122 protein-coding genes (1 of these 122 running past the window's edge) are annotated in these 113,998 nt (G+C 42.6%); 93 read left to right on the plus strand and 29 right to left on the minus strand.

The annotated features are described in order from the left end of the window. The 4 genes in view from IGK61_RS04435 to IGK61_RS04450 are tightly spaced (at most 12 nt apart) and all read left to right on the plus strand, a layout consistent with a single transcriptional unit that may run on beyond the window. Window positions 1–117: the final stretch of a PTS sugar transporter subunit IIA gene (locus tag IGK61_RS04435; protein ID WP_074534939.1), read on the plus strand. Its footprint begins 312 nt before the window's first position; the window shows 117 of its 429 coding nt (coding positions 313–429); the start codon falls outside the window, past its left edge; the stop codon is at window positions 115–117. A gap of 12 nt (window positions 118–129) precedes the next feature. Then, window positions 130–411, plus strand: a complete 282-nt coding sequence (locus IGK61_RS04440; RefSeq protein WP_005225413.1) for a PTS sugar transporter subunit IIB — start codon at window positions 130–132, stop codon at window positions 409–411. A 2-nt stretch (window positions 412–413) separates the two neighbouring features. Beyond that, window positions 414–1,664: a PTS ascorbate transporter subunit IIC gene (locus IGK61_RS04445; RefSeq protein WP_016610654.1), complete on the plus strand. Its 1,251-nt coding sequence runs from the start codon at window positions 414–416 to the stop codon at window positions 1,662–1,664. Then, complete coding sequence (locus tag IGK61_RS04450; protein WP_074534940.1) at window positions 1,665–2,402, plus strand: SIS domain-containing protein; 738 nt, start codon at window positions 1,665–1,667, stop codon at window positions 2,400–2,402. It abuts the gene before it with no gap. 149 nt (window positions 2,403–2,551) lie between these two features. Here IGK61_RS04450 and IGK61_RS04455 read toward each other — a convergent pair whose 3' ends face one another. Then, entirely contained in the window at window positions 2,552–4,693 is a 2,142-nt protein-coding gene (locus tag IGK61_RS04455; protein ID WP_074534941.1) for a helix-turn-helix transcriptional regulator, read from the minus strand. 220 nt (window positions 4,694–4,913) lie between these two features. On the opposite strand from IGK61_RS04455, the gene IGK61_RS04460 reads away from it, so the two are divergent. The 4 genes from IGK61_RS04460 to IGK61_RS04475 all read left to right on the plus strand — a co-directional run bounded on the left by IGK61_RS04460 (window position 4,914) and on the right by IGK61_RS04475 (window position 11,188). Continuing rightward, on the plus strand, window positions 4,914–6,284 hold the full coding sequence (locus tag IGK61_RS04460; RefSeq protein WP_074534942.1) for an extracellular solute-binding protein: 1,371 nt from the start codon (window positions 4,914–4,916) through the stop codon (window positions 6,282–6,284). Window positions 6,285–6,368: 84 nt separating this feature from the next. Beyond that, window positions 6,369–7,262 carry a carbohydrate ABC transporter permease gene (locus tag IGK61_RS04465; protein ID WP_008379138.1) on the plus strand — a complete coding sequence of 298 codons (894 nt, stop codon included), beginning with the start codon at window positions 6,369–6,371 and terminating at the stop codon, window positions 7,260–7,262. Between the two features lie 9 nt (window positions 7,263–7,271). Continuing rightward, window positions 7,272–8,102 carry a carbohydrate ABC transporter permease gene (locus IGK61_RS04470; RefSeq protein ID WP_008379135.1) on the plus strand — a complete coding sequence of 277 codons (831 nt, stop codon included), beginning with the start codon at window positions 7,272–7,274 and terminating at the stop codon, window positions 8,100–8,102. Further along, complete coding sequence (locus IGK61_RS04475) at window positions 8,099–11,188, plus strand: alpha-mannosidase (RefSeq protein ID WP_074534943.1); 3,090 nt, start codon at window positions 8,099–8,101, stop codon at window positions 11,186–11,188. The genes IGK61_RS04470 and IGK61_RS04475 overlap by 4 nt, the downstream gene beginning before the upstream one ends. Window positions 11,189–11,238: 50 nt before the next feature. On the opposite strand, the gene IGK61_RS04480 is transcribed toward IGK61_RS04475, so the two are convergent. Both IGK61_RS04480 and IGK61_RS04485 read right to left on the minus strand, forming a co-directional pair. Then, on the minus strand, window positions 11,239–12,078 hold the full coding sequence (locus tag IGK61_RS04480) for an aldo/keto reductase (protein ID WP_074534944.1): 840 nt from the start codon (window positions 12,076–12,078) through the stop codon (window positions 11,239–11,241). A gap of 135 nt (window positions 12,079–12,213) precedes the next feature. Continuing rightward, entirely contained in the window at window positions 12,214–13,041 is an 828-nt protein-coding gene (locus IGK61_RS04485) for a manganese catalase family protein (RefSeq protein ID WP_005225417.1), read from the minus strand. Window positions 13,042–13,227: 186 nt separating this feature from the next. Here IGK61_RS04485 and IGK61_RS04490 point away from each other — a divergent pair, with 186 nt between their 5' ends. Then, window positions 13,228–14,169 carry a magnesium transporter CorA family protein gene (locus tag IGK61_RS04490; RefSeq protein WP_074534945.1) on the plus strand — a complete coding sequence of 314 codons (942 nt, stop codon included), beginning with the start codon at window positions 13,228–13,230 and terminating at the stop codon, window positions 14,167–14,169. A gap of 72 nt (window positions 14,170–14,241) precedes the next feature. Here the strand turns inward: IGK61_RS04490 and IGK61_RS04495 are convergent, their stop codons facing one another. The 3 genes from IGK61_RS04495 to IGK61_RS04505 all read right to left on the minus strand — a co-directional run bounded on the left by IGK61_RS04495 (window position 14,242) and on the right by IGK61_RS04505 (window position 17,307). Beyond that, complete coding sequence (locus IGK61_RS04495; RefSeq protein ID WP_010747711.1) at window positions 14,242–15,093, minus strand: carbohydrate ABC transporter permease; 852 nt, start codon at window positions 15,091–15,093, stop codon at window positions 14,242–14,244. Continuing rightward, complete coding sequence (locus tag IGK61_RS04500; RefSeq protein ID WP_074534946.1) at window positions 15,083–15,955, minus strand: carbohydrate ABC transporter permease; 873 nt, start codon at window positions 15,953–15,955, stop codon at window positions 15,083–15,085. Before IGK61_RS04500 ends, IGK61_RS04495 begins: the two co-directional genes overlap by 11 nt. Window positions 15,956–16,047: 92 nt before the next feature. Further along, complete coding sequence (locus IGK61_RS04505) at window positions 16,048–17,307, minus strand: ABC transporter substrate-binding protein (RefSeq protein WP_074534947.1); 1,260 nt, start codon at window positions 17,305–17,307, stop codon at window positions 16,048–16,050. 406 nt (window positions 17,308–17,713) lie between these two features. Here IGK61_RS04505 and IGK61_RS04510 point away from each other — a divergent pair, with 406 nt between their 5' ends. The 3 genes from IGK61_RS04510 (at window position 17,714) to IGK61_RS04520 (ending at window position 19,660) form a co-directional block, all read left to right on the plus strand. Next, window positions 17,714–17,962 (plus strand): GlsB/YeaQ/YmgE family stress response membrane protein, encoded by a 249-nt coding sequence (locus tag IGK61_RS04510; protein WP_005225422.1) that lies wholly within the window; start codon window positions 17,714–17,716, stop codon window positions 17,960–17,962. A gap of 184 nt (window positions 17,963–18,146) precedes the next feature. Continuing rightward, window positions 18,147–18,548, plus strand: coding sequence for an Ohr family peroxiredoxin (locus tag IGK61_RS04515; protein ID WP_005225423.1), 402 nt, complete (start codon window positions 18,147–18,149; stop codon window positions 18,546–18,548). 77 nt (window positions 18,549–18,625) lie between these two features. Further along, a complete protein-coding gene (locus IGK61_RS04520) occupies window positions 18,626–19,660 on the plus strand; it encodes a YncE family protein (protein ID WP_151195820.1) in 1,035 nt (344 codons plus the stop codon). A gap of 59 nt (window positions 19,661–19,719) precedes the next feature. On the opposite strand, the gene IGK61_RS04525 is transcribed toward IGK61_RS04520, so the two are convergent. After that, window positions 19,720–20,064: a peptidase gene (locus tag IGK61_RS04525; RefSeq protein WP_005234590.1), complete on the minus strand. Its 345-nt coding sequence runs from the start codon at window positions 20,062–20,064 to the stop codon at window positions 19,720–19,722. 292 nt (window positions 20,065–20,356) lie between these two features. Here IGK61_RS04525 and pepA point away from each other — a divergent pair, with 292 nt between their 5' ends. The 5 genes from pepA (at window position 20,357) to ytpR (ending at window position 23,450) form a co-directional block, all read left to right on the plus strand. Next, the gene (pepA, locus tag IGK61_RS04530) at window positions 20,357–21,433 is read left to right on the plus strand and encodes a glutamyl aminopeptidase (RefSeq protein ID WP_034872382.1); all 1,077 of its coding nucleotides are present in this window, start codon (window positions 20,357–20,359) and stop codon (window positions 21,431–21,433) included. A 133-nt stretch (window positions 21,434–21,566) separates the two neighbouring features. Then, complete coding sequence (locus IGK61_RS04535; protein WP_026008043.1) at window positions 21,567–21,887, plus strand: thioredoxin family protein; 321 nt, start codon at window positions 21,567–21,569, stop codon at window positions 21,885–21,887. A 12-nt stretch (window positions 21,888–21,899) separates the two neighbouring features. Beyond that, window positions 21,900–22,361: a universal stress protein gene (locus tag IGK61_RS04540; RefSeq protein WP_005225429.1), complete on the plus strand. Its 462-nt coding sequence runs from the start codon at window positions 21,900–21,902 to the stop codon at window positions 22,359–22,361. A 105-nt stretch (window positions 22,362–22,466) separates the two neighbouring features. Beyond that, entirely contained in the window at window positions 22,467–22,649 is a 183-nt protein-coding gene (locus IGK61_RS04545) for a hypothetical protein (protein ID WP_074534949.1), read from the plus strand. A 186-nt stretch (window positions 22,650–22,835) separates the two neighbouring features. Further along, a complete protein-coding gene (ytpR, locus tag IGK61_RS04550; protein WP_005225431.1) occupies window positions 22,836–23,450 on the plus strand; it encodes a YtpR family tRNA-binding protein in 615 nt (204 codons plus the stop codon). A 68-nt stretch (window positions 23,451–23,518) separates the two neighbouring features. Here ytpR and IGK61_RS04555 read toward each other — a convergent pair whose 3' ends face one another. Continuing rightward, on the minus strand, window positions 23,519–24,823 hold the full coding sequence (locus tag IGK61_RS04555) for a S1C family serine protease (protein ID WP_010747716.1): 1,305 nt from the start codon (window positions 24,821–24,823) through the stop codon (window positions 23,519–23,521). 373 nt (window positions 24,824–25,196) lie between these two features. On the opposite strand from IGK61_RS04555, the gene rlmH reads away from it, so the two are divergent. From rlmH to IGK61_RS04595, 8 genes are all read left to right on the plus strand, one after another. Then, window positions 25,197–25,676 carry a 23S rRNA (pseudouridine(1915)-N(3))-methyltransferase RlmH gene (gene rlmH, locus IGK61_RS04560; RefSeq protein WP_074534951.1) on the plus strand — a complete coding sequence of 160 codons (480 nt, stop codon included), beginning with the start codon at window positions 25,197–25,199 and terminating at the stop codon, window positions 25,674–25,676. Window positions 25,677–25,719: 43 nt separating this feature from the next. Further along, window positions 25,720–26,580: an LEM-3-like GIY-YIG domain-containing protein gene (locus IGK61_RS04565; protein WP_074534952.1), complete on the plus strand. Its 861-nt coding sequence runs from the start codon at window positions 25,720–25,722 to the stop codon at window positions 26,578–26,580. Window positions 26,581–26,769: 189 nt separating this feature from the next. Continuing rightward, on the plus strand, window positions 26,770–27,507 hold the full coding sequence (gene truA / locus IGK61_RS04570; protein WP_074534953.1) for a tRNA pseudouridine(38-40) synthase TruA: 738 nt from the start codon (window positions 26,770–26,772) through the stop codon (window positions 27,505–27,507). Window positions 27,508–27,549: 42 nt separating this feature from the next. Then, on the plus strand, window positions 27,550–28,308 hold the full coding sequence (gene map, locus IGK61_RS04575; RefSeq protein WP_074534954.1) for a type I methionyl aminopeptidase: 759 nt from the start codon (window positions 27,550–27,552) through the stop codon (window positions 28,306–28,308). An 87-nt stretch (window positions 28,309–28,395) separates the two neighbouring features. Continuing rightward, the gene (locus IGK61_RS04580) at window positions 28,396–28,494 is read left to right on the plus strand and encodes a type I toxin-antitoxin system Fst family toxin (protein ID WP_074534955.1); all 99 of its coding nucleotides are present in this window, start codon (window positions 28,396–28,398) and stop codon (window positions 28,492–28,494) included. 345 nt (window positions 28,495–28,839) lie between these two features. Next, window positions 28,840–29,007: a PTS glucose transporter subunit IIA gene (locus IGK61_RS04585; protein ID WP_074534956.1), complete on the plus strand. Its 168-nt coding sequence runs from the start codon at window positions 28,840–28,842 to the stop codon at window positions 29,005–29,007. Window positions 29,008–29,266: 259 nt separating this feature from the next. Beyond that, complete coding sequence (locus IGK61_RS04590; RefSeq protein WP_016610018.1) at window positions 29,267–29,557, plus strand: AbrB/MazE/SpoVT family DNA-binding domain-containing protein; 291 nt, start codon at window positions 29,267–29,269, stop codon at window positions 29,555–29,557. Next, window positions 29,551–29,901: a type II toxin-antitoxin system PemK/MazF family toxin gene (locus tag IGK61_RS04595; RefSeq protein ID WP_074534957.1), complete on the plus strand. Its 351-nt coding sequence runs from the start codon at window positions 29,551–29,553 to the stop codon at window positions 29,899–29,901. Before IGK61_RS04590 ends, IGK61_RS04595 begins: the two co-directional genes overlap by 7 nt. Before the next feature lie 315 nt (window positions 29,902–30,216). Here IGK61_RS04595 and IGK61_RS04600 read toward each other — a convergent pair whose 3' ends face one another. Beyond that, window positions 30,217–30,624: an Lrp/AsnC family transcriptional regulator gene (locus tag IGK61_RS04600; protein ID WP_373270289.1), complete on the minus strand. Its 408-nt coding sequence runs from the start codon at window positions 30,622–30,624 to the stop codon at window positions 30,217–30,219. A 120-nt stretch (window positions 30,625–30,744) separates the two neighbouring features. Here IGK61_RS04600 and IGK61_RS04605 point away from each other — a divergent pair, with 120 nt between their 5' ends. The 19 genes from IGK61_RS04605 (at window position 30,745) to IGK61_RS04695 (ending at window position 49,323) form a co-directional block, all read left to right on the plus strand. Then, window positions 30,745–31,290, plus strand: a complete 546-nt coding sequence (locus IGK61_RS04605; RefSeq protein ID WP_074534959.1) for a cysteine hydrolase family protein — start codon at window positions 30,745–30,747, stop codon at window positions 31,288–31,290. A gap of 315 nt (window positions 31,291–31,605) precedes the next feature. Further along, on the plus strand, window positions 31,606–32,529 hold the full coding sequence (msrA, locus tag IGK61_RS04610; RefSeq protein WP_438844699.1) for a peptide-methionine (S)-S-oxide reductase MsrA: 924 nt from the start codon (window positions 31,606–31,608) through the stop codon (window positions 32,527–32,529). Window positions 32,530–32,866: 337 nt separating this feature from the next. After that, window positions 32,867–34,228: a citrate transporter gene (locus tag IGK61_RS04615; RefSeq protein ID WP_074534961.1), complete on the plus strand. Its 1,362-nt coding sequence runs from the start codon at window positions 32,867–32,869 to the stop codon at window positions 34,226–34,228. Between the two features lie 16 nt (window positions 34,229–34,244). After that, on the plus strand, window positions 34,245–35,468 hold the full coding sequence (locus tag IGK61_RS04620; protein WP_074534962.1) for an amidohydrolase family protein: 1,224 nt from the start codon (window positions 34,245–34,247) through the stop codon (window positions 35,466–35,468). Between the two features lie 244 nt (window positions 35,469–35,712). Further along, window positions 35,713–36,120 (plus strand): helix-turn-helix domain-containing protein, encoded by a 408-nt coding sequence (locus tag IGK61_RS04625; protein ID WP_074534963.1) that lies wholly within the window; start codon window positions 35,713–35,715, stop codon window positions 36,118–36,120. A 321-nt stretch (window positions 36,121–36,441) separates the two neighbouring features. Further along, window positions 36,442–37,020: an LOG family protein gene (locus tag IGK61_RS04630; protein ID WP_074534964.1), complete on the plus strand. Its 579-nt coding sequence runs from the start codon at window positions 36,442–36,444 to the stop codon at window positions 37,018–37,020. Further along, entirely contained in the window at window positions 37,017–37,457 is a 441-nt protein-coding gene (locus tag IGK61_RS04635; RefSeq protein WP_074534965.1) for a nucleoside 2-deoxyribosyltransferase, read from the plus strand. Before IGK61_RS04630 ends, IGK61_RS04635 begins: the two co-directional genes overlap by 4 nt. Before the next feature lie 15 nt (window positions 37,458–37,472). Next, a complete protein-coding gene (locus IGK61_RS04640) occupies window positions 37,473–38,195 on the plus strand; it encodes a deoxynucleoside kinase (protein WP_005225447.1) in 723 nt (240 codons plus the stop codon). Window positions 38,196–38,261: 66 nt separating this feature from the next. Further along, a complete protein-coding gene (locus IGK61_RS04645; RefSeq protein WP_142973744.1) occupies window positions 38,262–39,113 on the plus strand; it encodes a helix-turn-helix domain-containing protein in 852 nt (283 codons plus the stop codon). Window positions 39,114–39,314: 201 nt separating this feature from the next. Then, window positions 39,315–40,253: an FAD:protein FMN transferase gene (locus IGK61_RS04650; RefSeq protein WP_074534967.1), complete on the plus strand. Its 939-nt coding sequence runs from the start codon at window positions 39,315–39,317 to the stop codon at window positions 40,251–40,253. Window positions 40,254–40,277: 24 nt separating this feature from the next. Continuing rightward, window positions 40,278–40,883, plus strand: a complete 606-nt coding sequence (locus IGK61_RS04655) for an NADPH-dependent FMN reductase (protein ID WP_074534968.1) — start codon at window positions 40,278–40,280, stop codon at window positions 40,881–40,883. Window positions 40,884–40,909: 26 nt separating this feature from the next. Continuing rightward, complete coding sequence (locus IGK61_RS04660) at window positions 40,910–42,130, plus strand: NAD(P)H-dependent oxidoreductase (RefSeq protein WP_074534969.1); 1,221 nt, start codon at window positions 40,910–40,912, stop codon at window positions 42,128–42,130. 261 nt (window positions 42,131–42,391) lie between these two features. Next, window positions 42,392–43,441, plus strand: coding sequence for an FUSC family protein (locus IGK61_RS04665; RefSeq protein ID WP_074534970.1), 1,050 nt, complete (start codon window positions 42,392–42,394; stop codon window positions 43,439–43,441). Window positions 43,442–43,678: 237 nt separating this feature from the next. Beyond that, a complete protein-coding gene (locus tag IGK61_RS04670; RefSeq protein ID WP_074534971.1) occupies window positions 43,679–45,748 on the plus strand; it encodes a BglG family transcription antiterminator in 2,070 nt (689 codons plus the stop codon). 24 nt (window positions 45,749–45,772) lie between these two features. Beyond that, on the plus strand, window positions 45,773–46,075 hold the full coding sequence (locus tag IGK61_RS04675) for a PTS sugar transporter subunit IIB (RefSeq protein ID WP_015509266.1): 303 nt from the start codon (window positions 45,773–45,775) through the stop codon (window positions 46,073–46,075). A 31-nt stretch (window positions 46,076–46,106) separates the two neighbouring features. Beyond that, window positions 46,107–47,396 (plus strand): PTS sugar transporter subunit IIC, encoded by a 1,290-nt coding sequence (locus IGK61_RS04680; protein ID WP_008379073.1) that lies wholly within the window; start codon window positions 46,107–46,109, stop codon window positions 47,394–47,396. An 18-nt stretch (window positions 47,397–47,414) separates the two neighbouring features. Further along, window positions 47,415–47,807: a hypothetical protein gene (locus IGK61_RS04685; protein WP_074534972.1), complete on the plus strand. Its 393-nt coding sequence runs from the start codon at window positions 47,415–47,417 to the stop codon at window positions 47,805–47,807. A 22-nt stretch (window positions 47,808–47,829) separates the two neighbouring features. Continuing rightward, a complete protein-coding gene (locus tag IGK61_RS04690; RefSeq protein ID WP_010747730.1) occupies window positions 47,830–48,696 on the plus strand; it encodes a class II fructose-bisphosphate aldolase in 867 nt (288 codons plus the stop codon). Further along, window positions 48,697–49,323, plus strand: coding sequence for a zeta toxin family protein (locus IGK61_RS04695; protein WP_074534973.1), 627 nt, complete (start codon window positions 48,697–48,699; stop codon window positions 49,321–49,323). It begins immediately after the preceding gene. Window positions 49,324–49,366: 43 nt separating this feature from the next. On the opposite strand, the gene IGK61_RS04700 is transcribed toward IGK61_RS04695, so the two are convergent. Beyond that, window positions 49,367–50,371 (minus strand): DUF389 domain-containing protein, encoded by a 1,005-nt coding sequence (locus tag IGK61_RS04700; protein WP_254777423.1) that lies wholly within the window; start codon window positions 50,369–50,371, stop codon window positions 49,367–49,369. Window positions 50,372–50,560: 189 nt separating this feature from the next. Between IGK61_RS04700 and IGK61_RS04705 the strand changes: the two genes are divergently transcribed. From IGK61_RS04705 to IGK61_RS04725, 5 genes are all read left to right on the plus strand, one after another. Then, the gene (locus IGK61_RS04705; RefSeq protein WP_074534975.1) at window positions 50,561–51,160 is read left to right on the plus strand and encodes an NUDIX hydrolase N-terminal domain-containing protein; all 600 of its coding nucleotides are present in this window, start codon (window positions 50,561–50,563) and stop codon (window positions 51,158–51,160) included. 160 nt (window positions 51,161–51,320) lie between these two features. Then, a complete protein-coding gene (locus IGK61_RS04710; RefSeq protein ID WP_074534976.1) occupies window positions 51,321–52,631 on the plus strand; it encodes an NCS2 family permease in 1,311 nt (436 codons plus the stop codon). Window positions 52,632–53,181: 550 nt separating this feature from the next. Further along, window positions 53,182–54,660, plus strand: a complete 1,479-nt coding sequence (locus IGK61_RS04715; RefSeq protein ID WP_074534977.1) for a helix-turn-helix domain-containing protein — start codon at window positions 53,182–53,184, stop codon at window positions 54,658–54,660. A 247-nt stretch (window positions 54,661–54,907) separates the two neighbouring features. Next, window positions 54,908–61,201, plus strand: a complete 6,294-nt coding sequence (locus tag IGK61_RS04720) for a MucBP domain-containing protein (protein ID WP_438844700.1) — start codon at window positions 54,908–54,910, stop codon at window positions 61,199–61,201. Window positions 61,202–61,378: 177 nt separating this feature from the next. After that, window positions 61,379–61,720 carry a DUF7006 family protein gene (locus tag IGK61_RS04725; RefSeq protein WP_081343842.1) on the plus strand — a complete coding sequence of 114 codons (342 nt, stop codon included), beginning with the start codon at window positions 61,379–61,381 and terminating at the stop codon, window positions 61,718–61,720. A gap of 283 nt (window positions 61,721–62,003) precedes the next feature. Here IGK61_RS04725 and mazE read toward each other — a convergent pair whose 3' ends face one another. Continuing rightward, the gene (gene mazE / locus IGK61_RS04730; protein ID WP_074534981.1) at window positions 62,004–62,234 is read right to left on the minus strand and encodes a type II toxin-antitoxin system PemI/MazE family antitoxin; all 231 of its coding nucleotides are present in this window, start codon (window positions 62,232–62,234) and stop codon (window positions 62,004–62,006) included. Between the two features lie 364 nt (window positions 62,235–62,598). Between mazE and IGK61_RS04735 the strand changes: the two genes are divergently transcribed. From IGK61_RS04735 to IGK61_RS04745, 3 genes are all read left to right on the plus strand, one after another. After that, on the plus strand, window positions 62,599–63,594 hold the full coding sequence (locus IGK61_RS04735; RefSeq protein WP_010747735.1) for a LacI family DNA-binding transcriptional regulator: 996 nt from the start codon (window positions 62,599–62,601) through the stop codon (window positions 63,592–63,594). Between the two features lie 146 nt (window positions 63,595–63,740). Then, on the plus strand, window positions 63,741–65,117 hold the full coding sequence (locus tag IGK61_RS04740; RefSeq protein ID WP_015509272.1) for a PTS transporter subunit EIIC: 1,377 nt from the start codon (window positions 63,741–63,743) through the stop codon (window positions 65,115–65,117). Window positions 65,118–65,160: 43 nt separating this feature from the next. Continuing rightward, window positions 65,161–66,603 (plus strand): glycoside hydrolase family 32 protein, encoded by a 1,443-nt coding sequence (locus tag IGK61_RS04745; protein ID WP_074534982.1) that lies wholly within the window; start codon window positions 65,161–65,163, stop codon window positions 66,601–66,603. A gap of 121 nt (window positions 66,604–66,724) precedes the next feature. Here IGK61_RS04745 and IGK61_RS04750 read toward each other — a convergent pair whose 3' ends face one another. Beyond that, the gene (locus IGK61_RS04750) at window positions 66,725–67,396 is read right to left on the minus strand and encodes a cyclic nucleotide-binding domain-containing protein (protein WP_005225467.1); all 672 of its coding nucleotides are present in this window, start codon (window positions 67,394–67,396) and stop codon (window positions 66,725–66,727) included. 92 nt (window positions 67,397–67,488) lie between these two features. Here IGK61_RS04750 and IGK61_RS04755 point away from each other — a divergent pair, with 92 nt between their 5' ends. Beyond that, the gene (locus IGK61_RS04755; RefSeq protein ID WP_010747739.1) at window positions 67,489–68,145 is read left to right on the plus strand and encodes a YczE/YyaS/YitT family protein; all 657 of its coding nucleotides are present in this window, start codon (window positions 67,489–67,491) and stop codon (window positions 68,143–68,145) included. Between the two features lie 109 nt (window positions 68,146–68,254). Beyond that, a complete protein-coding gene (locus IGK61_RS04760) occupies window positions 68,255–69,517 on the plus strand; it encodes a PTS sugar transporter subunit IIC (RefSeq protein WP_074534983.1) in 1,263 nt (420 codons plus the stop codon). A gap of 56 nt (window positions 69,518–69,573) precedes the next feature. Here the strand turns inward: IGK61_RS04760 and IGK61_RS04765 are convergent, their stop codons facing one another. The 3 genes from IGK61_RS04765 to IGK61_RS04775 are packed head-to-tail and all read right to left on the minus strand — an operon-like array spanning window position 69,574 to window position 71,756. Beyond that, window positions 69,574–69,978: an arsenic metallochaperone ArsD family protein gene (locus tag IGK61_RS04765; RefSeq protein WP_074535115.1), complete on the minus strand. Its 405-nt coding sequence runs from the start codon at window positions 69,976–69,978 to the stop codon at window positions 69,574–69,576. A gap of 51 nt (window positions 69,979–70,029) precedes the next feature. After that, complete coding sequence (locus IGK61_RS04770; protein WP_074534984.1) at window positions 70,030–71,007, minus strand: ABC transporter substrate-binding protein; 978 nt, start codon at window positions 71,005–71,007, stop codon at window positions 70,030–70,032. Beyond that, window positions 71,004–71,756: a polysaccharide deacetylase family protein gene (locus IGK61_RS04775; RefSeq protein WP_175445268.1), complete on the minus strand. Its 753-nt coding sequence runs from the start codon at window positions 71,754–71,756 to the stop codon at window positions 71,004–71,006. Before IGK61_RS04775 ends, IGK61_RS04770 begins: the two co-directional genes overlap by 4 nt. Before the next feature lie 96 nt (window positions 71,757–71,852). On the opposite strand from IGK61_RS04775, the gene IGK61_RS04780 reads away from it, so the two are divergent. From IGK61_RS04780 to IGK61_RS04795, 4 genes are all read left to right on the plus strand, one after another. Beyond that, window positions 71,853–72,572 (plus strand): ABC transporter ATP-binding protein, encoded by a 720-nt coding sequence (locus IGK61_RS04780; protein ID WP_205821230.1) that lies wholly within the window; start codon window positions 71,853–71,855, stop codon window positions 72,570–72,572. Beyond that, the gene (locus IGK61_RS04785; protein WP_074534986.1) at window positions 72,569–73,303 is read left to right on the plus strand and encodes an ABC transporter permease; all 735 of its coding nucleotides are present in this window, start codon (window positions 72,569–72,571) and stop codon (window positions 73,301–73,303) included. Before IGK61_RS04780 ends, IGK61_RS04785 begins: the two co-directional genes overlap by 4 nt. 113 nt (window positions 73,304–73,416) lie before the next feature. Beyond that, window positions 73,417–73,650 carry a DUF1858 domain-containing protein gene (locus IGK61_RS04790; protein ID WP_010747746.1) on the plus strand — a complete coding sequence of 78 codons (234 nt, stop codon included), beginning with the start codon at window positions 73,417–73,419 and terminating at the stop codon, window positions 73,648–73,650. Continuing rightward, window positions 73,647–74,960, plus strand: coding sequence for a DUF438 domain-containing protein (locus tag IGK61_RS04795; RefSeq protein WP_074534987.1), 1,314 nt, complete (start codon window positions 73,647–73,649; stop codon window positions 74,958–74,960). The genes IGK61_RS04790 and IGK61_RS04795 overlap by 4 nt, the downstream gene beginning before the upstream one ends. Window positions 74,961–75,275: 315 nt before the next feature. On the opposite strand, the gene IGK61_RS04800 is transcribed toward IGK61_RS04795, so the two are convergent. Further along, on the minus strand, window positions 75,276–76,571 hold the full coding sequence (locus IGK61_RS04800) for an ISL3-like element ISEfa11 family transposase (protein WP_074536952.1): 1,296 nt from the start codon (window positions 76,569–76,571) through the stop codon (window positions 75,276–75,278). Window positions 76,572–76,696: 125 nt separating this feature from the next. On the opposite strand from IGK61_RS04800, the gene IGK61_RS04805 reads away from it, so the two are divergent. From IGK61_RS04805 to IGK61_RS04830, 6 genes are all read left to right on the plus strand, one after another. Continuing rightward, window positions 76,697–77,518 (plus strand): PRD domain-containing protein, encoded by an 822-nt coding sequence (locus IGK61_RS04805; protein ID WP_438844974.1) that lies wholly within the window; start codon window positions 76,697–76,699, stop codon window positions 77,516–77,518. A gap of 111 nt (window positions 77,519–77,629) precedes the next feature. After that, window positions 77,630–79,564: a beta-glucoside-specific PTS transporter subunit IIABC gene (locus IGK61_RS04810; protein ID WP_074534988.1), complete on the plus strand. Its 1,935-nt coding sequence runs from the start codon at window positions 77,630–77,632 to the stop codon at window positions 79,562–79,564. A gap of 13 nt (window positions 79,565–79,577) precedes the next feature. Then, window positions 79,578–81,065 carry a sulfatase-like hydrolase/transferase gene (locus IGK61_RS04815; RefSeq protein ID WP_074534989.1) on the plus strand — a complete coding sequence of 496 codons (1,488 nt, stop codon included), beginning with the start codon at window positions 79,578–79,580 and terminating at the stop codon, window positions 81,063–81,065. Window positions 81,066–81,094: 29 nt separating this feature from the next. Continuing rightward, window positions 81,095–82,207, plus strand: coding sequence for a radical SAM/SPASM domain-containing protein (locus IGK61_RS04820; RefSeq protein ID WP_074534990.1), 1,113 nt, complete (start codon window positions 81,095–81,097; stop codon window positions 82,205–82,207). Continuing rightward, window positions 82,204–82,980, plus strand: coding sequence for a sulfite exporter TauE/SafE family protein (locus tag IGK61_RS04825; protein ID WP_074534991.1), 777 nt, complete (start codon window positions 82,204–82,206; stop codon window positions 82,978–82,980). Before IGK61_RS04820 ends, IGK61_RS04825 begins: the two co-directional genes overlap by 4 nt. Window positions 82,981–82,995: 15 nt before the next feature. After that, window positions 82,996–83,859 carry a formylglycine-generating enzyme family protein gene (locus tag IGK61_RS04830; RefSeq protein ID WP_074534992.1) on the plus strand — a complete coding sequence of 288 codons (864 nt, stop codon included), beginning with the start codon at window positions 82,996–82,998 and terminating at the stop codon, window positions 83,857–83,859. Window positions 83,860–83,910: 51 nt separating this feature from the next. Here IGK61_RS04830 and IGK61_RS04835 read toward each other — a convergent pair whose 3' ends face one another. From IGK61_RS04835 to IGK61_RS04850, 4 genes are all read right to left on the minus strand, one after another. Further along, a complete protein-coding gene (locus IGK61_RS04835) occupies window positions 83,911–84,753 on the minus strand; it encodes a hypothetical protein (RefSeq protein ID WP_074534993.1) in 843 nt (280 codons plus the stop codon). A 180-nt stretch (window positions 84,754–84,933) separates the two neighbouring features. Continuing rightward, window positions 84,934–85,149 (minus strand): DUF378 domain-containing protein, encoded by a 216-nt coding sequence (locus IGK61_RS04840; RefSeq protein ID WP_008379021.1) that lies wholly within the window; start codon window positions 85,147–85,149, stop codon window positions 84,934–84,936. Between the two features lie 28 nt (window positions 85,150–85,177). Next, window positions 85,178–85,522, minus strand: coding sequence for a YrhK family protein (locus IGK61_RS04845; protein WP_015509287.1), 345 nt, complete (start codon window positions 85,520–85,522; stop codon window positions 85,178–85,180). 19 nt (window positions 85,523–85,541) lie between these two features. Then, window positions 85,542–86,675: an alcohol dehydrogenase catalytic domain-containing protein gene (locus IGK61_RS04850; protein WP_074534994.1), complete on the minus strand. Its 1,134-nt coding sequence runs from the start codon at window positions 86,673–86,675 to the stop codon at window positions 85,542–85,544. Window positions 86,676–86,961: 286 nt separating this feature from the next. On the opposite strand from IGK61_RS04850, the gene IGK61_RS04855 reads away from it, so the two are divergent. Then, window positions 86,962–87,246 (plus strand): hypothetical protein, encoded by a 285-nt coding sequence (locus IGK61_RS04855; RefSeq protein ID WP_026008050.1) that lies wholly within the window; start codon window positions 86,962–86,964, stop codon window positions 87,244–87,246. Window positions 87,247–87,301: 55 nt separating this feature from the next. Here IGK61_RS04855 and IGK61_RS04860 read toward each other — a convergent pair whose 3' ends face one another. Continuing rightward, window positions 87,302–87,820: an isochorismatase family cysteine hydrolase gene (locus IGK61_RS04860; protein WP_074534995.1), complete on the minus strand. Its 519-nt coding sequence runs from the start codon at window positions 87,818–87,820 to the stop codon at window positions 87,302–87,304. Between the two features lie 242 nt (window positions 87,821–88,062). Between IGK61_RS04860 and IGK61_RS04865 the strand changes: the two genes are divergently transcribed. The 9 genes from IGK61_RS04865 (at window position 88,063) to IGK61_RS04905 (ending at window position 99,310) form a co-directional block, all read left to right on the plus strand. After that, a complete protein-coding gene (locus tag IGK61_RS04865) occupies window positions 88,063–89,379 on the plus strand; it encodes an ABC transporter substrate-binding protein (protein ID WP_008379010.1) in 1,317 nt (438 codons plus the stop codon). A gap of 132 nt (window positions 89,380–89,511) precedes the next feature. Further along, a complete protein-coding gene (locus IGK61_RS04870; protein ID WP_005234717.1) occupies window positions 89,512–90,423 on the plus strand; it encodes a carbohydrate ABC transporter permease in 912 nt (303 codons plus the stop codon). Next, on the plus strand, window positions 90,423–91,283 hold the full coding sequence (locus IGK61_RS04875; RefSeq protein WP_005225484.1) for a carbohydrate ABC transporter permease: 861 nt from the start codon (window positions 90,423–90,425) through the stop codon (window positions 91,281–91,283). Before IGK61_RS04870 ends, IGK61_RS04875 begins: the two co-directional genes overlap by 1 nt. Beyond that, the gene (locus IGK61_RS04880; RefSeq protein ID WP_074534996.1) at window positions 91,280–91,882 is read left to right on the plus strand and encodes a hypothetical protein; all 603 of its coding nucleotides are present in this window, start codon (window positions 91,280–91,282) and stop codon (window positions 91,880–91,882) included. Before IGK61_RS04875 ends, IGK61_RS04880 begins: the two co-directional genes overlap by 4 nt. 141 nt (window positions 91,883–92,023) lie before the next feature. After that, window positions 92,024–93,058 (plus strand): LacI family DNA-binding transcriptional regulator, encoded by a 1,035-nt coding sequence (locus tag IGK61_RS04885; protein WP_074534997.1) that lies wholly within the window; start codon window positions 92,024–92,026, stop codon window positions 93,056–93,058. Window positions 93,059–93,158: 100 nt separating this feature from the next. Next, on the plus strand, window positions 93,159–94,493 hold the full coding sequence (locus IGK61_RS04890; RefSeq protein WP_008379001.1) for a PTS sugar transporter subunit IIC: 1,335 nt from the start codon (window positions 93,159–93,161) through the stop codon (window positions 94,491–94,493). Window positions 94,494–94,545: 52 nt separating this feature from the next. Further along, window positions 94,546–95,013, plus strand: coding sequence for a hypothetical protein (locus tag IGK61_RS04895; protein WP_074534998.1), 468 nt, complete (start codon window positions 94,546–94,548; stop codon window positions 95,011–95,013). Window positions 95,014–95,021: 8 nt separating this feature from the next. After that, window positions 95,022–97,259, plus strand: coding sequence for an alpha-galactosidase (locus IGK61_RS04900; protein WP_074534999.1), 2,238 nt, complete (start codon window positions 95,022–95,024; stop codon window positions 97,257–97,259). Continuing rightward, window positions 97,256–99,310: a beta-galactosidase gene (locus IGK61_RS04905; protein WP_081343843.1), complete on the plus strand. Its 2,055-nt coding sequence runs from the start codon at window positions 97,256–97,258 to the stop codon at window positions 99,308–99,310. The genes IGK61_RS04900 and IGK61_RS04905 overlap by 4 nt, the downstream gene beginning before the upstream one ends. A gap of 74 nt (window positions 99,311–99,384) precedes the next feature. Here IGK61_RS04905 and IGK61_RS04910 read toward each other — a convergent pair whose 3' ends face one another. After that, window positions 99,385–100,221: an NAD(P)H-hydrate dehydratase gene (locus IGK61_RS04910; RefSeq protein WP_074535001.1), complete on the minus strand. Its 837-nt coding sequence runs from the start codon at window positions 100,219–100,221 to the stop codon at window positions 99,385–99,387. A gap of 159 nt (window positions 100,222–100,380) precedes the next feature. Between IGK61_RS04910 and pepV the strand changes: the two genes are divergently transcribed. Further along, the gene (gene pepV, locus IGK61_RS04915; RefSeq protein ID WP_221692873.1) at window positions 100,381–101,805 is read left to right on the plus strand and encodes a dipeptidase PepV; all 1,425 of its coding nucleotides are present in this window, start codon (window positions 100,381–100,383) and stop codon (window positions 101,803–101,805) included. Window positions 101,806–101,968: 163 nt separating this feature from the next. Here pepV and IGK61_RS04920 read toward each other — a convergent pair whose 3' ends face one another. From IGK61_RS04920 to IGK61_RS04930, 3 genes are all read right to left on the minus strand, one after another. Beyond that, window positions 101,969–103,150, minus strand: coding sequence for a tyrosine-type recombinase/integrase (locus IGK61_RS04920; RefSeq protein ID WP_438844701.1), 1,182 nt, complete (start codon window positions 103,148–103,150; stop codon window positions 101,969–101,971). A 64-nt stretch (window positions 103,151–103,214) separates the two neighbouring features. Further along, window positions 103,215–103,643 carry an ImmA/IrrE family metallo-endopeptidase gene (locus IGK61_RS04925; RefSeq protein WP_438844702.1) on the minus strand — a complete coding sequence of 143 codons (429 nt, stop codon included), beginning with the start codon at window positions 103,641–103,643 and terminating at the stop codon, window positions 103,215–103,217. 26 nt (window positions 103,644–103,669) lie between these two features. Next, window positions 103,670–104,089 (minus strand): helix-turn-helix domain-containing protein, encoded by a 420-nt coding sequence (locus tag IGK61_RS04930; RefSeq protein ID WP_171918065.1) that lies wholly within the window; start codon window positions 104,087–104,089, stop codon window positions 103,670–103,672. A gap of 276 nt (window positions 104,090–104,365) precedes the next feature. Here IGK61_RS04930 and IGK61_RS04935 point away from each other — a divergent pair, with 276 nt between their 5' ends. The 3 genes from IGK61_RS04935 (at window position 104,366) to IGK61_RS04945 (ending at window position 105,278) form a co-directional block, all read left to right on the plus strand. Next, a complete protein-coding gene (locus tag IGK61_RS04935; protein WP_438844703.1) occupies window positions 104,366–104,569 on the plus strand; it encodes a helix-turn-helix domain-containing protein in 204 nt (67 codons plus the stop codon). Continuing rightward, window positions 104,550–104,828, plus strand: coding sequence for a hypothetical protein (locus IGK61_RS04940; RefSeq protein WP_438844704.1), 279 nt, complete (start codon window positions 104,550–104,552; stop codon window positions 104,826–104,828). Before IGK61_RS04935 ends, IGK61_RS04940 begins: the two co-directional genes overlap by 20 nt. A gap of 243 nt (window positions 104,829–105,071) precedes the next feature. Continuing rightward, entirely contained in the window at window positions 105,072–105,278 is a 207-nt protein-coding gene (locus tag IGK61_RS04945) for a Thoeris anti-defense Tad2 family protein (protein WP_438844705.1), read from the plus strand. A gap of 157 nt (window positions 105,279–105,435) precedes the next feature. On the opposite strand, the gene IGK61_RS04950 is transcribed toward IGK61_RS04945, so the two are convergent. Further along, complete coding sequence (locus tag IGK61_RS04950) at window positions 105,436–105,630, minus strand: hypothetical protein (RefSeq protein WP_142965674.1); 195 nt, start codon at window positions 105,628–105,630, stop codon at window positions 105,436–105,438. A gap of 79 nt (window positions 105,631–105,709) precedes the next feature. On the opposite strand from IGK61_RS04950, the gene IGK61_RS04955 reads away from it, so the two are divergent. Next, window positions 105,710–105,913 (plus strand): hypothetical protein, encoded by a 204-nt coding sequence (locus tag IGK61_RS04955; protein WP_438844706.1) that lies wholly within the window; start codon window positions 105,710–105,712, stop codon window positions 105,911–105,913. Here the strand turns inward: IGK61_RS04955 and IGK61_RS04960 are convergent. From IGK61_RS04960 to IGK61_RS04970, 3 genes are all read right to left on the minus strand, one after another. After that, window positions 105,900–106,382: a hypothetical protein gene (locus IGK61_RS04960; protein WP_438844707.1), complete on the minus strand. Its 483-nt coding sequence runs from the start codon at window positions 106,380–106,382 to the stop codon at window positions 105,900–105,902. The genes IGK61_RS04955 and IGK61_RS04960 overlap by 14 nt on opposite strands. A gap of 308 nt (window positions 106,383–106,690) precedes the next feature. After that, window positions 106,691–107,050, minus strand: a complete 360-nt coding sequence (locus IGK61_RS04965; RefSeq protein WP_438844708.1) for a hypothetical protein — start codon at window positions 107,048–107,050, stop codon at window positions 106,691–106,693. A 30-nt stretch (window positions 107,051–107,080) separates the two neighbouring features. Further along, a complete protein-coding gene (locus tag IGK61_RS04970) occupies window positions 107,081–107,296 on the minus strand; it encodes a helix-turn-helix domain-containing protein (protein WP_438844709.1) in 216 nt (71 codons plus the stop codon). 123 nt (window positions 107,297–107,419) lie between these two features. Here IGK61_RS04970 and IGK61_RS04975 point away from each other — a divergent pair, with 123 nt between their 5' ends. The 14 genes from IGK61_RS04975 (at window position 107,420) to IGK61_RS05040 (ending at window position 113,658) form a co-directional block, all read left to right on the plus strand. Further along, window positions 107,420–107,647, plus strand: a complete 228-nt coding sequence (locus IGK61_RS04975; protein ID WP_438844710.1) for a helix-turn-helix domain-containing protein — start codon at window positions 107,420–107,422, stop codon at window positions 107,645–107,647. A gap of 36 nt (window positions 107,648–107,683) precedes the next feature. Further along, window positions 107,684–108,145, plus strand: coding sequence for a hypothetical protein (locus IGK61_RS04980; protein ID WP_438844711.1), 462 nt, complete (start codon window positions 107,684–107,686; stop codon window positions 108,143–108,145). Between the two features lie 2 nt (window positions 108,146–108,147). Next, entirely contained in the window at window positions 108,148–108,366 is a 219-nt protein-coding gene (locus IGK61_RS04985) for a hypothetical protein (RefSeq protein WP_438844712.1), read from the plus strand. A gap of 25 nt (window positions 108,367–108,391) precedes the next feature. After that, on the plus strand, window positions 108,392–108,688 hold the full coding sequence (locus IGK61_RS04990; protein ID WP_438844713.1) for a hypothetical protein: 297 nt from the start codon (window positions 108,392–108,394) through the stop codon (window positions 108,686–108,688). After that, entirely contained in the window at window positions 108,688–109,026 is a 339-nt protein-coding gene (locus IGK61_RS04995; protein ID WP_438844714.1) for a hypothetical protein, read from the plus strand. The genes IGK61_RS04990 and IGK61_RS04995 overlap by 1 nt, the downstream gene beginning before the upstream one ends. Continuing rightward, window positions 109,016–109,909: a hypothetical protein gene (locus IGK61_RS05000; protein WP_438844715.1), complete on the plus strand. Its 894-nt coding sequence runs from the start codon at window positions 109,016–109,018 to the stop codon at window positions 109,907–109,909. The genes IGK61_RS04995 and IGK61_RS05000 overlap by 11 nt, the downstream gene beginning before the upstream one ends. Then, complete coding sequence (locus tag IGK61_RS05005; protein ID WP_438844716.1) at window positions 109,881–110,672, plus strand: PD-(D/E)XK nuclease-like domain-containing protein; 792 nt, start codon at window positions 109,881–109,883, stop codon at window positions 110,670–110,672. The genes IGK61_RS05000 and IGK61_RS05005 overlap by 29 nt, the downstream gene beginning before the upstream one ends. A gap of 13 nt (window positions 110,673–110,685) precedes the next feature. After that, on the plus strand, window positions 110,686–111,621 hold the full coding sequence (locus tag IGK61_RS05010; protein WP_438844717.1) for a hypothetical protein: 936 nt from the start codon (window positions 110,686–110,688) through the stop codon (window positions 111,619–111,621). Beyond that, window positions 111,590–111,937, plus strand: coding sequence for a hypothetical protein (locus IGK61_RS05015; RefSeq protein ID WP_438844718.1), 348 nt, complete (start codon window positions 111,590–111,592; stop codon window positions 111,935–111,937). The genes IGK61_RS05010 and IGK61_RS05015 overlap by 32 nt, the downstream gene beginning before the upstream one ends. Then, entirely contained in the window at window positions 111,903–112,217 is a 315-nt protein-coding gene (locus IGK61_RS05020) for a hypothetical protein (protein ID WP_438844719.1), read from the plus strand. Before IGK61_RS05015 ends, IGK61_RS05020 begins: the two co-directional genes overlap by 35 nt. Before the next feature lie 133 nt (window positions 112,218–112,350). Further along, a complete protein-coding gene (locus IGK61_RS05025; protein WP_438844720.1) occupies window positions 112,351–112,566 on the plus strand; it encodes a hypothetical protein in 216 nt (71 codons plus the stop codon). Then, the gene (locus tag IGK61_RS05030) at window positions 112,554–112,856 is read left to right on the plus strand and encodes a MazG-like family protein (RefSeq protein ID WP_438844721.1); all 303 of its coding nucleotides are present in this window, start codon (window positions 112,554–112,556) and stop codon (window positions 112,854–112,856) included. The genes IGK61_RS05025 and IGK61_RS05030 overlap by 13 nt, the downstream gene beginning before the upstream one ends. 43 nt (window positions 112,857–112,899) lie before the next feature. After that, the gene (locus IGK61_RS05035) at window positions 112,900–113,094 is read left to right on the plus strand and encodes a hypothetical protein (protein ID WP_438844722.1); all 195 of its coding nucleotides are present in this window, start codon (window positions 112,900–112,902) and stop codon (window positions 113,092–113,094) included. 330 nt (window positions 113,095–113,424) lie between these two features. Then, a complete protein-coding gene (locus IGK61_RS05040) occupies window positions 113,425–113,658 on the plus strand; it encodes a hypothetical protein (protein ID WP_438844723.1) in 234 nt (77 codons plus the stop codon). Window positions 113,659–113,998 lie beyond the last annotated feature (340 nt).

A 113,998-nucleotide genomic window follows, 5' to 3' on the forward strand; every position in this document is an offset into this window, starting at 1 on the left:
GATAGTCAAAGCCATCTAGAAAGCTTGAAAGAGATCATGGCGATCTTTATGGATGAAGAAAAATACAACGTGATATTAAATGGCGATCGGGAACAAATTTGTCAATTATTCCAATAGGAGGAAAAGGATATGAAAATTTTAGCAGTATGTGGATTTGGTGTAGGAAGCTCAATGGTATTGAAGATGACGATCGACAAGGTGATCAAAGAGTTAGGGTTGACGGCAACTGCCGAGAATACTGATTTATCGACGGCAAAAGCGACACCAGCAGATGTTTATTTTACGAGTAATGAATTATTGAATGAGTTAAAAGCATCCGTGAAAGCACCCGTTTATCCAATCAAAAAGTATATGGATAAAGAAGAAGTCAAACAGCAAATGGAAAAATTTTTAGCTGAAAGAGAGGGATAATCATGAATTTTGTCACGGATTATATTTTAAAAAATCCGCCAGTCCTACTGGGGATCATTGCCATGATTGGGTTATTGGTACAAAGAAAACCTTTTGCAGAAGTCGTCAAAGGAACCTTAACAGCTTCCTTCGGGATGGTGGCATTGACGGCTGGGGTAAATATGTTGGTGGGAACGATCGCACCGATCAATGCAGCGGTTCAAACCCAATTAGGCGTTGCTGTGTCAGATGGTCTCTCTGACATCACCTTTACGGCAGAATACGGCGGAACAGTTGGTTTAGCGATGTTTTTCGGACTTGTCATTCATTTATTGATTGCTCGCTTTACACCTGTGAAGACGATTTTCCTCACCGGCCACATGTTGTGGTGGTTCCCATTTGTCATCGTCGCTGGGGGCGTTGAAGGCGGGCTTACTGGAATCCCACTGTTGATCTTAGGGGCGGTTCTATCTGCTTGTTACTGGTCCTTCATGCCATGGATCATGCGTAAATATGTATGGGATGCCACAGGCGATGATTCATTCTTGATCGGTCATCCAACGGGGATCTTGTCATTGGTTTCAGGCTTTGTTGCAAAACGGGTCGGAAACAAAGAAAAATCGACGGAAGATTTGAAAGTGCCAGAAAATCTATCGTTTTTCCGTGAAATATCGATTACTGGCGCGTTAGTGATGTTTTTGATGAATGTCGTCATCGGTTTGATTGCGCCCGTATTAGTTCCTGAAGGGGGCAACTTGGTGATGTTTGCGGTTGATGCTGGCTTGAACTTCGGTGCAGGATTATTGATCATGTTGTATGGGGTACGTCTATTGATCAACCAAATCATTCCCGCCTTTCAAGGGATCGCAGAAAAAGTCGTTCCTGGAGCAAAACCAGCTTTTGATGTGCCCATCTTGTTCAACTATCGTCCAAATGCTGTAATCATCGGCTTTATCGTGGCGATGATCACCTCAACGATTTTAGTGGTCATTGCCAATACGACCAACGTCTTTGGCATTTTGATCGTTCCTTTAGTCATCACCAGCTTCTTTGAATGTGGCGGTGCTGCGGTGATCGGCGAAGGACAAGGGGGCTTGCGAGGTGCCATTATTGGTACGATCACAGCTTCTGTCGTTATGGTAGCACTCGTTGGGATCTCTGCAGCGTTGTTCTCAACGACGATTCAAAACTGGATCTTGATTTTCGGTGGGAACGATTTATCTCTATGGGGCATCCTTGGTGAATTGATCGGCAAGCTGTTTGGAGGGTTTTAAATGTTTCAATACTTTGAAAAAGCAAAAGAACTATTGTCTATTGTAGAAGAAAAAGAAGCACCAGCGATTGAGCAAGCCATTGAATTGCTGACGCAAGCCAACTTGACCAAAAAAGCCATTTACATTTTTGGCGCAAGTCACGCTGGGATCTTAGCCGAAGAGATGTATTATCGAGCAGGCGGCATGATGACGATCAACGCGATCTTTGGAAGAGAACTGATGCTTGATCGTAGCCCAATCACCTTCACAAGTAAAATGGAGCGCTTAGAAGGCTATGGTAGTGCCTTGGCGGCGACCCAACCCTTTACATCAGGTGATGTGCTGATCTTGCATTCGGTGTCTGGGCGAAACCCCGTTATCATCGATATGGCGCTTCATGCCAAAGAAAAAGGAGTCAAGATCATCGCATTAACGAACCTTACCTATTCGAAAACAGTCACCAGCCGCCATACTTCAGGCTTGCGTTTGTTTGAAACGGCGGATATCGTCATCGACAATCATGGGGAGATTGGCGATGCTGCGTGTACGATTCCAGACGTCGAACAAAAAGTCGGACCTACATCCACCGTAGTCGGCGCAACGATCTTAAATGCGATCATCGTTGAAGTTTGCCAAAAACTAAAAGAAGCCGGTGTCGACTATCCGCCGATTTTTTACTCAGCGAACCTAGAGGGCGGGGATGAATTGAACCAGTCCCTGTTTGAAAAGTACCAAGAAGCGATCCATTATCAGCTGTGACTGTATAAGTAACTTATCTTTTTATTAGAACGATCAGAACGAAAAATTTGAAAACTACTAATAGAACGAATTTTCTTGGGGGAATCAATTCGTAAATGTAGGGATCAAATCTCGTTCAGATCGTTTTTTTTGTATTAGAATTTTAGAGCTTAATGAATTTTATTGGTACGATAAGTACCAGGTGTCGACCCTTCAAATTGTTTGAATACCCGAATAAAGGAATTGGTATTTTTAAAGCCGACTTTACTAGCAATTTCATTGATTGAACTTTCTTGTTCGCTCATCAGACGTTTGGCTTTTTCGACACGTAGTTGATTGACGTATGGTTTGAAGGACATGGACAGTCGTTCTTTAATCAACCGGCTTAAATAGGCTTCACTTAGATGAAACTGCTGGGCAATATCTGTTAAACTGAGGTCGCTGCAATAGTTGCTATTAATATATTGAATGATTTCATCTATTTTGGATCCATTATTTTTTTCCATGGTTTCGATCTGAGTGATCAGCGTGTCAAAAAGGGAAAAAATCGTTTTTTTCACATCGGGATCTGAAAACCCTTTTCTTAAATAAAGAAATTGTTTCTTATTTTGATTGTAGAATTCAGGATAGGAAATCTCTTTGATCACAGCAATTCGTTTTATTGTTAAGATCAGAGCGGTTGAAAATTCCTGAAGGAAGCCTAGGGAATGGTTGCTGGAAATATTGATCTCCACGATTTGTTGCAATAATTCTCTGGCATGGACAAAATCATCTACTTTGAAATATTGGATCAATAACTGTTCCTCATCAACGGTATAATTGATTTTATGAAGAGCATTGGATGTTGGAACCGGTATTTGATGGAACTGATCTTCGCCATTGCATTCATCTGACCACTGACAGGTTTCATGAAAGACTTCGATAAAATGTTCAAGAGAATGAAAAGGTTTTGATAGCAAGTAAGTCATTCTTAAGTTCAAACTGTCTTCGATTGTTAGTTTCAATTGATCGATCTCTTTCATGATTTGTGAAAATTCCTGATCATAAAAAAGAATGGCAAGGTGTTTTTCGGAAAAACTGATGATATCATAACACTTGATATGAAGATTTTTCTTGATCAACTGTTTTCGCACATGAATGATCTCTGTTTCATTAAAAGTGGCTTCTTCCGCCATCTCGCCTGAGAAGGTCAGAAAAGCAAAACTCCCACGTTTTTCTATGCCTTCAAGATGGAAAGTGGGCAGTAAACTCTTGCTCATATTGTACGTATATTTTCCGTAAAGCAGATTCTTCAAGAATAGTTCCTTTACTTCTTCTGAGACAGGGGATTGGAGCTGGTTGATCGAACTAGACGACTCGATTATCTGGTGCAAAGCTAAGTTGATATCATCAACTGTTAAAATATCAACATTACTCTTTTTGATTTCATCTAATATTTCTAGATAAGGTTTGTACATCCGCTTACTCAAGAAAATGACGATCAAAGCACCCAGTACGATCAAAACCATTAATGGAAGGAGAAAGGACGAAATTGTAGAGAGTGGAAAACTGCTTTGAATCGCGGTTGTCAATTCATAATTGGCAAAAGGGAGCACCTCTGAATTTTTTATAAAAACGATAGTATCTGATTGGATCTCTTGCTGAATGGTATTTTGTGTAAAATCAGTAAGTATCGGTGAACTAGTCTTACTAGAAGGATATTGTTGATCGATAACTTGTAGTCCTTGATTCATTGGAGACAGTAGTTCATTTTTTTTCCAGTAGGCAAAGAAGTAGAGGGTCTGATTCCCTACTTGCTCTTTATGAAGCATGATCAGCCGTTGATCAAAGGTTTCGAAGATGGAGGAACTGAAGCTGGCATCTGCCAGCATTTCGGAAAGAAGCCCGGATTTTGTTTCTATATTCAAGAAGGAAAAGAAATCATTGTAAACAAAATAGCCGTCAGAACTTACGATGATATGATTTTCTGGATTCAAGATTCCGATAGAGTATTCAAACTGATTCATTAATAAATAGTTTTCACGAATTTCATCATACATCGCTGAAAACAGCGCATAATCAGATTCAGTACTTTGGGAAAACAGTATAATACTTTCTTTTGTTGCTAAAGATTTCATTGAATTGAGGGCAAATCGAAGTTGCTGATCAATGCGAAAAGCACTGTTTTCTAGCGTCATAATACTTTGGGTAGTTTGTTCAGTTTTCCGCTGATTAACTTCATTATTGATGACAATCACCATAATAAAAATAGTATATGCAATGATTACCGTTAAAAAGGTTAAGAATATTTTTCGATATGTTTTTGATTTCATAAGTGCTCCTTTCTTTATTTGGTAACGTTTACATTGATTATAGAGATAAATTAGCTTGAGTCAAATCATCATTATTTGTAGTTGTCTACAAAACTTGATATTAAGAGTAAAAAGTGTATATTTCAACGAATAATAATGATATTCAACAATGGCTAAACAGGCTATATTTAAAGCGCTTACTTTAAGCGATAGAAAATGAAAAAATTTAGGAGGAACGATTATGTCGATGAAAAGAAAAGCTGTATCATTACTGTCTCTACTGACACTACCAATGGTTTTAGCTGCTTGTGGGAACAGCGACGGCTCGTCAAATGGGGACGGGGCAGAGGGGAAAACCGAGATAAAGGTTACTTGGCGCAATACCGGGGAAAACGATAAAATGACCCAATATTTGGAAGAAACATTTATTCCACAATTTGAGAAAGAAAATGAGGACATTAAAATCGTACTTTCTCCGATTACCGCAAGTGAGGGAGACTATTTTTCAAAAGTTGCTCTTTCTATGCAATCGGAGAGCACAGCACCCGATGTAGTGGCAGAAGATTCCTTTATGTTGAATTCTGATGCAAATGCCGGTTACTTAACCAATCTTGATGAATATGTTGCTGACTGGGATCAATGGGATAAATATACAGAAAACTTAAAAGCTGGTGTCATTGCTGAAGATGGTAGTACGTATGCCATTCCAGGAACTTCTGATTCTCGCGGGATTTGGTACAACAAAAATGTCTTTAAGAAAGCCGGTCTGCCTGAAGACTGGCAGCCAACAACTTGGGGGGAGATTATTGAGGCAGCTGAAGCAATCAAAGCTTCCGATGAGAATGTGATCCCCTTAGGATTAGGTGTGGCTAAAGCCAATGGTGAGTCGGTTTCCATGCAGACTTTCCAGATGCTCTTATATGGTACTCAAGATACATTATTTGATAGTGAAACGCGTAAATGGCAAGTGAATACACAAGGGATTATTGACTCTCTGGCTTTTATTGATGAAGTGTATAACCAGAAACAATTAGGTCCTTCTTTATCCATCGCTATTAACAGTAATTATGGATCTGTGATGTTCCAAGATAAATTTCCTAATGATGAAGTCGGCATGCTTTTAGATGGATTTTGGAGTGCCGGTAACTGGGCCGAAAATGGGGCAACTCCTGTTGAGAATATGACAGAACGCTTTGGTTTTGCAGCCATGCCTACACAAAATGGTGGTGAACCGCCATTTACGACCATGTCAGGAGGCTGGACATGGGCCATTCCTGAAAAAGCACAAAACAAAGAAGCGTCTTGGCGAGTGGTTCAAGCACTCGGTGGAAAAGAACAGCAAGCTGCACGCGCAATCGCTGAAGGGAATTTAACCGTCCGAGACGATTCAGCAGAAATAGCTGAATATAAGGAGCAGCCTTTTATTGAACAAGCAACCTCTTTCTTACAATACGCTCATTTCCGTCCTGCAGATGACAAATATCCTAATGTTTCAGTAGAGATTCAAACAATGGTTGAAGCAGTTGCCACTGGCAGCAAGACACCAGAAGAAGCAGCTAGTGATTATGCCGCCAATGTAACAAGGATCGTTGGAGACGATGCCGTTAACTAAATCATTAATAAAGAGAAGGAATTGCAGCAAACAATCCGAATGGAGGCTAACGTTTCTTCTCTTTAAAAAAGAAAGGAGAAAAGAATGGAAAATTCGCTAAAACGAGAGCAGCAAATGTCCAATAGTAAAAAAGCGTTGATCTTTTTATTTCCCAGTTGGCTCTTGCTGCTGATATTTTTTGTTGGTCCAGTTATCTTAACTTTTATCTTTTCCTTCACGAACTTGGCTCTGACCGGTGCTGAAGCAAGTCAATTGCGGTTCATCGGCTTTGAAAATTTTGTGCGCATGTTCAATGATCCGGCTTTTCAAACTAGTGTCGTACGAACCTTGATTTTTGTCATTTTTTCTGCAGTGATCGGTCAATGTTTCTTAGGTTTTTTGATTGCATTTATGATGCGGGAGAAAAATCGAGCCTTTCGGCGAGTCGTTGGTCTGATCATCATTGCTGCATGGGTTACGCCGGAAGTCGTTGTTTCCTTTTGCTGGGTCGCTTTTTTAGGAGATAGCGGAACAGCTAATTGGTTGATGGGACTGATGGGATTTGAGCCGGTTGCTTGGCTGTTTGCGTTTCCTATGATAAGCGTTGTGGTTGCCAATATTTGGCGAGGAACCGCTTTTTCAATGATGGTGTTTCAATCCGCTTTAGATGAGATCCCTAAGGAAGTAGAGGAAGCTGCAGTTATGGATGGCGCCAGCCGCTGGCAAGTGATTCGAAAAATTACGATACCGATGGTCAAAGGTACCATTGCAACGAATTTGATGCTCGTCACTTTGCAGACATTGGGTGTCTTTACGTTGATTTATACTATGACTGGTGGTGGTCCCGGCAATCAGACTGCAACCCTGCCGGTCTTCATGTACAAACAAGCTTTTGTGAGCTATCAGCTAGGATACGGAACAGCGATTTCGCTGGTCTTGCTACTGATTGGTGCTGCCGCAAGCTTGATTTATATGAAAATGCTGAAAGTGAAAGTGTAGGTGAAAAAAATGGTAAAACGCAGTGAAAAATTGGAGACCATGATTCATTATCTGCTTTTGGCAGTATTAGCCTTATTGTTTTTGCTCCCATTGTTGTGGATGCTGATCGCCTCTATTGATCCGGGCGCTATTCAAACTTTGAAATTACCTGAAGCAGTATCATTTGAAAATTTTGCTTCGATCCTTTCTGATCAAACTATCATTCGGTCATTCGGAATCGGCTTGCTTTTGTCCGGCTGTCAATCGATTTTAGTTGTTGTCTTATGTGTTTTGGCAGCATATCCCTTGTCGAGGTATCAGCTAAGATATAAAAAAAGTTTTTTGATGGCGGTGCTGTTCATGACCTCATTACCGATGACTGCTGTCATCGTGCCGGTCTATCAACTGTTTATCTTTTTGAAGTTTCAAGATTCGTTACTGGCGGTGACGTTCTTCTTGACGGCGTCCTCACTGCCTTATGGGATTTGGATGATGAAGAACTTTATGGATTCGGTACCAATCGACTTAGAAGAGTCCGCTTGGGTCGATGGGGCTTCAACATGGCAAGGGGTGCGAAAAGTCGTAGCACCGCTGATGGTTCCAGGTATTTGTACGGTTGGTATTTTTACTTTTACTGGAAGCTGGGGCAACTTCTTTGTTCCTTATATTTTGATTCAGTCACCCGAAAAAATGCCGGCATCAGTCTCGATCTTTCAGTTTTTCGGCAACTTTGGTATGGTCAATTATGGCCGTTTAGCCGCTTTTTCGGTGCTATATACCTTACCAGTCGTCATTTTATATGCTTTGTCACAAACGTATATGTCTAAAGGATTTAGCATGGGAGGAGCGACGAAAGGATGAAAGATCCATTTCATACGACAAAAAAATTAACGAAACGAATCGCTGAACTAAAAGCGTATCGTTTTCAAAAAGTACAAGACCTTACAATGTGGTCGGCAAAAGAAGATAAGTCAAAAACGGAAAAACACCCACCAGAAGAGTGGGACTTTACACTTTCAGTTAGCGATTTCTGGCAAGGGAGAGACCGTTATATTTGGGCTCATCATGAATTGACAGTTCCAGAGGAGGAAGACTTATGGTTACTGATCGATTTTGGTCGTACAGGTGGTGGCTATAATTCAGGCTTTGAGTCCTTGCTATTGATCGATGGTGAACCTTATCAGGGTGTCGATTCGAATCATACAGAGATTTTTCTGGCGGATCATTACCGGGGGACAACCATCCGACTTGATTTAAAACTATGGTCTGGCTTGGAAGGCGGTGGGGCTGAAGTCATTCAACGGCATGAGTTTCGGCAAGCTTGTTTGGCAAAGCGACACTTAGCTGCTGATGACTGTTTCTTTCTCGCTGACATGATGGCGAAAACTATCGATGGGTTACCGGAAAATGAACCGATACGATACAAGCTGTTGAATCTTTTAGATGATGCCTTTCGTTTGATTCAGTGGCAGGTACCCGGATCTATCTCTTTTTACTACAGCGTTGAGGAAGCGGATCATTATTTAAACCAAGAACTGCAAAAAATACCTAAACTTTCGGAGATCACTGTGACAACTATCGGTCATACACATATCGATGTTGCTTGGCTGTGGCGGCTGAAGCATACAGGGGAAAAAGCTGTCCGCAGTTTTTCAACGGTTTTACGTTTGATGGAACAATACCCAGAATATATTTTCTTGCAAACCCAACCTCAGCTATACAAATATGTCAAAGAAAGCTATCCAGCTCTTTATGAGAAAATCAAAAAGAGAATCAAAGAAGGCCGTTGGGAAGTGGACGGAGCCATGTGGCTGGAAGCCGATTGCAATATACCGTCAGGCGAATCATTGGTCCGTCAGATACTCCATGGGAAAAAATTTGTGAAGGAAGAATTTGACAAAGAGATGCATTTCTTGTGGCTTCCAGATGTATTCGGTTATTCTTGGGCGTTGCCCCAAATTTTAAGAAAATCTGGCATTGAGACGTTTATGACGACCAAAATCAGCTGGAACCAATACAACCGGATGCCCCATGATACCTTTTATTGGCGGGGAATCGATGGGACAGATATTTTGACGCATTTTATCACCACGCCAGTTGATGGTAAAACGGATGAATGGGCAGAAGAATGGTTTTATACCTACAATGGAACGCTCTCTCCGGGGACCGTTCAAGGAATTTACGACGGATATCAAGACAAGCGTTTGAATCAAGAATTTCTGCTGTCTTACGGTCATGGGGACGGCGGAGGCGGTGTCACTAGAGAGATGCTGGAAAATCGACGACGCCTTGACCAGATTCCAGGATTGCCGCAAGTCAAAACAGGAATAGCGAAAGCCTTTTTTGAACGACTGCATCAGACAGTAGAACGAAATAAGTCGCTGGTCTCTCGTTGGGATGGCGAATTGTACTTGGAATATCATCGAGGAACCTATACCTCGCAAGCGTTTGTCAAAAAAATGAATCGAAAAGCTGAAATTGCTCTACGGGAACTTGAGATTCTCTATACATGTTTAGCAGCCAGCAAAGAAGACGAGTATCCTAAGGATCCGCTTTTTGAAACATGGGAGACGGTTCTTCGTAATCAATTCCACGATATTATTCCTGGTTCTTCGATCAAAGAAGTTTATCAAGACCATAGAGCAGAGTTTGCCGTCGTGACTCAGACCATTCAACAGTTATTTGAACAATTAGATGGACCTGCTAATCAAAAGTATACAGTCAACAATACAGCTAGCTGGTCAAGGAATGAACTGATTGAACTTCCACTTTTACAAGAAGGTCGCTTTATTGATTCACAAGGAAAAGAACTTCCGGCTTATTTTGATGGAGAAAAACAGTCTGTTCTTGTGACAAATGTTCCGCCAATGAGTCAGGTGATGATAGAGTTTCAACCGATAGCAGAAAATAAAGACATCAAACCGCTCGCTGAGTTCACAGAGGGAGCGCTTGAGACCGATCGTTTGCGAATTTTATGGGAAACATCGGGAAATTTGTTCAGCATTTTTGATAAGAAACTAGGTAGAGAAATGTTGGAAGGAAAAGGGAATGTTTTTCAGCTATTTGAAGACAAACCTTTAAATTACGATGCATGGGATATCGATAGTTTTTATCAAGAAAAAGCAACAGTGCTTCAAGCCGATCAAATACGATTACGCTCAAATAATGCGCTTTACGCTTCCGTAGTATTTGAGTATACGTTTGGTAATTCGCAGATACATCAGGAAATGCGGGTCTATGCTCATACACAACGAATCGATTTTTTAACAAACGTGTCATGGCATGAACGCCAACAACTGTTGAAGGTAAACTTTGATGCAGCAATTCGATCAACTGAAGCAGTATTTGATATTCAGTACGGAAATGTAAAACGAGCTACCCATGCTAATACCAGTTGGCAATTGGCTCAGTTTGAAACAGTAGGCCACCAATGGGCAGATCTTTCAGAAAAATATTGTGGGGTAAGTTTATTGAATGACTGTAAATATGGTTATGCTGTTAAGGAAAATCAATTAAGCTTGACCTTGCTTAAAGGCGCTATCTATCCTGATCCACTGGCTGACGATGGCGATCACAAATTTACTTACAGTTTTTATGCCCACGAGCACGATGCCATCGATGGGGGAACAATGGAAGAAGCATGGTCCCTCAACTCGCCATTAACGGTTATTAACGGAGAACATTCTTGGTTGCTTCCGTTGCAAATAGACTGTGAAACCTCAGTTACCATCGACGCCATCAAGCAAGCAGAAACCGGCAAAGGGTGGATTTTACGCTTACATGATCACACGGGAGGAACTAGAAAGGTTACATTGCAGTTGCCAAGCAGTTTTTGGCAAGAAACAGATTTAATGGAGATACCTTTAAATAATGAGCAGTGGAAAGATGAAGTCTCATTTACCTTGTCACCCTTCGAAATAAAAACATTTCATTTTGAGTTGAGATAAACTAAAACCAGCAGATTCTCCATTTATAGCGGAGAATCTGCTGGTTGTGTTTATTCAAATTCTTCATACTCATTTGGGTCTTGACCATCGATGCGGCCGTCTGCTTTGTTTAACTGATTGATTTGATTGATTTCATCTTCAGTCAGTTCAAAGTCGAAGATCGCAAGATTTTCTCGTTGATGGGCGAGGTTTCTTGATTTAGGTAGGGGCAAAATGCCACGTTCCACATGCCAGCGTAAGATGATTTGACCAGCTGATTTTTGGTATTTCTCAGCTAATTCAGTGATCAGTGGTTCTTTCAGGGCATCGCTGCCACGACCTAATGGGCTCCAAGCTTCTGTTACGATGCCGCGTTTTTTGTTTTCTGCGACCATTCGTTCTTGGACCCAGTAAGGATGGATCTCAATTTGATTTAGCGCAGGGGTCACACCAGTTGCTTCAATGATGGCATCCAAATGTTCTGGCTCAAAATTGGAAACGCCGATGGAACGGATCAAACCTAATTTCTGGGCGGTCACTAAGGCTTGCCAAGCTTCGACATATTTGCCGCGTTTTGGTAATGGCCAGTGGATCAAAAAGGCATCGAAGTAGTCGAGCCCCATGCGAGCAAGGGATTCTTGAATGCTGGTTAAGGCATCATCATAGCCATGGTATTTTCCTGGTAATTTTGAGGTGATATAAAATTCTGAACGTGGGATACCAGAGCGACGGATCGCTTTGCCGACAATGCCTTCATTGTCATAATTGGTTGAAGAATCGATCAAGCGATACCCGTCGGCGATCGCTGCTTGCAGCTGGCTCAATCCTTCGCCACCACGGATCTGATAGGTACCGATGCCCACTGCGGGGCGTAAATTGCCGTCGTTTAATGTCAGTAAAGGTGCTTTCATAAAATGATTCCTCCTTTTCTTCTCTACATTCTACTCTAACGCTTTTTTGACAGGAACGTAACCAACTTGCTCAAACAGACAAAGAAAAAAGAGCAACGGTTTCTGTTTCAGAAACAATTGCTCTTTTTGATCAAATTATTTTTCAGGCGGTGTGCCATACATTTTTGGTGTGACTTGATCGAGTTTTGGCGCTTTTCCTTCGACTTTTGGTTCGTCTAGCCATTGGTATTCGCCTTCACCATCAAGGGCTTTGCCTTTCGCCCAAGAGCCTTCTTTGCTTTGGTCGCCTTCTGAGAAGTTATAGAAATCATAAGCGATATCTAAGCGTTCGTTTTTGCGGTCAAAGGTAGTCGGCACTAAAATCGAGCCTTCGTTTTCTTCCAATTCTTTCACGGCAGCTGCCCAAAGATTTTGGTGGTAGCTATCACGTGCTAATAAGACCGAAAGTAAGTCTTTGACCCCACGGTCATCAATCATTTCATAGATGCGTGCTACTTGCAGACGACCTTGTGATTCCGCATTTAAGTTGGCACGGAAATCAGCAAGTAAGTTGCCACTAGCAATGATATACGCACCTGACCATGGATTGCCGACGCTATCAGCAGGACGTGGTCCTAAGCCTGCAACGATGGCATGTTGCGGATTCATTCCAGAAATGATCGCACCGATCGTTGGGTCTTTTTTCATAGCCGCTTCTTGATCTTCCACAGGTGCACCTTCCAGTAGACGTGCAACCATCGTTGCTAACATTTCAACGTGTCCAAGCTCTTCAGTAGCGATATCCATTAACATGTCTTTGTATTTTTCTTCCCCACGGCAGCTCCATCCTTGGAATAAGTATTGCATGGCAACACTCATCTCTCCATATTGTCCACCGATTAATTCTTGAAGGTATTTCGCAACTAACGGATTTGGTTTTTCTGGCTTAGCTTCAAACTGTAATTCTTTCTGATGACGAAACATACGATTCCTCCTAAAATTTTTTTATTGGGCCCATAAAAAGTTTCTCATGAATCGAAACGTTCGTCTAATAAAACGCACTTTGCCAAAATGAAAAAAGCATTGAAAAGAAAAGCCATTTATTTTGACAAAAAGCCTGAAGCGTTAGATAGTTAAATTAAGAGAGACTTAGAAAAGGAGCGAGTCACCATGTTTCAGTATTACAAAATGGAAGACCGAAAAATAAGCAAATCTTCGGAGGAGGATTACAATTGGCTAGTGGTTTCTGGCACAGATCCAGAGGAACAACGACACTTGTTAGATAAGTATCAACTGCCCGAAGATATTTTTATTGGCGCCAATGAACCGGAAGAAGTGTCGCGGTTGGAATACTTGCGCAACACTAAGTTGAATCATCCGATTCTCTATACCCTGATCGATTTGTCGGAAGTGACTGAGGATCGAATCGAAGACCGTCTTGAGCCTGTGACTTTTATCTACACCAAAGATCTGTTGATTACGTATGTCTCTCATCAATCTACACTGATTAAACGCCTGATTGAAAAGCATGAGCAAGACATTCAACGGTATGAAGATATTGTTGCCTACTCGACGCTGATGATCTACACCCATTACATCAAAGGTCTGCAGGAAATGAAGAAACAGATTGATGCACTAGATGAAGCAGCCCGTAAAACGACGGAAAACAACGAATTGTTTAATTTAGCCGATACCGAACGAGACATGGTCTATCTTGATCACACCTTGCGGGACCAAAACCATACTGTCGATCGATTGATGGATCGCAAAGAATTTTTGGATCGTTTGGATAATGAAGCACTCGTTTATGACATCAAGCTGCGGCAGAAATTTGCCATGAAAATGGTCACTATCTATCGCGACTTGTTAGAAACCATCGGTGGCTTGTTCTCCGATATGATGGACAACAATCTAAACCATCTGATGAAATACTTAGATTCTGCGGCATTAGTGGTGGCTGTGCCATCCTTGATCGCGGGGCTATGGGGGATCAACACCGGGGGACTGCCAGGAAAAGACAATGCCATCGGCACGATCATTGTCTTTGGTTTGGCTATATTAGTCGGCATTTTAACTGCCGTCTACTTGTCACGAAAAGACTTTTCAAAATAAAAAGCGCCGCTGCTCTGTTGCACCATTCATCCATAAAAGGAGAAAGGTGTGACGAAGCAGTCGGCACTTTTTTTATTTTAGTCCGCTGTCTAAATTGCTATCGAGAATCCAGCGCTGAAAGGCGAGGAAGACCAGCAGCAAAGGCAAAATGGAAATTACCGAGGCAGCGATCAAAATCGTCCAATTGATATTTTCCGCGCCCACCAAGCTGCGGATCGCCACTTGCAAGGTGTATTTTTTCGGATCATTCAAGACGATCAAGGGCCAGATATAATCATTCCACCGCCACTGGAAGGAAAAGATCCCCAGTGTCATAATGATTGGTCGGGCAATCGGCAGCATGATTTTCAAAAAGATCATCCCATCCGAAGCGCCATCGATACGGGCTGATTCAATCAGATCGTCAGGAACGGAGACGAAAAAGGTCCGAAACATAAAGATACCAGTTGCTGTATTGATGGAAGGGATGATGATCCCCAGCAAGTTATCATATAAGCCTAGCGAACGAATGACGGAAAACGTTGGGTTCATGATAACTTCCGTCGGCAGCATGGTGGTGGCGATGATACAGATGAAGAAAAAACGCAACCATTTCGCATCGTATTTTGCAAAGGCATAGCCACAGGCGGCGCTGACTAGGATCGTCAATAAAGTGGTGACCACCGCTGAAATCAACGTATTATTGAAGTAACGAAAGAAATCCAATGTTGTCCAAGCATCAATAAAGTTTTGAATGGTTGGATTTTCAGGAATGATTTTCAAGGGATAAGCAAATAGTTCAGTCCCTGGTTTAAAGGCACTTAATAAGAACCAAAGTAGTGGAAAAAGGTACAGCAGGGAAGTGATGATCAGTGCCAGCGTTAAAAAAAACATCGCTGACTTTCTTGTGACAGGTCGTTTGGTTTTGATGGTCTTAGATGTCATTCTTGCCGCCTCCAATCTTCATTTGTGCTAAGCCTAACAGTAAAAGAATCACGAAAAGTACCATGGAGGCAGCACTGGCATAGCCGACCCGCATTTTGTCAAACCCAGTCGTATAGATATATTGCACGATCAACATGTTGTCGGTTCCTGGACCACCATTGGTCAGCGATTGCACGAGGGCGAACTCTTTCATAGCGCCGATCGAAGCCAATAAGATGACCATAAAGGAAGTCGGCCGCAGCATAGGCAAGGTGATGTAGCGTAATTTATGCCCAAAGCTGGCGCCGTCGATCTCGGCAGCTTCATACAACGAACGGGGGATATTTTTCAAAGCTGCAGTAAATTGCAGCATGTTAAAGGCAGTCCCGCCCCAGATGGCAGCCAAAATAATGACAGAAAAGGCAGCATTCGAGTCGGTAAACCACGGGACAGTTGGTTGTCCCGCTTGCTCTAGAATAAAGTTGATAAAGCCAAAGTTTTCACCAAACAGCCATTTCCAGATAACCCCAGCGATGATTCCAGAGATGGTCCATGGTAAGAAAAAAATGATCTTCGCGAGAAATTTGCCTTTCGCCAGCTGACTATTCAACATCAAAGCGACGGCGAGAGAAACGACATAGATACTTGGGACCAGAATGATCACATAACGAAATGTACGAAATAGTGCTTTATAGAAGCTAGCGTCTTGAAACAATTCTTGATAATTCGCCAAGCCGATAAAATTGGCTGTCGCAAAGCCTTTATAGTCGGTTAACGAGTAATAAAGTCCTAAGAGTGCTGGAATCAAAAAGAAGATAATGAACAAAATGATGCTTGCACCAGTGAATAGCAACGGCCATTTGTTTTTTTGTAAAGTGCTCACAGAAAATTCCTCCTCCGACGATCGTATCAGCAACAAAGAACCCGCAGTCTGCAAAAAGCCAGACTATGGGTTCTTTGTGGTTGAACGTCTGTTTATTTCTTCAAAAACCCATCATTGTAATCCTTGATCGTCTTGTCGATTGCCTCATCTAATGTAATTTCATCATTTAACACTTGCACGATGGCATCACGGTAAGCCCCTGTCAATCCAGTGTAGCCTTTCATACTCATCGTCACTTGATCGGTGGTTTGCTTGCTGCTGATTGGTTGAGCAGCGGCTGCGATCTCTTGGTTGTAGATTTCATAAGCATCCTGGCCTTGTTCATAGTCGACCGTCAAATCTTCCACCGCAGGTAAGTAACCAGCATAGGTACAAAGCTGTTTGTAATTTTCTTCTTCGTATAGCCATTTGATGAATTTTTCGCCTTCTTCACTGTTTTTACTATTGTTGAAGCCAGTGATGAAGTTGCCGCCCATATTGACCGCGCGGGTCTCTTCATAAGGAGAATAGGTGGATTGCCAGTTAAAGTTGCTGATGTTGGTAGAAAAATCAACGATCTGCCAGCTGCCTGAAAAGTAAGCTGGAACACGGCCGCTTTTGAACATAGCAGAAGCATCTTCTCCAGAGGTCCAAACCGATTTTGGCATCACTTCGTCATTGTTCAAATCAACAAATTTTTGCAAAGCCGCTTTCGTAGCATCATCGGTCGTATAAGAATCACCGCTGTCATCTAAAAAGAAATCTTGTCCCCCGTATTGATAGGTGAAAGCCCGTAAACGGTGATCCGACGCGTCCATGACCATGCCGTATTTGGCATCGGTTTTTTCAACGACTTCGTTGATCGCAGTTAAAAATTCATCCCAAGTCCAAATGTCCTCTTCCGAAGTGGGGTAGGTCACGCCAGCTTCATCAAACAAATCCGTATTGATAAACAACCCAGTGGCAGTGACATCGGAAGGGAGTGCTTTGACGACATTTGCTTCATCTTTGATCGTCATCGATTCCAATGTTTTTGCCTCACTGGCGATGTCTGATAGATCCATTAGATAGTCATTCCAGTCAGGTTGAACGGTAGAAACCCGCACGACCTCTGGTGCATCATCCGCTTGAACAGCTTTGGTGATCTTTGTCAGCAAGTCCGCATAAGGCACATCGGTGACTTCGACAGTCACACCAGTTTCTTCCTTGTATTTTTCCGCCATTTTCGAATAAGCGCCGCCTTCACTGGTATCTCCGGAAACGAACATACGGATCTGCTTGCTATCGCTAGCACTGTCGCCACTGCCGCAGCCGGCGACCCCCAACATCACTGCCGCCAAAGACAAAATTGAATACCCTATTTTTTTGTTCATTTTGTTCCTCTCCTTTATTGAATGATTTTTGTTCGAAAAAACGTTTCCAATCGAAAACGATCGAAACGTCCCCCAATGAAAAATAGCTGAAGTACTGAAATGATAGCAGTCCTAGGACTGATCGAGGAGTGAAAAGTGCCAATTATCTGACAAAATAAGAGTGGTTCTCCCTCAGTTTAGCGGATAAGATGCAAAATACAAAATAAAACGATTTCAAAAAATGCACCAATACTAAAAAAAACGAATTAAAGCTCTTACAGCGATAATTAAGAAGTGCTGATAAACGTTAATATAACAAGGTTTGAAAATTATTTTTGCAAATTGAGTGCAAATCTTTTGTCTAAAACGGGGATTAAGCGTAACATAATATGTGTAATAACTACTTAAAAGAAAGAAGGAGAAAAATATGCATTGGTTATGGGTATTAATCGTAGGAGCTATTATCGGTTTGATCGCCGGAGCTATCACAAATAAAGGTGGATCAATGGGTTGGATCGCCAACATCGTTGCAGGTTTAGTAGGTTCAGCTATTGGACAAGCGATCTTAGGTTCTTGGGGTCCATCACTTGCTGGAATGGCAATCGTCCCATCAATTATTGGTGCGGTTATTGTAGTTGCTGTTGTTTCATTCTTCTTAGGACGTTCAAACGGCTAGTCCATTCAGCAATTGTTTTCATTCATTTATTTCGGGTAGGAACTACCTTGAATAGACAGGCAAATCCAGAGTTTCTGGGTTTGCCTTTTTTGTTTTTTAAAAGGATGCATAAGCAATCCTTTTGTCAGATTAGAAAATTGTCGTTACACTTGAAGTAGGTCAAAAAAAGAAAGGAAGAGGTTCAATGAAAAAGCAATATGAAACAGCGATGATCAATCGAGGCGGACGTGTCGGAGAGGTCGAAGCACCAAACGGTAGTTTTCACCTGAAAATCGACAAGCCAGGTCTTCATAGTGAAGGGACCAATCCAGAGCAATTATTTGCCGCAGGCTATGCTTCATGCTTCAACGGTGCCGTACAGCATATGCTGAAAGAGCATAACATCGAATCCGAATCCGAAGTTAAAGCAAGAGTGTCTTTGTATCAGCATGAGGACGGTAGTTACCAAATCGGCGTGATTTTAGAAGTATCGTTACCAGGCGTTGAAAAAGCCGAGGCAGAGAAAATCGCAGAAGAAGCCCACGATTTTTGTCCGTATTCTCGTGCCACTCGCGGCAACATTGATGTCGAAGTTCAAGTAGTCTAAGCAGTATTACGAATAGGCAAACAATAAGCGGTTGGGAAATCAACCGACAAGAGGGAATTCATCAAGGAGGCCAATCAATGAGACAAACAGAGAGCTTGCTGCTTTTGGGCGTGTTTGCGGTTGGCCTTTTTGTGGTGTACTGGCTAAAAAAGCACCGACATACACGCCACAACCAAGCACTGGCAGCCCAGCTGAAGCGTTACCCCAGCGTGCGGCAAGCGTGGCTGGCAGCCGGGGCGAAAAGGGAAGCAGTCCTTTTGGTTCCCGGTTTAAAAGAAGCCACTGCCGCAGTGGCAACGACGGCAACGGCGAAAGCAGAAACGAGGCTGCACAAGCATGCAGATCAATGTCAGGCAATGACCCCACAAGGGTTGGCCGTTTCAGAGGACTATTTGTTCATCTCAGCGTATTGTTCGCAGCAGGAACATCACTCACAGCTTTATATAATAGAAAGAACGAGCGGGCGGCATCTGAAAACGGTGGTTCTGCCAAAACGCCCCCATGTCGGTGGACTAGTCTTTGATCGAGCAACGCAAATGCTGTGGCTAACCATTACAGGGAAAGGAATGGGGCGCGTGGCGTGTGTTTCTTTGCAAGCACTGCTGGAAGATGATTCCTTGGCAACCAATCAGCCTATCGCTTATCAGCAAGTCATCGAATTGGCAGGCATCACTCACAGCTCCTATTTGGCAGCCGATGGCGGTGAACTTGTCTCAGGGACCTTTGCCTTGAAACAAGGAGGCGTGGTGGCGAATTATCCGTTGTCTGTCCTTTCAGACAGCGATCGCAAAGCGCCTCCTCGCATCAAGCCTCGTAAGAGAAGGGTCACCACCACGAAAGTCCAAAGTATCGCCTTTACCACTGAATACATGTTGCTGGCACGTTCTTTTGGACCAGGGTCGGCGGAGTTATGGGTCTTTTCAAAGGATGCAACGGTGCTGACCCGCAAACATGCGTTGCGGCGCATCAAGTTTCCCCATTACCTTGAACAGATCGTGGTAGAAAAAGGGCAGCTGTACTGCTTGTTTGAAAGTGGGGCATGGGCGTATCGGCAAAAAGGCGGCAGCATTGATGAAGTCGTGGTATTGGACCTTGCGACCTTGCTCCAGTAAAAGCACTGCTTAAAAGAAAAAAGACCAGCCTCTTAAGAAGCTGGTCGTAAGTGCAGTGATTATTCCACGATTGCTCGTTGGATATCTAAGACGGTACCTGTATGAGCATCTGCCAAAAATTCATAGGTGACAAGTTGCCCGTCTTCGGTGCGGGTGATGCCGCCAGTATATCCTTGGGAAGTGATCGCAAATTTGCGCAAAGGTTGTTTTTCGAAATTGATCCAAGAACCTTCGATCGGTCCTTCTTTGATAAATGCTGCTTTTATATTGTCTAAGACATCATCGGCATTCATGGCTTGCCTTTTCTTCAACCAGATCGTTGAAAAAATTCCTCCTGCAAAGCCAAGACCTAAACCGATGGTCAGTCCATTTTTAAAATAATGCAATGGATGCTCATTCTCCATCTAATGTCCCTCCTAAAGTAAGTTTTCCCGAATGTTTTGATCTCGGTGAAAGCACAGGTTCTCTTAACAATAGTTTACCATAGTTTAGAAATATTCTATAAGAAAAATAACCAACAATAGAAATTTGCGCTATAATAAAGAATATCAGTAGGAATAAGGAGGAAGAGAGCACATCCGTTGTTTCACCCAAAAATTGCTGGAAAACACAGCAACAGCAAGCGTTGCTTTTTCAAAAAAAGCAGCTTTGTTTCTTTAGGGCAGCAAACAACCGATACGTGTTTCTCGAATGATCATGGAAGAAAAAACATTTCAACGCATCAAAGAACTAACGGAGTTACAAGGAACCAGCGGGTTTGAACACGACGTGCGGGCGTATATGCGTGAGGCGATGACCCCCTTGGTGGACGAGATCCAACAAGACGGCTTAGGCGGCATCTTCGGTTTGCGTCACCACCAAGAAGCAGATGCCCCACGAGTGATGTTAGCTGCTCACATGGATGAAGTTGGTTTCTTATTGACGACGATCACCGATCGCGGCTTATTCAAAGTCACTCCTTTGGGCGGATGGAACCCTTATGTGGTTTCTGCTCAACGCTTTACATTGAAAACAGCAAAAGGCGATTATCCATGTGTTTCTTCTTCAGTACCGCCACATTTGTTGCGAGGAAGCAGCGGTCAAAAAAATGTCGAAGTCACAGATATTTTGTTTGATGCTGGGTTTGAATCAAAAGAAGAAGCAGAAAGCTTTGGGGTACGTCCTGGCGATACGATCGTCCCACAAGTGGAAACCATCAAAACAGCCAATGGGAAAAACATCATCTCGAAGGCTTGGGACAACCGTTACGGCTGTGCAGTCGTATTAGAAGCTCTTGAAGCCTTGAAAGAGGAAACGTTAGGCCATACGCTGATTGCTGGTGCCAACGTTCAAGAAGAAGTCGGCTTACGAGGTTCTCGTCCGTCTGTGACGAAATTCAAGCCAGACTTGTTCTTTGCGGTCGATTGCTCGCCAGCAGATGACACAGTCACCAAAAATGGTACCTTTGGTCATCTAGGAGCCGGGACTTTGATGCGAATCTATGATCCAGGCATGATCATGTTGCCACGGATGAAAGAATTCTTGTTGGATACAGCAGAAAGCAACAACATTCCTTACCAATACTTTGTTTCAAAAGGCGGTACCGACGCTGGTGCGGCACACATGGCAAATGAAGGGATCCCAAGTTCAGTCATCGGTGTTCCTGGACGTTACATCCATACTCACCAAACCCTATTCAGTATCGCTGATTTTGAAGCGGCACGGGAAATGGTGATTCAAGTCTTGAAAGGTTTGGATCGTTCAACTGTTGATACGATCTTGGCTGGACAATAAGCGAGAACGAACGAAAGCAAAGAGACAGCCATCCGTTGTCTCTTTTTTTCTGCAGGGCTTTGCAAGATCAGCATGTCAGTTGGTAGTCCCTGAAAGAAAGGTGTATACTGAAAGAAAAGAAAGTGGTGAGTATTTGATTATTCCAAAAGATTTAGCAGAGTTAGCAACATATGTGGAGAAAGGCAAAAATGTCTTCTTTTTCACCGCCGATTGGTGTGGCGATTGTCGATACATCAAACCGCAATTGCCTGAGATCGAAGCGGACTTTCCAGATCTTCAATTTATCGAAGTCGACCGTGATGAATACATGGATGTAGCGGTTGAATGGAACATTTTTGGTATTCCTAGCCTCGTCGTTATCGAAGACGGCAAGGAGCTGGGACGGTTAGTCAACAAGGATCGCAAAACCAAAGAAGAGATCGAAGCCTTTTTAACCAGCGTACAATCAGCATAGGAGGGGAAAAAGATGGAAGCACAAAGATATCAAAACATTTTAGTAGGGATCGACGGTTCAGATCAAGCGATGTCTGCCTTCAAAAAAGCAGTGGAAGTCGCTCGTCGAAATCAAGGGAAGGTCTATGCCGCAACGATCATTGATCAGCAAGTGCCGACCATGATGGGCTATGCACCTTTGGATAGTTCCATCTTAGAACAAGAAAAAGATACGGCGAAAAATCTGATCGACGACTGCAAAGCTTACGCAAAATCAGTGGATTTTGATCTAGTAGAAGGCATCGTCGCATACGGCTCCATCAAAGATGCCCTTGCCACTCAATTACCAGACCAATACGACATCGATTTGATCATGGTGGGGCAATCTGGGCTGAACGCCGTGGAACGCTTCATGATGGGGAGTGTCGCCAGCTTCGTTATCCGTGAAGCCCGGTGCGACGTGCTGATCGTATCGCCTGAAGAAACCAAAGCGTAAGGTCATTTTTTGAAAAAATAAGCTTGTCGTTGCCGAGTTCTTTTCCTTAAAGAAGATGGCAGCAAAAGAAGACAAGGGTTAAAAGAAAGTTCCTGAGAACCAGCGATGTTTCACTTGTTAGCAAAGCACCGTCTTTCGCTGATGAGCTGCAGCTGGTTCTTAGGTTTTTTTGCTCATTTTGAAGGAAGACATCTGTCGCTGTTGTCTTTCTTCTTAGGTAGTAGTGCCAAACAGAAGTTTTTAGAACCAGTGTTTATCGGCTCGTTGGCAAAGCAGCGTCTTAGCTAATAAGCCGCAGGTTCTGCTCCTTCGCCAATCCTCAACCTAAGCCAGCCAGCAGAAGTTGGTTCTCAGGCGTTTTTTGTCTTTGAAAATGAGTAGAATTTCAAGGAAAACAAAGAAATTCCATGACGGATGCCAAAAAATTTGTTAAGATTATGGGCGGAATGTGTAAGTACCTAAGGAGGAAAAAACGTGATTTTTGCTTATAACAAAGAATATGTCAGTGATACACTGCTTGCCATCACAGCAGATGATAAAGGATTAGAACAAACCGTCGAACGCAAAGGCAATGTTGCCCAAATCAAAAATGAAGAAGGCACGATCGTCGGCTGGAACTTTTTTGCGATCTCAGAAGTGATGACGATCGAAGGCCGTGGCCAAGTGACGTTGACGAAAGAACAAATCCAACAATTGAACACCATGATCAAAGAAGCAGGATTCAGCGAAGAACTGCCAGCAGATACAGAACCAAAAATCGTCGTTGGCTATGTGAAGTCTTGTGTGGAACATCCAGACAGCGACCATCTGTCTATCACGGAAACAGAAGTCGGGGATGGGGAAGTCTTGCAAATCGTCTGTGGTGCTGCCAATATCCGTAAAGGCTTGAAAGTCGTTGTCGCAAAACCTGGGGCAATGATGCCAGATGGCTTGATGATTTGGCCGGGGACACTTCGTGGCGTAGAAAGCTTCGGAATGATCTGCTCTGCTAAAGAACTGCATTTAGAAGGTGCACCAATGAAAAAAGGCATCCTTGAGCTGCCTCAAGATGCCGTTGTAGGTGAAGCTTTTCCAGTCGGTAAAGCCTAAAAAAATGAACTGCCGCTTCCTGTTTTTGCGGCAGTTCATTTTTTGATTGTTTCGATTGGTTTTGGTGATTAGTTGCTGCTGTCTGTTGATTGTTCGTTGATCGACGTATCAACGGAAAGTTTTACTTCTGCTGTTTTTTCTTCATCGCCACGATAGAAGGTTACAGTGATCGTGTCACCGACTTTGTGTTTGTACAACGCAGATTGCAGATCCGTTGTTGTGCTGACTTCTGTGTCATCGATCTTCGTGATAACGTCATATTGTTGCAATCCTGCTTGTTCTGCTGGTGTTGCATTGTTGACTGAGTAGATCACAACGCCAGAAGTTACGGATGAAGGAACTTTCAAGATTTGTTCTTGTTGTTGTGATGTGATGGAACCTAAATCGATCGTTTGGATACCTAGTGCAGGGCGAACCACTTTGCCGTCTGCTTCTAGTTGATTGATGATTTCAACGACATCGTTACTTGGGATCGCAAAGCCCATCCCTTCGACACTAACACCTGAAGCAGAGCCAGAGGTGCTGGCGATTTTACTTGAGTTGATCCCAATCACTTGGCCATCAACGTTGATCAGTGGACCACCTGAGTTCCCTGGGTTGATCGCAGCATCCGTTTGGATCGCATTGATGCTGATCGTACCACCAGATTCGTTTTGGCTTGTTACTTGACGATTCAAGGAAGAAACGATCCCTTGTGTCACAGAGTTTGCGTAGTCAGAGCCTAGAGGAGAACCGATCGCGATGGCTGGTTCGCCGACTTTCAAGGCACTTGAATCACCAAATGTTGCGGCAGTCGTCACATGCTCTGAAGAGATTTTCAATACAGCTAAGTCTGTGTAAGCGTCAGTTCCGACCAATTCAGCTTTGACTTTCGTACCGTCTGCTAAGACAACTTCCAAACCGTCTTGACCTTCAACGACGTGGTTGTTGGTTACGACATAGGCATCGTCGCCATCGATTTTGTAGATGACCCCACTCCCTTCAGAAGAAGCTTCTAAAGCACTGTCGTCGTCGCTTTGGCTATCGCCTTCACTTTGTCCGCCTTGCTGACCAAAGAGGCTGTTCCAATCGTTGCTTTGACTTTGTTGTAGATTAATGATGGAAACGACAGAATCTTGTACTTTTTCAACTGCCTCAGTGACATCGCTAGTCACATCAAGTTTTACATTGGATACTTGGGTTTGTCCGTTAGAATCTTGGACCCCGCTGTTCGTCGTGGTTTCTGGTGTTGAAGTCAAAGAGGAACCCATTGCCAGATACAGACCGCCGAAGGTCAATAAACCGCCGACCATACCGCCTAAAATCCCAATACCTAATCGTTTTAATAAACCAGGAGAAGTTTTCTTGCCTGGTGTGACATATTTTCTTGCCATTACTATTTCCCCCTTAATGAATAATTCGTTATAATCAGTATATTCCTTCTATCTGAGATTAGTCTACTAAGAGATTTTGAAAAAAATATGAAGAAGTTGCGTAAGAATCTGTTTCAAACGATGAAATTTTCTTCGCAAAACCCGTTCATTTTTGAATAAAAATAGCAGGGGAATCTGGGGAGAAGCAAAGGTCTGTTTATCCACAGTGTGTGGACAAGCTTGAGAGCTTTGTTCGGATGGATAAAGAAACCCTTGAAGTGTCGCGGTTTTATAGGTGGGATAGGAGAATTTCAAAGAAAGTCAAAGTGTGTAAAAGGTTGTGGATACCATTGTCCACATTTTCATAAAATAAGGGGATAACGAGGAGGAACCTATGAAAATCAAAATCGTCACGGTAGGAAAATTAAAAGAAAAGTACCTCGTTCAAGGAATCAACGAGTACGCCAAGCGATTGGGGGCATACGCAAAGCTTGAGTTTGTCGAAGTACCAGATGAAAAAGCACCAGAAACCTTGAGTGAAGCCCAAATGCTGCAGATCAAAGAAAAAGAAGGGCAGCGCATTTTAGCCAAAATCAAAGACACCGAATATGTCTTTGCCTTAGCGATCGAAGGCACTAACCCCACCAGCGAAGCCTTCGCCAAACAAATCGATCAACTCGGCATCCAAGGAAAAAGCCAACTGACCTTCGTCATCGGCGGCTCCCTAGGCTTAAGCCAAGAAGTCATGGCCCGCAGTGATGCCAAGATCTCTTTTGGCAAAATGACCTATCCGCACCAACTCATGAAACTGATCTTATTGGAGCAAATCTATCGCGCGTATCGAATCAATACGGGGGCGCCGTATCATAAGTAAAACGAATTAGTAAGGATAATCTATCAATAAAAGGAAAGAAAAAATGAAGGAAATTAATCAGTTTTCAGCTTCTACGCTCGCAACATTACAAAAAGATGAGAAGCATCTATATTATGTATATTGTTTAGTTGATCCTAGAAACAACCAGCCTTTTTATATTGGGAAAGGAAAAGGGAATCGTATTTTTGCCCATCGGCAAGCTGCTTTAAATAGGATGAAACAAGCAAATTTAGTTGGAGAAAATGAAACAGCAATTACTTTAAAAATTAAAACGATTCAAGAAATTATTGAATCAAATTTACAAGTATTAAGTTATATCCTAAGTTATGGGTTATCTGAAAATGAGGCATATGCAAGCGAAAATGTTATGATCAATTATGCACAGCTGGTACAGGGGCTTTCACTGACAAATTTGGTGAAAGGACATGGTTCTAAAGTAATGCTCGTTGAGGAAATCGAAGAGCGTTTTGGCTTCCAACCAATGTCTATCAGTGAAATAGCAACGGATGACTTGATATTAGCAGTAAAAGTAAGAGATGCTTTTTCTTTGAGTAAAGATGAATCTAAAGAATACCCTATCGATGAAGAATATCGGGATATTTCAAATCTAAAGTCGCGAACTTTAGGGAACTGGGTTATTGGGCGCAATAAAATTCAACACATCCGTTATATCATCGCTATTAACACAGGAGCAGAAAATGCTGTTGTGGCAGCTTATAAAGTATCTGAGCAGTTTTCAGAATCAAAGAAACTAGAAAACGGCCTAACGCGATATGCGTTCCGTGCACTATCAACCAGAGAAGAAACACTGAAGGAACTCAATTTAGTAAAGCGTTCATTGCCAGAAGTTAAATTTGGAAGCGGCAGTGCGATCGCTTATATAAACACAAAACAAGCGAGATAACGTCATATTGTTCTTTTAAGAACTTTTAGGTTGACGAAACGTTTATAAATAATAGAAATAGTATGAAAAAATAGAAAAAATTTTTGTGTACTGTTTCTTGTATCAATGCACTTGTATATTTTTTTAAAGTCACTTTAAACAACAATCACAACTATCCACCGATAGTATCGGTAAAAAGGAGCAACAACCATGCGAAATATCAAATTAACGATTGAATATGACGGCAAGCGCTACTTAGGGTGGCAACGACTAGGAGATTCTGAAAAAACGATCCAAGAAAAAGTTGAAGGGGTCATCAAATTACTGACGGGAGAAGAAATTGAGATCGTCGGTTCTGGCAGAACCGATGCGGGCACGCATGCTCGAGGACAAGTGGCGAATTTCAAGACGAACCACCAAATGAGTTTGCCAGAGATGCAGCTGTTCTTTAACCGCTATTTGCCGCAAGACATCGTCGTCAACAAGATTGAAGAAGTGCCTGAACGATTCCATGCACGCTATCACGCCAAAGGCAAGCAATACAGCTATTATGTTTGGAACAACGCGATCCCATCGGTCTTTGCTCGCAATACTAGTTTTCATTGCCCGCAGCCCCTTGATTTGGAAAAAATGCAGCAAGCGGCTGAGAAGTTGATCGGCACCCATGATTTTATCGGCTTTTCTGCATTGAAAAAATCAAAAAAATCAACGGTGCGCACGATCGATGAAATCACCATCACACCAGAAGGCGACCTATTGCGGTTTACCTTCAAAGGCAACGGCTTTTTGCATAAAATGGTCCGAATCTTGACAGGCACACTGATTGCCATTGGCGATGGCACACTGCCACCAGAAGTGATCGATCAAGTGTTAGCCCATAAAGTACGACAAGCAGCTGGTGAAACAGTGCCTTCTCATGGCTTATTTCTAGATGAGGTGTATTATTAAAAGAAACAGGGTAATGGCTATTTAAGGAAAGGAGATCATCTATTGATCACATTAAAATCCCCACGAGAGATCGAACAAATGAAAACTTCTGGTCGTATCTTGGCAAGTATTCACGAACAGCTACGAGAGAAAATCGTTCCCGGTATCACCACGAACCAAATCAACGCCTTTGTCCATCAACAGATAGAAGCTGCAGGGGCAACAGCCGCGCAAATCGGGTTTGAAGGCTATGAATTTGCGACGTGTATCAGTGTCAATGAAGAGATTTGTCATGGTTTCCCTTCAGAATATGTTTTAAAATCAGGCGATGTCGTCAAAGTCGATTTTTGTGTCGATTACAAAGGGGCAATCTCTGACAGCTGTTGGACGTATGCGGTAGGAGAGATTTTACCAGAACATCAAGCACTGATGGAAGTCACGAAAGAAGCCTTGATGAGGGGCATCGAGCAAGCACAGGTCGGCAACCGAGTTGGCGATATTGGTTATGCGATCCAAAGCTTCGCTGAAGAAAAAGGGTATGGTGTCGTGCGGGACTTTATTGCTCACGGCATTGGCCCAACCATTCATGAAGAACCATTCTTTCCTCATTTCGGGTTACCTGGCAAAGGAATTCGGTTGAAAGAAGGTATGACGATCACTATCGAACCGATGATCACGACCGGCACTTGGCGCATGAAGATGGACCCGAACGGCTGGACAGCACGCACGATCGACGGCAGCTATTGTGCCCAATATGAACATTCGATCGCCATCACCAAAGAAGGTCCAGTCATCATGACATTGCAAAAGGAAGAAGCGTGAACATCACTTAATGTCTTTGAAAAGTAACTGTGTGTATTTTCCGTAACATGTATACTTTCTACTCCCCCTGTGGAGGGTGTAGTGTATATGATTTATCTATCGTTGGTTGTCGCACCAATTGTTGTTGGTATAGTCATCGAACTATTTTCTCACTGGTTGGATGAGAAAGACAAAGACGATAACTAAGCAAGTTGCTATCCAACTCACATGCTAGCAGTCGCAACTAGCATAAACAAGGCGCTCCCTTTCGTCGCGGTTAGGGAGCGCCTTTGTGCTGCAGTGCTATAAACTTTCTATCGTTTCGCAAGGTTATTATATCACAGGAAAAATAAAAAACTACCCGTGATATCCATTCGAATAGATAAAGAAAACCTAATAAATTTGAAATTTAATTACCTCTACTTCTATTTTCCGAAATATGGATGGTAACCCCCACTTGAGGTATTACCGTGAAAAAAATAGTCTATAGTGGGAGTTACTGTTTTCTCTTTTTTTTAAATAGAGAAAAATTTAAATTAAGTGTACATGTAAGTGATAAATTCGGATAAAGTAAACGACCCAGTATTTTCTGATAAAGCCATGGGTGACGGTTTTGCAGATATTCCTATTGAAGAAATTATTGGCTTCCTGATTAGTGGGAAAGTTAACTATTTTTTCGAACTAGCTATGCTATCGAATATAGAACACATGAGGGAATAAGTAGGGGAGGGACAGCAATCCCTGTTGTTTACTACTTACTTGCATCCAAATATTGTTAATACCTAAAGAGCGTATCAACGTGGTTATAATCAAATCGTTTATGTCAGTCATTGTCCTGCAATTTGACATTTCGGCATACTACAAATTTTTATTAGCACAGCAGTGTAAACTTGTAAGAACGATTCTTTTTAATGGAATTTAGGTGAATCGACCAAAAAGGATAATTATGTATATACTCTGTCCCAATATATGTTATACTATGTATATACAGAAAGAGGTGTCGCGCATGGAAATGTTACCTATAAAAAAATGGGGCAATAGTAACGGTCTTAGATTGCCAAAGTACATTATGGAGTATCTTGGCATTCATACAGATGACAAAGTGAAGATAATACAAGAAGAAGTAAACGGGCATAAACGGCTAATCATCGAAGCGGCAAATGTAGAAAACGAGTTAACGATTGAAGAGTTATTTGAAAACTACACTGCTGAGAGAAATCATGTGGAAATTCAACATTTAGGTGAAGCAGTAGGGAATGAAAAATGGTGAGAAAACCTAGACAAGGGGATATTTTGTTATTGGATACAGCTCCTCGTGCTGGACATGAACAAACGGGAAAAAGGCCCTATATTATTTTAAGTCATGACATGATTGTAGATTATAGTAACGTTGCCACCGTTGCTCCGATTTCGAGTACAAGTAGAAACTATCCGTTATATGTAAGTATTAATCCAGATTATGGCATGAAGACAACAGGAAAAGTATTGTTGGATCAATTAACGACAATTGATTATGAAGCCAGAGCATGTGTTTTTTTGGAAAAAGCGCATGAGCACTTGGTTGATGAGTTATTGATGAAAGTTAGAACAGTATTTCAAAAAGTAAGTAGATAAAAACAGCATGCTCATCTTATCGATGTTGACCATGCTGTTTTCTTTTATTCTATAAACGCTTTGTCTCGTAACATTATACACCGTACAATCTTTGAGATACCAGCTACATTCCCATGATCCTGAACAATCCTTTTATAAACAAGGCAACGGGGGGCGCTTTTGTGTTTGCACTAGCAATCTTAATACTTTGTGCTTGGCGATGGTTGAATTCGGCACGCTGCTGCTGGGCATCATTGCCAAAATTTCGGCGATTGAGTCTTCGATAAATTTATCAAGGAATCTAATGAATGGAGGACTAGCCCACAGCCGCTAACATCAAACATCCTCATGATTGAGTTTGTCAGCCACAAAGGTTTCTACACTATACCTGCCCCATTTTGAGAGACTCTCTATAAATAAAGGGAAGGTTACATCTGTAAAATGACTGACCAAGAGATAACAAGCTTGACCTGAAACTTTATGAAAGACCTCAATTTCTTTGTATTGATTCACGAAGGCTTCAAAAGCTGTATAGCGATTTGAATCCATAAAAAACCGGATGTATTGCGTACTTGGGTAGTTTACTACAATACTAAATCGCTGAATGATTCCCTCATCTTGCAATTTCAAGATCCGATTGCCCACGGCTTGTCCCGTCAGGTGGACCATTTCGCCGATTTCTTTGTTCGATAATTTGCTGTTTTGTTTCAGGATAGCTAGGATTTGTTCATCGATGATGTCCATAAGGGTTCCTCCTTTCATAATGAAAGTAAATTGACTTTATCTTTTTCAAGAGACGCTTTGTTGTAGGGTCATATGTATTTATACTGGATTATAACAAATAAGAAAAGAAATGGTGATTCTATGAAAAAAGCTTTAGTAATTATTGATGTCCAAAATGACTATTTTAAAGAAGGAAGAATGGCCCTTCATTCCCCTGAACAGGCGCTTGCAAACATAAATAAACTAGAAGCATCTTTTATCGAAAAGCAACTCCCGATCATCTATATCCAACACATCAACGATCAAGAAGCAGCTGATTTTTTTGAACGAGGGACCAAAGGCGTACTGCTGCATGAACAGTTAAAAACAACGCATTCTTCTATTATTATCGAAAAGCACTTTCCTAACTCGTTCATTGAAACAAATTTAAAAGAGACGTTAGACTCTTTAGGTGTTCAACAAGTCATCATCACTGGGATGATGACGCATATGTGCATCGACTCAACCACAAGAGCTAGTAAAGAGCTCGGTTATCAGCCCATACTGATTTCTGATGCCACGGCAACGAAAACATTAACATTTGAAGCACACGAAATTCCTGCAGCAGCTGTTCAACGAGCGTTTTTATCGGCCTTGGAAACCTTCTCTACGGTGATGAAAACCGATGACTATTTAAACGGATTGTAGAAAAATTGCGTATTTACTAACAAAGGCAAAGGTTCATTTGCATTGAGTGGTTCTTGATCACTCTTTGAGATAGGCAATCCTATCTCATTCCGCTTCAATGTTTCTTTAAAAAATGAATGCCCAGTTGCGTACCCACCAATGATACTGAGCTGATCCCTCAGAGGATGAATAAGAACTAACCCATACAAAAGCCAAAAACGTTCGAGGATTTCTCTCGAACGTTTTTTGGGCATCAAATTGGGCGAATCGGCGAAACTATGGTACAGTGCAACCAAACAAGGAGCGAGAGTCGCTCCTTCATGAGGCAAAGGGGCAATGGTGATGAAGCAAACAACGATGGCGTGGCTGTCAGAAATCTATAATTTGATCTTGCATCCTGGCACGAGACAGTGGGAACGAGAACAACTGGTGCAAGCAAAAAATACACTGGAAACCCAGCTGGCGACCAAACAAAAAGCAGGCAAACACGAAAAGGAATCGTCAAATAGCCTTGAAGACCAACAGACTAGACGGGTTTTGGAAAAACTAGAAGCGTCGTTGCGTCCGTTGGCACTGAGAAACAATCTAACCCCGAATGTCGCAGAGTTTTATCAAACAATCAGCCAGTCAGCACCGAAAAAGGCAAAGAATGAAGAAACAAGCAAAGTCCAACCAGCAGAAGTTTCCGTGGAGCCGAACGAAACAGGTGGAAAAGCACAAGAAGTGGCTATTTTTGCTGGCGGCTGCTTTTGGTGTATGGTAGAGCCTTTTGAAGACCAGCCGGGCATTCTTTCCGTCTTGTCGGGGTATGCTGGGGGAACAGTCCCGAATCCGACGTATGATCAAGTACTAAGCGGAACAACAGGGCATGTCGAAGCGGTAGAGATCGTTTTTGACCCCAAAATCATCACCTATCAGGACTTGTTGCAGTTGTACTGGCAAGTGACAGACCCGACAGATGCTTTCGGACAATTTCAAGAACGCGGCAATTTTTATCGCCCAATCATTTTCTATACGACTGCTGAACAGGAAGTGCTTGCGCAAGAAGCCAAAAAGGAACTAGCCCAATCTGGTTATTATCAGCAACCCATCGTGACCGAGATCCGCAAGGCCACGCAGTTTTGGCCAGCGGAAAACTACCATCAAGCATTTTACAAGAAACAGCCAAAGCGCTACCAGCGGATCAAGCGAACGCGCAAACAACTGATGCTTTTTTATCGGCTGAAACGCTGGACAAACCGAGGAAAAAAACGATCATAAACAGAGGATCACTAAAAAAAGCGGGGCTCCGAGAAAAGGGGAAAAGAATCAAATGAAGGCTCTTTTCTCCACAAGCCACGCTTTTTTCTGCGCTTTTAGCCAATTGGATAAAAAACGTAGATTTATTTTAGAATAATGTCCAAAGAAAGCGTTAACAACAAGAATTATAATAGAGAAAGAAAAAGTGGCGAAAAAGGTCGAAAAAGCAGGTGTCTTTTGCTTGATTCCTTTCTTCGAGGAAAGAAGGTGGGAAACACCAGAGAAAAATCAATCGGCAACACCCCATAGCAACACAACATTTATTATATGAAGGTTCATATAAGTTAGGAGAAATGTGATGAAAAAAAAGGGAACGCTCGTCTCACTGTTTATGGCTCTCATTCTTTTTATCTTTTCAGAAAGAACAGTGTTTGCGGCAGAAGCGATCAATGAGATCGTCGCACCAACAGGAGTTAAAGCATTTCTAGTACTGATTCCATTAGTGTTAGTGCTGGTTTTGCTCTTTAAAAAAGTAGATATGATCATTGCTGGCTTGATTGCTGGGATCTTGGCGATGATTATTGGCGGGATCAGTTTAGCTGAAGCTAATTCGCAACTGTTGGAAGCTATTCCGACGATGTTGAGTATTACGGTGCCAATCATCAATTCCGCTGTAGCGATGGCGGTCTTCAAAGCGGGCAGTTATACGGCGGCCTTAACCTTAGCCAAAAGAGGAACCAAAGGAAAAGTGGAATATGTGGCTGGTTTTATTGTCATCTTATTGGCAGCAGCGACTTATATGTCTGGAATCGGCGGCGGGAGTGCGATGGTGATCGCACCGTTAGCATTTGCGGCAGTTGGGGTGGTACCCGAATTGATCGCAGCGATGTCGTTAGCGGCAGCGGTCTCCTTTACGACTTCTCCTGCCTCTTTGGAATCTAGTATCGTGTCTGAACTAGGCGGTTTTAGTGTCGCTTCTTATGTCGATCAAATGCGCCCATTTTGGTTGTTATTCGTTGGTTTGGCGATTTTATTGGCATTCTTCGGGACCAAGCGTCGTCATCTGGGCTTCAAAGAATCAGCCAACCAAGAGTACGAAAACAAAAGCAATGGCGAGTTATTCAAAACGACACTGCCTGCGATCTTCTTGCTTTTTGCGGTCATCTTTGGACCGTTGATCAATGACCTGATCGGCTTTGTCCTCTTTACACCGCTAGTTTATATGGTGGTCACGTTAGCGTTGATTTTTGTTTGTACCGACTTTTCCATGAATCAATCGGTGGAAGCGATGGTGGACGGATCCACGTATATTTTGACCCGCTTGTTCCAAGTGGGGATCTTTTTAGCCTTCATCAACGTGATCGCTGAAACTGGGACGTTTGCTGTAATTGCCGGTGCGGCACAAAATGCCCCCGCAGCGATCGTCGTTCCCGTGGCGATCTTGACGGGTGTCTTGATTGGGATTCCCGCAGGTGCCTATGTCGGCTCCGTTTTAACACTCGTGCTACCAGTTGCCGTTTCATTAGGCTTCCCAGTCTTAGCTCTTGGCTTTGTAACGATGGGGGTTGGCCTCGGCAGTCAAATGAGTTTTGTCAACATTACGATGCAAGCTTTATCTTCTGGTTTCCAAATTCCGATTCTGGATGTAGTCAAAGGAAACGTGAAGTGGTTGAGTTTAGCAGCCGTATTATTATTAGTCATCGGCTTAGTGTTTGGCTGATGGATAGGAGGAAAACATGGATTTATTGATCAAGCAAGCACGTCTTGAAGACGATGCAGAATTAGTAGACATTGCAATTTCAGAAGGAAAAATCACCGCAGTTGCACCCAACATTGAAGAATCAGCAGCAACAACGATTGAGGCGAAAGGCAAAGTGGTGATCCCTGGATTGATCGAAAGCCATATCCACTTAGACAAAGCCTTGATCGCCGATCGTGAACCCAATAATTCAGGTACGTTGCAAGAAGCGATCCAAGTTACGGCAAAGTTGAAACCGACCTTTACCGAAGAAGACATTTATGATCGGGCGAAACGCGCATTAGAAATGCTGATCGTACATGGCACGACTGCTGTGCGCACCCATGCCGAATTTGATCCAGCACAAGGCTTCACTGGATTTGACACCATCATGCGCTTAAAAGAAGAATACCGAGACCTGATCGACATTCAGGTCGTTGCCTTTCCCCAAGAAGGGATTTTTAAAGCACCCGGAACGGATAAAATGATGATCGAAGCGATGGAAAGAGGCGCCGATGTCGTTGGCGGCATTCCTTACAATGATGCGCCAGCCAATGAACACATCGACTTGATCTTTGAGATCGCCAAACGATTTGACAAAGACATTGACTTGCATCAAGATTTTGCCGATGAAGCAGACGATACATCGATCGTCTACCTGTGTGAAAAAACCATCGCAGAAGGCTACCAAGGCCGGGTATCAGTAGGACATTTGACTGCGCTGCACGCCATGGAACCGGATCAGCTGGCAGAAGTTATCGATTTGATGGTCAAAGCCCAAATCAATGTGATGCCGTTGCCTGCGACCGATTTACACTTAGGTGCTAGAAACGATGCTTACAACGTTCGTCGTGCCGTGACGCCGATTCGCAAATTACGTGATGCCGGTGTGAATATTTGCTTAGGCAGCAACAATATTCGTAACGCCTTTACGCCATATGGCAACGGGGATTTGATTCAAATCGCTATGTTGGCTGTGCCAGTGGCGCATTTAGGCGGCGCCGATGACTTGCCGACGGTCTTGCCAATGATTACGACCAATACCGCCAAAGCATTAAATATCAAAGACTATGGGATCGCTGTTGACAACCGCGCAGATTTGATTCTTTTAGATACCCAGAAAAAAGCCGATGTGCTGATCGATATTCCTGAACGTTTGATGGTCATCAAAAATGGCCGCATCACCGTGGAAGTCAAAAAAGAAGTGACGATCCACCGTTAGCAACAGGTCATTTTTTCTTAAGTAGTACGATTTATTCGTGCTGCTTTTTTGTCGTAGTATAGTCGAAATGAAAAATCATTTTCTAGTCATTTGTTCTTTTTTCAACTATGATAGAAAGAAAACCGCTATCACGGAGAGTTCGTTTAAGAAAATCCTGTCAAAACTGTTTGACAATGCCGTAATATCAATGGATTTGAGCAGAAACCACAGCAGGTCTGCGTTAAGGTAGAAGAAGGAGGCCAAGATGAAAATTGGGGAAGCATTAAAGAACCATCGAGTCACACAGCAAATGAGCCAAGAAGAAGTAGCGACAAAAATTTTAGTGACCCGTACATCGATCTCAAATTGGGAAACCGGCAAGACGGTACCAGACAGTTTGAATTTATTAAAACTGAGTACCCTTTATGGGTGCAGTGTCGATGAGCTATTAAAAAAGGAGCGAGCAGGAATGAAAAAGAACTTTCGTACGATGACCTATGGTGCTGGATTGAAAGATGGAACGATGCGTTTGAAAATCGAGACCGATGCCAGCAAGTTTTTCCCAAAAGGGGTTGAAGTCAAAGCATCCGTCGATTTAGAAACAGGAGAAGTGACCTTTTTTGTCGAGCAAGAGGATTTGAAAAAGCTGAAAGCAGCCACTGACGAAAAATAAATTTTTTATGCAGTATTTTGCTGAATTTTGCTTGGACAAGAAAAAAAAGTGATGGATAAAAAAACACGAGCCCAGCTGCGTCGTGTTTTTTTATGTGGGATGAAAGAGGGCTGAGACAATCGATGAAAGCTGCTTCTACTTTTTCTTTTCTGCTATTTTCAAGGTTTGTAACGTTTAAGAAAAAGCGAAAAGATGCTAACGGCTATATACAATATATGGTGAATGGAATGGATTTTTTTAGAATGGAACACAATATGTAGTATTTACTTTTTTAAGAGATTGTGTAAAATAGCAGATGTAGTGAAGAAGGAGCTGTTGTTTTTGAGAGTAACTGTATGTTGCGGGACCCGTTTAGAAAATGAGAAAAAGTTGGCAAAGACCGCTCGTGCCATCGGCAACGCCTTGGCAAAAAATCACATCGAGTTGGTGTATTGCGGCCCTTTGGCTGGCTTGATGAGGGAGATCGTGAAAGGGGTCTTTGAAAAAGAAGGCGCAGTGACGGGGATCTATCCATCAGGTTCTTTTGCAGAAGATTTGCCGCCAATCGTCACTGGATCAAGCACCTATACTGAGTTCTATACGGATACGAGGGAGGAACAAACGCAACAATTGCTGGAAATGAGCGATGCCTACCTTGTATTACCTGGTGGATTTGGTACACTAGAGGAGTTGTCATCAGTATGCTCTTTTACGACTCTTGGGCCATTGTCAGGCAAGCCGATCGGTGTGTTGATGACCCAAGGCTTAAATGATGGGCTAAAGCCGCTGCTAAAAATGTTTGAAGCTTCCAGCTTTGCTTGGGCTGAACTGTCTGATACGCTCTTTTTCCTATCTGACGTTGAGTCGTTGATCCGACGATTGGCTGCGAAGGGGTCAGGAATGGAGTGCTTGGCAGGATGAAGCATGTCTATTTAGCGGGACCGTTTTTTTCAAACGAACAAGTCGACCGACTCAAACAAGTAGAACGCATTTTAGCTGAAAACCCGCAGCCCTTGGCGGTCTATTCGCCGCGTTTGTATCTAGAAGGTTCATCTGAACCCAATACACCAGAACGGGCAAGAGAAATTTTCGAAAAAGACATGCTAAAATTGACACGAGCCGACGTCGTCGTTGCCGTTTTGGATGACCATGAAGGGATCGCCGATCCGGGAACAGCCTTTGAAATCGGCGCAGCACACGTACGAAATAAACCAGTGATCGCTTTTCAGGAAAAAGCCGCGGCGGTCAATCTGATGTTGACGGAGTCGGTGCAAGCGTATTTGACTGATCTGGCGGCACGAACAGCGTATGATTTTGAAGCGATGGCGCACCGAGCCTTTGTCGGTGACTATATTTAATAAAGGATGATGAATGTGTTATTAATCGCAGGAACGATCGGGGCAGGAAAAAGCAGTTTGACTGATTTTTTATCGAAGGAAATGGCGTCGAAGCCTTTCTATGAAAACGTGGAGGACAACGATGTTCTGCCATTGTTTTATTCCAATCCAGAACGATACGCCTTTTTATTGCAGATTTTTTTCTTAAACAAAAGCTTTTTAGGGATGCGGGAAGCTTTGTCCAATGATGACAATGTCATTGACCGCTCCATCTATGAGGATAGTTTGATGTTTCATCTAAATGCGGATCTAGGTCGAATCGCACCGATGGAAGTCGAACAATACGATAACCTGTTGAACACGATGTTGCGGGAATTGGAAGAATCAGCGCCATTGAAACATCCAGATCTAATGGTTCATATCAAGGTTTCCTTGGATACAATGATTGAACGGATCAACAAGCGTGGTCGTTCCTATGAACAAATTGCCAACGATCCGACATTGTACGACTATTACAAAGAGTTGAATCAGCGGTACGATGAATGGTATGAAAACTTTGACGTTTGTCCGAAAATGCAAATTGATGGGGATCAATTGGACTTTGTTGCCAATGAAGACAACCTCATGGTGATCCTCGAGATGATCCAAGAAAAACTGGCGGAAGTCCGTCAGACCCATGGCAAAGGCCACTATTGTACGGACAAAGCCATCGCAAAAGGTGATTTTTCTAAGAAAAACGCAGCATCTGTGACAAGCTGACCCAGCAGTTGAGGACGGCTTACGAAAAAAACAAGTGTCTTATCGACAATGGGAGGGAGCAAGGCGATGAATGTTGAACGATTTATTGAAGCGAGGAAACAGGCGGGCTTCTCGCAACAAGAACTTTCGGAAGGAATCTGTACGCAAGCCACTTTGAGTAAATTTGAAAACAACGGTCAGGCACCGTCCCTCAAAATTTTGATCAAATTGTGTAATCGGATCGGCTTGCCATTGGTCGACTTGTTTTCTTCCATGAATGTCGCAACGACCAAAATCAAAGAAGAATTGGCAAAAGCCGAATTCTACTTGATCACGAGCGAGTATGAACAGTTGGCTGCATTGTTAAGTCAAATTGAAGTGAAGCTGATCGATGAACCAGCATTAAAAGCGCAATATGATTATTTAAAAGGCTTTGAAATGATTTTTAATGAAGCTGCGATTACCGATGTCCTGTTTCAATTCGATCAGTTATTGATGAATGAAACGGCGGAGGAATTGTTTGATCTCTTAGCGTATACTGGGATCGGTTTGGTGTATGCCAGAGAAGAAGAATGGGCAAAGGCTGAGTTTTATGTGACGAAGGTCTTTGAGAAAATTTATACCTATCCGATCAAAACGATCGAAGACACGTGGCGGGTGTTGAACATCGTCTTCCATTGCGGCGTCTTTTATGCCAAAGTCGATGATTTGGAAACTAGTGATACCTTATTGAATTATGTGTTGGCGATTTGTTCCGACAATCACTTGACCTACTACTTGGCTCGCGCGGCAGCCCAACTGACCGAAAATGCCATTCGTGAACAACAGCCGAAAGAAACAATTTTGGAAATGTTACACGATGCACGAGCGTATGCCAAAATCAATAAAAATGTAAAATTACTGGCGCATTTAAAAGCGGTCGAAGAAACGATTGATTAAAAATATATTTTCGATAAAAAAGTTTTGTTGCTCAAATGCTTGATAACTAGCAGTCCTTTCGACGAAGGGACTGCTTTTTTGATTTTCGTTATATAAAAAAAATATATAATCGTGTTGACAAAAAAATATATCGGGAGTATTCTTTAATTGTGAAAAAACTAACATAATTTGAGGTATATCGTTTTTAGGAGAAGGGATTTTATGAAGGCAGCAGTGAGAGAAGCCGCTCGCACGATTCAGCGGATGGGCACGTCCATTGAGTTAAAAGTCGCTCATACAAAACCAGAAAGTGTACTGGACGAGCTGGAGACCCAGCTGAAAGGATACGACCATCGCTTTAGTGCCAATGATCCGCGATCGGAATTGAATCAGCTGAATCAGTTGGCAGGACAAAAGGGGCTTGTGCTTGATCCAGAATTGTACCAGCTGATCGAAATCGGTAAACATCATAGCTGTGCTCCCCACAGTCAGCTGAATATTGCCATCGGTCCACTGGTCCAAGCATGGCGCATCGGGTTTGAAGATGCTCGCATCGTATCAGAGACGCAGGTCAAAGAATTGCTTGCGCTAACAGACCCGCAACAGATCCAATTGGCAGCAGGCAAGGTTTTATTGAAAAAAGCTGGAATGAGGATCGACCTCGGAGCATTAGCAAAAGGCTACATCGCTGATAAGTTACGCACCCATTGCCAAGCCCGTGGAGTAGCGTATGGATTGATCAACTTAGGCGGAAATATTGTCTGTTTCGGCGCTGCGCCAAATCATTCGGACGGGCATTGGCGGATCGGGATCCGAGATCCCAAAGGCGGTCGGGCAGACACCTTGGGCATTTTGCCAATCAAGGACCAAACCGTCGTCACTTCGGGGATCTATGAGCGGGTCTTGACCACCGCTGAAGGAACGTATCATCATTTGATTGATCCTCAGAGTGGCTTTCCCATCGAATGTGGGTATTTGAGCATCACGATCGTTGCAGCGACATCGTTACTGGGGGAAATCTGGACTTCGCGCTTGTTTGGCAAGCCCATTCCAGTTGTTTTACAAGAGATTCAGCAGCAGCCAGAAATCGAAGGAATCATCGTAACCAAAGAAAATGAAGTCATTGCCTCTAAAGGCATTCAGGCAAGACTTTTAAGATAGCCCAACCAGAAAGGAAGAGACAGGATGAAATTTATCGGATTCGTAGGAACCAATGCCACTCGTTCCACCAATCGCACGTTGTTGCAATTTATGAGAAAAATGTTTGCCAATGAGGCAGAGATCGAACTAGTCGAGATCAAAGATCTTCCAATGTTCAACAAACCAGAATCAAAGGAGTTGCCCGTACAAGTAACCCAGCTTGCCGAAAAAATCGCGGCAGCAGACGGTGTGATCATCAGTACACCAGAATACGATCATGCCGTACCCGCAGCGTTGATCAATGCCCTGAACTGGTTGTCCTATGGAATTTTCCCTTTTGTTGACAAGCCAGTGATGATCACTGGTGCTTCTTATGGGACGTTAGGTTCTTCTCGTGCCCAAGCCCATCTAAGACAGATTCTGGATTCTCCAGAGTTAAAAGCACGGATCATGCCTAGCTCTGAATTTCTCTTAGGTCATTCGCTGCAAGCGTTTGACGAGCAAGGCAACTTGATCGATGAAGAGCAGACCCAAAAACTGCAAGGACTGTTCAACGATTTTCTTTTATTTGTAAAAATTACCAGCCAGTTGCAGCACGCCCATGCCGCCAATCAAAAAGAAGCTGCTGAATTTTCATGGGAAACCATCTAACCGCAAAAGATAGGAGCGTAAAGACAATGAAATTGATCGGAATCGTCGGATCAGCCGCTGAAGTCTCCACCAATCGTCAGCTGCTGAACTTTATCAAAAAGCAATACAAAAAGGAATTCACGTTAGAACTTGTAGAGATCAAAGACTTTCCTCTCTTTAATCAAGAGGAAGATCAAACCCAAAGCCCAGCCATCCAGCGTTTGAATCGGCAATTATTGATGGCAGACGGTGTGATCATTGCTACACCAGAGCACAACCATACCGTGACGGCAGGACTGAAAAGCTTGCTAGAATGGCTTTCATTCAAGATCCATCCTCTGGAAAACAAACCAGTAATGATCGTGGGTGCCTCTTACTATGATCAAGGAACTTCAAGGGCCCAGCTACATCTGCGCCAAATTTTGGACGCACCGGGAGTCAATGCTTTAGTGATGCCAGGGAATGAGTTTTTGTTGGGCAAAGCCAAAGAAGCTTTCGATGAAGCGGGTGATTTGATCGATGCCCGAACGGTTGCTTTTTTAGATGCGACGATCAACAGCTTCTTGCAATTTATCAAAGTCGTTTCTGCCTTAGCGGGTCCCAAACAATTGCCGCCCGAAGACCTCTACGCCACAGGGAAAATCGCAACCACCGTGGAAGGAGTGGACATGTATGATGATCAATGGCTGGAAAAAGCCGCTGAAGCAGTCGGTGCCGTTTCTGGCAATACCTACGTCAAACTAAATCGCGGTTTGCTGACAGTCGATCAGATCAATTACTTCTTAGATTCGATGCCGATGGAATTGACATTTGCCGATAGCAACAACCAATTCTTGTATTACAATCTGCGGGAAGAAGCCCAAAATATGCTGGCAGCACGTGTGCCAGGACAAGTCGGCAATCCATTAGCAAAATGCCATCCTGAAAAATCCTTCAAAAATGTTGAGTGGGTGATCCAACAGCTGCGCAGTGGGGCAACCGACGCGGTTCGGGTCCATGTGCCGAAACAGGTGCCAGAAAAATACATCGTCCACAATTATCAAGCGATGCACGATGAAAACGGCGAATATGCGGGGATCAACGAATACATCCTTGATTTCAAGCCAATCATCGAATGGTATTTGCAACAAACCGGTCAAAAACTTGTCGGCAATGAAGACGCCATTTCCAGTGCTTCTGTGCACCAAGAACCGACCGATGCGGTCACTAGTGCCAGTACTCATGAGGCACCTGCAGCAGATGCGGTCACCAGCGCTTCAGTGAAATAAGGGTTGTCTAAAGGGAGAGAAGGAATCGCTAGAAGCATTCGCTTGCAATCAGTTGCCAAGCGAATGCTTCTCTTTTTGCTGCTTTTTCATGAATGAACGGTTTTCTATGAGCGATTGAATTGATCAAGGACATCGTTGCGAGGATTTCGCAAAGTTTCTGAAAAAAATTTGCATATTCATCTTTTGCTTCGTATACTAGTTTAGGACGTTGCTTATAAAACGGCTGTATCATCGTACATATTTTTTGATAGGAGGAATTGCATGAAAGACAAACGAAAAGTCTTGCGTCCGTTAGGATCAGGGTTTGCGATGGCGGTTCCTTTGTTTATAGGGATCCTCGTTCAGGACCCTTTGATAAGTTCTGTGGGGGCGATGGGGGCTTTTTCCTACTTGGCTTTTCAACATCGGACCCTTTTTTATAATCTGCGCGCCATTTTGACCCACGGCGCTGCGCTGCTGCTGGCATTTATTTTAGGCGCTGGGACAGCACTGATTCCTTGGAGCGCACCTTTTATCATCGGTGCGTTATCGTTTTCTGCGTTTTTGTTGTCAAAAGTGATGCGGATCCCCAAGCCCGATTATTTCTTCGTGTTGATGCTTTATGCCACCGGCTTTAATTTTCACGCAGCGCACCTTGGAGAGATCTTGCACCACAGTTCCTATTTGCTTTATGGCATCGCAGGCTCGCTGCTTGCTGGACTGGTGATTTCGTTGGCTGAACAGCTGCCGTTGAAAGAAGAAAAAACGGCCTTTCAACAACTGAGCTTGCACGAGAAATATTCGCTAGCATTATCTCAGCAACCAGAAATGGTCATCAAGGCGCTGCACTTTTCTTTGATATTGTTTATTGCGACCTACATTGCCTATCTGTTGCGGGACAGCAACGGCTATTGGATCTTGATTTCTGCTGCTGCCGTCTTGGCAGGAGAACATATGGAAAAAATCAAAAATCGCACGATTGGTAGGGTACTGGGAGGAATCGTGGGGCTGCTGCTGGGTTTCTTATTGATGTCCTTGCATATGCCCCTTGAAGCGATCGCAGTGGTATTGATCATTCTAAACATATTGACGGAGTTTTTTATGCCAGTCAATTATACCGTTGCTAATTTTTTTACCAACCCGCAAGTCCTGCTGTTAATGACCATCGGTACTAGTTTTACGCCGCTGAAATTGATCCCATTGCGTTTTTCAGGGGCATTGATCGGCAGCGTGCTGGCAATGCTGTTGATCTTTCTAATGGATTGGGCAGTAAAGCAAATGGAGCAAGCACTGGGAAACAAACCAGAAGACACGACGGATCAAACACAATAGAATGCACCATCATCGATAAGCAAGAGCAGCAGCTCTTGCTTTTTTTTTGCCTTTGATCCTCTATCTAAACGTTATCTCCATCGGATAGGAAAAATAAGGGAAATATGAAATAATCGAGCAAAGGTTCCTATTTTGAAATAGAAGCGTTTACATTTTTGCAAACTAAAGTGGCAGAAACATCTACTTTTTTTGTTGTAAGCGAAATCATATACTCAAATCAGAGAAGGAGAGAAAGTTGTGAAAAAACGAATCGTAGATGTTTTGCATCGCCTGTTAGTGACTGATTATCCACTATCCATCGAGCAACTGGCAGAAGAGACCGCAGCCAGTGGGCGGACGATCCGCAATGATTTGAATGAGATCAACACGTTTCTTGCTGACTTACACATCGGACCGATCCAAACCCTTCGAGGAAAGGGCATCCTTTTGAAACTGACCTCGAAACAGCAAGCCATCGTTTGGCAGGCATTACACGCACAACAGTCGGAATATATGACCCGTGAAGAGCGGAGTTTTGATCTGCTGCTGCATCTGACATTTTCAAAAGAGATCCTGGTGTTGAATAAAAAAGAAGAAGCGTACCAGATATCAAAAAGCAGTATGGATGAAGACATGCGCCGTTTGCGGGCGGACATCAATAAATATGGCATTGAGATCATCAGTCTAGGAAAAAAAGGACTGCGGTTGAATGGATCGGAACGAGCGATTCGGACGATGATTTTTGACATCATCAATCAGCGGATCGGTAGGTTGCCACTTGATAAACAGACCCCAGATTTAGTCTTTACGAAATTGCTTTATCGCTATTTGCCGCAAAAAGAAATCAAACAGATCCAACTAGTGATGCAAGCAGTGTTGCCGCCGAATCAAAATGAGTTGTATAGCAGCCAAATCTTATTGTTTACCGCCATTTGGCTGATGCGTATCAGAATGAAGGAATTTATTACTCGCATGAACTGGTCTACTTCCAGCAATCAGCTCCAAGGATCAGCCTATATTCAGGCGATCGCTGAAACCTTTTCGATCCAGCCACCAGAAATCGAAATCAACTATCTTTCTTTCATCATCGAGTCACTGAACTTTAAAGATTTGTCCAATTCCATCGAATGGGCGCATGCGCAACTTTTGTCGCTGCAGCTGATCCAATTTGTCGAATGCCAAACCAAGATCCCTTTTAGTAAAAAGGAAGAAGAGCTGTTAGAGGGATTGTATAAACATATGGCCGCGCTGATCGTTCGAGCCAAGAGCGGCATTCAAGTACCCAATCCGATCAAAGAGACTGTTCGCAAAAATTATGGACAAATCTACCAAGCCGTCAAGGGCTTCGCCCCCACGATCGAAGAGATCGTCGGTCAACCACTATCAGAAGATGAACTGACATTTCTCGTGATCCATTTTTCTACAGCCCTAAGTTCATTGAACCACGAGCTCATTACGAGCTATAAGGCGGTCGTCGTCTGTAACCATGGAATGGCAACCGGCAATCTGCTGGCAGCCAGCCTCAAGGAGAAGTTTCCAGAAGTAGAAGTTGCGGCAGTCTTGAATTCACAAGAAGTCAATTTGATTACGAAATTCGATGTGGATCTGGTTTTTTCAACCTATGAGATCGATTATCGAGAAAAGCCGGTATTATTGATCCCACCGATCATCAATGAAGAAAATCACCAAGTGATCCGCCGTTTCTTAAACAACAATGAACAATTCAAGCGGATCGCCTTTGACCAAAAAAATGCCACGCTGTTCTTCAATCAGTTGCTTACAGTGATTGAAGAAAGCGGCGGGACAGTCGATGCTGCCGCCTATCGCAAATTGACACACTTGTTTGAACAAAATCAATTAGCCATTAATGCAAGGGAGATTCAGCCAATGTTAAAAGATGTTTTATCCGCTAATCATATTCAATTAAACGTTCCTGTTCAAAATTGGGAAGAAGCCATTGAACGCTCTGCGCAGCCGCTAGTAAAAGAACAGATCATCGAAAAACGCTATATCGAGGCAATGGTTGCGGCGGTGGAGGAATACGGTCCTTATATCGTCATTGGCAAACATTTGGCGTTGGCGCATGCACGACCAGAAGATGGCGCCCAGCAGTTGGGTGTGAGTGTCCTCACCTTGGCACCGCCAGTCGCATTTGGCAACCCAGAAATGGACCCCGTCAAAATCATTTTTTGCTTGGCTGCGGTGGACTCCTACTCTCATCTTGCCATCATGAAGGAATTGATCGAACTGATCAATGATGAAGAAAAAGTCACGCAGTTGCTGGCTTGCTCTACGATTGAAGCGTTTCAATCATTGCTATTTTCATAAAAAACAAGAAAAGGGGAAAAAATCATGAACAAATTATCGATCTTATTCGTATGCGGTGCAGGTCTTGGCAGCAGCTTTGCGGCTCAGATGTCAACAGAAGATGTCTTAACGAAATTAGGAGTGGAGGCGAAATTGGATCATGTCGATATCTCATCAGCGGTATCAATGAAACCAGACATCATCATTACAGCAGAGAATTTCCGAACGCAATTTGAAAAGTTTGCCTTGGACCCGACAACCGCAATCATTTATTTACGCAACATCGTTTCAAAACCAGAAATCGAAGAAAAAATCATCCCAGTATTAACGGAAAAAGGCGCACTGTAAGGAAGAGGCATGACGAAGGGAGTTTGAAAAAATGGGCATCATCAATTTTATCATTGATAATATTTTAACGCAGGCATCGATCACGATCGCTTTAATCGCGATGTTAGGGCTGCTGCTTCAGAAAAAGTCAGCAGGTCAAGTCATTTCAGGAAGTTTGAAGACGCTATTGGGCTTCCAGGTTTTAAGCGCTGGTTCTAGCATCATCGTCGGTAGTTTGACCTATTTCGGCGAGATTTTCACAGAAGGATTCGACATGCAAGGCATAATTCCTTCCATCGAAGCCATCAACGGGCAAGCGATGAATGAGTTGGGCTTGGGTCGGGACATAGCGCTGACATTTTTAGCCATCTTTGTTTTTAATATTTTATTGGCACGCTTTACAAAATGGAAATATATCTTCTTGACGGGTCAAGCCATTTTATGGATGGCGACCATGACGACGGTCTTTGGCTATTTCGCTGGTTTACGCGGCGTTGTCTTGATTCTTGTCGGTGGGTTGATTGGGGCGATCTTTGCCGTAGCGATGCCAGCGATGGCTCAGCCCATCATCCGCAAAGTCACTGGGTCAGACGACATTGCTCTCGGACATTTCTGTACGATCGGCTACCTCTTTGAAGCAGGCGTTGCCTATCTGTTTGGAGAAAGAGGCGAGAAGAAAAAATCGATCGAAGACATTAAACTGCCACGTTCTTTTGAATTTTTACAAGATACCTATCTTTCTGTCATGGTCGTGATGGTTCCACTGTATATCGTGACGGTCTTGTTTGCTGGAGAAACCTTTGCTTCTACGCTCTCTGGTGATCAAAATTACATCATGTATGCCTTCTTGCAAGCCATTCAATTCGTGGTTGGGGTCTATGTTTTGCTAGCAGGCGTTCGGTTGCTCTTAGGCGAGATCGTCCCTGCGTTTCGTGGGATCGCCATGAAATTGGTGCCTGATGCAAAACCAGCACTCGATTGCCCAGTATTCTTCCCATATAGCCCAAATGCAGTTATTTTAGGCTTTATTACTACAACGATTGGGACAGTCATCGCCATGTTCGTTTTACCAGTCTTTGGCTTGGCGATGATCTTGCCAGGGATGCTGACGAACTTCTTTGCAGGCGGTACCGCTGGGATCTTCGGCAATGCGGTCGGTGGACGTCGAGGGGCGATCATCGGAGGGATCTTTCACGGATTCTTCATTACGTTACTGCCAGCCCTACTTGTAACGATCTTCAATCAAATGGGCTTTGTTAACGCTACGGCAACTGATGTGGATACCGTTACGGCAGCCTTGCTATATGCTTGGATCATCAGTCCCTTATTGAAAAACTTTTAATCGCTAGGAGGAAGACGCATGTTCTCTTTTTTCAAAAAAGAAAAAAAGCCCACAGAAACACCAGCGGTTCCTTTGACCGCTGAAGAAAGCCAAGAGGCAGAAGCGCTTATTGCAAATCTAGAAAGTCAGTTGCAAGCAGAAACCGACATCGACGAACAAGCAAAATTGTATGAAGCGTTAGGCTTAGCGCAGGCAAAACTTTCCCGCACAAAAGAAGCGATCGACGCATTGGAAAAAAGCTTGCAGGCGAAAAAATCGATCGGGGACGGCTACAAAAAACTGATGTCCCTTTACAATGCTCAGCGTGCCGCCGCTGCACGAAACGGCGACGATGCAAAGATCGACTATTACATGGACAAAATGGAAGAAATGCGGCAAATCGCCAAACAACTTACGATCAGCGGCAATTAAACTAGACGAGGTGGAATCAAGGATGTATACAACATTAAAAGAAGTAACGAAAACAGCAGAAGCATTGAATTTTACAGTGGGGGCTTTTAATACCCATAATTTAGAAATGCTGCCAAGTATGCTGCGGGCAGCCAAAGAGATGGGGGCACCCATCATCATTCAAACAAGTATCGATACGGCGAAATACATCGGCTATGATGTCTTGGTCAATGTCGTCAAAACGATTGCCGATCACGAGCTAGTGGACGCTGTCTTGCATTTGGATCATGCCAGAGATTTCGATGAGATCAAAGCGGCGATTGATAGCGGCTATAGCTCGGTGATGTATGATGGCTCGCATTTGCCCTTCAAAGAAAACATTTTGAAAACGCGCGCAGTCGTCGAATACGCTCATGCTCATGGGGTGTCCGTCGAAGGAGAACTAGGAACGATCGGCGGCACAGAAGAAGGCATTCATGTGGAAGAAGACGATAAAGTCTTCACACGCCCAGAAGATGCGGTAGAGTTTGTCGCTGCTACTGGCGTCGATGCGCTAGCCATCGCTATCGGAACCAATCACGGTCAATTCCGCTCCAAAACCGAAGTGAATGTTGAGTTATTGAAGGAGATCCATGCAGTCGTCGACGTGCCGCTAGTCATTCATGGAGGAACTGGCGTCAAGGAAGAAGATTATCCTGAATTGATCAATAACGGCATTCGCAAGTTTAATGTAGGTACTGAATTGTTGGTCAATTGGACGAAGATTGCGAAAGAAAATTTTGGGGCAACGGAAGTCAACAAATCTTTGCGCCACAACGTGATCCCATCCAATGAAGCCATCAAAGAAATCGTCAAGCACAAGATCGGCCTTTTCATGAATACGAAAGCGCCGACTGCGATCGGCAAATAGATGGTACGCAAAAAGATGCTTGTTTTATTAGCAGGCAGCCCTGGAACTGGAAAAAGTTATTTACTGAATCTGTTGAAGACACGTTTTCCTGATCTTTTCGCTCTTACGCCAGATGAAATCAAAGAGTGCTATGCCGAATCCCTCGGCTTTGATTCATTGGCAGAAAAAGCCCAGATCGAAAAGCAGTATGTTTGGCCTTTTTACTATCAGGCATTGGGCTTGTACATGTCTTTAGGAAAACGCTTGATGGTCTCGGAATACCCTTTTAGTGAAAAACAGAAGCCATTGCTAACTTTTCTCGCCCAAAGCTATGGTTATGAGTGCTTGACCATTCGCTTGACTGCTTCTTTTGAAACCTTATGGGAAAGACGTCACTTACGTGATCGAGCGGATGACCGTCATTTAAGTTTCATCATGGAACGGTACCATTACGGGGATGTACTGGAAGATAGACAAGCTGCAACCAACCATATAACCAAAGAAGCGTTTCGGCAAATCATCACTGATCGCCGTTACGATGACTTTCAGTTAGGAGCGCTTATCGAAGTCAATGTGGAAGATTACGAGCAAGTGGATTATCGCCCGTTGATCGAGAGAATCGCTGAACAACTCAATGACTTAAATTGAAGAAAAACAGGCGCTACACCTGAAAAGGGCAGCGCCTGTTTTTTTAGTCTAAGCCCAAAAATTTCGAAGTTCCTTGGTTTTGGACTTGGAGGATTTCGGCTAATACTTTGGCATCAAATTGTCCCTCTTTATTGGCGGAATAGACATTGACCTTGAGCTGGTAATCGGGCAAAGCATAGTTTTCAAGACTTGCTTCAAGCTGCGCGACCGCTTGTTTCGAGAGTGGTTCACCGACGAGTTTTAATTCAAGGGATTGTTTCTGCTCATTAAGTGTTTGCTCCAGCAAATAATGTTCCCCCAGTTTGGCTTCTACAAAACGCTTGGCATGGTATTCCACGATGGTCGTTTGGATCGTCGTATAAGCGAAGAAACTCCCAATGACCGTGATCGGTAAGGCAACCACGGCAAACTTCCACCATTTTTGGTGACGGAAATCCCCATACTGCAACAGCCAGATGGTAATGAACAAGGAAAAACAAATCAAAAAGGAATTGGTGAAGAAGAGTTGAGCAGACTCCCATGAAATCGAATAGTCTTTGATCGACAGCCCATAACCCGTCACACAAAGCGGCAAAATCAGGGACGTCCCGATGGAGACGCCGATAATAACATCGTTGTCGCGGCCCCTGACTTTGGCAAAAGCCAGTGCTGAACCACCGATCAATGCGACGCAAATATCCCAAATCGTCGCAGACGTTTGGGTGATGATCTCAGGTGTTGTGTCTTTGACTGGCGTGAGTAAGAAAAAGGCAAATGAGATGATAAGTACGATGATGACTTGGATGCTAAAGACCAGCAGTCCTTTTTTAACCAAGCGTAAATGGGAAAGACCTAAACCAAAGCCGATCCCGTTGATCCCATTTAAAAGTGGCGAAATTAACATCGCCCCGATAATCGTTGTCGTAGAGTTGTAGTTCAAACCAATCGAAGCAATCAGCGTTGCACAAACTAAAAGTGCATAGACGAGCATCGTTTGGTCCATATCTTTTTGAATTTTTCCAATCAATTGTTCTTTGGAAACTAAATCAGGCGTTAAGTTCACCTTCATCATCCTTTCTGAGAAAAATCGTTCTGCTCTTTTCATTGTCCCTTAAATCGGCCGATTTTACAAAAATCTGCGTCTATCACGTGATGATAGCAACGAGAATTCAATGATTGGGTTGTCAATCTTTTGCAAAACCGCCGATTTCCTCTAGAATAAGAAGCATATCAGATAAATGGAAAAGGTGGGGAATGGATGAAAGATTATTTTGCGCAATACAAACGCCTGTTATCGATCGCTGAAGCAGGTTTGTACTATGGCAAAGATGTGTACGATAAGGAACGTTACCAAGAGATCAAAGAGTTGGCATTGCATTTGATGAGTACCGTCGTGGATCAAGACGCAGCTGCGTTGACCCTTTTAACAGAAAAAAATGAGGGCTATCCTACGCCCAAGGTCGATGTACGAGCATTGATCCAAAAAGGCGAAAAAATCTTGCTGATGGAAGACAGCCTAACGAAAGAATGGTCACTGCCAGGAGGCTATGCAGAAATTGGCTTGACGCCACGGGAAAACATCAAAAAAGAAGTGCTGGAAGAAACTGGCTTACTCGTTGAGGTCAAGGAGCTGCGAGCAATTTTTGATACGAATCTAAGACCAGACATTCCGCAAGTGTTTCAATACTATAAGCTGGTCTTTGCCTGTGATGTTTTGGCAGGGGACTTCATCAAAAACAGTGAAACCTCCAACAGCGATTACTTTTCGTTGAAGGAGCTGCCGAAGCTTTCCATCAAGCGCACCACCAAGGAACAACTGGAGCAATTGGTGAATGAGAAGTCGTTACACGTTGATTAAAAACAGCTAAGGGTAAGATGTTGGAAAAAGCGTTTTATTGGTTTTTTTAACTGGATAATATTTACTTGCAGATAAAGTTGGTTTATGATTGATTTCGTCGTTTTCATTATAAAAAATCAAGCAATGGCGACACCTTTGCTTGATTGCTGGAGGAGTAAAAATGAAGAATCAAATCAATTCCTTTTTTGGGCTGGATGCCTTACAAACAACGGTCAAACGAGAAATCTTAGCTGGTTTTACCACCTTTATCTCGATGGTCTATATTTTATTCGTCAATCCGACGGTCCTTGGGGCATCTGGGATGGACGAAGGTGCCGTCTTTACGGCAACGGCGTTAGCCAGCGCATTGGGCTGTATTTTGATGGGAGTTTTAGCAAAATACCCGATCGCTACGGCACCCGCATTAGGGATAAATGCTTTCTTTTCTTATTCAGTCTGTATTGGAATGGGGGTTCCATGGCAAACAGCATTAGCGGGTGTGTTTGTGGCATCACTGATTTTCATCGTGATCACGATCTTCAAATTACGGGAGCTGATCATTGATGCGATTCCTGCTGATTTAAAATATGCCATCTCTGGTGGGATCGGTCTGTTCATCGCCTTTTTGGGATTGAGCGAAGGCGGGATTATCGTTTCCGATGATTCGACCCTTGTGGCACTAGGCTCATTGAGTGTCGGTACGACGTGGCTGACGATTTTTGGTTTAGTGATCACTGCCGTCTTGATGGTTCGCAGAGTTCCTGGTGGAATTTTTATCGGGATGGCCGCAACAACTGTTTTAGGTCTTTTGACTGGCTTGATCCAAGCACCATCCAGTATCGTTTCTGCTGCACCGAGTATTTCGTCCACATTCTTAGTGGCGCTAAACCATGTAGGAGACATCAACTCCCTGCAAATGTGGGTCGTAGTACTGACTTTCTTACTCGTCACTTTCTTTGATACGGCAGGCACCTTGGTGGGACTTGCCAATCAAGCGGGCTTTATGAAAGACAACAAAATGCCGCGGGTCGGCAAAGCACTTGCTTCTGACTCCACCGCCATGCTCGCTGGTTCTTTATTAGGGACCTCACCAGTAGGCGCATATGTCGAATCCTCCGCTGGGATCGCCGTGGGCGGTCGCTCTGGCTTGACTGCCGTGACGACTGGAGTTTTCTTCTTGTTCGGCTTGTTCTTTTCACCATTGCTATCCGTTGTTACTTCCCAAGTGACGGCACCAGCTCTGATCGTCGTAGGTGTGCTGATGGCACAATCGCTGCGAGAAATCAAATGGCACGAAATGGAAATCGCAATCCCAGCCTTCTTGATTCTACTAGGCATGCCGTTGACCTATAGCATCTCCGATGGGATCGCCTTGGGCTTCATCTTTTACCCAATCACCATGTTAGCAGCCAAACGCGGCAAAGAAGTCTCACCAATCATGTACGGCTTGTTCTTTGTCTTTCTTGGGTTTATGTGGATTTTGAATGTGTGAGAGAGACGTTTATCAATTATAAAAGAAAGAACAGTTAAGCTTGTGGCTTAGCTGTTTTTTTTGTATTGAGAATAAGAGTTGATAAATACAAACTGAAAAAGTAAAAACAGTGTTTATTAAAGCGATGGATGCTGAATAGTAGTTTTTTTCATTTTTTACAAATACGAGGAGTGGTTAAGGCAATCTATTTTTACCTAACATTCATATGATTTTATTCTGATTTAAAAAAACGAATCATTGATTCTAACTTATAATTTTCTTCAATCAAATGATAGCACATGCAAAAGGAAAAGGTTTAGCGTAGCTGATTTTGTATAGGTTTTCTTACTTCAATTGTTCTTTGTTTAGATTAGATAAATAACGCCTTCTTTTCAGCAGTAATTGTTTTGATATTTTTTGACTAGAGTCTTTGATCAATAGCAAAAAAATATTCATTTACAAGTGACGTTCACATCATTGAGAAAATGTAGTAAGTTAGAAAAGGAATGAAAAAATGATTATGGGTTAAAAATACATGGTATGATTTTCTATAAAGTTGGGAGGTGTTAGGATGAAAGATCTGCAGTTAAAGTTTATTGTTGATCCAACAACTATTCGCTGGTTTCGTATATTGAATCTTTTTGAGCGGACACAAAAAGCGACTAAGGGTCAATTAGCTAAACTAAATGAGGTTTCAGAACGGACGATTTTAACTGATATAAATAAGCTAAAGGAGTATTTTTCTGATAGTGCGCAAATTGTTTCAACGAACAATGGGTACCTTTTCGAAAAAAAGAACTCCCTTCGATTTATTGAACAAAAAGAAAAACTATTGCAAAATGAAATTTTGTTTGAATTATTGGGAAACGTTTTCTATGGAGAGCTAGAGGACGTAGCAGAATTAATTGACCGATTTCACATATCAGAAACGTCATTTCGACGCTATTTGAGACAAATTGAGCCGGTTCTTAAAGAATACGGATTAAAACTATCACTCACTCCAATTGATTTAAAAGGCGATGAAGCAAACATCCGAAAGTTTTTCAAAGATTTTTACTATGAAGGGGAAATGACCCCTCATACGTTGGTTCCTCCAAAAGAGATTCATGAATTGATCTATCAAACTTTTTTATCTAAAATCAAGGAAATTACGATTGGTACAGGTACTTCTCCAAATGAATTTTACTATAATTTATATATTGCTATCGAGCGAGTACGTCAGGGAAAGAGGATCAATGTACCAACAAATCTTTACAAGAGTGTTAGGAATAACAAGGATTTTCTTAATTTATTCTTGATTCAGCAAAGAATTCAAAAGATCTATCAAGTGGAATTATGTGCAGATGAGCTCTGTTGGCTATTTTTAGTAACGATTGCCAAACGGCCTTTTGATCAAATAGACCAAGATAAGGTATTCTGTACGCAATTGCAGCGCATTGATTCTTTTGCTCATTTAACTGAAAACTATCTCAAGAATTGCTCGCCTGAGTTGTATACATCAGAACTTTTATGGATCTATCGTGCGTTCTTCCTTTCTAGGTACGTGAATCATCTAATTTCACCAGTTCAAAATAGAATAATGTCAGAAATCATAGAGAAAACAAAACATGAATGCAAAGAATCATACATCAACAATCATCACTTTTTGCGCTCCTTTTTCGCTGAATCAGGAATAACAGAAGACTTTTTGGAAGATATTACGGCGAGCTTAACTTTGCTGGGAGAAAGATTGAAAGAACAGTATTTGTACAAAAGCAAGAGAATTGTTTTTTTATTAGAAGGCGATCTGTATGTCTGTCAATTGATAAGATCGCGAGTATATCAATACTTTGGTGATCGTCATCAAATCTTTTTTATTACGATTCCAGCTTTGACGGAAGAATTCTTAAACCAAGAAGATATTGATTTAATTGTGACAAACTACAGTGAATACTTGTCAGAGTATAAGGTGAGCACCAACTGCCTATTATTGAAAACAGTCCCAGATAAACAAGATTGGGAACTCTTATTCAAAACGATCGAACCAAAAATGTTCGAACTTATTAAATAATTAAAATAATAACTCTATTTTTTACCTATTCAGAAGGAAAGAAAGCCTTTTGCATAGGTTTTTTTATACTTAATTTCCCCCTAGGGTGAAAAACATGATTTTTTTATTAAAAAACATCCTTATATACTTTTGTTTAGAACTTCCAAGCTCGTGATAGATTATTCTACCAATTCGGCAGTGTCTGCATGAATAATTATTTTTCATGTTTCAAGAAGTTTACGTTAAAAAGAAAAGGAGTGTTAGGGAAGTGATACGCAAGTTAGGTTACATAATGTTGGTCATTGCAATGACTCTAGGACAGCCGCTCACTGTATTTGCTAATACAGTAAAGGATGGCTCTCAAAACGACAGCTTAGAAAATAATTTGGAAATGACGGATGTTTCTGTTGCTGAAGGGTTTCTAAGTGAATTGGCGGATGGAAATGCAGATCGTTATGAAGAAAGGCAATTGATAGAAGACGATCAACCGTCGACAGCAACTGAAGAAAACATAAGTACCAATGGATCTGGGGAACATGCCGAAACAGACAGTGGTATAGAGGCAGATTCATCTGAAAGCTCTTCTGAGGAAAGCTCCAGTGAAGCTACATTAGATAGTAGTACAGAAGACAGTTATGAAGAGTCAGATGAAAATGTGGAAGGCGTATGGGGAACTGTTCCGTGGACGTGGGATGAAGAAACGAAAACAATTGTGTTAGAAGAAGGGGCAGCCGGCACGTCAGCCACAGCACCTTGGAAAACCAACACGAATGTTGTTCAAATTTCTGTTAATGGCAAGGTTATTTTTCCAGAAGACGTTTCATGGTTGTTTGGATCACCGCAAGCGCAAGCAGCAGAACGTCTAACAGATTTGCTGACGATTGAGCATGCAGGAAATATCGATGTGTCAAATGTGACAAACATGGATCGCATGTTTCATGGCGTTACTACACTAAAAAATATTGATGTATCAAATTGGAATGTATCGAATGTGACGGACATGAATGGAATGTTTGGACAAACCAGATCTTTAGCAAGCTTAGATGTGTCAAATTGGGATGTATCAAATGTACAAAATATGGGAGGAATGTTTAATTCAGCAGAGTCTTTAACGAGTTTGGATGTTGCAAGTTGGGACGTATCAAGCGTGACGAATATGCGTAGCATGTTTGGTCTAGCCAGATCCCTATCCGACTTAGACCTTTCAAACTGGGATGTTTCCAGTGTAACTGATATGGGCTTGATGTTTAATGCGGTCAACTCTCTCACAAGTTTGGATCTTTCGCGTTGGGATGTTTCGAGTGTAACAAACATGTCGGATATGTTTGGAGTAGCGACTTCATTAACCACGATTGATGTGTCAAACTGGGACGTGTCGAATGTCACATCGATGTTGAGGATGTTTAGTTCGGCTAGAGCGTTAACGAGTCTTGATCTTTCGAGCTGGGATGTAACGAATGTTACAAATACAAATAATATGTTTGAATCAACTCAATCTCTACGTGAGCTGACCTTAGGTGAGAAATCGATTTTTGCTTCAAACGTAAGATTGCCAAGAATCAACGCAGGTCTACCCTACTCAGGAAGATGGATAGAGCATATTAATGATGAGGTGGATAACGGTCCAACTCCAGTAATTTATGCTTCATCTGATGAGTTTATGAATCATTATGATGGCAGTAACCCAGGAACATATATTTGGGAAAGGTTAATCTCAGCACCAGTGACTATACGGTATGAAGATACTGAAGGAAATGAATTATCCGAACCAGACATATTAAATGGGGAGGTGGGAGAACGTTACACAAGTGAACCCAAAGAAATTCCCGGTTGGTCTGTTATAGAAACACCAGTTAATGCATCAGGTAGATTTACAGAAGAAGAACAGGAAGTCATTTATGTTTATGAGCGATCAGATTCATTAGTCAGAGGAACGTGGGGAACCGTTCCGTGGACATGGGATGAAGAAACTCGAACAGTTGAGCTAGAAGAAGGAACAGCCGGCGCACCACACACATCCCCTTGGCGAACAAGCTATAGAAATGTTGCTCGAATTGTTGTAAATGGTACGGTCGTTTTTCCAGCCAACTCAGCATACATGTTTTCTGGGCATACTTTAGATACACCATTAACAAGTTTGGAGACAATCGAGAATGCAGAGAAAATCGATGTCTCGAATGTAACAAACTTTGGTTACATGTTTCATAGAGCTAGCGCTTTACGTTCCGTAAATGTCTCAAATTGGGATACTTCTAATGGAACAATCATGAACTATATGTTTAATGGAAACAGCAGCTTAACTGAATTGGACGTTTCAAATTGGGATACATCTAATGTCACAAGTATGTTCTTTATGTTTCAAAATGCGAGTCAATTAACCGAGCTGGATGTCTCCAATTGGAAAACAGGCAATGTCACGAATATAAACAACATGTTTAATGGTGTTAGAAGAGTGACCAAGTTGGATGTCTCAAATTGGGATACCTCTAAAGTAGAAGGGATGCAGGGGGTCTTTCAAAATACTGCTAGCTTAACAGAAATCGATGTCTCGAATTGGGATACCTCTAAAGTAAAACGAACAGATTATATGTTTTACAACAATTTGACCGGTGACTGGGTCAGTAAATTGACTACGATTGATGTCTCAAATTGGGATACTTCTAATATTGAAGATATGTCATCTATGTTTGGGGGAGCTAGAAACTTAGTTCATTTGGATGTCTCAAATTGGGACACCTCAAGTGTTAGTAGTATGCGTAATTTATTTGAAGTAACACCGAAAATAGAAGAATTAGACTTATCAAATTGGAACACAAGTAATATGGATTCTTCTACTTCTACAAACGCTAATGCTGGAGGGATGTTTAGAGGAATGAACGGCCTCAAAAGATTACATTTAGGAGAGAAGACGACCTTTTTAAATCTTGCTGAAAATCGTCGGCCTACTTTACCGGAGAATGTGATGCCTGCCGACTTGTATACAGGTAATTGGATCTTTGAAAAAGACCTTGAGGGAAATCTTTCAACCGAACATTTAACCCTGACACCAACTAACTTTTTTCATGAATATGACGGAAGCAAGACTGGTACTTATGTGTGGGAAAAAAAGAAAGCACAACCAGTTACAGTTCGATATGAGGATGTCGATGGGAATCCATTGTCAACTGAGACAATTTTAAACGGTACGATAGGCCTTCCTTATGAAACTGAAGCAAAGGAAATACCAGGCTGGTCCTTGACAGAAACACCGAGTAACGCTTTTGGAACATTTACCGCAGAACCTCAAGAAGTGGTCTATGTCTATGACCGCTCCGATGCAGCGCCTGTAACAGTTAAGTATGAGGATACTAAAGGGAATCAGCTTTCGGAGCCAACGATCTTAAGCGGGAAAGTTGGCTTACCATACGAGAGCGAACCAAAAGAAATTCCAGGCTGGTATTTGCCAGAAACACCAAGCAATGCTCATGGAATTTTTGGCGAAGAGCCACAGGAAGTGCTCTATGTTTACGATCGCTCCGATGCGGCACCAGTGACGGTTAAGTATGAGGATACTGAAGGAAATCAACTGTCAGAACCGACGATATTAAGCGGAAAAGTTGGCTTACCATACGAAAGCAAACCAAAAGAAATTCCAGGCTGGTATTTGCCACAAACACCGACTAATGCTCATGGAATTTTTGGAAAAGAAGCGCAAGAAGTAATCTATATCTATGACCGTTCGGATGCAGCTCCCGTAACAGTCAAATATGAAGACACCGAAGGAAATCAACTATCAGAACCTACGATTTTAAGCGGAAAAGTTGGTCTGCCATACGAGAGCGAACCCAAAGAAATTCCAGGTTGGTATGTGCCAGAGACACCAAGCAATGCTCATGGAATTTTTAGCGAAGAGCCACAGGAAGTGCTCTATGTTTACGACCGCTCGGATGCAGCGCCTGTAACAGTTAAGTTTGAGGATACTAAAGGGAATCAGCTATCGGAGCCAACGATCTTAAGTGGAAAAGTTGGCTTACCATACGAAAGCGAACCGAAAGAAATTCCAGGTTGGTATGTGCCAGAAACGCCAAGCAATGCTCATGGAATTTTCGGAAAAGAAGCGCAAGAAGTGGTCTATGTCTATGACCGCTCCGATGCAGCCCCTGTAACAGTCAAATATAAAGATGACAAAGGAAATCAACTATCTGAACCGACGATTCTAAGCGGAAAAGTTGGTCTGCCATATGAGAGCGAACCAAAAGAAATTCCTGGTTGGTATGTGCCAGAAACACCGACTAATGCTCATGGAATTTTCGGAAAAGAAGCGCAAGAAGTAATCTATATCTATGACCGTTCGGATGCAGCCCCTGTAACAGTCAAATATGAAGATGACAAAGGAAATCAATTGTCAGAACCTACGATTCTAAGCGGAAAAGTTGGTCTGCCATATGAGAGCGAACCAAAAGAAATTCCTGGGTGGTATGTGCCAGAAACACCGACTAATGCTCATGGAACGTTTACTGAAGAAGCGCAAGAAGTAATCTATGTTTACAATCGCTCCAATGCGGCACCTGTAACAGTCAATTATGAAGATACCGATGGAAATCAACTATCTGAACCGACGATTCTAAGCGGGAAAGTTGGTCTGCCATACGAAAGCGAACCAAAAGAAATTCCAGGCTGGTATGTTCCAGAAACGCCAAGCAATGCTCATGGAACGTTTACTGAAGAAGCGCAAGAAGTGGTCTATGTCTATGACCGTTCAGATGCGGCACCTGTAACAGTCAAATATGAAGATGACAAAGGAAATCAATTGTCAGAACCTACGATTCTAAGCGGAAAAATTGGTCTGCCATATGAAAGCAAACCGAAAGATATTCCAGGGTGGTATGTGCCAGAGACACCAAGCAATGCTCGTGGAATTTTCGGAAAAGAAGCGCAAGAAGTGGTCTATGTCTATGACCGCTCCGATGCAGCGCCTGTAACAGTTAAGTATGAGGATACTAATGGGAATCAGCTCTCGAAGCCAACGATATTAAGAGGGAAAGTCGGGTTGCCATACGAGAGCGAACCAAAAGAAATTCCAGGGTGGTATGTGCCAGAAACACCGACTAATGCTCATGGAATTTTTAGCGAAGAGTCACAGGAAGTGCTCTATGTTTACGATCGCTCCGATGCGGCACCAGTGACAGTCAAGTATGAAGACACCGAAGGAAATCAACTATCAGAACCTACGATTTTAAGCGGAAAAGTTGGTCTGCCATACGAGAGCGAACCCAAAGAAATTCCAGGGTGGTATGTGCCAGAGACACCAAGCAATGCTCATGGAATTTTCAGAAAAGAAGCGCAAGAAGTGGTCTATGTCTATGACCGCTCCGATGCAGCACCTATAACCGTCAAATATGAAGATGGCGAAGGAAACCAACTTTCGGAACCTACGATTTTAAGCGGAAAAGTTGGCTTACCATACGAAAGCGAACCAAAAGAAATTCCAGGGTGGTATGTGTCAGAAATGCCAAGCAATGCTCATGGAACGTTTACTGAAGAAGCGCAAGAAGTAATCTATGTCTATGACCGTTCGGATGCGGCACCTGTAACAGTCAAATATGAAGACACCGAAGGAAATCAACTGTCGGAGCCAACGATCTTAAGCGGAAAAGTTGGCTTACCATACGAAAGCGAACCGAAAGAAATTCCAGGCTGGTATGTGCCAGAAACACCAAGCAATGCTCATGGAATTTTCGGTGAAGAAGCGCAAAAAGTAATCTATATCTATGACCGTTCAGATGCGGCACCTGTAACAGTCAAATATGAAGACACCGAAGGTAATCAACTGTCGGAACCAACGATCTTAAGTGGAAAAGTTGGTCTGTCATACGAGAGCGAACCGAAAGAAATTCCAGGGTGGTATGTACCAGAAACACCAAGCAATGCCCGTGGAATTTTCGGAAAAGAAGCGCAAGAAGTAGTCTATGTCTATGACCGTTCGGATGCGGCACCTGTAACAGTTAAGTATGAGGATACCGAAGGAAACCAACTGTCGGAACCAACGATTCTAAGCGGAAAAGTTGGTCTGCCATATGAAAGCGAACCGAAAGATATTCCAGGGTGGTATGTGCCAGAAATGCCAAGCAATGTGTCTGGAACGTTTACTGAAGAAGCGCAAAAAGTAATCTATATCTATGACCGTTCAGATGCGGCACCTGTAACAGTCAAATATGAAGACACCGAAGGGAATCAACTGTCGGAACCAACGATTCTAAGTGGAAAAGTCGGTCTGCCATACGAGAGTAAGCCAAAAGAAATTTCTGGTTGGACCGTGAAAGAAATACCAGATAACGCATCTGGAACGTTTACGAATGACGTGCAAGAAGTGATTTATGTCTATCATAAAGAAGAAAATAACGGTGGGCAAAATACACCTGAAAAAGAGAATCCAGAAAATGAGAAGGAAGATTCTAACGATCCAAAACTTCCCGATACTGGGGAAGCGATGGTTGGACAACGAATCATGATCATTGTTGGATCGCTGCTACTGTTATTTGCCATTTTCATTATCTTTGACAAGAAGAAAAAAACAAGATAATTAGTTTTTAGAATAGTCAATATAAAAAGAAAGCAGCAAAGCCCGTGGAGGTTTTGCTGCTTTCTCAAATCTAAAAAAACTTCAGAAAAATCATTCACTAAATGAAGAGGATCACGGTTTACTTTTATAGTAGATGGTAATAATCAGTAAAAAGTGGAAAGGAGTTCAATTGAATTGATGTTTTCGACGAAAAAAGAATATAACGAATATTTTCTAGAAGAGATTAGATCTCTGCCAAGAGAGAAAGACATGCTGGAAGACTACTTAGAAAAACAACTGGAACGGTTAAATCAATTGATAGATGAAATTTCGAAAGAAACGTTTTGGAAGGTTTTTCCTAAAATTCTTGGGATTGATGCGAAACTGAGTCTATTAGCTGATTTATCAAAGTATGAGGATTTTTCAGAAGCCGACATTATAAGAATTATTGAAAGTGATTATCAAAATTATTTTAAAGAATTGTGTGGGTACGATCTTAGTATGCAAACGAAGTACTCAATAGTATTTAATGTCTGCTGAAAAATAGCAACTTATCGAAAAAGCATCGGGGTTAAGATGGACCGTGGGTAGAGGTGATTTAAAGTAAAGTTAAAGTACGATTTCTACTAATGAAAAAACCAGTTAAGCGCAGCTTAGCTGGTTTTTTTATTATATGCCGCTTGCTATAAAAATGATCAGAATCGAATAACGGTTAAATATCTAAGCCAGGACGTCTTTTTTTTGAATTTCCTTTCCAGCCGAAGGGGCAAAGTCGATCCAAGCGATAGTCGCTTTTTGGAAATGTATGTTTGAACATTAGTTACTAAAAAATCATTTTCCCTTCAGATGAAAGGTCTTCCCACGCATCTTTTTCATAAAACTCTGATTCCACTCCACCATTAAAAGGATCTTCAATTTTAGGAACAAGAATGATCGTCCCATCCTCTGCGTAGACAACAATATATTCTTGGTTTTCAGGAGGATTTTTTCCGTTATCAGAAGGAAGCGTAACGACGATGGAATTGCCTTGTAGACTTGATTTAGTAATAAGCATAGTATCACCTCTTAGAGATAGTATACCTTGCAATACTATGGAAGGAGAAGACAACAGTGAGATTTAATGTATTTTGAACACATCAAAAGTTCAAAACGCACTTTACATAAGATAGATAAGAAACCGCAATGAAATATTGTTTGAAAAGATGGATGAACATCTCAGAAAAATAGATGTTAGATTTTAAGCAGAATTACGAAGTTTTTTAGATGGATCATTTATGGCATACCAAGGACCAGGGGATTAAAGCAACGAAAAAGTGAAGCTTCATTCCAAAACCGCCCATCCCAACAATTTTCACGCAAAACCTGCGCTTTTCTTTCAGTTATTGTTATAATAAAAGAAAACGCAAAGGTGGGAAATCATGACAACGATCAAGGACATTGCTGAAAAGGCGGGAGTAGCGAAAAGTACGGTTTCCCGCTATCTGAACAATGGTTATATCAGTGAAGAAAAGCGCAAAAAAATTGATCAGATCATTGCTGAAACTGGCTATCGCCCCAATACATTTGCTCGTTCGCTGAAAGCCCAAGACACGAAATTGCTGGGCGTGATCATTCCTCGACTGAATTCACCATCGACAAATGATGTGTTGAAAGGGATCGATACGACGGCACGGGAAAACGGCTATCAAATGCTGATCACCAACTCTGATCAAAGCGATGAACGGGAATTAGAAAATATCGAAATGCTAGTCAAACAAAAAGTAGCAGGGATGATCCTGTTTGCGCGCAAAATCACGCCGCAGCTACAAGCGGTGCTGGCAGAGGTTCCTATGCCGGTTTTATTGTTAGGTCAACAGTTAGCTGGCATTCATTCCATCGTCCATGAAGATTATCAAGCTGGCAAAACCATGGCAGAATATGCAGTCAGCGCTGGCCACCGACGTTATTTATTTGTTGGTGTCAGCGAAAATGATTATGCGGTAGGTGTCTTGCGGAAAAAAGGATTTCTTGATGTCTTAGCACAAACGCCCAACGTCAAAGTCGACTTTATCGAAACCTCCTTTTCAAGAAGAGAAACGTACCAAAAAGCCCTTGTGTTCTTGAAAGATCAATCGGCAACGTACATCGCCTGTGCTACCGACAATATTGCTGTTGCTGTATTGAAAGCCGCCCATGAACTAGGGTACCAAGTGCCGCAAGACTTTTCCTTGAACGGATTTGGCGGCTATGATTCGACGGATTATGTCTATCCGACCATCACAACGACCCAATATCCCTATGTCCAATTAGGCATCGATGCCGTCTTAACGATCCAAAAACTGACGCAAGGGGAAGAGGTTCCTGAGGTGATCGAATTACCGAATCGATTAGTGGTCAAACAGTCGACTGCCAAGCTTGACAAGCAGGAGAAATAAAGCAAATATTTTTAGAGAAAGCAGGACGACCAGTTGCGGCGTTCTGTTTTTTTATTTTCTTTGCTTGCAATTGCAAACGGTTTCTGTTAATCTACAAATGTAGAACCGGTTCCACAAATGGACCGACGATCAAAGGAGTGGGAAAAATGAAGGAACAAAAAACGATCGACCAAGTGTTAGAAGCTGTTGGCGGCAAAGAAAATGTCAAAAACTTTGAACACTGTGCCACACGTTTGCGCTTGATTTTGAAAGACGATCAGTTAGTAGATAAAGACAAAGCGGAAGCAGTTGAGGGCAGCAAGGGGTATTTTTTCAACACGGGACAGCATCAGTTCATTTTTGGAACAGGAAAAGTCAATGAAGTTTATCAAGCCTTCGCAGCAGAAATGGGCAATGACGCCTCCGCTGATAAAGCTGGCTTCAAAGATGATGTGTATTCGAATCTGTCACCCGTCCAAAAAGTTGTCCGCACGTTGTCAGATGTCTTGGTGCCATTGATTCCAGCTTTGGTAACGACGGGGCTTTTGATGGGGATTCGGGGATTATTGACCGAGTTGGGGGTCACTTATAGTGCTGACTGGTTAGCTATGTTTGAAATGTTAACGGATACAGCGTTTGCCTTTTTACCTGTTTTGATCGCCTATAGTGCGACGAAAAAATTCGGCGGTAATCCGATCATCGGGATCGTGGTAGGATTGATGATGGTGGCACCGCAATTGCCGAACGCTTGGGCAGTTGCCAGCGGAGATGCGGAGCCATTGCACTTATTCGGTTTATCGATCTCTGGGTATCAAGGGTCGATTTTTCCAGCAATTATTGTCGGGATCTTAGTTTCTAAGCTAGAAAAATGGTTCCGTAAATTTGTTCCGCAAATGATGGACTTGATCGTGACACCATTCTTAACGATTGTCATTACTTTAGGTTTGATTTTGTTTGCGTTAGGACCAATCTTGCAAGTAGCTGAAAGAGCAGTCATCAACAGTATCGTCTACTTGGTGCAAGCACCATTGGGCATCGGTTATATCATTTACGGAGGGGTTCAGCAAGTGATCGTAATCACTGGATTGCACCATTCGTTAAGTATTATTGAGTTAGGGTTATTGAATACGACAGGCGAAAACGTCCTACAAGTCTTAGGTACAGCAAGTATGGCGGGACAATTTGGGGCTGCGATTGCTGCGGCATTTATTTATAAAAACAAAGTCAAACGCTCAAATGCCATCAGTGCGGCGGTTCCAACCTTATTTGGGATCACTGAACCTTTACTATTTGGGGTCAACTTACGCTCGATGCGGATTTTTGGCGCAGGCATGCTGGGAGGCGCAGTCGGCGGGTTTGCGACGTATGTCTTCCAATTAGCTGCCACTGGGATGGGCATCACTTTTATTCCAGGACTGTTGTTGTATACTGGAGATTTCGGTGCCATGCTGAAATACGTTGTCGTGATTTTGATTGCCTTTGGTGTCGGTTTTGCTGGTGTCCAATTGCAGCGCAAGCCGCTAGCCAAAGAGTTGAACCAATAAATAATCCCTTGTTGTTCATCGGCAAGAGAAAAGAGGTACCACATTGTTAACGAAGGAATACTGGGCACAACTTGCCCAAACCCAAAACGATTTAGCAGAAAAAATCAGTGCTGATGCGTGGCGCTTGAACTACCATTTGATGCCAGAAACAGGATGGATGAACGACCCGAATGGTCTTTGCCAATTCAAAGGCGTGGTTCATTTTTACCATCAATATGTACCGCAAACGCCCCATGGCGGGGAACCACCTCACTGGGGACACAAAACGTCGACGGATTATGTCACGTTTCAAGAAGAAGCGCTGTTTCTTTCTCCCGAACACGACTATGACAAAGACGGGGTCTACTCGGGCTCTGCCTTTATCGAGAATGACGTGATCCATTTCTTCTATACTGGGAATGTCAAGCATCCTGGTGATCATGATTATACCTTTAGTGGACGAGAACAAAACACGGTCCATGTAATCAGCAAAGACGGCTATACCGTCGAAAAGCAAGAAGTCGTGATTCCTCATGAGGACTACCCTGAAGGATTTACCGATCATATTCGTGACCCAAAGGTTTTTGCCCACGAAGACACCTACTATATGCTGCTAGGCGCGCGTACGTTGGAAAACGAAGGCAAAATTTTGATTTATGAATCGACGGATTTAAATGAATGGACCTATCGAGGAATCTTTTTCGGTGAGGACTATGCTCTAGGCTACATGTGGGAATGTCCAGACTACTTCCATTTAGATGGTAAAGATGTGTTGGTCTTCTCACCGCAAGGCTTGGCAGCCAAAGAACATGCCTACCAAAATATTCATCAATCAGGGTATCTGATTGGTGAGGTGGATTGGGAAACCCTGACGTTTAAAGAAACTTCTGCGTTTCGTGAACTTGATTATGGGTTTGACTTCTATGCCCCGCAAACCTTTGAAGATGAGCAGAAACGTCGGATCTTGTGGGGCTGGATGGGGCTAGGGGATACCAGTCCTGAATACAGCAATCCTACGATCCCTCGCGGCTGGCAGCATGCCGCAACGCTGCCAAGACAGCTTTCGGTCAAAAATGACCAGTTGTATCAAGAACCTTTGCCAGAATTCCAAAAATTGCGAGACAAGCAAGTCAGCAAAAAAATTGTGCTTTCAGAGAAACCGCAGCACTTGTCTTTCGATGAATTGGCATATGAGTTGCAAGTTACGGCGGAAGTCCCAGTGCAGCAGTTTCAGCTTGGACTTTTGCAAGATACGACTTTGGCTTATGAAGCTGGTGTCTTCACGATCCATCATGGCGTTTCTGGCTACGGTCGTAAACAGCGCAGTGTCAAGGTCGATGAACTGACGCAGCTGCAGATTTTTGTCGATACGTCTTCGATTGAGATCTTCCTAAATGGCGGGCAATATTGTTTGACCTCTCGCGTGTATCCCAAACGGACCGAGGCGATCGCTCTCAGCGGAACCGGCACGGTTACTGTCAATACTTGGGCATTGGCGAAAAAATAAAGCAACGATCCGAAAACGACAGCAAACAGTTGGTTTTTCTTGTTGCACCCCCAAGAGTCAGCTTTTTCTCTGGCTTTTAGGGGGGCATCATACCAACTATTTTGCTGTCGTTATTTGCTTGTTACTGCTTTTGTTGGTTTTGGATAAAGGTCTGCAGCGCAGGCGCATCGATCCGATAGCCGTCTGCAGTTTTTGTGACTAGTTTTTGCGTTTTGAAATCTTTTAAGGTATACGTCAAATGGCGATAGCTCACGCCTAAGTATTCTGCGGTCTCCGTCAATTTTTCTTGAAAAAGATCATCGATCGAAGCTTCCAACAGTAGATGGGCAAGGCGCCAAGCTAAGGGATAGGTTTGATTGACGGAAAAATGATCCATACGCAGCAGCAATTTTTCACCGATAGTTTTGCCTAGTGTTTGTACGAAAGCCAGGTCTTGCATGAGCCCGTGAGCTGCTGCTTGCATCGGAATGCCCAGACATGTTGTTTCACCGATCGCAACCACGGTTTTCGGTACTGTTTCGGCGCCAATCAACGTGAGATCGCCAATGCAATCACCAGGATGGAGAAACTGCAGCAAGGCACGTTTGCCGTTTTCTTGCGTTTGAATGATCTTGGCTTTGCCAGTCAATAGGACGAAAAAGACCGACATCGGCACCGTTTCTTTTTGGATCGCTTCTCGATGATCAAAGGTCCAGAGGGCACTTTGTTGTAAAATCTCCTCAGGAATCGGTAAGGGGCAGCTTTCTTTGATTGGTACCTGCTTTATTGCCAAGGCATAAGCGGTTTTTTTCACTTTTTCCCTCCAAACTAGGAGAAATCTCCTATTTGTTTTTAGTCAGTATAGCACATACTTAGAAAAGCAAAAAAGAAAGTGTGGGAGAAAAAATGAATAAAAAGCAATGGATAGGATCAGGGATTTTTTATGGACTGAGTGCATTCGGGATCAGCTTGACCATTAAAGCAAGCGTTGGGGTCAGTAGTTTTAATGCCTTGAATGTCACGCTGGCAACGATGTCAGGAATCAAAGTCGGCACCATCACTACAGCCATCAACTTGGGCTTTTTAGCTGCCTGTTGGCTATTGGATCGGCGGCAGACGTCCCTCAAACAAAAAGGCAGTGAGTACTTGATTATGTTTTTCGCTTTGCTGGCATTCGGCTATTTGATCAATGGCTTTGTTTACTACTTCTTGGCATCGCTGCACTTGACGAATTATTGGAGCCAACTAGCTGCTTTGATCGGTGGGATCTTGATTTCTGGAACGGCGACGGGACAAGTCCTACGGTTGCAGGTCTTGAAATTTCCAATCGAGCACTGGTGTCATTTGCTGGCGCAACGCAGTCGTTGGACATTTAAGCAGTACCGTTATGGCGTTGATGCAGTCTGTATTTCGGGGGCACTCTTGCTAGCGATCAGTTTGGGCTTACCGCTAGCGGTGAGGGAAGGGACGGTCATTAGTTTCTTTTTGCTGTCAGGTGCCATCGCTTGGTCGAAGGAACGTGATTTGGCAGCGGCTTTACCCATTTGGCAAAGAAACAGTTAGCCAGTAGTATTCTTGGAATTGGGAAGGCGTCGAGTGTTCTAAAAATGCAGAAAGCGTTTTTTATGCTACTCTTATTAAAAAAGCGAGATATTTAGTAGGAGGAGACTGGATGAATCGGTTGATTGAAGGGTTTCAGGAAAATTTTGCACCAAAATTGGTTAGGATCAGTGAAAATCGGTTTTTAGTTGCCGTGCGCAACGGAGTCGCCGTCACGATGCCGCTGACGATAATCGGCAGTCTCTTTTTGATTTTAGCCAATCTGCCTTTTCCTGGCTGGACCGAGTTTGTCGGGGAGTTTGGCGTCAAACTAGGCGCCGCCAGCAATTTTACATTTGGAATTTTGGGACTGGCCGCTTGTATCGGGATCGCCTACTATTTGGCGGCCTCGTATGAGATCGATCGGATCGGTTCTGTCGTGTTGGCAGTCTGCGCGTTTTTGCTGCTGCAGGCGGGGGAAGAATGGACGATCGATCCAGCTTCTTTGGGGGCGTCTGGTCTGTTTACAGGAATCGTCACAGCGATTGCGACAGTAGTGATCCATCGCTTTTTTCTCAAGCACCGCTTAGTGATTCGGATGCCAGCAGAAGTGCCGCCCGCAGTTGCCAAGAGTTTTTCGGTCTTGCTTCCTGGAGCTGCCATCATCACTGGTGCCTGGGTGATTCGGGTCTTGTTGGAATTTAATGTCAATCAATTCGTGCAAGCCATCTTTTCACCGCTGGCAGTTGGTCTAAACACATTGCCTGGGATGCTGTTGTATACCTTTTTGATTTTGTTGCTTTGGTGTTTAGGGATTCATGGCAGCAATGTGATGGGGAGTATCGGCGATCCGATTTTTCTAGCTTTATTAGCAGCCAATACCGAAGCCTACACTGCAGGCGAACCGTTACCGAACATTTTTGCAGGCGGGTTTTATATCATGTTTTTGTGCTATGGAGGCACTGGTTCAACACTGGGGCTGATCATCAACATGTTAGTTTCAAAGAAAAAAGCCTATCGTTCCCTAGGGAAGATGGCTTTGCCCTCTGCTATTTTTTGTATCAATGAGCCAATCATTTTTGGGTTTCCGATCGTGATGAACCCTATTATGATGATTCCTTTCATCCTGACACCCCTTGTATTATGTGTCGGAACGTATTTCTTGTCGGTCACCAATGTCATTGGGCGAATCATGTTCAATCCACCGTGGACCACACCGCCATTTATCAATACTTACCTTGCAACCGGCGGCAATATCCCTGCTGTTCTTTGGAGTATCGCTTCCTTACTGATTAGTGTGGCGATCTACTATCCATTCTTTAAAATCAGCGAACGAAGTTTAACAGAAGAAGAAAAAGGCGTTACCGACGCAGTTGCCGCGAAGGAGGAGAACTAAACGCTGATGATTGGCTCGTGGTGCGTTGTTTTGTCTGGCAAAGAAAATAGTGGCTGCTACTCATCAAATTGCACAGTGATCCCAGATTTCGTCAATTGTTCCCATTCACGGATCGTTGGCAAGCGTCCTTGGCAAAATAGCTGATCGTCGACATACACGAGTGGCAGACAGCTGCGGCCATTGCTTGCTAATTGCTGCCTGACGGCTTGATTCGTATGAAAAGGGGCAGGATCTTCTGTAAAGAAGTATTCGTCGATCGTTAAAGGTTCGTTATGGAATGTTTGATGAGCCTGGGTTCTTTCTTCATTTATTTTTAACTGGTGAGTCAAGTGTGCTTCCCAAGTATCTTCTTTCTGGTCGGCATAAACAGCGATCGTTGGCATTGAATCAAATCCTTTCATGGCAGCTGATTTGTCAAAAGTATACCTGAATTTCTTGCCACGAGCAAAAATGAGTATCAAAAAGAAGTGAAACAACAAAAAAAGACGCAAATGCGTCTTTTTTGTTGTTTCTTATTCGTCAGCGGGTAAAAAATCGAAATTGGTCAACTCGTTGTAAGAATACGCTTGGTCGATTTGACCCTTGTCTTTCGTCCAAGAAATGATTGCGTCGAATTGCTCTTGCGGCACTGCCTGGGCATACGGATAGTCTTCCTGGCTGTCTAAGTAGGTACTCATAGCATCGGGAAATTGATAGTCTGCCAAGATGTCGGCATAGTCTTTTGCTGAATGAGCATTCATGTAATCGATGGCTTCGTTGTAAGCACTGTAGAATGCTTTTAGGTCTTGCGGGCGATTTTGGATAATTTCGTCCATAAATTGCAGTGTGCCGCCTTTGATGCCAGCATCTTTAGAGCTGCCTAAAACAATCGCCCCTTGGGCAGCCAACATGCTGGCTTGCGGTTCCGTATAAACAGCGCCATCGACTTGGTCATTGAGCAATGCTTCGGAACGGGCAGAAAAAGAAGCGATATCCACGATGTCATAGGTAAAATCATTTTCCTGTGCAAATTGGTCCATGATGTATTCTAAAATGAAATTCGGTACAAGGGTGATTTTTTTATCCGCTAACCCTTTCATCTCAGTGATCCCTGAATTCGGTGAAGCGAGAATCTTGAAGTTTTCCAAAATATCAGAAGTGATCGTCATATCAATGCCGTTTTGCTTAAAGGTCGCTTCTGTCATGACATCGCTGATCGTACCATCCAGCTCGCCTGCCTGCACCGCCACATTGCGATCATTCGGGGAAGTGAAGGATTTGAGTTCCACAGTCAATCCTTGCTTTTCGAAAAAGCCTTCTTCTTTTGCTAGAATGATCGGAATCGCTGATTCTGCTGGTAACACCCCGATCGTCAATGTTTGATCTGTGACCGCAGCTTCTGTACTGCTAGTGCTGGAATTGCTGGTACTTGCTGTTTCGCCAGTGTTACCGCATGCGGCAGCGCCAACAGCGAATAGTGCTAGGATACTTGCTAAAATCGTTTTTTTCATTGGTTCATTTCCTCGTTTCTAAATCGTTGTTCAAAAGCAGCCATTGGTAGTGAGAACGGGATGACTGCCCGATGGAGTTCCATTGGCTTGGTTTGTGCCGTGTTGATACCTGGTTTGGTGGTAAATGCTAGAACGAAGCCTTCCTTTTCCAAGGTAGCGATCGTCTGCGGATCATAAAAGCCAAAGGGATAGGCAAAAACATCCTTGATGGCCACGTGCTGATTGCAGCTTCGTAAGTCTTGCGCAAAGGCTGCTGGTGTTTCCCACATTGAACGCCCTTGCTGGTCCTTGCGTTCGTGAAAATGATCGGTATGGTTGGCATATTCGAAGACATCGCTCATTTCGGCTAATTCGACGCTGCTCAATGTCCGCGAAACTTCTGGCTCGTAAGGCTGTGGGGCATCAAAAAGCCAGCCAGTCACGACAAAGGCTGTTGCCTTGAAACCAGCTTCTTTCAACAGTGGGTAGGCATATTCTTTCATCGATTGATAGCAGTCGTCAAAGGTCAGCAACACGGATTTTTCTGGTAGCGGCTGCTGCTGGAAATAAAAATCTTTGACTTCTGCAAGGGTCAACGTATGGTAATTTTCTGCTTTCAAAAAGTCAATTTGTTGTTTAAAATGAGAAGTGCTATTGAATAAGGGCAGAGGCAAGGCATCTTGATACCCGTCTGCGACTTTGATCGGGCGAACCTGATCATAAAGTTCTGCTTCGGGACGTATTTCATGAAATACGAGGGTCTGAAACATCATAAACCATCCTTTCTTGTCAATCACGCAAAAAATAGTATAGCACAAAATGTGAAAACCAACACAAATAATTTGAAGAAAGAAGTTTATTCTCTGATGAGTATTCTATTCGATTCCGTTTCCTTTACCTATGGAGATACCGCCATTTTTAAAAACCTTTCGTTTTGTTTTGAACAAAGCGCGACCTATGTGCTGCTGGGAGAATCGGGCATTGGCAAAAGCACGCTTTTATCCTTGATCAAAGGGTTGCAGCGACCGCAATCGGGCACGATCACTTATCAAGGCTGTTCCCCTGACAACATCGAGGTCGTTTTCCAAGAACTGCATTTGTTTCCTTGGCAAACAGTCTACCAAGCACTGGAAATGCCGCTACTCATCAACCAAATCCCTAGTGAGAGTCGTAAAAAACGGGTCGCCAGCTGTTTGGCTGAGTTGGGATTGACGCAGGTGCAGGACCGCTATCCGCATCAGCTTAGCGGCGGTCAAAAACAGCGGACCGCCATGGGGCGGGGACTGATCACACAGCCCGATGTTTTATTATTGGATGAGCCGACTGCTTCGCTGGACCAAGAAACCAAAGCAAACGCCCAAGCCATGATCGCTGCCCAACAGCAGCGCAGACAAAACAGCTTGATTGTGGTGACCCACGATCCAGAAGAGGCAGTGTTTTTGGGGCAGACAATTTTGCTGCTAAAAGATCAGGGCGCTACGCCGATCAGTAATCCATTTTACGGCAGCCAGCAGGAACGAGACTCGTTGGCTTTTTATGAAGTCGTCTTGCAGTTAAAAGAACAAATGAGGGAGGCGAGGCAATGAAACCCATCAAATCTTTTGCTTGGGGCTTCTGTTCGTTTGTCGTGGTTTGGTGGGGCGTAAGCTGGGTGACCAACAATCGCTCACTGCCTAATCCTTTAGAAACGGCCGAACGTTTTTGGGCACTGCGAGAAGTCTTACTGATCCACGCATGTGCCAGTTTGCTGCGGGTATTTGCGGCGTTGAGTGGGGCGTTGCTAGTCGGGGTGCCGTTAGGAATCTTGATTGGGCGATCCCAAAGAGTGGATCGGCTGCTTGGTCCACTGCTTTACTTTTTATATCCGATTCCTAAAGTTGCGTTTTTACCCGTCTTTATGATTTTCTTTGGCTTAGGCAATCTCTCAAAAATTCTCTTGATTTTTGCGGTGATCGTCATTCAAGTGATCGTCTCGATTCGTGATGCAGTCACGAAGATCCCACCAGCGTATTTTCAGGTCATGAAAAATTATACCAATCAATGGCGCCATGTCTTGCGCTTCGTTATTTTGCCCGCGCTCATGCCCGCGCTTTTTGCCAGTGTGCGGGTCAGTATCGGGATCGCGTTGGCTTCCCTCTTTTTTGCCGAAAACTATAACACGACGTATGGTGTCGGCTATCTGATCTTAAGTGCGTGGTCAAAAATGGACTACCCACAAATGCTCTCGGGTATCCTCCTGATTGCTTTGATGGGCTATCTGCTTTTTGCCAGTATCGATTGGTTGGAAAAAGTGGTGTGCCGTTACCGACAATCTTAGAAAAGAATGATCGATTGATAAATGTTTGCGGCAGTTCGTGTATTTTTGAACAAAATGATTTATACTAAGGATATCTTATTGAGAATCATTCTCATTGAAAGGAAGACCTTACTATGAAAGAAATCGATCTGTCAAAAACGCTCTATGAACTTGTGGCACAATATCCTGAAATACAAGAAATCATGAGTCAACTAGGGTTTACGGCGATCAATCAACCAGGGATGCTGCAAACTGCTGGACGTTATATGACGATACCCAAAGGTGCTCAGATGAAGAAGATCCCCTTGGAAATGGTTTGTCTCGCTTTCGAAAAACAAGGGTTTCTTGTGAAAGGAGCGACGAAATGAAAACCAACAGTCAAAGACAAGAACGGATCGTCGAAATACTGAGTTTGCTTCACCAAGGCGGTTCCTTTGAAGAAGCTAAACGCTTGTTTAACGAAGAATTTGATGGTGTGGATGTGACGGAGATTACTGCTGCTGAAAAAGCTTTGATCCAAACGGGGTTGGACCCTTCTGAGATTCAGCGTTTGTGCAATATTCATGCTGCTGTTTTTAAAGGATCGATCAATGAGATCCATCACTCCAATGAAGAATATGGGCAACCAGGCCATCCTGTGCATACCCTGAGATTGGAGAACCAAGTCCTGCAATCCCTGTTGACCGATGAGATCGACAGCCTCTTAGCCAAAATCAAAACCGGTGATTGGACGCCTAAAAAGCGTCTACAAGCTGCCTGCAATGATTTAATGCAGATCGACAAACACTATGCGCGAAAAGAAACGTTGATTTTTTCTTACATGGAGAAGTACGGCATCACTGCGCCGCCAAAAGTGATGTGGGGTGTTGATGATGATATTCGGGTTATGATCAAAGCGCTCAATGAGCTTTTGGCATCCGAAAAAGCTGCCTATAATCCAATTGCTGTCCAATGGGAAGCAGTCAAAAACGAGATCGAAGAGATGATTTTCAAAGAAGAAGAAATCATGGTGCCCATGACGCTGGATGTCTTCAGTCTTAAAGATTGGGAACAAATTGTGACTGACAGTTTTGACATCGGCTTTGCCTTTATCCCAGAACCGCTTCCTTGGAAACCGAGCCAAGAAGCCCTTGAAAAGGAACAGGCGGCAGAACCCGCACGGCAAGCGGCGATCAAACAAGCCCAAGAAACAACCGCTGGCATCGCAGCCGGTTTAGGATTCAATGACTTTCAAGTCACAGAATCGGAAGATTCGCCGCAAATTGCTGAACAGCCGACCGTTTCATTGCCTACTGGTAATCTGCAATTTGAGCAATTGGTGGCCATTTTTCAAACGCTGCCAGTGGACTTGACCTTTGTAGATAGTGAAGAGCGGGTGCGCTTTTATTCAGAAGGCAAGAGTCGCGTCTTTCCACGAACGAATTCGGTTTTAGGTCGTGAAGTCGTCAACTGCCATCCACCGAAAAGCATGCATCTCGTGCAACAGATTTTGGATGATTTTCGAGCGGGTACAAGGGAGACAGCTGAATTTTGGATCGATATGCGGGGCCGTAAAATCTATATTCGCTACTTTGCATTAAAAAATGAAGCAGGCATCTATTTAGGTTGTCTAGAAGTCACGCAAGACATTACGGAGATCCAAAAAATCGAAGGGCAAAGCCGGTTGCTGGATCAGTGAGCAGTTTGGAGAAAGGCTGATCCGTGTCTATTTGAAACGAAGCAAAAAAAGAAAAATCAATAAAACGCTTGCAACGTTTCTAGAAAAATAGTATAGTAAAGGCAATCAAATGGGTAGTTACTGATAATGCAGGCTATACCTTTTTACGTGTGTATGGATCCTACACATGTATTAAGGTATCGCCTTTTTTCATTTTAAGGAGGTGAGAAGCGTCTTGAAGATCAAAAAAATCTGGCTCTTTGTCAATAAGGACTGATGAGTTGTGCAAAATCAAATCTGGGTCAGAATGAACCACATTCTGGCTCAGATTTTTTGTTATCTTACATTGATTAATTTATTGATCAAAAAGATTCTAATTCTCATGTTCTCGAATGATTTAAATCCGTAGGATACTCGTTTCATTGTCTTTATGTGGGTATTCTTCGCTTCTATTTTTCCATTGGAATAAGGATAGATCATTGCGTTGGTGATGCCTTCTTCATAGGTCAGAAGGTTTTGAAGCTTCTCCCGAAAGCCGTCATCTAACGTTTTGGGAAGTTCTGCCAATATGCAGAAAAATAAGTCAGGGTCTTTGTCTCGAAAGGCTTCAACTAATTCATGAAAAAAGGGATACGCCTCCTTCAGGGGCGTAGAAAACTCAAGCAATCGATCAATCATCATTGCTTCAGTAAGAAATGGGTATTTTGGTGCTCGGAAACTTTTCCATGTTTTGTATTCATAATGGTTGATGTTTGCACGATTTTTTAGCAAAAAGCGCCAGTTCTTTTTCAGTTTTTCTGCCTGGCTTTTCTGTCCTGCTTTACGAAGTTCATTCATTTCACGGATACGCAACTCATTGAACGCTTGATTCATGTGTTTGACAATATGAAACCGATCAATCACTACTTTCGCATTTGGCAGAACACGTTTGGTGAGCTGGAAGTAGGCGGCGTTCATGTCTGTCACCAAGAATTCTACTTCTTCTGGATTGGTACAACCTAAGAAATAGCTTGTTAATCGAGGTAATTTACGCGTAGGCAAAACATCTATTAATTTTCCTGTTTCGCCATCTGCGCAAATAAAGCTCATTTTATCTTCTATGGAAGCATGCGAACGAAATTCATCAACCATCAATACTCTGGGGAGAATCTTCTTGGATTGCTTTGGTAAATAGCTTTTAAACTCTTTCAATGTACGAATAACGGTGGTCAAAGATACCTGACAGCTTTTCGCAATAAAAGATAAAGATACTTTTTCAGTCAGTAAAGAAGCAATTTTATATCTAACATGATTTGCGATTGAATGTCTGGGTTGGACAAAATAACTTTGAGCAGTCCAATGGGTTCGGCAGTTTTTACAGGTATAGCGCTGCTTTTTTAGGCGCATAACCAAAGGCATATGATTGTATTGTTCAAAACGGACAATCGTTTCCTTCTTCCCATTTTTCACTATAATTGCTTTCCCGTTTCCATCTACCACAGTAGAACCACAACTTCTACAAGCACGAGGAGTAGGCGAGAGAACAGCATCGACGACCAACGTCTTTTTCTTCTGAAGGGTCTCGTAAGAGACCTCTGTAATCATCAAATCTTTCTCTATTATTCTCAGCATTTTTTTGATAGAATCATTCATATAGCATATCGTCCTCTCAGTTGTTTATTTTGTGGTGATTTAATCATACTAGAGAACGATATGTTTTTTAATACCTAAAATGAAAATGGGACTGAAGAATCAATTCTGATTCATCAGTCCCATAAATTATAGAGCCAAAAATCTTAAACAACAATGCAGTTTTGGTCGGACAAGATGGCAAAGATTTTATCTGGATCGGTACCGGCCTTGGCTTCAAAATGAAACCAGGACAAACCGCCGATGAATCAAAAATTGAAAAAGTGTTTGTGCTTCATAAGAAATCCTCTGATCGTTTGATGGAATTGCTAGAGAACATTCCAATCCAATATGCGTCTCTTGCGGATGATATTATCCGTTATGGAAAGCAAGTCATTTCCTACCAATTAAGTGATTCCATTTACATCTCTTTGACGGATCACATCTATAATTTGATTCGCTTGAAAGAAGAAGGGATCAGCATTAACAATCGCTTGACCTGGGAAATCAAGCGTTTCTATCCCAACGAGTATGCAGTAGGAGAGCATGCGGTTCGATTGATTGAAAGCAAAACGCAATTCTCCCTAAATGAGGCAGAGATCAGTAATATCGCCATGCATTTTATTAATGCGCAAATCAATGACGATTCAGAGAAGATGGAAGATATCGAATTGCTGACACAAAAAATCAAAGACATTATTTCACTTATTCGTATTCACAATCGTGTGCACATTGATGAGAATAGTTTAGCTTTCGATCGCTTCGTCACCCATTTGAGATTCTTTTTTAAACGGATTGAAAACAAGGAAATCGTTGAAGGCGTCGGGAATCCTCTGTTAGTCCACGTGATTGATAAATATCCTAAAGCCTATGAAACCACCCGTTTGATTGGCGAATATTTAAATAAAACATTATATGACGATGAACAATTGTATTTAACGCTTCATGTACAAAAATTGATCGATCAATAATTCAAGGTGTTACTGGTAAAGCAGGCAAGACTTGACAAGGCTACAAGAAATGTAGTGTTGTTTGGTCTTGCCTTTTTTATTGGTTTTATAGTAGAGAAAGGAATGAATGAGATGCAATACCAAGAATTGAATGAACAAATTTTAAAGAATATCGGCGGAAAAGAAAACATTGCTGGATTGACGCATTGTATTACCCGTCTTCGGTTTAAACTTAAAGATGAATCAAAAGCCCAGACCCAAACGATCAAAAATTTGCCGGGGGTTGTCACCGTCGTCCAAAGTGGGGGACAATATCAAGTAGTTATCGGAAATCACGTAGCAGAAGTTTATAAAGAATTTACGGACATGATCGATATGAATACGGAAGAAACTTCTGGACAAGAGGAAGAACCAAAAGGGATTTTAAACCGATTTATCGATATTGTCGCTGGTATTTTTACGCCGATCATCAATGTCTTGATGGCAGCAGGGATGATCAAAGGGTTACTTGCTTTATTGACAACGTTTGAAGTGCTGGATAAAGCATCAGGGACGTATTTGATTTTAAATGCGACAGGGGATGGATTGTTTTATTTCTTCCCACTCTTTCTAGGGTACACTGCTTCGAAAAAATTTGGGGGTAAACCCTTTATCGGAATGGCGATCGGGGCAGCATTAGTTTATCCGACGATCGTAGCAGCAAATGGCGGAAGCGAAGCGATGTATACCTTATTTGCAGGTTCTGTCTTAGAATCTCCAATCTATATTACTTTTCTTGGAATCCCTGTTATATTGATGAGCTATACTTCAAGCGTGATTCCGATTATTGCAGCTACTTATTTGGCATCAAAACTAGAAGCTTTCTTTTCTTTATTGATTCCACGAGCAGTGCGGAGTTTCTTTGTTTCTTTTCTGACCTTGATCATCACAGTTCCATTAGTCTTTCTAATCGTTGGACCGATTACTACTTGGGCAGGATTATTATTAGGGCAAGCGTTGTCAGCTGCTTACGAGTTTAGTCCGATTATCGCGGGTATTGTTATTGGTGGATTTTGGCAAGTCTTCATTATGTTTGGCCTGCATTGGGGCTTTGTGCCGATCGCTTTGAACAACTATGCCACACTAGGGTACGATGTCGTGATGATGGCTGGTCTGGCAACACCCGTGGCGATGGCGGGAGTCACCCTCGCAATCTTTTTGAAAACTAGAAACAAAAAATTAAAAGAAATTGCCTTCCCTGCTTTTCTTTCGGCAATCTTTGGTATCACGGAGCCGGCACTGTATGGGGTAACCTTACCAAGGAAAAAAGCATTTTATACTACCTCCATCGCAGTCGCTGTTGCAGGAGGAATCATGGGATTGTTCAAAACGAGAGTCTATATCAATGGTGGGACAGGTATTTTCGCTTTACCACGATTTATTCACCCAGAAAATGGTATTGATAACAGCTTTATCGGGTTTGCCTTAGCTAGTGCCGTTGCCTTTGGATTAGGATTTTTGATCACGTTCTTTTATGCTCATAATCCTAAAAGTGATGACGAACCAGCTAGTGAAGGCACCAAGGAAAAAAACGTGGAGCCATCGACACTGAATCATGAACTTGGACAAACTGTTCTCTATGATTTAGCAACACCAGTTAGAGGAACGATCATCCCACTAAAAGAAGTAAAAGACGAAGCGTTTTCCAGTGGATTGTTAGGGAAAGGATTAGCTGTCATTCCGTCAGAAGGAAAGGTCTACGCACCAGCAGATGGAATTGTTTCAACACTTTTTCCGACAAATCATGCTGTGGGAATCACGACCGCAGATGGTGTTGAAGTTCTGATTCATGTTGGGATGGATACAGTGAATTTGAAAGGACAGTATTTCCAGCCAGCCGTTGCCCAAGGAGACTCAGTAACGAAGGGACAATTACTTTTGAGTTTTGATAAAGACGCATTGGAAAAAGAAGGCTATTCCATCGTGACACCGATTATTATTTCAAACACGGCGGATTACCTAGATATTGTTGAAACAGACAAACAAGATGTTGAAAAACAAGATACCTTATTAACGGTCATCGGTTAGGAGGAAAGACAAGTTGAAAAAAAATATCTTTTTATTCGTAGCAGATCAGATGAGAAATGACGCACTCGCACATATGGGGAATCCCGCATCAATCACCCCTAACTTTGATGAACTGGCAGAAGAAGGGGTTTCATTTGAAAATGCCTACTGCCAAAACCCTGTCTGTGTGCCTTCTAGAAATAGTTTTCTGACGGGTTTTTATCCACATGTCAATGGGCATCGAACGATGCACTATTTGCAAAGAGAAGATGAACCCAATATTTTGAAAGAAATGAAGAATCAAGGCTATGAAGTCATCTGGATCGGCAGAAATGATGTGGTTCCAGGGGATAAACCAAAAACAGACTATTGTGATGAATATTATGACGGTGTAGTAGACGAAAACACTCGGGATGCTCAAAACAGTGAAGTCAATCATTCTGCTGATATGAACGAAGCCAGTAAACAGCTGTACGACCAGATGCTTTCAGGAGATACGTATTATTCATTTTATATGGGAAAATTACCAGACAGTGAGGGCTATGGCAAAACGGACTGGAATTGTGTGAAAAAGGCGTTGGACTATCTTGAACGCCGCAGTCAGGAAAAGACAGACAAACCATTTTTCATTTATTGTACGATCTCATTCCCACATCCACCCTATGCTTGCGAAGATCCATGGTATTCGAGTATTGATCGTCAGAAACTGCCGAAACGCCGGCCGAATATCAAAGATATTCCTAACAAAGCCTCAATGCTGTATGGCATCAATGAGAAACAGAATTTGAACGGTTGGACAGAAGAGCGTTTTGATGAATTACGAGCTACCTATTTAGCAATGGTTTCGCGTTTTGATCATCAACTGGGCATGATCAAAGAGAAGCTGCGTGAAACAGGCTTTTATGATGAAACAAACCTCATTGTTTTCAGTGACCATGGAGACTATACTGGTGACTACACGATCACTGAAAAAGTCCAAAACTGTTTTGAAGAGCCGATCACGAATGTCCCATTGGTCATCAAACCTGCTAAAACGATTGAAAGTGTGCCGCGAATCACCAAAGCACAAGCGGAACTGCTAGATTTACCAGCAACGATCGCCGAACTGGCTGAGTTTGATCTTTCCTATACACAATTTGGAAAATCCTTGGTTCCTGTGATCAAAGGAGCCGAAGAGCACAAAGATGCTGTTTTTTGCGAAGGCGGACGCATTCATGGCGAGACACAAGCGATGGAGCTGGGGCATGGACCGAAATCTCCGTATTGGCCGCGGCTTGCGACACAGTATAGCGAAGGTCCGGAACATACAAAAGCAGTTATGTGCAAGATGGGAAACTATAAATATGTGATGCGTCTTTATGAGCATGACGAATTATATGATTTGGAAAAAGACCCAATGGAAATCAAAAACTTGGCACTAGAAAAAGAATACGCCGAAATTGTCGAGAAAATGAAGCAACGCGTTACTCGTTTTTATATGGAAACGACTGATTTTGTTCCGATGAAACGGGACAAACGCTAAATAAGTAAAAAAAGAATCGAGGCCTCCACATGAAACACATCTCCGTATTGATCAAGCCAGCATCCTCTCTTTGCAATCTGCGCTGCACCTATTGCTTTTATGCTAACGTCAGTTCCTTGCGTGAAGTGCGTTCCTTTGGCAAAATGAAAGAGGATGTAATGGAAAAGATGATTGCAAACATTTATGCAGACTTAGAAGCTGGCGATCATTTGACGTTGGCATTTCAAGGCGGAGAGCCGACGATGGCGGGGCTGAGTTATTTTAGAAAACTAACGGCTTATGTTGCGGCGCAAAAAAAGCAAGTGACAGTACACTATGCGATCCAGACCAACGGCATGATGATCAATGACAAGTGGTGTCGTTTTTTGAAAGAGCATCGCTTTTTAGTCGGGCTGTCGATCGATGGGCATCCGCTTGCGCACGATCGGCATCGATTAGACGCCAAAGGGCGGGGAACCTTTGCGCGGGTTATACAGACCAAGCGGTTATTGGATGCCTATCAGATCGAGTACAATGTCTTGTGCGTGTTGACAAATCCGTTAGCAAAGGAAGCCCAGCGTGTGTTTGATTTTCTCAAGGAAGAGCAGATTGCATTTGTGCAGTTCATTCCTTGTTTGGCTGATTTGGATGCCACATCAACCAACGACTATGCCTTGACACCAAAAAGCTTTGCTGGCTTTTATCAGCAGCTGTTGGCGTTTTGGCTGCAGGAATTGACGCAAGGGCACTACCTAAGTATCAAGCTGTTCGATGACTTATTGAATCTATTGGTGCGGCAGCAAGTAACTGCCTGCGGGATTCTAGGCAATTGCCAAGTGCAGTATGTGATCGAAGCCGACGGCAGTGTCTATCCTTGTGACTTCTATGTATTAGATGAGTTTCGCATGGGCTATATCCAAGAGCAAACGTTGCGGGAATTGTTTTCTCAAGACTGTTCGCAGCAGTTTTTGTGCCAGAAAAAAGACATGCCTTCGAAGTGTACGCAATGTCCTTTCCAAAAAATGTGCCGAGGAGGCTGTAAGCGAATGAAAGATGCAATGTACGTGGATAGTGAGGGTTTTTGCGGCTATCAGGAGCTGTTAAAAGACTTTACACCTAGAATCAATGAGATACTGGGGCTTTTGCAAGGGGTGGGACAATGATCGGACTGATTTATTTTCTCGTGATCGTCTTAGCAAATGCCGTAGGGGCAGTTTCGGGCATGGGAGGCGGCGTGCTGATCAAACCGATTTTCGATTTTATCGGCGCCCATTCTGTTGCTGCGATCTCTTTTTACTCGGCGACAGCGGTCTTCACGATGTCCATCGTTTCGACAGCTAGACAATTAGCCAGTGGACGGAAAATCAATTGGTCGATTGCCTTGTGGGTTTCTGGCGGCGCTGTGTTAGGCGGTGTTTTAGGCAATGTTGCCTTTGAACAGCTATTGCTGGTCTTTCGTGACGACAAGATGGTTCAGCTGATCCAAATCCTTGTGACCGTGCTAACGCTATTGTTTGCTTTTTTGTATACAAAATATAACTGGCGCGGGTTTGCGCTGGAAAAAGTTGGCTGGTATGCAGCTTGTGGCTTGATTCTCGGCTTTCTAGCCAGTTTGCTGGGGATCGGCGGCGGACCCATCAATGTTTCTTTATTGATGCTGCTGTTTGCCATGCCGATCAAAGAGGCGACGATTTATTCAATTTGTACGATTTTTTTCTCACAGCTGGCAAAAATTTTGACGATCGCTTTTACGACAGGTTTTGGTGCGTATGATCTGCAAATTTTGTGGTTTGTTATTCCAGCCGCGATCGTGGGAGGACTCTTAGGCGCCAAGGCCAGCAACGTTCTGTCACCGCAGCGAGTGACACTGGTATTTCAAACTGTGATCGTGCTGGTGTTACTGATCAATCTGTACAATGGCTATCAATTATTGTAAAAAGGAGGCAAGCAGATGCCCACGATTCCAGCAGGAACTTATCGAATCGGCACGAATACGATGGACGGCTTTGCCGAGGATCTTGAGGGACCGCAAATCAGCCTCGACAGCCCAGCATTTGCCATTGATGCCACGACGGTGACGAACCAAGCTTTCCAAGTTTTTGTGGAAACAACAGGATATGTCACAGAAGCCGAGCGCTTTGGCTGGTCGTTCGTTTTTCACTATTTTTTAAGTGAGCAAACGAAACACCGCAGTCAAAAGGTACCAAATATGGCTTGGTGGTACGCGGTTAGCGGCGCAGATTGGCATCATCCTGAAGGACCTGATTCAACGATTGCCCAGCGGATGGATCACCCAGTGGTTCAGGTGTCTCGCAACGATGCGATCGCCTATTGCCACTGGGCAAACAAACGCCTCCCGACAGAAGCAGAGTGGGAGATCGCTGCAAAAGGCGGGACAAGTTTTGAAAAATATCCTTGGGGAAGGGAATTTTTGGCAGAAAATACCTATCATTGCAATATTTGGCAAGGTGAGTTTCCAAAAAGCAACACGCAAGCAGATGGCTTTGCCAATACAGCGCCAGCGAAATGGTATGAGTCCAACGGCTTTGGTCTGTATCAAATGATCGGCAACGTCTGGGAATGGTGCGTCAATCCTGCCCGCATCCCGCTGACGCAGTTTCAACAACAGACGGGACAAACCTTGTGGGCAAGGAATCAAACACAAGATGATCAAATGTATGCGACTCGCGGCGGTTCGTTTTTGTGCCACGAATCCTATTGCAAACGATACCGAATTGCCGCTAGAAATGGTAATTCTGGGATGTCGGCAGCCAATAATTTAGGGTTTCGGTGTGTCAAAGACTTGGATCAGTAAACCGATAAAAGCAAAAGCGGCACCTATCCACGTGGATAGGTGCCGCTTGTTTTATTGCCATTCGGATTGATAATTTCCTTTGAGATCATAAACATAATTGATCTCGGTGCGATTACGAATCCCATTTAAACCAACGGTCCAAGTCCATTCGCCTTGGAAGCCGTTTAAAATGACGATGCTGACGCCAGGGACATAGTGATCCAGCTGAGCTGCTCGTGCCTCAGAATCCTTAATGATCTTGGGAATGACGCCCCAGTCGATGGCATCAAAGGCAATGGTATCTTCCATCGAAAGCTCGATCGTATCGTCGTCTTTTTTCCATTTGGTCAACAGATTTTCTGGGTAATACCAATACTCGTCTTGCAGGCCTGTGTTTGGATTGATCACTCGCGCAACTGCATAAATGCCGCTTTTCAGCGGGACATTGCGGATGTGAAAACTATAGCTGACCAGTTGCAGCTCTTTGTCCTTGAGTGAGGATTGATTCGGCAGCGCAGCCATAATTTCTTTGGCACTGGCTTCTTCTCGAAAGAGTTGGCGGTCTACAGGTAAAAAGGTGGAAACTACGCCAATACAAAAGAGAATCACTGGCAGCAAGAGCAATGAGAATAACCAATAGAATGGCGATTTTTTGCGTTTCTTGATGCCGATGATCAGACCGATCAAAAAGACCAGCAGGATCCCTGCTACCCAAAAATAGGGGAACAAACGAATGATCTGATGCCTGGTTTCAACGACTTGGTATTCATTCAGACCAAACCAATTTTCCGCGATGGTGAGGTTATTTAAAACAATGATTCCGCCAATAATACTTAAAATAAATAAGAAAATCAATAGCAAAAGCATCCAGCCGAGTATCCGACGTATCAGCGAGGGTCTAGTAGGTGGGGTCATGAGTCACGTCCTTTTTGTTTTTTCGAAAATAGCAGGTTAAATACAAGAGTAGTACAACTGGTGTTTTTTTTCAATGATTGTAGACAGAAAAACTGCATCCACCGATGCGACCTCAAAAAGTTAGACCAAAAATCTAACTTTTTAGGGTCAGGACACCGCAGATGCAGGTTTTATTTTCATTTAGTCGAGGGTTTGTTGCCGGGCGATAGCTGGAAAGAATTTCAGGCTATACAAGGCGCTGATCCCAACTAGAATATAAATGACGCGGGCAATGATCGACGTGCTGCCGCCGGTGATCGCTGCGACAAGGTCAAACTCGAAGGCGCCGACCAGCAGCCAATTGATACCGCCGATGATCAATAAGGTCAGTGCGATCCCATCAAATGTTTTTAACATAGGAAACTCCTCTCTAGTTGTCGTCCCATCAACGTTCATCGTCGGTGATGGTGACATCTTTTTCTTTCTCGCCTTCTTGATTGCGCTCATTATAGATATAGACATGGCGAACGATTTTAATCAGCGGGCGAATGGTCAAAAAGACACCGCCGATCAAATAGGCGATCGTTCCGTATATCGCAGGCAAACTAGTTAATGAAACGATACTCCCGAAAATATAAAACAAGCCCGTCAAAATATCATTCGTAAGTGAGATCAACATGTAGCGATTTTGAAAATAGATGCGAAAGCGACTTGCCTTGATGATCACATCTTCTTCTTTTCCCGGATCGAATTGATGTTCACTCCGTTTGATTTTTGGCATAGGTGCCATCACTGCTCCTTTATTTGTGCTAAGGTTTCAAGACAACTTTGATGTTCTTGTCTTCTTTTTTGTCAAAAATCTCATACGCTTTGGCAGCATCAGCTAAAGGCATCGTGTGGGTGATGATCTGTGACGGGTCAAACAAGCCGTCCGCAATCATATCATAAATTTTTGGCATCAAATGGATCACAGGTGCTTGCCCGTGTTTGACATCGATGTTGCGCATAAAGAATTCTTGCAATGGATAAGAAGAAGCTGGTGTCATGTAAACGCCAGTGATTTGGACGGTACCAAATTTTTTGACTGCTTTGGCGGCCATCTGGATCGGTGAGATCGTTCCACTTTGCAAGCTGACTAGGTTTTTGGCTTTTTCTTTGACGGGTTCTAAACCATCCATCCCAACACAGTCGATGATCACATCAGCGCCACCTTTGGTCAGCTCATACAGTTCATCAGCACTAGTAGCCAAATCATCCAATTGGAATGTTTCGACTTGATTGTAGCTGCTGGCTTTTTCTAAGCGATGAGCAACAGGATCCACGGCAATCACCCGCTTAGCGCCTGCCATCACGGCAAATTTTTGGGCAAACAACCCAACTGGGCCTGAGCCTAAGACGATCACGGTATCATCCTTTTTGACGCCAGCGTTTTGGACGCTCCAATACGCTGTAGGTAAGATGTCAGATAAAAACAATACTTTTTCATCAGGGATCGTTGATTCAGGTACGATAAACGAGGTGAAATCTGCGAAAGGTACGCGCAAGAATTCGGCTTGACCGCCCCAGTGGTTACCGTTCATTTTTCCGAAACCGAATAAGCCGCCATACAATGTATCTTCTGAAGAATTGTCGCATTGACTTTCCATTTCATTTTGACAAAAGTGGCAATGCCCGCACCCGATATTGAAAGGGATGACGACACGGTCGCCTTTTTTTAGTTTCTGTACTTGACTGCCAACTTCTTCAACAATACCCATTGGTTCGTGACCAACGACATAGCCTTCTTCCAAGACCGAGCCGCCATGGTGGTAAAGGTGGAGATCAGAGCCGCAGATTGCGGTTGCGGTGATTCGGATGATCGCATCCGTCGGTTCTAAAATCGTTGGATCTTCTACACGTCGAACGTCCATTTTTTGATTTCCTTGCCAGGTTACTGCTTGCATCATTTTTCCTCCTTGTTTGTTCAGATAAGTTCGGACAATCACTAATTTTTTCAACAACACGTTTTTACTTTTTAGTAACAGATAATTTAATTCTGCAAGGATTTTAAGGATTTGACAACGAAAACGCTCAAAACGGTTGATTTGTTTTTTCTTCATCAATGGTTTAAAAAAGAAAAACAGATGATTTGCTAAAAAAGTGAAAGCGTGACACTATTAAAGTGAAGCATGCAAGCGTTACGAGTATCTAACGGAACCTGCATCAACCAGTGACAAGAAATGAGGAGGGATGATCATGGATCTAACGATTCGAGGAAAGGCTTCCTGCACCAATTGCAATGAAAACTTTGATGGGAAGCTGGTCGTTCATTTACAAGAAGACAGCGAGGGGCAATTAACCATGGTACCACCGTTGGAAACGAATGAATTGGCAGAAGATGAAATCGCTATTCATTATGCTTACGGGGAAGTGAAGGAAGCCATCGAAGGAACCTTCGTATGTCCAAACTGTCAGACTGAAAATGAGGTTCGGATTGAAATTCCGACCGAGCTATTAGATGGCTCAATGAATTAAATGAATAATCAAATTGAAAAAGCTCTCTGTTCCTTGAACAGGGAGCTTTCGTTACCTATTGGTCATTGGTTTGTTTTGTGCCATCAATGATTTCGACATTGAAGTCTCGTAAGATGTCGAGTCCTTGTGACTCGTGGTTTTTACCAGCGACTAATGTTTTATTGATAGTAAAATCAGCGTCAGGAAAGGCGCTTTGGATCTCGATGGTATTGGAAAGGACACAGATGTTGGTTTCAACACCAGTGATTTCGATTTTCTTTTCTTCTCCAGGTTCAAATAGATTTTTCTTAATGTCGATCAAGACCTCAGGTGGAATACTGTAATAGTATTTCTTGACGACTTTTTCATTTTCGAGAGGCTTAAGTTCTGGGATCAGCTGCAGGGCATCGGCTTCTTCATCAGGCGTTCCTTTGACTTCGATTGGAATGTCGCGGGTGTGTAAAATGTACTCCCCATTCACCCGCGCTTGTTCTAGGCGCTTGGCGATTCGTTTGACGAGAGCGGCGCCATCTGGCACATACGCTTCGTTCTCTTCATCGAGAATTTGGTTTTGCATATCGACAATGACTAGCATGTAGTTACTCCCTTTCTATAAACATCGTTTTTCAAATGGTCTGACGTGAAGTTGAAAAATAGGTGCTATTTCTATGATGCCCCACTTTCTTTATATTTTCAAAGAAAACGCTCTTCTTGTCGAGAAACGGTAAAAACGTTATTTTTTTATTCGAATCACGATGCTTTTTATTTGCTGAAAAGAAGAAGTAGTGATAGCTTTTAAATAGTACATTAAAAATAAATGAAAGTAGGTTAGGTTAAATGAGAAAGTTATTTTATATGGGGACTTTGCTTTTTTCAGTTGGTGTACTAGCGGCAGGATGCGGCAACAGTGAAACCGCTGATTCCTCGGGGAATGAGTCAGCAGATGGCAAAACGACGTTGGACTTTTGGTCCTTCTGGGGGTCTGGTGCAAGACAAGAAGTAATTGAAGAAATTATTGATGATTTTAATGCGTCACAAGATAAAATCGAGGTCAAATACAGCTACCAGCCTTGGGGCGATATTTGGACAAAATCACTGTCGTCGATCACTGCTGGCAATCCGCCTGATGTTATTGTACAAGATATCAATTCTGTTGCTCAGCGGGCAGAAGCGCAGCAAGCAACGAATTTAAGCGAGTATATCGAAGAGGGATTTTCTGATGAATTTTATCCGCAATTATGGGATACAGTGGAATACGAAGGGGATGCCTATGCCGTTCCTTTCAATACAGATACGCAAGTGATTTTCTACAATAAGACACTCTTTAAAGAGGCTGGTATCAGTGAAGAGCAACTGCCACAAACGTGGGAGGAGTTAGAAACAGTTGCTCGGAAATTAGATGTCAAAAACGGTGATGACTTTGAGCGGATCGGCTTTTACCCATTGTGGAATTTAGGCGCTGACGTGTGGGCGTTGAATGCCGACGATGGCGTCAGCTGGTTTGACAAGGACGAGAACGTCAAAATCGATACAGACAACAAAGTGGAAGCGTTGGAATGGATCTTAGACTGGCAAGAGTATTATGGTCAAGATACCATCAATCGCTTAGAAGCTGAATTTGGTTCAGGGGTTGCCGATCCATTCATTTCTGGATTAGTGGCGATGCGTGCGCAAAACATCAACTACTACTCAAGTTTGGCGGAAAATGCACCAGATGACTTTGAATTTGGGGTCATTCAAATTCCTGAAAAAGAAAGCGGCTCTGGTCACTGGTCATGGGGCGGCGGGTTCGTCCTAGAAGTGCCATACGGTGCCAAAGATCCTGAAGCGTCCTATGAGTTTATCAAATACTTGTCGACACCAGAAGTTCAAGAGAAATTTGGTGAGAAGAGCTTTGATATCATGGCGAATCGGACAGCCAACGAAAACTTGGTCAACAACGACAATCTAGATGAAAACGGCCAAATGATCTACCAAATGGCGGATGAAAACTTTGCCAATACGGTGATCACGCCTGTGCCATTGACAGCGCCTGACTTCAGCAGTCTTGTCAATGAACAGATCGACCAAATCATGCTAGGTAGCAAAACACCGGCTGAAGGGTTGGCAGATGCGCAAAAAGCGGTGGAAGATCTTGTTGAGCAAAACAAATAAACCTCAAAACGAGCGTTTTTAAAAAAGAAGCAAAGTCCAGTCGGTTAGCGGACTGGGCTTTGCTTTCTGCTTTGCGAAGCGGACATGTTTTCTTGAACAAACAATGAGTAAAAATAGAATGGAGTGGAAGGAATGCCAAAGAAGCGTTCAAAAAGTAAACGGCAAGAAGCTCTTTGGGGCTACTTCTTCGTAGCACCATTTTTGCTTGGGTTCGTGGTGTTTATGTTAGGGCCCATGCTGTTTTCCTTCGTAGGAAGCTTTACCGATTACAATCTGACTTCGAAAATGAATTTTATCGGCTTTAAGAACTTTACCCGCATGTTCACGCAAGATACCCTGTTTTGGAAATCTCTCTATAACACGGCGTATTTTGTACTCTTCAATGTTCCCTTAACCACGTTGTTCAGTGTCTTTCTAGCCACGTTATTGAATCAAAAAATCCGCGGAATCAGTTTCTTCCGAACCACCTTTTACTTGCCAGCGATCCTTTCAGGGGTTGCCGTCTACGTCTTATGGATGCAATTATTATCTCCTTCCGCAGGATTGATCAATACCTTCTTGAGCTGGTTCAATATCAAAGGTCCAGCATGGCTGTTTGATCCCGAATGGACGAAACCAGCGTTGATTTTGATGAAGATTTGGAGTTCGGGGGGCGCGATGCTCTTGTATCTAGCTACCTTGCAAAATATTTCACCGACGCTGTACGAATCGGCTGAGATCGATGGGGCGGGAGTCTGGGCGAAATTCAAAAATATTACGATCCCTTTAATCACGCCAATCATCTTCTATGATGTGATTACTTCAACGATCGGTTCTTTTCAAATTTTCCAAGAAGCATACGTGATGACCAAAAATGGTACCGGCGGTCCTGCAAATTCGCTGCTCTTCTATAATTTGCATATGTGGAACAAAGCCTTCGTCGCCTTTGATATGGGCTATGCGATGGCCATGTCGATGATCTTGTTCTTGATCGTCTTAGTCTTGACCTTTATCAATCTCAAGCTGGCACCACGCTGGGTTCACTATACCGGAGGTGGCAGCTAATGGAAATGACGACAAAAACACGAAGCAAATCAAGCCAACAGCGAGTCAAAAAAATCATCAGCTATGTGGTGATGTCGATCATCGGGATCGTGCTGTTGATTCCGTTGCTGTGGATGGTCTTTACGTCATTGAAACCGATGGAGGAGATCGTGCGCTACCCGCCGACCTTTTTCCCAGAAGAAATCAATCTTGGCAATTATTTGGAGACCATCAACGCCTTTCCATTTTGGCAGTATGCAAAAAATACGTTATTCATTACCGTCTTAGTGGTCTTCGGGAATGTCTTATCAAATTCCTTCATTGCTTATGGATTTGCAAAATTGGCCTTTCCAGGAAAAAATCTGATCTTTGCCCTCGTCTTGTCTACAATGATGATTCCTGGCTTTGTGACGATGATCCCGCAATATGTCTTGTTTTCCAAAATCGGCTGGGTCGGCACCTATCTGCCGCTGATCGTTCCAGCGTTTTTCGGCAACGCCTTTAACATTTTCTTGATGCGGCAGTTTTACTTGTCCGTCAACAATGAATTGATCGAAGCCGCTAAGATCGATGGCGCCAATCATCTTTATATTTGGAGCCATCTAATGATCCCATTGACGAAACCCGCGCTGATCACGATTGCCATCAACTCCTTCAATGGGGCATGGAATGATTTCTTAGGCCCATTACTGTATATTCAAAACCAAGAAAAGTACACGCTGCAGATTGGCCTGCAAGTTTTCCAAAATCAATCAACCACCCAGTGGAACTACTTGATGGCAGGAGCAACGCTTGTGCTATTGCCGACGATCTTGCTGTTCTTCCTCGCTCAACGCTACTTTATTGAGGGAATGGATCTGACGGGAGGTTCCAAAGGATGAGAACAAAAGTTACCCCGCAACGCTTAAACCAAGCGCTGTTGACTGGCATCAACTGGCTTCCGCATTTACTGGTTTTACAAGGCATGTGGCTGTTGTATTCCTTGCCTTTGATCACGAGTACCACTGCTAGTCGAGCATTGATCGAGACGTTGACGGAACTGCGTAACGATGGCTTGGAGGCAAGCAGCAAAGCTCGTTTTCAGCAGGCATTTCATCAACAGTGGACAACAAGAAAAGGGCAAGACCGTTTGCTCAGTCTATTCTTCCTGCTGCTTTTGGCCGACAGCTTTATCCTTAGCCGTTTGCAGCACCCGCTGTTTCAGATCGCTAGTTACGCGTTAGCGTTCACCTTTGGCTTGTTTTGCTTGGTCTTACTTTATCAAACGAGGCTGCTTCACACCTATCCGCAGCAGCCCAGCTCATTGTTTTATAGTTTTTATCAGTTTGCTCGTTCACCCAAACGAGTACAGGCACATCTTTTAGCAACAGTGACGCTTGTCTTGACCTTTTTCCTGTTTGGTCCTGTCTACTTATTGGTCTTAGGGATCAGCACCTTGTATCTGGTCAATGTCGTGCTCTGTGACCGAGCGCTCAAATAGAAAACAAATGGGTATCCCGAAACTTCCTTAGTGAAAAGCCAAGGAGTTTCGGTTTTTTTGTGAAAAGAAGGTTGACAGGGTCAAAAATTATGCCTATGCTGAATGTAAATTTAGTAAACAGTAAACAGATGAGGTGCAATTATGGCAAGTATGAGAGATATCGCGAAATTAGCCGGGGTGTCGGTAGCAAGTGTTTCTAGAATCCTTAACAATGATGAAACCTTCAGTATCAATGAACACACGCGTCAGCGAGTCATTGAGATCGCCAACCAAATGAACTACTCAAAAGAAAAAAATCAATCCCATTCCCGTGACGTCGGCGACCAAAACACGATTGCCATCATTACCCGCCACGATCGAGAGTCGGAAAGAAACGATCCGTATTTTATGATGATCCGCAATGGGATCGAAAAGGAAGCGGCGAAGTGGCGCTTAAAAACGATTCGGGCCTTTTCCATGCGGGAGCCTCAAAAAGATTTGGCACAATTGGCGAAGTATGGCGCAGTCATTATTATTGGAGAGATGACCAGCGATGCTTTGGCAGAGATCAGTCAGCAAAATGCCAATATTATCCTGGTGGATAATTATAGTGAAGCACCCAGCTACGATTGCATCCAAACCGATTTTGCCCAAAAGACTCACCAGATCCTCACGTTGTTAAAAGAGAAGGGCCATGAGAATATTGCCTTTGTGGGCGGTGTTGCCAGCCGAGTGACGATTTCTGGCGAAGTCGTTTACGATGAACAAGAGATTCGAGCAGAAAATTATCGCCAATGGATGCTGCTCAATAAATTGGAAAAGTTCACAACCGTGCTGCAGGGGAAATGGTCACCAGAGACTGGTTTGCATTTTGGTCAGCAGATCGCGCAAATGAATCCTCGCCCCACAGCGATCGTCGTTGCCAGCGATCCTATGGCTGTCGGGGTTTACAAGGCACTCGCTGAAGCGGGGCTATCAATTCCTAAAGATGTGTCAGTCGTTAGTTTTGATGATATCGAAATGGCGCAATTTATGACGCCCGCACTGTCTTCCGTCAAGATGAAAGCTGAAGAGATGGGGCAGATGAGTGTCGAATTAGCGAAAAATAAAATCCTTGGGGTGCGGACGATGCCTGTTCGCGTCGTTTGTGGCAGTGAATTGATCATTAGAGAATCGATTGCCGAAAAAGATCAGTGACGTCTGATCTTTTTTTATTTTAGGGGTTGTGTAAACATTAACTAAACAACTATACTGATTGTAGTAAACGTTTACAGTTAAAAATAAAGGAGAAAACGAAATGAAGTTTATTGATAAATTAGCCGAAAAGATGGTGCCTTTTGCTCAGATCATTGCCAACAACAAATACTTGTTAAGTCTTCGTGATGGGTTTATGGTCGCTTTTCCTGCAACAATGTTTGCGTCAATTATGATTATTATTCAAAATCTGCCTGCTACTTTCGGACTCTCGGAAAAACTTCCAGAGGGATTCATCACGTTTCTAAACGACTTTTTTGGTCCTATCGGAAATGCGACCATGAGTATCACCGCTATTTTCGTTGTTTTTGGGATCGGCTATCAGTTGGCTGGCAAGTATGGACAAGCCAAATTATTTGCGGGTGCCATCTCACTGTCTTCGTTTTTGATGCTGCTGCCTTTTGGCTCATCCGAAGAGTTAGGTACAGTGATCCCCTTGTCGAAATTAGGGGCTGAGGGAATGTTTGTCGGAATCATCACGGCCATTATCGCTACGCAGATCTATTGCAAAATCAGTGCGGCTGGGCTGACGATCAAAATGCCAGATTCGGTTCCGCCAATGATCGCAGAATCCTTTGTCGCCATCATTCCTGGTGCGGCACCGTTGTTCCTTTTCAATTTGATCCGCTACTTGTTCACCTTTACTTCATGGGGCAATGCCGTTGATTTCGTTTATGAGATTTTGCAAAAACCATTGATGGGCTTAGGCGGTACGTTGCCAGCAGTACTGATCGCCGTCTTGTTCACCCAATTCTTCTGGTGGTTTGGGATTCACGGGACACTAGTGGTCAATGCGGTGATCGATCCAATCATGAATGCGTTAGCGATTGAAAACTATGAAGCTTACAAAGCAGGGGCTGAACAATTGCCCCATATCATTAACACTACGTTTATGGGCGTGTTCGTCAATCAAGGAATGCAGCTGGGGATCTCGATTACAATGGCCTTCTTTATCGCTCGTTCGATTCGGATGAAAAAATTAATGAAGACGGTGATCGCTCCATCTGTTTTCAACGTATCTGAACCGATGACCTTTGGTTTGCCGATCGTCTTGAACCCGATCGCTTTTGTCCCATGGATCTTAGCGCCATTAGCCAGTACGACGATCTCTTACTTTGCGATTGCCGCAGGCTTGGTGCCAAGACCAATTGGAGCAACGGTTGTTTGGACGACCCCGGTCTTCTTATCTGGTTGGTTAGGCACGGGTTCTGTTGCCGGCGCAATCTTACAGTTAGTGACGGTTGCCGTAATGACCTTGATCTGGGTGCCATTCTTGATCGTAATGGATCGCGGGTACTTGAAAGAAGAAAAAGCGGAAGCGGCATTAAATGAACAAGCGGCATCTGAAACGATCAATCAAAGGGTAGAAGAAAGATAAGCCCAGAAACGGAAAGGAATGCAATAGCGCACCCTTTAGAAAGGAATTTGTGATGAGAACCGATACATTGTCTTGCAGTTATCAAATGAATACCACACCTACGGACTTTTCCCGTGTGTTATTGGCGGAACAAGAGAAATTCTTTCTAGCCAAACAAGCCCAAGAACCGTTCGGGGAAGGCTGCCGTATTGAAACGATGATCCAAACCAAAACCGCCCCGCGGTTGGTACCTGCCGTCATGACGGTCAAAAAAATTGCCGTGGATGAGCTGTGGCTTCGTACGATCCATGAAGAAGGAGTGATCGATCAACGGTACAGTTTTGCACCAGGCCGAAAAGGGAAGCTGCAAGTCACGTATTCGGAACAAAGCCGTTTTGCGCAGCAGAAAACAACCTACAGTTTTATGCTGGCGGCGCTGTTTTACAAATTCTTTTTCAATCGCGGCGTCAAAAAACGCTTGCGTTATCTTGAAGCAGCTTGTCAACGAGTAGGGACAAATGAAAAAAATGGGGAAAATTGAGGATAGCAATGATAGAAATTAGGAATGAACAACTCTTTCACTTATACAATGAAAAAATCAGTTATATCATAAATGTGTTACCAAATCAGCAACTGGGTCATGTCTATTTTGGGCCATCTCTAGGCACACTGGCGCCGTTTGATCAAGCGTACCTTGAGAAAAAAGAGAATAAATCGGCAGGAACCGTCAAATTTTTTGAAGCAGACAATCTTTTTACCTTGGCGGACCGTTTTCAAGAATTGCCAACGTATGGGACTTCTGATTTTCGAGAAGGGGCAGTGTCGGTTTTTGAGGAAGAAACCCCTCTTTATGTTGATTTTAAACTTGTGGCTTTTCACTGTTTTGAGGGCAAAGAACGAAAGCTGGCGCAACCAGCCAGCTTTGCTTCTGCTGATGAAAGCCAAAGCATCGTCTTTGAATTAGTAGATCAAGAGCGGCAGCTGGAAATGGCGATCACCTATACGATCTTCAAAGGATCAGGAACCATCACGCGGCAGCAAACACTGACCAATACGGGGAGCAAGCCGAGAACCATCCAGCGCTTTTTAAGTGGTGTCTTGGAGCTGAAAAATCGCGATTTTGAACTGCTGCATCTTTCAGGCGCATGGCTGAAAGAACGGCATATCAAGACGGTCCCTTTGACCCAAGGGACGATCAGTGTCGGCTCGTTAAAAGGAGCGTCTGGTCATCAGCACAATCCTTTTGTCGCCTTAAAAGAACAGCAAGCCACCAATGACACTGGTCACGTCTATTGTGCCAACCTGATTTATTCGGGCAACTTTTTGGCGCAAGCGGAAATGGATGAATGGGACAACGTTCGATTGATGTTGGGGATACATCCTGAGCATTTCAGCTGGCAGCTTTCACAAGGAGAAACTTTTGAAGCCCCAGAATGTCTCTTCACCTTCACCGCTGCTGGTCTGAATGGCTTGAGTCAAGAATCCGCCCAATTTATCGAAAAGCATGTGATTGCCCCTTATTGGCAAAAGCGGCAGCGGCCGATCGTCTTTAATAATTGGGAAGCGACTTATTTTGATTTTAATGAAGAAAAGCTGTTGACCTTAGCCCAAGAAAGCAAGGCGTTAGGGATGGAGTGCTTTGTGCTGGATGATGGTTGGTTTGGAAAACGTAACAACGACCGCAGTTCATTAGGCGATTGGGTGGCGGACTCTGCCAAATTTCCAAATGGAATCGGGTCTTTTGCTGAGAAAATTCATGCCATGCAGCTGCAACTGGGGATTTGGTTTGAACCAGAAATGGTTTCGCCGGATAGTCAGTTGTACCAAGAGCATCCTGAGTGGGTAGTCAAGCATCCTTATGAGCGGATCTCTGTGGGGCGCGGACAATACGTGTTGGATTTTGCCAATCCAGCAGTGGTCGAGGCGATTTTCGAAGCGATGCAAAAAGTGATCCTTGAAACCAAGCTAGATTACATCAAATGGGATATGAACCGCAATATCACTGAAGCTTACTCTCACTATTTAGCAGAACAGGGGATTTCTCAGACGGAGTTTTATCATCGCTACATTTTAGGTCTTTATCGCTTATATGAAAAAATCTTAGCGGCGTTTCCGACCCTTTTGATCGAAGGCTGTGCTGGCGGCGGGGGCAGATACGATTTAGGGATCTTATTTTACAGTCCGCAGATTTGGCCTAGTGATGATAGTGATGCAGTGGAACGTTTAGCCATCCAAAGCGGAACGTTGTTAGGGTATCCTTTGTCCTCCTTCAGCAATCACGTGTCGGCGGCACCAAACCACCAAGTCGGCCGGGCAACGTCTTTAGACTTTCGGCAAACCGTCGCAATGTTTGGGCCTTTGGGGTATGAACTCGATCTCTTTCATTTGTCTGAAACTGAAAAGCAGGCAATCAAATCCCAAATCGTCTTTTATAAAAAACAGCGGCAATTGCTGACCTTTGGCACTTTTTACCAGCTGCAGCAGTTGGACCATGCCAATGAAACGACTTGGGCGGTGTATGATCCGCAAAACGAAGAAGCCTTGATTGCTTTCTTTCGCGTGTTGGCACAAGCCAATCCGACGGCGGAAGACTTTTTGCCCGCAGCCTTTCTTAATGCCCAACAGGTGTACCAGGTCAATGGCGAAACTGTCTCTGGTCAGCTGTTAAAGCAATTAGGGTTGCGTAAACCCTATCAGTTTAATGCCGTCAACCATGGAACAGCGCAAGTCACTGGCGATTTTCAATCATTTGTCTACCAGTTACAAGCCAAAAAAGGAGTAGAATGATGAGCAATCAATTGTTTGATCAGCAGTTTATGCATGGCGGGGATTACAACCCCGATCAATGGCTGGCTTATCCAGAAATCTTGCAAAAGGATCTTGCCTACATGCAGCAAGCCCATGTCAACACCGTCACATTAGGGGTGTTTGCTTGGAGTGCCTTAGAGCCGCAAGAAGGCGTTTATCAGTTTGACTGGTTGGATCGAGTGTTTGATCAGATCCATGGCATCGGCGGCAAAGTCATTTTGGCCACTCCTAGCGGTGGGCGGCCTCAATGGCTAAGCCAAAAGTATCCTGAAGTCAATCGGACCAACGCCCAAGGGCAAAAACATACCCATGGGTTTCGCCACAATCACTGTTACTCTTCACCGATCTATCGGGAAAAGGTGACGCAAATCAATCAGCAGTTGGCAAAACGTTACGGCAAGCATCCGGCATTAGCCATGTGGCATATCTCCAATGAGTACTCTGGGGAATGCTTTTGCTCCTATTGTCAGGAAAACTGGCGCAGCTGGCTGCAAAAAAAATATGGTGATTTAGCCACGTTGAATCATGCCTGGTGGACTTCTTTTTGGGGCGGTACTTACTCCGATTGGTCGCAGGTTTTACCGCCTTCACCTTTAGGGGAACACAAAGTGCATGGCATGGATCTTGATTGGAAACGATTTGTCACAGATAGGACGATCGATTTTTATTTGCATGAATGTGCGCCGATCCGTCAGCTGACACCGGACATTCCTGTGACGACGAATTTTATGGCGGAAGGACATGCTACCCAAGATTTTATTCCTTTAGAAGGCATTGACTACAGCAAGTTCGCTCGTCATGTGGACATCGTTAGCTGGGATAGTTACCCTGATTGGAACAACAACTTTGAATCCTTGGCAGCGACAGCGATGAAATCCGCCTATGTGCATGACCAGTACTGGTCATTGAAGAAACAGCCCTTTTTAGTGATGGAATGCACGCCGAGTTTTGTTAACTGGCATTCCTTTAATAAAGCGAAAAAGCCTGGTGTCCATCAGTTGAGTGCCATGCAGCAGATCGCTCACGGCTCAGATAGTACCTTGTATTTTCAATGGCGCCAATCCCGCGGCAATTCAGAAAAATTCCATGGGGCAGTCGTGGGACATGATGATTCCACGGAGAATCGGGTCTTCAAAGAAGTTGCGGCTTACGGCAAGCGCTTGGAAAAAATCAAAGAGATTCAAGGAACCACAAGAAAAAAAGCAGTGGCGATCCTTTTTGATTGGGAAAGCAACTGGGCATTGAAGCGAGGCGGCGGGTTTGGTCGACCTACCAGACGGTATCCGCAAACGTTGCAGGAGCATTATCGTTATTTCTGGGAACAAGACATCGCTGTCGATATTTTGACGCCAGAGCAAGATTTTTCTGACTATCAGTTGGTGATCGCTCCGATGCTTTACTTGATGACATCGGAGACGATGGCAAAACTTTGCCAGTATACACAAGCCGGTGGTACCTTGATTTCCAGTTACTTTAGCGGCATGGTCAATGAAACCGACTTGTTGTATCTGGGGGGCTTGCCACAGCCGTTGCGAGGGTTATTAGGCATCAACGTGTTGGAGCTGGAAACTCTTTTTGACACTGAACATAATCAAGTGGTTTTTCAAGGACAGTCCTTTGAAACACGGGACTATTCTGCAATCATCGAAGCCGAAACAGCGGAGGTACTAGGGGAGTATCAAGCGGATTTTTACCAAGGAACACCTGCGATCACCAAAAATACCTTTGGTGCCGGCACCGCCTACTATCTGGCGGCTCGCACCAACTATGACTTTTTCGAACAGTTTTATGCCTCTTTGGTCCGTGAGCTGTCCTTGGCAGAGGAAAGGATCGCGCATGCCAATCCTGCAGTCTCGATCCAAGGCAGGTTCAGTCCAGAACGAACGTACTTTTTCATCATGAATTTTTCTGAGAAAGAGCAGACACTACACTTGATCAAAGAAGTCGTTGATTTAGAGACCAATCAAGCAGTCCCTCAAACAGCAACCTTGGCGCCGTATGAAGTGCGAGTGGTTTATTTTAACAATTAGCTGACCATTGGAAAAAACGTCCCTTTCGACAAATGCAGAAAGGGACGTTTTTTTGATGAAAGGTTTATCAGAAATCATTCTGAATCGGCTGCTTGGTGCTTTTTCATCCATTGAGGCAATGCGGCACTGATTTGTGTCGGCAAAACGACATAGTGCTCTTTTGCCAATGCTTCGCCAATCAGGCTATGGAGATAGACAGCCGCTTGGATCGTTTCCTCTGTTTTTTCAAACTGTGCCAAAAAGCTGGTGATCATGCCTGCCAGCGTATCACCCATCCCACCAGTCGCCATAGCGGGTGTTCCGAGGGGATTTTGGGCGATGTTGCTACCGTAAATTTGTGTGCGATGGCTTTTTAAGACTACCAGACTTCCGAGTTTTTGTTGGGCTTGCTGGTTGTTTTCTTCTGTCTGGTCGGCAATTGCCAGTCCGCTGAGCCGTTGCCATTCCATCTGATGCGGCGTGAAGACGACTTGTTCAGGAAAGGGGATGATCAGCGGATATTTGGCAGCCAAATTGATCGCCGAACCATCGATCACCAACCATTGGTGTTCTTTTTGGGCAGAAACGATCCGCTGCAGCAGATCAAAATTGCTTTTTCCTTCGCCTAATCCAGGACCAATCAGTAGGACGTCTGCCGATTCGGTGACCGTATCGATCAGTTCTGTTTGCTGCCAATCGACAAACATCGCTTCAGGCAAGCGGGCGTGCAGGGCGGTTCGGTTGACGCCATCGGAGATCACGGTGGTCAAACCAGTTCCCCCATACACACAGGCTTGCGCAGCCATTAAGATCGCCCCACCGAATTGGCGGTTGCCCCCTACTAAAACGGCTCGGCCAAAAGTGCCTTTGTGGCTTTTTGTCGGGCGCTGTTGGATCACTTTGGATAAAATTGCAGAATCAAGTTGCTCCATGCAATGACTCCTTTCGTTAATCAAAATCGAGTTATATTTATTATACCTGTTTCCTAGAAATTTCATAGAAAAGACCCATGGAAAAAGGCGCAATTTTTTTTCCTTTTTTGGTTTAAGAGTGTTATCATAAATAGCGAGAACAGAAATGGAGGGAACACTATGACAATCGATTGGAAAAAAGAGGTCGAAGCCCGCAAAGACGATTTGCTGAACGACTTGATTGATCTATTGAAAGTGAAAAGTGAAAGAGAAGATGATAAAGCGACTGCGGATGCGCCATTTGGTCCTGGACCTCGTGATGCGTTGCTACACATGCTAGCTTATGGCGAACGTGATGGCTTCACAGTCAAAAACGTCGATAACTACGCTGGTCACATCGAATTTGGTGAAGGAGACGAAACATTAGGGATCTTCGGCCACATGGATGTTGTTCCTGCAGGTGACGGCTGGTCAACCGATCCTTATGATCCAGTCATCAATGACAACAAAATCTATGCTCGTGGTTCTTCTGATGATAAAGGTCCTTCAATGGCTGCCTATTATGGGATGAAGATCATCAAAGAATTGGGCTTGCCATTATCGAAAAAAATCCGTTTTGTCGTTGGTTCTGATGAAGAAAGCGGCTGGGCAGATATGGATTACTACTTTGAGCATGAAGAAAAGCCTGATTTTGGCTTCTCACCAGATGCCAATTTCCCAATCATCAATGGAGAAAAAGGGAATGTGACATTAGGGATCCATTTCCAAGGCAACAATGAAGGAGACTTCACGCTGCAAAGCTTTACTGCTGGCTTGCGAGAAAATATGGTACCAGGAACGGCAACAGCAAGCTTCATTGCTCCATCAACAGAAGAAGCATTAGCGATCGAAAAAGCCTTTTTCGATTACGTTGAAGCCAATCCAGTGACGGGGACGATTGAAACAGAAAATGAACAAGTGACGATCGAATTAGTCGGTAAAGGTGCTCATGGTGCCAGCCCACAATCAGGAATCAATGCGGGGACTTTCTTAGCAGTCTTCTTAGATAACTATGCCTTTGGCGGCGGCGCAAAACAATTCATCCATGCAGCAGCAGCCTATGTCCATGAAGATTTCTACGGTGAAAAATTAGGTGTGGCGTACGAAGACGAAAAAATGGGTAAATTGACAATGAATGCTGGCTTGTTTGCTTTCAAAGCGAACCAAGCAGGAACGCAAGCAGACAACTTTATCGCATTGAACTTCCGTTATCCTAAAGGCGTAACTGCGGAAGGACTTGAAATCGGTGTGGAACGCACCGTCGGTATGGAAGGGGCAACCGTTACCCGCAATGACCGCAACATGGAACCTCACTACGTGCCAGCAGATGATCCATTGGTAGAAACTTTATTGGCGGTTTATGAAGAACATACCGGCGAAAAAGGCTTCGAACAAATCATCGGCGGCGGCACATACGGCCGTCTATTGAAACGCGGCGTTGCTTATGGCGCAATGTTCCCTGGCTATGTCGACACCATGCACCAAGCCAATGAATTCATGAGCTTGGATGACCTATTCAACGCAGCGGTGATCTATGCAGATGCTATCTACCGTTTGGCACGTTAGATAAATGATTTAATCGTTTTTACTCTTTTTCATTCATCGATAAAAGTTGATAATTCAATAAAGTTGATTTTGAAAAGATGATTGAAAAAGTTGAATATAGAAATAGCGGTGTGATTTTGGTGTGATATTTTTCGAAATATCACCAAAAATCACACCGCTATTTTTAGTATCCATAATTACTACTATTCAGCTGTTTTGATACTATATTGATAACTTCGGTAGCAGTCTCATTTTGAATATGTGTATAGTACTCGGTCATAGTTTTATTTTTATGACCTAAATAAGCTGCAGCGTGTTCTTTAGGAACACCAGCTATTGCGGCTTGAGTTGCGAAAAAGTGTCTCAACATGTGTGGAGAAATTTTTATATTACAGCTTTTTGAAACTTTATCAAATAATCGATTTAATTGACTAGGGACAAATGGATTGCAAGTTGTAGGATTGAGCAAGAGAAAATCATCTTGGTGTAAAATTTGTCCGTAATCTTTTTTTATTTCTTTCGCTTCATGAATGATACATTCAACTGCTTCTGTACCTTTTTTGTCTAAAACAATGTATCTGTGGCTACTTGATGTTTTAAGCCCACCTTTACCGTATTTTTGCGTTCGCTGTGTGCGACTATCCGTAATGTGTAGCGTTGCTAATTCTGGATGGTCACTGTATCGGATTGAAGATAATCGAAGACCACACACTTCACCTCGACGTAGGCCAAATACACAAAGATAAACCATGGAAAACTCGTATTTTGTCAATATTTTCTCTGCCATTTCCATCCATTGTTGATACTCTTGGAGAGATATACGTTTATTTTTCTCAGGAAGAGTGCCACTACCAATAATTATACGTTGTAATCTATTACGTTCGAGAACACCATTGTAAACAGCATCATTCAGTAAGGCCATGAACATAACATGGATTGATTGAACAGATCGTCGTCTCAATTTTTCAAGTTTTTGATTGATAAAAATTTCGTAACTATCTCGTTTTATTTTGTTTAATGGCATATTACCGAATGTAGGTTCAATATGATTTTTAAAAAGGGAATCGTTACTGTATCTTGATTCAACGGACCAGACATGAGTTCTAGTTTTGCGATTTGCATATTCTTTATAGTATTCTGTAACAGTTAATTTTTGAGACCGAATATAATCTATTTCTGATTTATCAATACTCTCTTCAATTTCTCTTAATCTGGCTTTAGCATGTGCAACAGTTTTAAAGCCAGATTCATCAATAATATCTTCTTTACCAGCTATACGTATTTTTTTTCGTATACGGTAACGAGTGCCAGCTTTTATCTCATAAATAAGAATGTTTGGGTATTTTGTTTTTTTATATTTAGCCATTTTATTCTCCTTTTGCTCCCGGACAGAATGCTCTAGAGGATTTTCGACCATCACCTCCTTTAAATTATAAATATCTTTCCATTTCAAGTGGAAGACCATAGTAATTAAGGATATCTCGTTTTGTTGGTTCATAGAGTTCGGTTAGATGTAAACCATTAATCAATAAATGAGTTGCGCCACAATTAGCTTGTGCTTCTATTTTTGAAGTGGATGAGAAGCTATCCGCAGACATATGTGTAGTATTCTCATTTTGATGAAAAATAGCATGGAACAATTCGTGAGCACAGACAAAAAGAGATTTAGAATAAGATAGTTCGGCATTCAAATGTATGAACTTACTGCGATGATTTTTGGTATAAAATCCATATACTTCCTCACCAAAATAGCCATAGAGAATAAAAATCCCTCTCTTTTTTGCTATTTTAAAAGGATCGTTTGTCCCATGCTGTAGTATTAATTTATTGATTGCAGCAGGCACATCGGATAAAAGCATACGAAAATCCTCCCCTAATTGTTACTTTACTTATCACGATATTTTTTAGGAGTATACTTTTTCTTCGCGAGTGCCTTCCCGATTCGCAAAGATTCTTCAATGGAAGAAAGAATTGCAGCTCGAGCTTCGGGAGAGAGTTCTTCAGTATCTTTTGAGAAAGCAATTGCATCGGAATTTTTCATATCTTCGATAATCAGCTCTAATTCTTTTTGGATATCTCTTTCATCTTTTTCAGTGAGATCGTAGTAACGGCGCTTCTCAGTTCTTCCCAATAAGTAATCAGTACTAACGTCAAAAAAATCTGCAACTTTTTGAATTTTGTCTATACCAGGATTTTTTTTATTCCAATTTCTGATACTACCTTGACTTAAATCTAATCTTCGTTCCAACTCCGCTCGAGACATTTTTTTTTCGGCAATTAACCTATCAACGCGTTCTAAAAGCATTTACATCAAGCCTTTCAGCCCACAAATAAATAAAATGGTCTATTTTCCATTATAGTGTTGACAAATGTAATATAGTCCACTATACTATATTTTGTAAGCGAGATATTTACGACACACAAAACCTGTGAGCAATAACTAAATAGTCTCCCCGGATATCAGTAAAGCTCACATTTTGTGTGCTGCATTTTGTATGCTTACATTATGAACTATATTCCATTTATTGTCAACTGAATGGAAAATAAAAATGTAATTAATTCTATTTTGGAGGTGATGGACATGACATTAAAGCAACAAGTAAAAATTGCGCTTATTCAGAAGAAATGGAGCCAACGAGAATTGGCTCGTCGAATGGGTATCTCAATGGCTTATCTTCAAGACATCTTGGCAGAAAACCGAACACCTACTAAACGATTAAAACAAATCGAAGAATTACTAGATATTGATTTAGGAGTGGTTGACCATGAACCTGTTTGCAACTGACTTCGTTGATTCATTCAAAGAAATGTTGAAGTCTGTACTGACGAAAGCTATTCATGAAATTTTAGATGAAATTAGCGATGAAGAAAAATTTCTTCTAAATAGAAAAGAGATTTCAGCAGCTATCGGTTGCGACCCAGATACTTTTGATAAATCGTTTCGTTACCTTGATGGATTTCCTTATCATATAAAAGGAAACACTGAATGTTGGAATAAAAAAGAAGTATTCGAATATTTACACAAGCATAAATTAATTAGATGAGACTCCCGGACAGAGTGTTGTCGATAAAGAAGTATTGAAGGGTGATATTCATTTTGAATCATGATCTTTTAATCATTAAGTTAATCGAGGAGAAGGTAAATGAGTTGCATTCTTTATTACATGATAAGAAAAGCGTATTAAGTGATAGACAGATTGAAATTGCTAAAAGAGAACTCAGGCAATATCAAGAACTACTTTATCAGAATCGCCTTAACAGGCAACTGAAAGTGAGGTGAGTAAATAGTGAACATTATCGAGGCTATTAAGAAAGGTCGTTCTGAGCAAAGAGCAATTCGACTAAAAACTTGGAAAGAATTTGGTATTTGTATATTGCCGACAAATAGTGAGTCTTTAGGAATTTTTTTAATTGTAGAGGATGGAAAAAAAGGCACTCGATATTGGAATCCGAGTGCACATGAATTAACTAGTAACGATTGGGAGTTACTTTGATATAGAAGTGAGGTGAGAAGATGAAAATTACAATCGAGGCAACGCCAGAGGAAACAAAAGAATTGCTCCAAGCTGTCGGAAGCAACTTAGAGCAACGATTGGTAAAAAATGTTAATGACCTTATCAACTTATGGACAGGAAAAGCAAAGCGGAAAAGTTACTCTTCAAATTCAGATAAGAAAGAATCGAATAAAAAATCATAAGATTTTTTGTATCTTATCACGTAACCATCGTCAGATGAAATTTGACCGTCTTCCTCAAGAGCCAAAAACAAACTATCTCTATGTTTAGGCTCTCCAGAACCTAAGACAGCGATAGCTAAATCATGAGCTTTTTGTTCATTAGTCAGCACAAGACATACCTCCTTATCAATTATTTCAGCCGACCACTGACTGATAAGGAAATTATATCAAATAGGAAGAAGTGAGAACATGAAATACAAAAAAAGAAACATTGCCCAGTTACTAGAAGAGGACAATGCAACACCAAGTGAATGTTTAGATTTAATTCATGATGTAATTGAATATTATGAAGATCTAGGTGTTAAATATTTACCTAAAAATGTAGACATTCATACATTTTTAGCTAGTACGTATTACTGGAAAGGATTATTTGATGGTTCTAATCATCAATAGAATTTACAGTTTCAAAATATAGGCCACCGCCAATATGTGTAACGGATTTTTCAAAATTTATATTTTTAATGATTTCATACAACAGAATTCTAAGGTTTTTTCTAGATTCAGTTGTTGATAAATCATACGTTGGGGTGTTGTAGCCAGAAACATCAAAAGGAAGTTTAGCTGTATTGCTGTCTCTAATTTGAATGACTTCTTTACAAAGGGCGCGTGCATATCCTAATTCATAGTAGACGTTTGGATTGTTGCCAGATAAATCTGCAATGATTAAATCTGCTTCTTTGATACAAGAATGGATTCTATCGATATTTTGCTGATTGTGGAATTCTAAGTCAGCACGAATAATCTCGAATTCCAATTTATTTTCAGAAAAACAAAATTGAATTTGATCAAGTAACGCATCAGATTGTTTTCGGATATCGGATTCTTTCTCTCCGATTGGAGTTACAAAAAAGCATTTTTTCATCATAAACACCTCATATAAATTATTTCAGCCTGTCACCCTGATAAGAAAATTTTAGCAAAAGTGAAAATGTCAAACAACCAGTTTAGGAGGTGAGAGGATGAAAATACTAATCTCAATAATAATAGTTCTAGCAATTACACTGTTGTTGGTTCTTGTTTTATCGCTCTTTCTCACTTGGTACTTTGCTAAAAAAGGAAAAGACAGGACTGCCGAAGGGCTGCCCAAAACATCAATTGACTATTTAAGAGACTATGAGAATTCCGTATGGTCTGAGATAGTCCCAATAATAGTATTTATAATTGTTTCAATTACGGTTTACTTAACCATAGTGTTAGTAATGCGCTAATTGAACCTGTCACAAAAGCGACGATTATAGGCAAAATAAAGCTTCTTAAAAAAGTATCTCTTCTTTGCATCTTTTTATTCGCAAAATGAGCAATACCTTTATCGGTAAAAAGAAAACTAGGATTTTGTTGGTTTCTATCAATAATGATAAAACCTAAAGATTGCAAAGTTTGTAAATCTTTTTGAGAAATAAAGCTTGGAATAGGTTGCCCTATCTCTCGGATAAAAGGGGCAGTCTTTTCAAATTTGTGGAGTAATTTTTTTAAATTGATTTCATCCTTAGTTAAAAACCAATTACTAGGAAATAGTCTAGAAAAGTCCATAATTTTCACCACCATAAAAAACTAAAAGGTTTATTTGTCATCTGACCTACCGACCAAATAATCAAGCGACACCTGAAAGTAGTCGGCTAGGGCGATGAGTTTTGATGATGGTATGTCTACTTTACCTGCTTCATAGTCTTGATAAGTTCGTAGTTTGATTCCTAGAAAATCAGCTAAATCAGTTTGAGTCGGTTTTGGAGACAGAGTTATTCTTAATTCTTTTAGTCGTAAATTGTTATAAATCATTTGCAGTCCTCCTGAAAAAATATGCGATTAAAATTCATAAAATATATTGACTACGCGATTTAAATTCGTATAATAAAGATATAGATACGAGATTTAATTGCGTATCTAAATAATAAAGGGGTGGTGATTTTGCTAATAAAAAAATATAGAAAACAAAAAAAGCTAACCCAATCACAGGTAGCAGAAACAGCCGGCGTAACATTACGCCAGTATCAAGATATTGAAAGTGGAAAATCATTTACCACTCAAAAAGTGCTCAACGCACTAGAAGACTTGTTCGAGAAACCTCAGCGTGTACTTTTGGCGAAGAACGCTGAGGAAGTTCCGAACTACATGAAAAACTATTTGTAGTCAGTATATCACAAGTTTGATTTAGGAGGAATAGACATGGAAACGAAAACGTTAGAAGAATACAAACAGGAAAATGAACGGTTAAGACTTGAAATCCAATTATTGAAACGTCCGATGGAAAAGGTAACTCAGAATACGCTGTTTAAAGACATTGCTTTGGATGATGCTGATATTTTACGTATTAATCAAACACACGACACAACAAAGAAACTCGAATCATGGGAAGGATTACCTTTTTCAAGAATCTATACGCTTCATCCAAGAGCACATGGATTAGTGAAAAATGAATCTCCACATTATAACGTTTCAACGACTAATTTACATGATGCATTACGAAAACTCGCTTTAGGAGTTACAGGAGCGACAAAAAATACAGATTTAGATGTAACAGAGTACAGGCTTGTTAGAGAAACTTATCAAGCGTTGAAAGATTTATTCTTACAAAAGTATGATGAGAGATTAAAGCAGTTAGATAGAGAAAAATCAATGGAGGCGTAAATATGAAAAAAATCTACTGGGTCCGGCGGACCGCATTCATCCTTACGATTTTCGCATTAGGCGCACTAATCACGGGACAAGTACCTATGTGGGTTAGAATCGGCTATCCAACAGCCGTCATGTGGTTGCTGATGATTTATGACGAAGCATTGTTTGAACTGAGAGAACAAAAAGCGCTCACGCTAGTTTCCGCTAGTGTGAGCCAAACAGCAAATAATTAAATTCATTCAAGGAGAGTATAACAAAATGAACGAAAAAATTCAAAGATTAATTGAAGAACTGGCAGAAGAATGCCAGAAGGAAGATGTGGCACTACTTTGTACTATTGGCGACTGCGCTACAGCCAAAAACAGTATCGTAGGTAATTTAGTAGAACTAGGCTTTTTATTAGCAGTACAAGAGAAAAAAATTAATGAAGTATCTCCGATTGATGCTGAAATCGTACGTAAGGCTGGGATTGCGGCATTAAAAGAAGATGAACAAATACATTTTAAGCACACAATTGATATTCTCTCACGTCCTTTGCGTGGTGAGTTTCAGTGATGGATTACATCGCAACGAATTACGACACCTTAATGCAAGACGAAACCAGTCACGTGTTCCCGAACGTCTTATCTGACGATGCTCAAGAAGCGGAAGACCTATCTGCACACTGGAATGAAGATGATAACGGCACAACAGTTTACGAATCGGATTGGCTGTTTATCGGCTATCGAATGAATAAACGTGGCACGCGCAATAAATTCGTCTTACACCACGAAAATTTTCTTGATATGATCGATGAATTCGGCACAGATTCTATCATTATGCCAGAGCTACGGATTGTTAGCGGAAAAGACTGGCTTAAACAAAGACAGGAGGAACTTTTCAATGAGCTATGATTTAGAAACGAGTTTCCAACAACAAGCAGTTACAAACCAACAAGGGCAAAGCGGATTAATGACTACTGCAATTAGCCGAGAAGTGGAAGAGGTAAAAGGGCAGATTTTCATGGCAAAGCAATTTCCTAGAAATCCATTTGATGCGGAACGGCGAATTTTAGATGCATGCAAACGACAGTCTTTAGCCAAAACAGCAGTTTATAACTATCCTCGTGGGGGGCAAATGGTCAGTGGTCCATCGATTCGATTGGCAGAAGTAATCGCTCAAAATTGGGGGAATTTATCCTTTGGTATTAAAGAACTACAACAATTGCCCGGGGAATCAATTGCCATGGCTTATGCATGGGATCTTGAAACGAATACACGGCAAGAGAAAGTATTCACGGTAAAACATGAACGCCACACCAAAAAAGGCGTTACTTTCTTAAAGGATCCAAGAGACATTTATGAGTTAGTAGCTAACAATGGTGCACGGCGTGTGCGGGCATGTATTTTGGGGGTTATTCCCGGAGATATTATTGAAGCCGCAGTTGAAGAATGCAACAAAACGATGGCTGGGGCGAATGACAAACCGCTAAAAGAGCGACTGGATCAAATGTTCAAATTGTTTAAAGAAAAGCTTGATGTCACTCAAGAAATGATTGAAGCAAGATTTGGCTATAAAGCGACTGCTTTTACTGAAAAAAATGGTGTGGACTTAGCAAATATCTATAACTCAATCAAAGATGGCATGAGTAGAGTAGAGGATTGGTTTGAGATTCCGACCGCTGAAAAGAAAGAATCATCGAAATTAGAGCAAGAATTTTCTCAAACAAAGAAAGACCCGTTGAAAGAAGCAAAGGCGGCAGATACCGATGGATCTAAGCAAGAAGAACTATTATAGCAACGAAGCTGACTGGCAATATATGTCAGTCAGCCAGTTTAAATCATTTCAAGAATGTGAAGCAGCTACTTTGGCGAAATTAAAAGAGGAATGGTCGCCAGAGAGCGATTCTACGGCTTTGTTAGTTGGAAACTATGTCCATTCTTATTTTGAATCTTCTGAAGCACACAAGATGTTTTTAGAGGAGAATGCAAGTGCGATTTACAAAAAGAATGGTTCTGAGCGTGCAGAATTTGTTCAAGCAATCAATATGATTGAAGCGTTAGAATATGATGATTTCTTTCGCTTTGTTTATCAAGGGGAGAAGGAATTGATTATAACCGGCACGCTATTTGATACGGAATGGAAAGCTAGAATTGATTGTTTCAATTTAGAGAAAGGCTATCTTGTTGATTTAAAAACGACTCGAAGTCTTGATCAAAGATACTGGTCTAAGAAATATGGTGGATATGTTTCTTTTGTTGAACAGTACGGCTACATTTTACAAATGGCCGTTTATAAACACTTACTCGAACAAACCTATAACAGAGAAATCACCCCCTATATCTTTGCAGTAACGAAAGAGTCGCCTCCTGATATTGCAGGTATTAGCATTTATTCTGGTCGCTTCGATTTTGAACTTCGTTTATTGGAACAGGAACTTCCTCATATCTTACGAGTGAAAAACGGAGAAGAGGCACCAAAAATGTGCGGGAAATGTGAATACTGTCGCCAACACAAGGCATTAACAGGTTTTGTAGAAGTAGGCGATTTATTGGGATAAGGTGGTGATTTAAATGACCGGCGGATGGATAAAGATTTACCGCCAATTACTTGAAAAGCCAATATGGCAAGAATCTACACCAGAACAAAAAGTCATATTGATTACCCTTCTTTCTATGGCGAATCATGAGAAAAAAGAATGGGAATGGCAAGGTAAACCTTACAAAGCTATTCCTGGTCAATTTATTACGTCACTAGAAAAGATTAAAAGCAAATGTGGTAAAGGAATCTCTGTACAGAATGTAAGAACTGCTCTAAAACGATTTGAAAAATATGAATTTCTAACAAGCGAATCAACAAACAAAAATAGGCTTATAACCATTGTCAATTGGGAGATTTATCAATCTAGGGAATCCGACCTTACAAAGGAATTAACAAGCAATCAACAGGCAACTAACAAGCAGCTAACAACTAACAAGAATGATAAAGAAATAAAGAATGATAAGAATATAAAGAATAAAACATTATCGTCGCAAACACGCAAAGCGCGCCTTTACGACCCTGCCTCGAATTATTATCAACTCGCAGAACGGCTATTCAAACAGATTTGTCAGAATCAGGAAATCAAGGAACCGAACCTCCAGCGTTGGGCTGACGACATTCGGAAAATGATCGAGATCGACAAGCGGACCGAAGACCAAGTAAGCCGGATGATTGATTGGAGTCAGAAAAATAATTTTTGGTCAGCAAATATTCTATCTGCACGTAAGTTGCGTGAGAAATACGACACCATGGCGGCACAAGCCAATCGTGAGTATAAACAAGCGGGAACTGGTTATCAATCGACCACTCACAAACCAATACGTACAGAGCCTATCCCAGAATGGCTGGATGATCCGGAAGGCTATAATGCCAGAAAAGAAGCGGAAATCAAACGAAAAGCAGCAGTTAGCGATGAAGAGTTGAGGAGGTTTCTAGATGCCACAGACGACACCGAAGAATTTTGGTAAGGCGGTAAAACGAATCTATGACCTGTTTCCATCAGAACAGCAAGAACTTATGCGAGTTTCTTTTGACTCAATGAAGAGGTACGTCGAGGAAACAGGCGATACAACGGGCAAAGGAGCGGAACGCAAGTTTAGAACGTTCATGCTTTTGTATCGGCACTGGCTGCTTTCTGAGAAGAAAGTACCTGTCGATTATTTCGGGAAACGGTTCTTAGAGGCGACAACTGATGAATTGTGGGAGGAGGCACAAAAGCTGCATGAATGGCTCAAAAAGAAACAAGCAAATGACCGCCAAAGACCGTCAGCGCAAGCGGTGTAGGCTTCAACGAATTGTGGAGTTGGCGGAAAGACCTGATTTTGAATCTAATCCAGCTGTACAGGAAGAATGGGAAAAGCTACGAGAGGAATTGTATTTTTCCCCTGATCCAGAGAACCGCTTGATTGAGGTGCTTTACAATGACGAAGTCATTTATACCGGTGTGAAAAAAGAAGTCGAGAAAAAGTGTTTGAAATCAAGAAGCGCACTTAACAACTTATTGAGAACGGGCAAGATGGATAAACAAAAGCGAATGTATCGATGGAAATCAGAAGGTGGTTAGATGAACTGCAAAACTTGTAAAGATGAACGAATCGTCTGGACGAAGGATAAATACAATCGGGTGGTAGCTGTTAATTGCCCTGATTGTAACAAAAACGGCATTGCTGTAAAAAACGAAACGGAGGAATGGAAGCATGAGCGTAATCGAAGTATTTTGGGAAAACGTTCATTGGCACGTGAAAAATAAAGATATCAAAATGGCAGAGTTGATGAATGGAAATACAAAAGCAGCTATCAAAGGGGAAGCAAATGTAACACTGAAAAAAGTGCAAGAAATTGCGGATGCTTTAGATATTGATGATTATGCAATTTTATTTGAGCAGATGGAGGAAGAAAAATGGACGAACTAATCGAACAAGTTGAGCAATGGGCGAACAACAAAGGACTTGATAAGGCAGACCCAAGTAAACAAATGTTGAAAGTTGTCGAAGAAGTCGGAGAAGTGGCGGCTGCACTAGTTAGAAATGACCAAGATGCACTGCGTGATGGTATTGGTGATGTGACGGTGACATTGATTATCTTAGCAATGCAAAACGACATGGACCTATACGAGTGCTTGAATTGCGCTTATGACGAAATCAAAGGTCGGACCGGAAAGATGGTCAATGGTGTTTTCGTTAAGTCCAGTGATCTGAAATAATTCCACAATCGGAAGAAATTACCAACTGGAAAGGGGTGTAGTCATGGACGCATCGGAAGTAGTAAATAAAGTTAATAGTCTCAAAGAGGTTTTCGGAGACGTCGAAGTAGTGATAAACGCACAAGGCTCTGACAACGGATTTTTTAAGCAGATTACCGACATTAGCATTCAGCAAGGAATGGAAGACGAAGATGGAAACTTTATCGATGAAGTAGTCATTTTAGTTACTTGTGAGTAAGTAAGCGACAGACATACATTACTAAATGGAGCGTAGGTGAGAAAGGTATGGAGAAGCACATAATTGTTTGGGCTGTAGAAACGAATTCTCCACAACTTAGATATCCGTTTTTGTATGCTAACTATGAATTAGCAGAATCACGGCTTAATAAATTAGTTAAACAAGCTATTGAGCTAGGCTGCTCAGTTGATTCTAAACACTACGGTTTTAAAAATAAATGTAGGCACGTCACCTTAACAAACAAAGAAGAGAACTATATTTTAGAATACGAATTGACGTATTTAACTGTATTTAAGTGACAGATATATAAAACTAGAAAGGAATGTATTTATGAGATCAAAAAAAGAACAGCAACATTTTGACGAGGGGTATTTTTCGGCAATGAGAGATGCTATGTCACTCGATATAGAACATTATGGAAATGGTGCTGGGGCAGAATTGATACAAGAATTTAATTTGAGACGTTCCGATTTTTTGAAGTATTTTGAAGCTGAAGATATTCAATTTATAGATGAATATGTTGAAGAAGGATCAAGGCGATACAAAGAAATTTGGTTATCATAATTATTCTACTATCCACCAAAATGAAGTAGCAGTATAAACTGCTACTTTGATAGGAATCCTTGAATAGTTCCAACTATCATTGGGCTTAATCCTGCTATATAAACAATTATAAGCGATATTTTTTGAAAAGAATTTAGCGTTTTAAAATCTTTCCAAAATGAACAAATTAGTAGAACAATTCCGAATGAAGTTAAGAAACTAAGAACAATGTATAAGTAATCCATGATAGAACCTCCTTATAGAGATTATATCTTATTTTGTTTTAAATATTAAAATCAAATTTATATAAGTCAGCTATCCGACGAAATAGCAAACTAATGACGGTGAGATTGGAAGGGGA

This window comes from Enterococcus sp. AZ063, from assembly GCF_051715045.1.
Taxonomy (GTDB): Bacteria; Bacillota; Bacilli; order Lactobacillales; family Enterococcaceae; genus Enterococcus_D; species Enterococcus_D casseliflavus.

Bases quoted from the DNA above. Each gene is read 5' to 3' on its own strand.
- IGK61_RS04440 (WP_005225413.1), top strand. From the start codon at position 130: ATGAAAATTTTAGCAGTATGTGGATTTGGTGTAGGAAGCTCAATGGTA.
- IGK61_RS04445 (WP_016610654.1), top strand. From the start codon at position 414: ATGAATTTTGTCACGGATTATATTTTAAAAAATCCGCCAGTCCTACTG.
- IGK61_RS04450 (WP_074534940.1), top strand. From the start codon at position 1,665: ATGTTTCAATACTTTGAAAAAGCAAAAGAACTATTGTCTATTGTAGAA.
- IGK61_RS04455 (WP_074534941.1), bottom strand. From the start codon at position 4,693: ATGAAATCAAAAACATATCGAAAAATATTCTTAACCTTTTTAACGGTA.
- IGK61_RS04460 (WP_074534942.1), top strand. From the start codon at position 4,914: ATGTCGATGAAAAGAAAAGCTGTATCATTACTGTCTCTACTGACACTA.
- IGK61_RS04465 (WP_008379138.1), top strand. From the start codon at position 6,369: ATGGAAAATTCGCTAAAACGAGAGCAGCAAATGTCCAATAGTAAAAAA.
- IGK61_RS04470 (WP_008379135.1), top strand. From the start codon at position 7,272: ATGGTAAAACGCAGTGAAAAATTGGAGACCATGATTCATTATCTGCTT.
- IGK61_RS04475 (WP_074534943.1), top strand. From the start codon at position 8,099: ATGAAAGATCCATTTCATACGACAAAAAAATTAACGAAACGAATCGCT.
- IGK61_RS04480 (WP_074534944.1), bottom strand. From the start codon at position 12,078: ATGAAAGCACCTTTACTGACATTAAACGACGGCAATTTACGCCCCGCA.
- IGK61_RS04485 (WP_005225417.1), bottom strand. From the start codon at position 13,041: ATGTTTCGTCATCAGAAAGAATTACAGTTTGAAGCTAAGCCAGAAAAA.
- IGK61_RS04490 (WP_074534945.1), top strand. From the start codon at position 13,228: ATGTTTCAGTATTACAAAATGGAAGACCGAAAAATAAGCAAATCTTCG.
- IGK61_RS04495 (WP_010747711.1), bottom strand. From the start codon at position 15,093: ATGACATCTAAGACCATCAAAACCAAACGACCTGTCACAAGAAAGTCA.
- IGK61_RS04505 (WP_074534947.1), bottom strand. From the start codon at position 17,307: ATGAACAAAAAAATAGGGTATTCAATTTTGTCTTTGGCGGCAGTGATG.
- IGK61_RS04510 (WP_005225422.1), top strand. From the start codon at position 17,714: ATGCATTGGTTATGGGTATTAATCGTAGGAGCTATTATCGGTTTGATC.
- IGK61_RS04515 (WP_005225423.1), top strand. From the start codon at position 18,147: ATGAAAAAGCAATATGAAACAGCGATGATCAATCGAGGCGGACGTGTC.
- IGK61_RS04520 (WP_151195820.1), top strand. From the start codon at position 18,626: ATGAGACAAACAGAGAGCTTGCTGCTTTTGGGCGTGTTTGCGGTTGGC.
- IGK61_RS04525 (WP_005234590.1), bottom strand. From the start codon at position 20,064: ATGGAGAATGAGCATCCATTGCATTATTTTAAAAATGGACTGACCATC.
- pepA (WP_034872382.1), top strand. From the start codon at position 20,357: ATGGAAGAAAAAACATTTCAACGCATCAAAGAACTAACGGAGTTACAA.
- IGK61_RS04540 (WP_005225429.1), top strand. From the start codon at position 21,900: ATGGAAGCACAAAGATATCAAAACATTTTAGTAGGGATCGACGGTTCA.
- IGK61_RS04545 (WP_074534949.1), top strand. From the start codon at position 22,467: ATGTTTCACTTGTTAGCAAAGCACCGTCTTTCGCTGATGAGCTGCAGC.
- IGK61_RS04555 (WP_010747716.1), bottom strand. From the start codon at position 24,823: ATGGCAAGAAAATATGTCACACCAGGCAAGAAAACTTCTCCTGGTTTA.
- rlmH (WP_074534951.1), top strand. From the start codon at position 25,197: ATGAAAATCAAAATCGTCACGGTAGGAAAATTAAAAGAAAAGTACCTC.
- IGK61_RS04565 (WP_074534952.1), top strand. From the start codon at position 25,720: ATGAAGGAAATTAATCAGTTTTCAGCTTCTACGCTCGCAACATTACAA.
- truA (WP_074534953.1), top strand. From the start codon at position 26,770: ATGCGAAATATCAAATTAACGATTGAATATGACGGCAAGCGCTACTTA.
- IGK61_RS04580 (WP_074534955.1), top strand. From the start codon at position 28,396: ATGATTTATCTATCGTTGGTTGTCGCACCAATTGTTGTTGGTATAGTC.
- IGK61_RS04590 (WP_016610018.1), top strand. From the start codon at position 29,267: ATGTATATACAGAAAGAGGTGTCGCGCATGGAAATGTTACCTATAAAA.
- IGK61_RS04595 (WP_074534957.1), top strand. From the start codon at position 29,551: ATGGTGAGAAAACCTAGACAAGGGGATATTTTGTTATTGGATACAGCT.
- IGK61_RS04600 (WP_373270289.1), bottom strand. From the start codon at position 30,624: ATGGACATCATCGATGAACAAATCCTAGCTATCCTGAAACAAAACAGC.
- IGK61_RS04605 (WP_074534959.1), top strand. From the start codon at position 30,745: ATGAAAAAAGCTTTAGTAATTATTGATGTCCAAAATGACTATTTTAAA.
- msrA (WP_438844699.1), top strand. From the start codon at position 31,606: ATGGTGATGAAGCAAACAACGATGGCGTGGCTGTCAGAAATCTATAAT.
- IGK61_RS04615 (WP_074534961.1), top strand. From the start codon at position 32,867: ATGAAAAAAAAGGGAACGCTCGTCTCACTGTTTATGGCTCTCATTCTT.
- IGK61_RS04620 (WP_074534962.1), top strand. From the start codon at position 34,245: ATGGATTTATTGATCAAGCAAGCACGTCTTGAAGACGATGCAGAATTA.
- IGK61_RS04625 (WP_074534963.1), top strand. From the start codon at position 35,713: ATGAAAATTGGGGAAGCATTAAAGAACCATCGAGTCACACAGCAAATG.
- IGK61_RS04635 (WP_074534965.1), top strand. From the start codon at position 37,017: ATGAAGCATGTCTATTTAGCGGGACCGTTTTTTTCAAACGAACAAGTC.
- IGK61_RS04645 (WP_142973744.1), top strand. From the start codon at position 38,262: ATGAATGTTGAACGATTTATTGAAGCGAGGAAACAGGCGGGCTTCTCG.
- IGK61_RS04650 (WP_074534967.1), top strand. From the start codon at position 39,315: ATGAAGGCAGCAGTGAGAGAAGCCGCTCGCACGATTCAGCGGATGGGC.
- IGK61_RS04655 (WP_074534968.1), top strand. From the start codon at position 40,278: ATGAAATTTATCGGATTCGTAGGAACCAATGCCACTCGTTCCACCAAT.
- IGK61_RS04660 (WP_074534969.1), top strand. From the start codon at position 40,910: ATGAAATTGATCGGAATCGTCGGATCAGCCGCTGAAGTCTCCACCAAT.
- IGK61_RS04665 (WP_074534970.1), top strand. From the start codon at position 42,392: ATGAAAGACAAACGAAAAGTCTTGCGTCCGTTAGGATCAGGGTTTGCG.
- IGK61_RS04675 (WP_015509266.1), top strand. From the start codon at position 45,773: ATGAACAAATTATCGATCTTATTCGTATGCGGTGCAGGTCTTGGCAGC.
- IGK61_RS04680 (WP_008379073.1), top strand. From the start codon at position 46,107: ATGGGCATCATCAATTTTATCATTGATAATATTTTAACGCAGGCATCG.
- IGK61_RS04685 (WP_074534972.1), top strand. From the start codon at position 47,415: ATGTTCTCTTTTTTCAAAAAAGAAAAAAAGCCCACAGAAACACCAGCG.
- IGK61_RS04690 (WP_010747730.1), top strand. From the start codon at position 47,830: ATGTATACAACATTAAAAGAAGTAACGAAAACAGCAGAAGCATTGAAT.
- IGK61_RS04695 (WP_074534973.1), top strand. From the start codon at position 48,697: ATGGTACGCAAAAAGATGCTTGTTTTATTAGCAGGCAGCCCTGGAACT.
- IGK61_RS04700 (WP_254777423.1), bottom strand. From the start codon at position 50,371: ATGAAGGTGAACTTAACGCCTGATTTAGTTTCCAAAGAACAATTGATT.
- IGK61_RS04705 (WP_074534975.1), top strand. From the start codon at position 50,561: ATGAAAGATTATTTTGCGCAATACAAACGCCTGTTATCGATCGCTGAA.
- IGK61_RS04710 (WP_074534976.1), top strand. From the start codon at position 51,321: ATGAAGAATCAAATCAATTCCTTTTTTGGGCTGGATGCCTTACAAACA.
- IGK61_RS04715 (WP_074534977.1), top strand. From the start codon at position 53,182: ATGAAAGATCTGCAGTTAAAGTTTATTGTTGATCCAACAACTATTCGC.
- IGK61_RS04725 (WP_081343842.1), top strand. From the start codon at position 61,379: ATGTTTTCGACGAAAAAAGAATATAACGAATATTTTCTAGAAGAGATT.
- mazE (WP_074534981.1), bottom strand. From the start codon at position 62,234: ATGCTTATTACTAAATCAAGTCTACAAGGCAATTCCATCGTCGTTACG.
- IGK61_RS04735 (WP_010747735.1), top strand. From the start codon at position 62,599: ATGACAACGATCAAGGACATTGCTGAAAAGGCGGGAGTAGCGAAAAGT.
- IGK61_RS04740 (WP_015509272.1), top strand. From the start codon at position 63,741: ATGAAGGAACAAAAAACGATCGACCAAGTGTTAGAAGCTGTTGGCGGC.
- IGK61_RS04755 (WP_010747739.1), top strand. From the start codon at position 67,489: ATGAATAAAAAGCAATGGATAGGATCAGGGATTTTTTATGGACTGAGT.
- IGK61_RS04760 (WP_074534983.1), top strand. From the start codon at position 68,255: ATGAATCGGTTGATTGAAGGGTTTCAGGAAAATTTTGCACCAAAATTG.
- IGK61_RS04770 (WP_074534984.1), bottom strand. From the start codon at position 71,007: ATGAAAAAAACGATTTTAGCAAGTATCCTAGCACTATTCGCTGTTGGC.
- IGK61_RS04775 (WP_175445268.1), bottom strand. From the start codon at position 71,756: ATGTTTCAGACCCTCGTATTTCATGAAATACGTCCCGAAGCAGAACTT.
- IGK61_RS04780 (WP_205821230.1), top strand. From the start codon at position 71,853: ATGAGTATTCTATTCGATTCCGTTTCCTTTACCTATGGAGATACCGCC.
- IGK61_RS04785 (WP_074534986.1), top strand. From the start codon at position 72,569: ATGAAACCCATCAAATCTTTTGCTTGGGGCTTCTGTTCGTTTGTCGTG.
- IGK61_RS04790 (WP_010747746.1), top strand. From the start codon at position 73,417: ATGAAAGAAATCGATCTGTCAAAAACGCTCTATGAACTTGTGGCACAA.
- IGK61_RS04795 (WP_074534987.1), top strand. From the start codon at position 73,647: ATGAAAACCAACAGTCAAAGACAAGAACGGATCGTCGAAATACTGAGT.
- IGK61_RS04800 (WP_074536952.1), bottom strand. From the start codon at position 76,571: ATGAATGATTCTATCAAAAAAATGCTGAGAATAATAGAGAAAGATTTG.
- IGK61_RS04810 (WP_074534988.1), top strand. From the start codon at position 77,630: ATGCAATACCAAGAATTGAATGAACAAATTTTAAAGAATATCGGCGGA.
- IGK61_RS04820 (WP_074534990.1), top strand. From the start codon at position 81,095: ATGAAACACATCTCCGTATTGATCAAGCCAGCATCCTCTCTTTGCAAT.
- IGK61_RS04825 (WP_074534991.1), top strand. From the start codon at position 82,204: ATGATCGGACTGATTTATTTTCTCGTGATCGTCTTAGCAAATGCCGTA.
- IGK61_RS04830 (WP_074534992.1), top strand. From the start codon at position 82,996: ATGCCCACGATTCCAGCAGGAACTTATCGAATCGGCACGAATACGATG.
- IGK61_RS04835 (WP_074534993.1), bottom strand. From the start codon at position 84,753: ATGACCCCACCTACTAGACCCTCGCTGATACGTCGGATACTCGGCTGG.
- IGK61_RS04840 (WP_008379021.1), bottom strand. From the start codon at position 85,149: ATGTTAAAAACATTTGATGGGATCGCACTGACCTTATTGATCATCGGC.
- IGK61_RS04845 (WP_015509287.1), bottom strand. From the start codon at position 85,522: ATGGCACCTATGCCAAAAATCAAACGGAGTGAACATCAATTCGATCCG.
- IGK61_RS04850 (WP_074534994.1), bottom strand. From the start codon at position 86,675: ATGCAAGCAGTAACCTGGCAAGGAAATCAAAAAATGGACGTTCGACGT.
- IGK61_RS04855 (WP_026008050.1), top strand. From the start codon at position 86,962: ATGATCATGGATCTAACGATTCGAGGAAAGGCTTCCTGCACCAATTGC.
- IGK61_RS04860 (WP_074534995.1), bottom strand. From the start codon at position 87,820: ATGCTAGTCATTGTCGATATGCAAAACCAAATTCTCGATGAAGAGAAC.
- IGK61_RS04865 (WP_008379010.1), top strand. From the start codon at position 88,063: ATGAGAAAGTTATTTTATATGGGGACTTTGCTTTTTTCAGTTGGTGTA.
- IGK61_RS04870 (WP_005234717.1), top strand. From the start codon at position 89,512: ATGCCAAAGAAGCGTTCAAAAAGTAAACGGCAAGAAGCTCTTTGGGGC.
- IGK61_RS04875 (WP_005225484.1), top strand. From the start codon at position 90,423: ATGGAAATGACGACAAAAACACGAAGCAAATCAAGCCAACAGCGAGTC.
- IGK61_RS04880 (WP_074534996.1), top strand. From the start codon at position 91,280: ATGAGAACAAAAGTTACCCCGCAACGCTTAAACCAAGCGCTGTTGACT.
- IGK61_RS04885 (WP_074534997.1), top strand. From the start codon at position 92,024: ATGGCAAGTATGAGAGATATCGCGAAATTAGCCGGGGTGTCGGTAGCA.
- IGK61_RS04890 (WP_008379001.1), top strand. From the start codon at position 93,159: ATGAAGTTTATTGATAAATTAGCCGAAAAGATGGTGCCTTTTGCTCAG.
- IGK61_RS04895 (WP_074534998.1), top strand. From the start codon at position 94,546: ATGAGAACCGATACATTGTCTTGCAGTTATCAAATGAATACCACACCT.
- IGK61_RS04900 (WP_074534999.1), top strand. From the start codon at position 95,022: ATGATAGAAATTAGGAATGAACAACTCTTTCACTTATACAATGAAAAA.
- IGK61_RS04905 (WP_081343843.1), top strand. From the start codon at position 97,256: ATGATGAGCAATCAATTGTTTGATCAGCAGTTTATGCATGGCGGGGAT.
- IGK61_RS04910 (WP_074535001.1), bottom strand. From the start codon at position 100,221: ATGGAGCAACTTGATTCTGCAATTTTATCCAAAGTGATCCAACAGCGC.
- pepV (WP_221692873.1), top strand. From the start codon at position 100,381: ATGACAATCGATTGGAAAAAAGAGGTCGAAGCCCGCAAAGACGATTTG.
- IGK61_RS04920 (WP_438844701.1), bottom strand. From the start codon at position 103,150: ATGGCTAAATATAAAAAAACAAAATACCCAAACATTCTTATTTATGAG.
- IGK61_RS04925 (WP_438844702.1), bottom strand. From the start codon at position 103,643: ATGCTTTTATCCGATGTGCCTGCTGCAATCAATAAATTAATACTACAG.
- IGK61_RS04930 (WP_171918065.1), bottom strand. From the start codon at position 104,089: ATGCTTTTAGAACGCGTTGATAGGTTAATTGCCGAAAAAAAAATGTCT.
- IGK61_RS04935 (WP_438844703.1), top strand. From the start codon at position 104,366: ATGACATTAAAGCAACAAGTAAAAATTGCGCTTATTCAGAAGAAATGG.
- IGK61_RS04940 (WP_438844704.1), top strand. From the start codon at position 104,550: ATGAACCTGTTTGCAACTGACTTCGTTGATTCATTCAAAGAAATGTTG.
- IGK61_RS04955 (WP_438844706.1), top strand. From the start codon at position 105,710: ATGAAATACAAAAAAAGAAACATTGCCCAGTTACTAGAAGAGGACAAT.
- IGK61_RS04960 (WP_438844707.1), bottom strand. From the start codon at position 106,382: ATGAAAAAATGCTTTTTTGTAACTCCAATCGGAGAGAAAGAATCCGAT.
- IGK61_RS04965 (WP_438844708.1), bottom strand. From the start codon at position 107,050: ATGGACTTTTCTAGACTATTTCCTAGTAATTGGTTTTTAACTAAGGAT.
- IGK61_RS04970 (WP_438844709.1), bottom strand. From the start codon at position 107,296: ATGATTTATAACAATTTACGACTAAAAGAATTAAGAATAACTCTGTCT.
- IGK61_RS04980 (WP_438844711.1), top strand. From the start codon at position 107,684: ATGGAAACGAAAACGTTAGAAGAATACAAACAGGAAAATGAACGGTTA.
- IGK61_RS04985 (WP_438844712.1), top strand. From the start codon at position 108,148: ATGAAAAAAATCTACTGGGTCCGGCGGACCGCATTCATCCTTACGATT.
- IGK61_RS04990 (WP_438844713.1), top strand. From the start codon at position 108,392: ATGAACGAAAAAATTCAAAGATTAATTGAAGAACTGGCAGAAGAATGC.
- IGK61_RS04995 (WP_438844714.1), top strand. From the start codon at position 108,688: ATGGATTACATCGCAACGAATTACGACACCTTAATGCAAGACGAAACC.
- IGK61_RS05000 (WP_438844715.1), top strand. From the start codon at position 109,016: ATGAGCTATGATTTAGAAACGAGTTTCCAACAACAAGCAGTTACAAAC.
- IGK61_RS05005 (WP_438844716.1), top strand. From the start codon at position 109,881: ATGGATCTAAGCAAGAAGAACTATTATAGCAACGAAGCTGACTGGCAA.
- IGK61_RS05010 (WP_438844717.1), top strand. From the start codon at position 110,686: ATGACCGGCGGATGGATAAAGATTTACCGCCAATTACTTGAAAAGCCA.
- IGK61_RS05015 (WP_438844718.1), top strand. From the start codon at position 111,590: ATGCCACAGACGACACCGAAGAATTTTGGTAAGGCGGTAAAACGAATC.
- IGK61_RS05020 (WP_438844719.1), top strand. From the start codon at position 111,903: ATGACCGCCAAAGACCGTCAGCGCAAGCGGTGTAGGCTTCAACGAATT.
- IGK61_RS05025 (WP_438844720.1), top strand. From the start codon at position 112,351: ATGAGCGTAATCGAAGTATTTTGGGAAAACGTTCATTGGCACGTGAAA.
- IGK61_RS05030 (WP_438844721.1), top strand. From the start codon at position 112,554: ATGGACGAACTAATCGAACAAGTTGAGCAATGGGCGAACAACAAAGGA.
- IGK61_RS05035 (WP_438844722.1), top strand. From the start codon at position 112,900: ATGGACGCATCGGAAGTAGTAAATAAAGTTAATAGTCTCAAAGAGGTT.
- IGK61_RS05040 (WP_438844723.1), top strand. From the start codon at position 113,425: ATGAGATCAAAAAAAGAACAGCAACATTTTGACGAGGGGTATTTTTCG.